Source organism: Syntrophomonas curvata (genome assembly GCF_052976825.1).
This window is the reverse complement of sequence record NZ_CM129641.1, coordinates 2,882,691-2,998,033: the sequence shown is the minus strand read 5'-3', so window position 1 is coordinate 2,998,033 and position 115,343 is coordinate 2,882,691. Positions and strand designations below refer to the sequence as shown.

General features: G+C 47.9%; 102 protein-coding genes and 1 tRNA gene (2 of these 103 cut by a window edge). 69 read left to right on the top strand and 34 right to left on the bottom strand.

Translation table 11 applies throughout. The annotated features are described in order from the left end of the window. The 11 genes from ACU70B_RS13780 to amrS all read left to right on the top strand — a co-directional run. Window positions 1-315 carry the end of an alpha/beta fold hydrolase gene (locus tag ACU70B_RS13780; RefSeq protein WP_447184091.1) on the top strand. Its footprint begins 804 nt before the window's first position, so the window shows 315 of its 1,119 coding nt (coding positions 805-1,119); its start codon lies beyond the left edge, outside the window; it ends in the stop codon at window positions 313-315. A 344-nt stretch (window positions 316-659) separates the two neighbouring features. Continuing rightward, window positions 660-2,423: a sigma-54 interaction domain-containing protein gene (locus tag ACU70B_RS13775; RefSeq protein WP_447184090.1), complete on the top strand. Its 1,764-nt coding sequence runs from the start codon at window positions 660-662 to the stop codon at window positions 2,421-2,423. 372 nt (window positions 2,424-2,795) lie between these two features. Continuing rightward, a complete protein-coding gene (locus ACU70B_RS13770; RefSeq protein WP_447184089.1) occupies window positions 2,796-3,650 on the top strand; it encodes a 3-hydroxyacyl-CoA dehydrogenase family protein in 855 nt (284 codons plus the stop codon). A 156-nt stretch (window positions 3,651-3,806) separates the two neighbouring features. After that, the gene (locus ACU70B_RS13765; protein WP_447184088.1) at window positions 3,807-5,039 is read left to right on the top strand and encodes a thiolase family protein; all 1,233 of its coding nucleotides are present in this window, start codon (window positions 3,807-3,809) and stop codon (window positions 5,037-5,039) included. A gap of 204 nt (window positions 5,040-5,243) precedes the next feature. Beyond that, window positions 5,244-7,085 carry an acyl-CoA dehydrogenase gene (locus ACU70B_RS13760; RefSeq protein WP_447184087.1) on the top strand — a complete coding sequence of 614 codons (1,842 nt, stop codon included), beginning with the start codon at window positions 5,244-5,246 and terminating at the stop codon, window positions 7,083-7,085. Window positions 7,086-7,282: 197 nt separating this feature from the next. Further along, complete coding sequence (truA, locus tag ACU70B_RS13755) at window positions 7,283-8,026, top strand: tRNA pseudouridine(38-40) synthase TruA (RefSeq protein WP_447184086.1); 744 nt, start codon at window positions 7,283-7,285, stop codon at window positions 8,024-8,026. A gap of 187 nt (window positions 8,027-8,213) precedes the next feature. Then, entirely contained in the window at window positions 8,214-8,636 is a 423-nt protein-coding gene (gene rplM, locus ACU70B_RS13750; protein ID WP_447185787.1) for a 50S ribosomal protein L13, read from the top strand. Between the two features lie 11 nt (window positions 8,637-8,647). Next, window positions 8,648-9,040 (top strand): 30S ribosomal protein S9, encoded by a 393-nt coding sequence (rpsI, locus tag ACU70B_RS13745; protein ID WP_447184085.1) that lies wholly within the window; start codon window positions 8,648-8,650, stop codon window positions 9,038-9,040. 109 nt (window positions 9,041-9,149) lie between these two features. Then, window positions 9,150-9,899 (top strand): N-acetylmuramoyl-L-alanine amidase, encoded by a 750-nt coding sequence (locus ACU70B_RS13740; RefSeq protein ID WP_447184084.1) that lies wholly within the window; start codon window positions 9,150-9,152, stop codon window positions 9,897-9,899. A gap of 19 nt (window positions 9,900-9,918) precedes the next feature. Next, window positions 9,919-11,313 (top strand): AmmeMemoRadiSam system protein A, encoded by a 1,395-nt coding sequence (gene amrA, locus ACU70B_RS13735; RefSeq protein ID WP_447184083.1) that lies wholly within the window; start codon window positions 9,919-9,921, stop codon window positions 11,311-11,313. A gap of 24 nt (window positions 11,314-11,337) precedes the next feature. Then, on the top strand, window positions 11,338-12,327 hold the full coding sequence (amrS, locus tag ACU70B_RS13730) for an AmmeMemoRadiSam system radical SAM enzyme (RefSeq protein WP_447184082.1): 990 nt from the start codon (window positions 11,338-11,340) through the stop codon (window positions 12,325-12,327). A 280-nt stretch (window positions 12,328-12,607) separates the two neighbouring features. On the opposite strand, the gene ACU70B_RS13725 is transcribed toward amrS, so the two are convergent. Further along, window positions 12,608-12,913, bottom strand: coding sequence for a hypothetical protein (locus ACU70B_RS13725; RefSeq protein ID WP_447184081.1), 306 nt, complete (start codon window positions 12,911-12,913; stop codon window positions 12,608-12,610). Window positions 12,914-12,922: 9 nt separating this feature from the next. After that, window positions 12,923-14,395 (bottom strand): 4-hydroxyphenylacetate 3-hydroxylase family protein, encoded by a 1,473-nt coding sequence (locus tag ACU70B_RS13720; RefSeq protein ID WP_447184080.1) that lies wholly within the window; start codon window positions 14,393-14,395, stop codon window positions 12,923-12,925. A gap of 506 nt (window positions 14,396-14,901) precedes the next feature. Here ACU70B_RS13720 and ACU70B_RS13715 point away from each other — a divergent pair. The 22 genes from ACU70B_RS13715 (at window position 14,902) to ACU70B_RS13610 (ending at window position 41,064) form a co-directional block, all read left to right on the top strand. Further along, window positions 14,902-16,203 carry an acetyl-CoA hydrolase/transferase family protein gene (locus ACU70B_RS13715; protein WP_447184079.1) on the top strand — a complete coding sequence of 434 codons (1,302 nt, stop codon included), beginning with the start codon at window positions 14,902-14,904 and terminating at the stop codon, window positions 16,201-16,203. Between the two features lie 254 nt (window positions 16,204-16,457). Continuing rightward, on the top strand, window positions 16,458-17,855 hold the full coding sequence (gcvPA, locus tag ACU70B_RS13710) for an aminomethyl-transferring glycine dehydrogenase subunit GcvPA (protein ID WP_447184078.1): 1,398 nt from the start codon (window positions 16,458-16,460) through the stop codon (window positions 17,853-17,855). Next, complete coding sequence (gene gcvPB / locus ACU70B_RS13705) at window positions 17,852-19,399, top strand: aminomethyl-transferring glycine dehydrogenase subunit GcvPB (RefSeq protein WP_447184077.1); 1,548 nt, start codon at window positions 17,852-17,854, stop codon at window positions 19,397-19,399. The genes gcvPA and gcvPB overlap by 4 nt, the downstream gene beginning before the upstream one ends. A 48-nt stretch (window positions 19,400-19,447) precedes the next feature. Beyond that, the gene (locus ACU70B_RS13700) at window positions 19,448-20,935 is read left to right on the top strand and encodes a sugar ABC transporter ATP-binding protein (protein WP_447184076.1); all 1,488 of its coding nucleotides are present in this window, start codon (window positions 19,448-19,450) and stop codon (window positions 20,933-20,935) included. Between the two features lie 12 nt (window positions 20,936-20,947). Beyond that, entirely contained in the window at window positions 20,948-21,964 is a 1,017-nt protein-coding gene (locus ACU70B_RS13695; protein WP_447184075.1) for an ABC transporter permease, read from the top strand. A gap of 51 nt (window positions 21,965-22,015) precedes the next feature. Next, complete coding sequence (locus tag ACU70B_RS13690) at window positions 22,016-23,092, top strand: substrate-binding domain-containing protein (protein WP_447184074.1); 1,077 nt, start codon at window positions 22,016-22,018, stop codon at window positions 23,090-23,092. A 619-nt stretch (window positions 23,093-23,711) separates the two neighbouring features. Next, window positions 23,712-25,802: a sigma 54-interacting transcriptional regulator gene (locus ACU70B_RS13685; RefSeq protein WP_447184073.1), complete on the top strand. Its 2,091-nt coding sequence runs from the start codon at window positions 23,712-23,714 to the stop codon at window positions 25,800-25,802. A 290-nt stretch (window positions 25,803-26,092) separates the two neighbouring features. Next, window positions 26,093-27,235: an acyl-CoA dehydrogenase gene (locus ACU70B_RS13680; protein WP_447184072.1), complete on the top strand. Its 1,143-nt coding sequence runs from the start codon at window positions 26,093-26,095 to the stop codon at window positions 27,233-27,235. Window positions 27,236-27,257: 22 nt separating this feature from the next. Continuing rightward, window positions 27,258-27,680 (top strand): MaoC family dehydratase, encoded by a 423-nt coding sequence (locus tag ACU70B_RS13675; RefSeq protein WP_447184071.1) that lies wholly within the window; start codon window positions 27,258-27,260, stop codon window positions 27,678-27,680. Between the two features lie 180 nt (window positions 27,681-27,860). Continuing rightward, window positions 27,861-28,643, top strand: coding sequence for an enoyl-CoA hydratase-related protein (locus ACU70B_RS13670; protein ID WP_447184070.1), 783 nt, complete (start codon window positions 27,861-27,863; stop codon window positions 28,641-28,643). 256 nt (window positions 28,644-28,899) lie between these two features. Next, complete coding sequence (gene argC / locus ACU70B_RS13665) at window positions 28,900-29,937, top strand: N-acetyl-gamma-glutamyl-phosphate reductase (protein ID WP_447184069.1); 1,038 nt, start codon at window positions 28,900-28,902, stop codon at window positions 29,935-29,937. A gap of 25 nt (window positions 29,938-29,962) precedes the next feature. Next, window positions 29,963-31,168: a bifunctional glutamate N-acetyltransferase/amino-acid acetyltransferase ArgJ gene (argJ, locus tag ACU70B_RS13660; RefSeq protein ID WP_447184068.1), complete on the top strand. Its 1,206-nt coding sequence runs from the start codon at window positions 29,963-29,965 to the stop codon at window positions 31,166-31,168. Between the two features lie 47 nt (window positions 31,169-31,215). Then, window positions 31,216-32,076, top strand: coding sequence for an acetylglutamate kinase (gene argB, locus ACU70B_RS13655; protein ID WP_447184067.1), 861 nt, complete (start codon window positions 31,216-31,218; stop codon window positions 32,074-32,076). 93 nt (window positions 32,077-32,169) lie between these two features. Then, window positions 32,170-33,354 carry an aspartate aminotransferase family protein gene (locus tag ACU70B_RS13650; protein ID WP_447185786.1) on the top strand — a complete coding sequence of 395 codons (1,185 nt, stop codon included), beginning with the start codon at window positions 32,170-32,172 and terminating at the stop codon, window positions 33,352-33,354. Between the two features lie 30 nt (window positions 33,355-33,384). Then, complete coding sequence (gene argF / locus ACU70B_RS13645; RefSeq protein WP_447184066.1) at window positions 33,385-34,326, top strand: ornithine carbamoyltransferase; 942 nt, start codon at window positions 33,385-33,387, stop codon at window positions 34,324-34,326. A 67-nt stretch (window positions 34,327-34,393) separates the two neighbouring features. Beyond that, window positions 34,394-35,626 carry an argininosuccinate synthase gene (locus ACU70B_RS13640; RefSeq protein ID WP_447185785.1) on the top strand — a complete coding sequence of 411 codons (1,233 nt, stop codon included), beginning with the start codon at window positions 34,394-34,396 and terminating at the stop codon, window positions 35,624-35,626. 303 nt (window positions 35,627-35,929) lie between these two features. After that, window positions 35,930-38,050: a ribonucleoside triphosphate reductase gene (locus ACU70B_RS13635; RefSeq protein ID WP_447184065.1), complete on the top strand. Its 2,121-nt coding sequence runs from the start codon at window positions 35,930-35,932 to the stop codon at window positions 38,048-38,050. A gap of 3 nt (window positions 38,051-38,053) precedes the next feature. Then, window positions 38,054-38,773, top strand: coding sequence for an anaerobic ribonucleoside-triphosphate reductase activating protein (locus ACU70B_RS13630; protein WP_447184064.1), 720 nt, complete (start codon window positions 38,054-38,056; stop codon window positions 38,771-38,773). Window positions 38,774-38,883: 110 nt separating this feature from the next. Beyond that, on the top strand, window positions 38,884-40,269 hold the full coding sequence (gene argH / locus ACU70B_RS13625) for an argininosuccinate lyase (RefSeq protein WP_447184063.1): 1,386 nt from the start codon (window positions 38,884-38,886) through the stop codon (window positions 40,267-40,269). Further along, entirely contained in the window at window positions 40,262-40,549 is a 288-nt protein-coding gene (locus tag ACU70B_RS13620; RefSeq protein WP_447184062.1) for a hypothetical protein, read from the top strand. The genes argH and ACU70B_RS13620 overlap by 8 nt, the downstream gene beginning before the upstream one ends. A gap of 153 nt (window positions 40,550-40,702) precedes the next feature. Then, complete coding sequence (locus ACU70B_RS13615) at window positions 40,703-40,873, top strand: hypothetical protein (protein WP_447184061.1); 171 nt, start codon at window positions 40,703-40,705, stop codon at window positions 40,871-40,873. Window positions 40,874-40,989: 116 nt separating this feature from the next. Beyond that, a tRNA-Thr gene (locus ACU70B_RS13610) sits at window positions 40,990-41,064 on the top strand. Between the two features lie 81 nt (window positions 41,065-41,145). On the opposite strand, the gene ACU70B_RS13605 is transcribed toward ACU70B_RS13610, so the two are convergent. Continuing rightward, window positions 41,146-41,433 (bottom strand): tyrosine-type recombinase/integrase, encoded by a 288-nt coding sequence (locus ACU70B_RS13605; RefSeq protein WP_447185784.1) that lies wholly within the window; start codon window positions 41,431-41,433, stop codon window positions 41,146-41,148. A 303-nt stretch (window positions 41,434-41,736) separates the two neighbouring features. Between ACU70B_RS13605 and ACU70B_RS13600 the strand changes: the two genes are divergently transcribed. Further along, complete coding sequence (locus tag ACU70B_RS13600) at window positions 41,737-41,925, top strand: hypothetical protein (RefSeq protein WP_447184060.1); 189 nt, start codon at window positions 41,737-41,739, stop codon at window positions 41,923-41,925. A 168-nt stretch (window positions 41,926-42,093) separates the two neighbouring features. On the opposite strand, the gene ACU70B_RS13595 is transcribed toward ACU70B_RS13600, so the two are convergent. From ACU70B_RS13595 to ACU70B_RS13565, 7 genes are all read right to left on the bottom strand, one after another. Further along, complete coding sequence (locus ACU70B_RS13595; RefSeq protein ID WP_447184059.1) at window positions 42,094-42,561, bottom strand: SHOCT domain-containing protein; 468 nt, start codon at window positions 42,559-42,561, stop codon at window positions 42,094-42,096. A gap of 280 nt (window positions 42,562-42,841) precedes the next feature. Continuing rightward, complete coding sequence (locus ACU70B_RS13590; protein WP_447184058.1) at window positions 42,842-43,213, bottom strand: FxLYD domain-containing protein; 372 nt, start codon at window positions 43,211-43,213, stop codon at window positions 42,842-42,844. A gap of 357 nt (window positions 43,214-43,570) precedes the next feature. Continuing rightward, entirely contained in the window at window positions 43,571-43,957 is a 387-nt protein-coding gene (locus ACU70B_RS13585) for a transposase (protein ID WP_447184057.1), read from the bottom strand. 225 nt (window positions 43,958-44,182) lie between these two features. After that, window positions 44,183-44,422 (bottom strand): HNH endonuclease, encoded by a 240-nt coding sequence (locus tag ACU70B_RS13580; RefSeq protein WP_447185783.1) that lies wholly within the window; start codon window positions 44,420-44,422, stop codon window positions 44,183-44,185. 114 nt (window positions 44,423-44,536) lie between these two features. Continuing rightward, the gene (locus ACU70B_RS13575; RefSeq protein ID WP_447184056.1) at window positions 44,537-44,806 is read right to left on the bottom strand and encodes a hypothetical protein; all 270 of its coding nucleotides are present in this window, start codon (window positions 44,804-44,806) and stop codon (window positions 44,537-44,539) included. Next, window positions 44,803-45,150 carry a helix-turn-helix domain-containing protein gene (locus ACU70B_RS13570; protein ID WP_447184055.1) on the bottom strand — a complete coding sequence of 116 codons (348 nt, stop codon included), beginning with the start codon at window positions 45,148-45,150 and terminating at the stop codon, window positions 44,803-44,805. Before ACU70B_RS13570 ends, ACU70B_RS13575 begins: the two co-directional genes overlap by 4 nt. 441 nt (window positions 45,151-45,591) lie before the next feature. Further along, a complete protein-coding gene (locus ACU70B_RS13565; protein ID WP_447184054.1) occupies window positions 45,592-46,356 on the bottom strand; it encodes a LexA family protein in 765 nt (254 codons plus the stop codon). A gap of 157 nt (window positions 46,357-46,513) precedes the next feature. On the opposite strand from ACU70B_RS13565, the gene ACU70B_RS13560 reads away from it, so the two are divergent. Further along, a complete protein-coding gene (locus ACU70B_RS13560) occupies window positions 46,514-46,762 on the top strand; it encodes a helix-turn-helix transcriptional regulator (protein ID WP_447184053.1) in 249 nt (82 codons plus the stop codon). Window positions 46,763-47,230: 468 nt separating this feature from the next. Here ACU70B_RS13560 and relB read toward each other — a convergent pair whose 3' ends face one another. After that, on the bottom strand, window positions 47,231-47,452 hold the full coding sequence (gene relB, locus ACU70B_RS13555; protein ID WP_447184052.1) for a type II toxin-antitoxin system RelB family anti-toxin: 222 nt from the start codon (window positions 47,450-47,452) through the stop codon (window positions 47,231-47,233). A 297-nt stretch (window positions 47,453-47,749) separates the two neighbouring features. Between relB and ACU70B_RS13550 the strand changes: the two genes are divergently transcribed. Beyond that, a complete protein-coding gene (locus tag ACU70B_RS13550; protein ID WP_447184051.1) occupies window positions 47,750-48,100 on the top strand; it encodes a hypothetical protein in 351 nt (116 codons plus the stop codon). 440 nt (window positions 48,101-48,540) lie between these two features. On the opposite strand, the gene ACU70B_RS13545 is transcribed toward ACU70B_RS13550, so the two are convergent. Beyond that, on the bottom strand, window positions 48,541-48,720 hold the full coding sequence (locus tag ACU70B_RS13545) for a transcriptional regulator (protein WP_447184050.1): 180 nt from the start codon (window positions 48,718-48,720) through the stop codon (window positions 48,541-48,543). A 270-nt stretch (window positions 48,721-48,990) separates the two neighbouring features. On the opposite strand from ACU70B_RS13545, the gene ACU70B_RS13540 reads away from it, so the two are divergent. Further along, a complete protein-coding gene (locus ACU70B_RS13540) occupies window positions 48,991-50,160 on the top strand; it encodes an MFS transporter (RefSeq protein WP_447184049.1) in 1,170 nt (389 codons plus the stop codon). A 122-nt stretch (window positions 50,161-50,282) separates the two neighbouring features. After that, on the top strand, window positions 50,283-51,047 hold the full coding sequence (locus tag ACU70B_RS13535) for an NRDE family protein (protein WP_447184048.1): 765 nt from the start codon (window positions 50,283-50,285) through the stop codon (window positions 51,045-51,047). Window positions 51,048-51,063: 16 nt separating this feature from the next. Here ACU70B_RS13535 and ACU70B_RS13530 read toward each other — a convergent pair whose 3' ends face one another. The 4 genes from ACU70B_RS13530 to ACU70B_RS13515 all read right to left on the bottom strand — a co-directional run bounded on the left by ACU70B_RS13530 (window position 51,064) and on the right by ACU70B_RS13515 (window position 55,923). Further along, window positions 51,064-52,347, bottom strand: coding sequence for a uracil-xanthine permease family protein (locus ACU70B_RS13530; RefSeq protein WP_447184047.1), 1,284 nt, complete (start codon window positions 52,345-52,347; stop codon window positions 51,064-51,066). Between the two features lie 59 nt (window positions 52,348-52,406). Beyond that, complete coding sequence (gene htpG, locus ACU70B_RS13525; protein ID WP_447184046.1) at window positions 52,407-54,287, bottom strand: molecular chaperone HtpG; 1,881 nt, start codon at window positions 54,285-54,287, stop codon at window positions 52,407-52,409. 225 nt (window positions 54,288-54,512) lie between these two features. Beyond that, window positions 54,513-55,304: a TPM domain-containing protein gene (locus ACU70B_RS13520; protein ID WP_447184045.1), complete on the bottom strand. Its 792-nt coding sequence runs from the start codon at window positions 55,302-55,304 to the stop codon at window positions 54,513-54,515. A gap of 61 nt (window positions 55,305-55,365) precedes the next feature. Beyond that, a complete protein-coding gene (locus tag ACU70B_RS13515) occupies window positions 55,366-55,923 on the bottom strand; it encodes a LemA family protein (RefSeq protein WP_447184044.1) in 558 nt (185 codons plus the stop codon). Window positions 55,924-56,244: 321 nt separating this feature from the next. Here ACU70B_RS13515 and ACU70B_RS13510 point away from each other — a divergent pair, with 321 nt between their 5' ends. Then, window positions 56,245-57,348: an AIR synthase-related protein gene (locus tag ACU70B_RS13510; RefSeq protein WP_447184043.1), complete on the top strand. Its 1,104-nt coding sequence runs from the start codon at window positions 56,245-56,247 to the stop codon at window positions 57,346-57,348. A 279-nt stretch (window positions 57,349-57,627) separates the two neighbouring features. Here the strand turns inward: ACU70B_RS13510 and ACU70B_RS13505 are convergent, their stop codons facing one another. From ACU70B_RS13505 to ACU70B_RS13475, 7 genes are all read right to left on the bottom strand, one after another. Further along, window positions 57,628-58,971: an acetyl-CoA hydrolase/transferase family protein gene (locus tag ACU70B_RS13505; RefSeq protein WP_447184042.1), complete on the bottom strand. Its 1,344-nt coding sequence runs from the start codon at window positions 58,969-58,971 to the stop codon at window positions 57,628-57,630. A gap of 111 nt (window positions 58,972-59,082) precedes the next feature. Continuing rightward, entirely contained in the window at window positions 59,083-60,918 is a 1,836-nt protein-coding gene (locus tag ACU70B_RS13500; RefSeq protein WP_447184041.1) for an acyl-CoA dehydrogenase family protein, read from the bottom strand. 106 nt (window positions 60,919-61,024) lie between these two features. Next, the gene (locus ACU70B_RS13495; protein WP_447184040.1) at window positions 61,025-62,236 is read right to left on the bottom strand and encodes a thiolase family protein; all 1,212 of its coding nucleotides are present in this window, start codon (window positions 62,234-62,236) and stop codon (window positions 61,025-61,027) included. Window positions 62,237-62,309: 73 nt separating this feature from the next. Further along, window positions 62,310-63,092, bottom strand: a complete 783-nt coding sequence (locus ACU70B_RS13490; RefSeq protein ID WP_447184039.1) for an enoyl-CoA hydratase-related protein — start codon at window positions 63,090-63,092, stop codon at window positions 62,310-62,312. Window positions 63,093-63,140: 48 nt separating this feature from the next. Continuing rightward, window positions 63,141-63,983 (bottom strand): 3-hydroxyacyl-CoA dehydrogenase family protein, encoded by an 843-nt coding sequence (locus ACU70B_RS13485; RefSeq protein ID WP_447185782.1) that lies wholly within the window; start codon window positions 63,981-63,983, stop codon window positions 63,141-63,143. Window positions 63,984-64,531: 548 nt separating this feature from the next. Next, entirely contained in the window at window positions 64,532-66,991 is a 2,460-nt protein-coding gene (locus tag ACU70B_RS13480; RefSeq protein ID WP_447184038.1) for a sigma-54 interaction domain-containing protein, read from the bottom strand. Window positions 66,992-67,282: 291 nt separating this feature from the next. Continuing rightward, the gene (locus tag ACU70B_RS13475) at window positions 67,283-68,155 is read right to left on the bottom strand and encodes a YitT family protein (protein WP_447184037.1); all 873 of its coding nucleotides are present in this window, start codon (window positions 68,153-68,155) and stop codon (window positions 67,283-67,285) included. Window positions 68,156-68,461: 306 nt separating this feature from the next. On the opposite strand from ACU70B_RS13475, the gene ACU70B_RS13470 reads away from it, so the two are divergent. Then, entirely contained in the window at window positions 68,462-69,652 is a 1,191-nt protein-coding gene (locus ACU70B_RS13470; protein WP_447184036.1) for an MFS transporter, read from the top strand. Between the two features lie 132 nt (window positions 69,653-69,784). Here the strand turns inward: ACU70B_RS13470 and ACU70B_RS13465 are convergent, their stop codons facing one another. Further along, on the bottom strand, window positions 69,785-70,660 hold the full coding sequence (locus ACU70B_RS13465; RefSeq protein WP_447184035.1) for a DegV family protein: 876 nt from the start codon (window positions 70,658-70,660) through the stop codon (window positions 69,785-69,787). A gap of 299 nt (window positions 70,661-70,959) precedes the next feature. Here ACU70B_RS13465 and ACU70B_RS13460 point away from each other — a divergent pair, with 299 nt between their 5' ends. From ACU70B_RS13460 to ACU70B_RS13445, 4 genes are all read left to right on the top strand, one after another. Further along, entirely contained in the window at window positions 70,960-73,038 is a 2,079-nt protein-coding gene (locus tag ACU70B_RS13460; RefSeq protein WP_447185781.1) for a molybdopterin-containing oxidoreductase family protein, read from the top strand. 371 nt (window positions 73,039-73,409) lie between these two features. Further along, window positions 73,410-74,546, top strand: coding sequence for an ABC transporter substrate-binding protein (locus tag ACU70B_RS13455; protein WP_447184034.1), 1,137 nt, complete (start codon window positions 73,410-73,412; stop codon window positions 74,544-74,546). Between the two features lie 93 nt (window positions 74,547-74,639). Further along, window positions 74,640-75,476 carry an ABC transporter permease gene (locus ACU70B_RS13450; RefSeq protein ID WP_447184033.1) on the top strand — a complete coding sequence of 279 codons (837 nt, stop codon included), beginning with the start codon at window positions 74,640-74,642 and terminating at the stop codon, window positions 75,474-75,476. Window positions 75,477-75,490: 14 nt separating this feature from the next. After that, window positions 75,491-76,279 (top strand): ABC transporter ATP-binding protein, encoded by a 789-nt coding sequence (locus ACU70B_RS13445; protein WP_447184032.1) that lies wholly within the window; start codon window positions 75,491-75,493, stop codon window positions 76,277-76,279. A 69-nt stretch (window positions 76,280-76,348) separates the two neighbouring features. On the opposite strand, the gene ACU70B_RS13440 is transcribed toward ACU70B_RS13445, so the two are convergent. Continuing rightward, the gene (locus tag ACU70B_RS13440; protein WP_447184031.1) at window positions 76,349-77,767 is read right to left on the bottom strand and encodes an MATE family efflux transporter; all 1,419 of its coding nucleotides are present in this window, start codon (window positions 77,765-77,767) and stop codon (window positions 76,349-76,351) included. Window positions 77,768-78,123: 356 nt separating this feature from the next. Between ACU70B_RS13440 and ACU70B_RS13435 the strand changes: the two genes are divergently transcribed. The 4 genes from ACU70B_RS13435 (at window position 78,124) to ACU70B_RS13420 (ending at window position 82,955) form a co-directional block, all read left to right on the top strand. Beyond that, entirely contained in the window at window positions 78,124-78,582 is a 459-nt protein-coding gene (locus ACU70B_RS13435) for a GNAT family N-acetyltransferase (RefSeq protein WP_447184030.1), read from the top strand. Window positions 78,583-78,677: 95 nt separating this feature from the next. Continuing rightward, window positions 78,678-79,991 carry a cyclic 2,3-diphosphoglycerate synthase gene (locus ACU70B_RS13430; RefSeq protein ID WP_447184029.1) on the top strand — a complete coding sequence of 438 codons (1,314 nt, stop codon included), beginning with the start codon at window positions 78,678-78,680 and terminating at the stop codon, window positions 79,989-79,991. 125 nt (window positions 79,992-80,116) lie between these two features. Then, window positions 80,117-81,748, top strand: coding sequence for an S-layer homology domain-containing protein (locus ACU70B_RS13425; protein WP_447184028.1), 1,632 nt, complete (start codon window positions 80,117-80,119; stop codon window positions 81,746-81,748). A gap of 259 nt (window positions 81,749-82,007) precedes the next feature. After that, window positions 82,008-82,955 (top strand): alpha/beta hydrolase family protein, encoded by a 948-nt coding sequence (locus ACU70B_RS13420; protein ID WP_447184027.1) that lies wholly within the window; start codon window positions 82,008-82,010, stop codon window positions 82,953-82,955. Between the two features lie 70 nt (window positions 82,956-83,025). Here the strand turns inward: ACU70B_RS13420 and ACU70B_RS13415 are convergent, their stop codons facing one another. Continuing rightward, the gene (locus tag ACU70B_RS13415; protein ID WP_447184026.1) at window positions 83,026-83,937 is read right to left on the bottom strand and encodes an MBL fold metallo-hydrolase; all 912 of its coding nucleotides are present in this window, start codon (window positions 83,935-83,937) and stop codon (window positions 83,026-83,028) included. A 219-nt stretch (window positions 83,938-84,156) separates the two neighbouring features. Here ACU70B_RS13415 and ACU70B_RS13410 point away from each other — a divergent pair, with 219 nt between their 5' ends. The 4 genes from ACU70B_RS13410 to ACU70B_RS13395 all read left to right on the top strand — a co-directional run bounded on the left by ACU70B_RS13410 (window position 84,157) and on the right by ACU70B_RS13395 (window position 86,894). Next, window positions 84,157-84,420 (top strand): DUF4491 family protein, encoded by a 264-nt coding sequence (locus ACU70B_RS13410; protein ID WP_447184025.1) that lies wholly within the window; start codon window positions 84,157-84,159, stop codon window positions 84,418-84,420. 3 nt (window positions 84,421-84,423) lie between these two features. Continuing rightward, the gene (locus ACU70B_RS13405; RefSeq protein ID WP_447184024.1) at window positions 84,424-85,221 is read left to right on the top strand and encodes a S1C family serine protease; all 798 of its coding nucleotides are present in this window, start codon (window positions 84,424-84,426) and stop codon (window positions 85,219-85,221) included. 35 nt (window positions 85,222-85,256) lie between these two features. After that, the gene (locus ACU70B_RS13400; RefSeq protein WP_447184023.1) at window positions 85,257-85,628 is read left to right on the top strand and encodes an HIT family protein; all 372 of its coding nucleotides are present in this window, start codon (window positions 85,257-85,259) and stop codon (window positions 85,626-85,628) included. A gap of 114 nt (window positions 85,629-85,742) precedes the next feature. Continuing rightward, a complete protein-coding gene (locus ACU70B_RS13395; protein WP_447184022.1) occupies window positions 85,743-86,894 on the top strand; it encodes a MalY/PatB family protein in 1,152 nt (383 codons plus the stop codon). Between the two features lie 55 nt (window positions 86,895-86,949). Here ACU70B_RS13395 and ACU70B_RS13390 read toward each other — a convergent pair whose 3' ends face one another. Then, entirely contained in the window at window positions 86,950-88,353 is a 1,404-nt protein-coding gene (locus ACU70B_RS13390; RefSeq protein ID WP_447184021.1) for an MFS transporter, read from the bottom strand. A 411-nt stretch (window positions 88,354-88,764) separates the two neighbouring features. Between ACU70B_RS13390 and ACU70B_RS13385 the strand changes: the two genes are divergently transcribed. From ACU70B_RS13385 to yqeC, 7 genes are all read left to right on the top strand, one after another. Then, a complete protein-coding gene (locus tag ACU70B_RS13385) occupies window positions 88,765-88,929 on the top strand; it encodes an oxaloacetate decarboxylase subunit gamma (protein ID WP_447184020.1) in 165 nt (54 codons plus the stop codon). Window positions 88,930-88,956: 27 nt separating this feature from the next. Next, entirely contained in the window at window positions 88,957-90,072 is a 1,116-nt protein-coding gene (locus tag ACU70B_RS13380) for a sodium ion-translocating decarboxylase subunit beta (protein ID WP_447184019.1), read from the top strand. Window positions 90,073-90,239: 167 nt separating this feature from the next. Continuing rightward, window positions 90,240-90,452: an acyl-CoA carboxylase biotin carboxyl carrier protein subunit gene (locus ACU70B_RS13375; RefSeq protein WP_447184018.1), complete on the top strand. Its 213-nt coding sequence runs from the start codon at window positions 90,240-90,242 to the stop codon at window positions 90,450-90,452. A gap of 36 nt (window positions 90,453-90,488) precedes the next feature. Next, window positions 90,489-91,646, top strand: coding sequence for an acyl-CoA dehydrogenase family protein (locus ACU70B_RS13370; RefSeq protein WP_447184017.1), 1,158 nt, complete (start codon window positions 90,489-90,491; stop codon window positions 91,644-91,646). A 121-nt stretch (window positions 91,647-91,767) separates the two neighbouring features. Beyond that, entirely contained in the window at window positions 91,768-93,510 is a 1,743-nt protein-coding gene (locus ACU70B_RS13365; protein WP_447184016.1) for an acyl-CoA carboxylase subunit beta, read from the top strand. A gap of 278 nt (window positions 93,511-93,788) precedes the next feature. Next, window positions 93,789-95,054: a tRNA-dihydrouridine synthase gene (locus tag ACU70B_RS13360; RefSeq protein ID WP_447184015.1), complete on the top strand. Its 1,266-nt coding sequence runs from the start codon at window positions 93,789-93,791 to the stop codon at window positions 95,052-95,054. A gap of 170 nt (window positions 95,055-95,224) precedes the next feature. Next, window positions 95,225-95,983, top strand: a complete 759-nt coding sequence (yqeC, locus tag ACU70B_RS13355) for a selenium cofactor biosynthesis protein YqeC (RefSeq protein WP_447184014.1) — start codon at window positions 95,225-95,227, stop codon at window positions 95,981-95,983. 74 nt (window positions 95,984-96,057) lie between these two features. Here yqeC and ACU70B_RS13350 read toward each other — a convergent pair whose 3' ends face one another. Then, complete coding sequence (locus tag ACU70B_RS13350) at window positions 96,058-96,723, bottom strand: AAA-type ATPase lid domain-containing protein (protein ID WP_447184013.1); 666 nt, start codon at window positions 96,721-96,723, stop codon at window positions 96,058-96,060. Between ACU70B_RS13350 and ACU70B_RS13345 the strand changes: the two genes are divergently transcribed. Next, the gene (locus tag ACU70B_RS13345) at window positions 96,722-97,975 is read left to right on the top strand and encodes an acetyl-CoA hydrolase/transferase family protein (protein ID WP_447184012.1); all 1,254 of its coding nucleotides are present in this window, start codon (window positions 96,722-96,724) and stop codon (window positions 97,973-97,975) included. The genes ACU70B_RS13350 and ACU70B_RS13345 overlap by 2 nt on opposite strands. Before the next feature lie 125 nt (window positions 97,976-98,100). On the opposite strand, the gene ACU70B_RS13340 is transcribed toward ACU70B_RS13345, so the two are convergent. From ACU70B_RS13340 to ACU70B_RS13315, 6 genes are all read right to left on the bottom strand, one after another. Further along, on the bottom strand, window positions 98,101-99,441 hold the full coding sequence (locus ACU70B_RS13340; RefSeq protein WP_447184011.1) for an acetyl-CoA hydrolase/transferase family protein: 1,341 nt from the start codon (window positions 99,439-99,441) through the stop codon (window positions 98,101-98,103). 149 nt (window positions 99,442-99,590) lie between these two features. Beyond that, window positions 99,591-100,253, bottom strand: a complete 663-nt coding sequence (locus ACU70B_RS13335; RefSeq protein ID WP_447184010.1) for a 3-oxoacid CoA-transferase subunit B — start codon at window positions 100,251-100,253, stop codon at window positions 99,591-99,593. A 2-nt stretch (window positions 100,254-100,255) separates the two neighbouring features. Further along, window positions 100,256-100,906: a CoA transferase subunit A gene (locus tag ACU70B_RS13330; protein ID WP_447184009.1), complete on the bottom strand. Its 651-nt coding sequence runs from the start codon at window positions 100,904-100,906 to the stop codon at window positions 100,256-100,258. A gap of 118 nt (window positions 100,907-101,024) precedes the next feature. Next, entirely contained in the window at window positions 101,025-102,197 is a 1,173-nt protein-coding gene (locus tag ACU70B_RS13325; protein WP_447184008.1) for a 3-hydroxyacyl-CoA dehydrogenase family protein, read from the bottom strand. A 180-nt stretch (window positions 102,198-102,377) separates the two neighbouring features. Next, entirely contained in the window at window positions 102,378-104,090 is a 1,713-nt protein-coding gene (locus tag ACU70B_RS13320) for a class I adenylate-forming enzyme family protein (RefSeq protein ID WP_447184007.1), read from the bottom strand. Window positions 104,091-104,308: 218 nt separating this feature from the next. Further along, window positions 104,309-105,862 (bottom strand): phytoene desaturase family protein, encoded by a 1,554-nt coding sequence (locus tag ACU70B_RS13315; protein ID WP_447184006.1) that lies wholly within the window; start codon window positions 105,860-105,862, stop codon window positions 104,309-104,311. Between the two features lie 640 nt (window positions 105,863-106,502). On the opposite strand from ACU70B_RS13315, the gene ACU70B_RS13310 reads away from it, so the two are divergent. The 9 genes from ACU70B_RS13310 to ACU70B_RS13270 all read left to right on the top strand — a co-directional run. Next, on the top strand, window positions 106,503-107,687 hold the full coding sequence (locus tag ACU70B_RS13310) for a thiolase family protein (protein ID WP_447184005.1): 1,185 nt from the start codon (window positions 106,503-106,505) through the stop codon (window positions 107,685-107,687). Window positions 107,688-107,702: 15 nt separating this feature from the next. Beyond that, entirely contained in the window at window positions 107,703-108,113 is a 411-nt protein-coding gene (locus ACU70B_RS13305; protein WP_447184004.1) for a Zn-ribbon domain-containing OB-fold protein, read from the top strand. A gap of 57 nt (window positions 108,114-108,170) precedes the next feature. Then, complete coding sequence (locus ACU70B_RS13300) at window positions 108,171-109,355, top strand: thiolase family protein (RefSeq protein ID WP_447184003.1); 1,185 nt, start codon at window positions 108,171-108,173, stop codon at window positions 109,353-109,355. A gap of 35 nt (window positions 109,356-109,390) precedes the next feature. Beyond that, window positions 109,391-109,870, top strand: a complete 480-nt coding sequence (locus ACU70B_RS13295; RefSeq protein ID WP_447184002.1) for a MaoC family dehydratase — start codon at window positions 109,391-109,393, stop codon at window positions 109,868-109,870. A 34-nt stretch (window positions 109,871-109,904) separates the two neighbouring features. Continuing rightward, the gene (locus tag ACU70B_RS13290; protein ID WP_447184001.1) at window positions 109,905-111,350 is read left to right on the top strand and encodes a 4-hydroxyphenylacetate 3-hydroxylase family protein; all 1,446 of its coding nucleotides are present in this window, start codon (window positions 109,905-109,907) and stop codon (window positions 111,348-111,350) included. A gap of 47 nt (window positions 111,351-111,397) precedes the next feature. Then, window positions 111,398-112,138 carry a 3-oxoacyl-ACP reductase family protein gene (locus ACU70B_RS13285; protein ID WP_447184000.1) on the top strand — a complete coding sequence of 247 codons (741 nt, stop codon included), beginning with the start codon at window positions 111,398-111,400 and terminating at the stop codon, window positions 112,136-112,138. Window positions 112,139-112,171: 33 nt separating this feature from the next. Further along, a complete protein-coding gene (locus ACU70B_RS13280; protein ID WP_447183999.1) occupies window positions 112,172-113,326 on the top strand; it encodes an acyl-CoA dehydrogenase family protein in 1,155 nt (384 codons plus the stop codon). Window positions 113,327-113,454: 128 nt separating this feature from the next. Next, window positions 113,455-114,390 carry a beta-keto acid cleavage family enzyme gene (locus ACU70B_RS13275; protein WP_447183998.1) on the top strand — a complete coding sequence of 312 codons (936 nt, stop codon included), beginning with the start codon at window positions 113,455-113,457 and terminating at the stop codon, window positions 114,388-114,390. Between the two features lie 40 nt (window positions 114,391-114,430). Continuing rightward, window positions 114,431-115,343, top strand: the 5' portion of a protein-coding gene (locus ACU70B_RS13270; protein WP_447183997.1) for an enoyl-CoA hydratase/isomerase family protein. The gene runs 74 nt beyond the window's last position; 913 of the gene's 987 nt are visible here — the first part of the coding sequence; it begins with the start codon at window positions 114,431-114,433; its stop codon lies off the right edge, out of view.

The window sequence follows — 115,343 nt, the reverse complement described above, 5'->3', positions numbered from 1 at the left end:
CCGGGACGATTTTATCTGGATATCATAAAAAACATATTTAAGGAGAACAATCTTACCAAACCGGGCAGCTTCAAACTGGATGGACGCCCGGTGGATCTGCGCAACATCAATTGTCCGGTTATAATAATGGCCGGTAAAAAGGACCATATCACCCCTCCGGCCCAAGCCTTCGCTTTAAAAAAATATATCAGCACCCCTCCCCAGGATGTGGTTGAAATTCTGACCGAAGGCGGGCATATCGGCACCCTTATGGGAACGGAGGCACTGCGGGAAGACTGGACGGCAGTAAATGAAGTACTGCAGCTAGCCGTTTAAAGCTTTCGTTTTCTTAAATTGTTGCCCGCATGTGCTTACGCTTATAACATAGATGCGGATTGCAGAAAATGTTTTTTTATAAGGTGACTTCCGGCTGAGGACATACTCCTGGGGCATTTTCTAAGGGTACAGGCGGGGGTAACAGCGTATCAATATCTCCCATCATGAAGGAGGGCCCGAGCCCTCCTTTTTAGATGTCAATATATAAGGCTATTCGACATGAATATGGAATTCTTGATAGAAACATACACGGATTGTACAATTAAAATAGATATATAAAATAATTATAACCAGGGAGGTCTAAAGGCAGTTTATCATCCGACTATTAAGGGGGCAATAAAGCTATGACAGAGGGGGATCATTTACAGCAAAGAGAAAAAGAATTTCATATCCTGCTCTACGGACTTCTGGAAAACCCGAACTTGGCCTACATAATTGTAGATAATGCAGGCCTGATAACGGCTATTAACAAGACCGCACTGGATATTCTGTGCCTGGGCAAGGAAAACGCCCTGGGAAAATATATACTGGACGTGGTACCTAACTCGGAACTGCCGCAGATACTAGCGACCGGGCGCACCGATCGCGCCGACTTGTGGCCGATAAACGGACATGATAGTATAGTCCACCGGGTTCCGGTAGTTAAAAACGGAGAAGTAATCGGGGCCATAGGCTACAGCCTTTTTCTGGACATGTCTGGAGCGGAAGTACTGATGAAGCGACTGCATGAAAGAGAAAAGGAATTTGATGTTCTGCTGCATGGGCTGTTGGAAAACCCATATCTGGCCTATATTATAATCGATAACAAAGGTCTGATAACGGCTATCAACCAGACCACCCTGGATGTTCTGGAAATAGAAAAAGAAGCTGCTATGGGGAAATATGTTCTTGACGTAGTACCCAATTCCAAGCTTCCCCAGATTGTGAAAACGGGACGGACGGATAGGGCTGATTTTTGGCCAATAAACGGGCATGATACCATAGTTAACCGGGTGCCGATCCGGAAAAACGGGGAAATAATCGGGGCTATCGGTTATAGTCTTTTTCTTAATATGTCCGGGGCTATGATTCTCGCCAACAAATTGCAGGAGATGGAAAAGGAACTGAACAGCTACAAGAATGAAATTTGCGGTATTTATAATGCCAAATGGGAATTTGACGATTTAATTGGAGACAGCGGTTCGTTTGCCATGGTCAGGTCAATCGCCGAGCGGATATCGGTCACTACCTCCACCGTCTTGATTACCGGAGAAAGCGGCACCGGCAAGGAGTTGTTCGCCCAGGCTGTCCATAACGCCAGTAACCGCAGTATGGGGCCTTTTATCCGCATCAATTGTGTGGCTTTACCTGAAAATCTGATGGAATCAGAGCTTTTCGGTTATGAAGAAGGTGCGTTTACCGGGGCCAGAAAGGGTGGCAAACCGGGAAAATTTGAACTGGCCAGCGGTGGAACCATTTTTTTGGACGAAATTGGCGACATGCCTTTATCCATGCAAACCAAACTGCTGGTAGTCTTGCAGGAAAAGATGGTGGAACGGGTAGGGGGGACCAACCCGATTCCGGTAGATGTCCGGGTAATCGCGGCTACCAACCGGGACCTGGAGCAGATGGTAGAAGAAAAAAAATTCCGGGAAGATTTATATTATCGGCTCAATGTGGTGCGGCTCGATATACCTCCGCTGAGAAGAAGAATGGCGGATCTGCCCATGCTGGTTAAGAACCTGATGTTTAGATTAAACCGTACCCTGGAAACCAATGTTTATAGCATATCAGAGCAGGCCATAGATTTATTGATGCAATACTCCTGGCCCGGAAATGTACGCGAACTGGAGAACTTGTTGGAGAGGGCCATTAATCTGGCTTTTATTAATCAGGAAAAATGCCTGGGAGTTAAACATTTCCCTTCACTGGCGGAACATGTCTATGTCGATATCGCACCGGTATTGGCAGAACCGAAAAGCCTCCCTGAAACCATTGAGAATGTTGAAAAGGAGATGATTGTCCAGGCTTTGGCCAAAACCAATGGCAATAAAATTCAGGCGGCTAAGCTCCTGGGAATTTATACGTCAGCGTTATATAGAAAGGTAGGCAAATACGGACTGAGCTAAGTGTGCAGGGAGGCTGAAAACCTCCCTGCGTCTATTAATATCATTTATGAGCTATTTATGATAATTTTTGCTAATAGGTCTCCTATTTTAGGAAAACACACTTTGAAGATATTCCAATCGAATTTCATTCCTGTCGAAATCTTTACTTCTAAATCGAACCCTCCTATTTTGATAATGGCATTTTGTCCCATGATGTCTAAAAAGACGGTAACCAGGGCTTTGGCATGGCTGCTTGCGTTCATGCTTTTATTGGTATGAAGATTGCAATTTATAGTGCTATCAGGCAGATCCTGCAATACTTTAGGGGGGTGTTAGGGGGGAAATAATTTATAAGATTAGATACTTTAATACATTTAAGGGAGGTTATAATTTATGGAATTTAACAAGATTGGATTACTTGGCGCCGGAACTATGGGACAGGGAATAGCTTGGGCATTGGCGGCGGCCGGCAAGGAAGTCATTATCTATGACATTAAAGAAGAATTCTGCCAAAAGGCGGTAGCTGTAATTGGCAAAAGCCTGGCCAAGGCTGAGGAAAAGGGTAAGGCTCCGGCCGGCACCAAAGATGCAGTTGTCAGCAGATTAAAACCTACCGGCAATTTCGACGATTTAGCCGCGGCTGATTTCATAATTGAATGCGTATTTGAACGGATGGATATAAAGAAAGACGTTTACACCCGTTTGGATAAGCTCTTAAAACCGGAAATTATAATAGCGACCAACACCTCTTCATTATCTATTACCGAAATAGCTGCTATTACTGACAGACCGGACAAGATTATCGGCATGCACTTCTTTAACCCGGCTAATGTTATGAAACTGATTGAAGTCATCCCTGCTGCTCAGACCTCGGAAGAGACGGTGGAGGCCGTTATGGAGCTGTCCAAAGCCATTGGCAAAAAGCCGGTCAAGGTCAAAGAAGGTCCGGGCTTCGTAGTCAACCGGATTCTGCTGCCGGGAATGAACGAAGCGGCTTTTATCCTTTATGAAGGCCTGGCCAGCGTGGAAGATATTGATAATGCCATGAAGATGGGAGCGGGCTGGCCTATGGGTCCGCTTACGCTTTGTGACCTGGTCGGGGTGGATATTGCTCTGGCGGTATGCAACACACTCTTTACTGAAACCGGCGACCCCAAATATCGTCCCGCGCCTCCTCTGAAGCAACTGGTGCGGGCCGGTTGGCTCGGGATTAAAACCGGAAAGGGCTTCTACGATTACAATAAATAAATTGCCGGCCAGTATTGGGGGAGAACCGGGCAGGAGCGGCATAAGACCGATCAGCCTGAACGGGCTCCCTCACTACCCCCCCGTATATCTAAGTTAGGCTGCTTATTATTAAGTGACTGGTTAAGATGGAAAATGATTTTAAGGGAGGATTTTACTATGGCGAGAGAGATAAATGAAGTGGTAATGGTCAGCGCCTGCAGGACCCCGATCGGCGACTATGGCGGAAGCCTGGCATCGGTAAGAGCCAATGAACTGTCAAGCATTACCGCTACCGAGGCTATAAAGCGTGCCGGTCTGGAAGCGGCTCAGGTGGATGAATTAGTAATGGGCTTGTGCCTGCATCATGGCAATGGTTCTCTGCCTCCCAGGCAGATTGCCATGGATATAGGAATGCTGCCCCGGTCGTCAGCCTGCATGGTGCAACAGAACTGCGCATCTTCCATGCGTGCAGTTGAAATAGCGACCTCTAATCTGATGCTGGGTAAGACTGATATTGCCCTGGTAGTTGGAACGGAAAGTATGAGCAATATTCCCTACCTGGTACAGAATGCCCGCTGGGGATATCGTATGGGCGATGGGAAGTTTCAGGATCCCATGCTCTCCGATGGCTTGGTTTGCCGTTTGGCAGGGAACATCCATATGGGCGGAACGGCTGAAAACGTTGCAGAAATGTATGGCATTTCCCGGGAGGAATGCGATGAGGTGGCGTTGATCAGTCACACCAGGGCTGTCCGGGCAACTGATGAGGGCCGCTTCAAACGCGAAATCGTACCGGTGGAAATCAAGACCAAAAAGGGAGTCAAAGTATTCGAAGCCGATGAGCACCCCATCCGGGGAGCCAATTTGGAAGTTATGGGCAAACTGCCGCCGGCATTCAAAAAGGGCGGGGTAGTAACTGCGGCCAATGCTTCCGGCTTGAACGACGCATCGGCTGCGGCTGTATTTATGACCCGTAAAAAGGCGGATGAATTAGGGCTGAAACCCCTGATGAAACTCATAAATATTTGCTCTGAAGGCGTTGAAGCCAGAGTAATGGGTCTGGGACCGGCAGTAGCTGTCCCCAAGTGCCTCAATCAGGCAGGCATGAATTTTGATGACGTAAACTACTGGGAAATCAATGAGGCCTTTGCGGCTCAGGTAATCGGGGTCAAGAGAATGTTAAAAGATGAACAGGGTATTGAGCTTAATACCGGTACTGTGGAAGAGGACGGCAATATTAACAACAACGGTTCCGGAATCGCTCTGGGCCATCCCGTAGGATGCACCGGGCTGCGTATTATTATCAGTCTTTACTATGAATTGGAAAGACTCGGAGCCACCGTAGGCGGAGCTTCCCTCTGCGTTGGCGGCGGACCGGCCATGGCCAGCCTCTGGACCCGTGATATCTAGTTTTCATCTAAATTGAAATCCCCCATAAATGTTTTATATCTTATCTAATTCCGATCGGGAGATGTTAACCCATCTCCCGGCGGACACTTTTTCTTTATGAATGCCAAGAATGATCTTTATAGATGGTCTCTATAGACTATAGAAGCTTCGAAGCAGCAGGTACTAGCTTCGCAGTGATTTTTAAGACATAAGGGAGGTTTAATTATGAGTGGTAATTTTGCCTATCTCAATACTCGTGATTTTGAGTTTATTATCCAGGAATGGCTTCCCACGGAAAAAATCTTCGCTTATCCCCGGTTTGCCGATTATTATTCCAAAGAGGATGTAAAATCGGTGCTGGCTCCGATACTCAAAATGGCCAAGGAAGTAGTAGAACCTACCAATGACGATGGCGAGAAAAACCCGGTCAAATTTGAAAACGGCAAGGTCGCCTTGCCTCCGACCTTTGGGCCGCTTTTCCATCAACTGCAGGAAGAAGGCTGGGGCACCAGCAATATCGACGAATCGGAAGATGCCATGGTACTGCCTCATATCCTGCATGCCATGGTCTGGGAGATGCTGGCCGCGGCCAACCCCACCTTCCCACCTTATATCGTTCTCACCAGCGGTGCAGCCGGTTTGGTTCAAAGCTTCGGCGATGAAAAAGTAAAAGCCATGTTTTTACCCAGGATGATGGATGGAACCTGGTCCGGAACCATGTGCCTGACCGAACCTACGGCCGGTTCCGATGTGGGAGACATCTTATCCAAGGCTTATCCCACCGATGATCCCCGTATTTTTAAAATCAAAGGCAGCAAAATATTTATTACCGGCGGCGATAATGATTTTACCGAGAATATAATCCATCTCTACCTGGCCCGGGTGGAAGGGGCCAAACTGGGGACTAGCGGCATATCATTGTTTGTGGTTCCTAAATACTGGGTGAATGATGACGGCAGCCTGGGTGAACTCAACGACGTTGAAACTACCGCGGCCGAGCATAAATTGGGTCAGCATGGCTCCTGCACCGCTGCCCTGGCTTTTGGCGAGAACAACGAATGCCGCGGCTGGCTGCTGGGCAAAAACCCGCTGGAGAATGAAGGCGTTGGCGAGGGCATGGCGCAGATGTTCCAGATGATGAACATGGCGCGGATGGAGACCGGGCACATGGCCCTCTCCTGTATGGCCAATGCCATGTATAATGCCCGTGATTATTCCAAAGACCGGATTCAGGGGCGGCTCATGACCAACCCCAAAGCAGGCCGGGTAGCTATCATCAACCACGAAGATATCAGACGTACGCTGCTGATGGGCAAGGCTCACGTTGAAGCCATACGGGCCATGATGTACAAGACCTATTTTGCCTTCGATGTGCGCGAAAACGACCCCGATCCGGAAAAGAGACAAGCGGCCAATGATTTAATCGAAGTAACCACCCCGCTCTGCAAGGCTTATCCCACTGATGAAGGCTGGTGGATTTGCGGCGAAGCCATCCAGGCATACGGCGGATATGGCTACTGTGAAGAATATCCGGTAGCCCAGATAGCCCGCGATATCAAGATTTACTCCATTTGGGAAGGCACCAACTTCATCCAGTCCATGGATCTCTGCGGACGCAAGATGACCATGGGCAAAGGAGTCCCCTTCAGGAATTTCCTGAAAGGGATGCAGGATTTCTACGAAGCTAATAAGGATACGGCTGGCTTTGAAAAGGAATTCAATAATATAGGCAAGGCCCTAGCTGCTTACGGCAAGATGCTGCAGGCCATGAATGGCTATCTGGCTGAGAAAAACATCAGTATGATGCCTCTCTATTCACGGCGTATCCTTACTGCCACATCACAACTGTATGCCGGTACCTGCATCCTGGATCAGGCCCTGCTGGCTGACAGGAAGGCTAAAGAGGTGGGCCCGGGGCATTTTGACTACAATTTCTATGTCGGCAAAGTAGCCGCAGCCAGATACTATGTCCGCAATGTTGTCCCCAACGCATGGAATGTAGCGGAAATTGTTATCGATGGAGATACCTCATCCCTGGATGTTCCCCTGGAAGCTTTTGATTACTAAGCATGTCCGGATTATCCGGCGCGGCTATGAGAAGCCGGATAATCCGCCCGATTACGGCATCCCGGGCTGGCAGCAGGTGCGGCTGGTAAAATAGTATGAAAACTGGCAAAATGATTATACAATAATAATTAATACCGCTGAGATTTAGGCGGTATTAATTATTAGGGATGAAACCCCAGCCTCAAAGGAGGATTTGTTTGGCCAGAATCAGAATGACGGTAGAATATGACGGAAGCCGCTATCATGGGTTTCAGATCCAGGACAACGCCAACACGGTGCAGGCCGAACTGGAACTTGCCATCAAGCGGGTCAGCGGCGAAAGCATATCGGTTCTCTGCGCTGGACGTACTGATGCCGGGGTTCATGCCCTGGGCCAGGTTATTGCCTTTGACAGCAATTCCAGTGTACCCGGTGAAAAGTGGCAGTTTGCCCTTAACAGTTTTCTCCCCCCCGATATCCAGGTGGCTGCCAGTGCGGAATGCGCTCCCGATTTTCATCCTCGTTTTCAAGCGCTGAGTAAAGTCTATCATTACCTTATTTATCGCCAGCAGCGGGGACGGGTTTTTAACCGCAATTATGCTCTCTATTGTACCGAACCCCTTGATCTGGCAGCTATGGAGGAGGCTTGCCGGCCCTTGCTGGGCCAGCATAACTTCAAATCCTTCTGTGCCAGCGGATCCAGTGTCAAGACTTTTGAGCGTACCGTCAAGGTTTGCCGCCTGCTGGAAAAACAATCCTACCTTAAACTGGAGATTGAGGCGGATGGCTTTCTATATAATATGGTAAGGATTATAACGGGTACCCTGCTGGAAGTCGGGCGGAAAACCTACCCGCCGGCAGCTATGCAGGAAATCATAAACGCCAGGGATCGCAGCCAGGCGGGTCCTACCGCTCCTCCGCAGGGACTTTACCTGGTCGAGGTGAAATACCCGTCGCCGTAATGTGCTATGGGTTGAAGAAAATTGTGTAAAAAACCGCATTCCTTTATTGACAAGAGCAGGTTGATTTCGCTATTATTAAAAGGCAGTCTCTATATTTGTGCCTGTTTCCTGCCCCGTTAACAGGCCCGGATAAGGGACAAGAAGCGGATTTGTCAAGAATACAGGAGGGAAAGACGTGAAAACGTATATGGCCAAGCCCGCGGAAACAGTCCGCACCTGGTATGTTGTCGATGCTGCGGATCAGACCCTGGGCAGATTGTCTTCTGAAGTTGCCTCCATTTTGAGGGGAAAACATAAACCTACCTACACGCCGCATGTTGACACTGGTGATTTCGTTATTGTTATTAATGCAGATAAAATCAAGCTCACCGGCAATAAGCTTGACCAGAAGAAATATCAACATCACTCCGGTTATCCTGGCGGTTTAAAGGAAATGACTTACCGGGTGCTGTTGCAGAAGAGGCCGGAAAAAGCAATTGAACTGGCTGTTAAAGGTATGCTGCCCCATAACCGTTTGGGCGCCAAAATGCTGAAAAAGCTAAAGGTTTACCGGGGAAGCGCTCATCCCCATCAGGCACAGCAGCCGGTAGTTCGCGAGTTAAGAGGTTAAGGAGGGTCGTCATGGCAAAGGTACAGTACTGGGGAACCGGAAGAAGAAAGGAAGCCGTTGCCAGGGTTAGATTGGTACCCGGGGATGGCAAGATAATCATAAATAATAGAAACTTTGAGGATTTCTTTCCCAATCAGACCAGCCGCCTGATCGTTCAGCAGCCTCTGGTTCTTAGTGATACCCTGGGTCGTTTCGATGTAATCTGCCGCGTACATGGTGGCGGAGTTACCGGCCAGGCAGGCGCTATCCAGTTGGGAATCGCCCGGGCGCTGGTAGTGGCTAACCCGGATGCAAGACCGCTGTTAAGAAGAAGCGGTTTCCTCACCCGCGATCCGCGGATGAAGGAAAGAAAGAAATACGGTCTGCATAAAGCCAGAAAGGCCCCGCAATACTCCAAGCGTTAAGGAAACGAGCATAAAAACCTCCCCGTGTACGGGGAGGTTTTTTTGATTCTTATTTAATACTTCCCCTGCATATATAAGAAATAGAAAACAACAAGGCAGGGGTTAGGAAATGTTTAAAGGCAAAGTATTCTTAATCTCCAGGAGAAAGGCCAGATTGACTGTTACCGGGGTGTTGGCCCTGGCTCTCCTGTTTATGTTGGCACCGGCCGACCCGCTGCCGGAGCAAGCGGTACTGTCCTATGGAGTAGCCAATAAGATAATTGTCATCGATCCTGGTCATGGGGGGCTGGATGAAGGCGCTGTGCGAGGAAAATATAAAGAAAGCGAAATCACTTTACAGATCAGCAAAAAACTGGCCGGTTATCTGAGCCAGGCGGGGGCTATGGTAATAATGCTGCGGGAAAATGAAAGTGATTTATCCGGAGACGAATTTACCGGAACCATCGGCCAGCACAAGCGCGAAGATATGAAAAGGCGGGTACGCAAGGCCAACCAGGCCGGGGCCGACCTGTATATCAGTATTCATGCCAATGCCGTTCCCAATACCGTCTGGACCGGTGCCCAGACCTTTTACAAACCGAAATGCGATGCCAGTAAAGCAGTTGCGGCAGCAGTTCAGGAGGAATTGGCCGGGGCTTTGGGGAATACTAAACGTAAAGCGGCGCCCGGCAACTATTATGTGCTTAACAACAGCCGGATGTCGGCCATACTGATTGAAACCGGATTTATTTCCAATCCCGGGGAAGCGGCTTTGCTGGCTGACAGCAGCTATCAGTCCAAGCTGGCTTATGCCATTTTCACAGGGGTTGCCCGGTCACAGCTGGAAAAGCCTGATCATGACCAAGAACAGAAACCGTAGTGTTAGGAGATGATAGCAGATGATTACTTATGCCGCCCTGTCTCCCCACCCCCCCCTGCTGGTTCCCGAAATCGGAGGGGAGCGCATCAAGGATGTAGCCGGGAGCGTTGCCGGTATGCGGCAGATGGCCCGGGAATTGGCCGATAGCTGTCCCGAGACGGTTATCTTTATAACTCCCCATGGCAATGTATTTGCCGATGCCATTTCGGCGCTGGCTGATTCCCAGCTCAAGGGGGATTTCAGCAATTTCGGCAATCATAACCAGGGGACGAGCTGTAAGAACGATAAAGCGTTGCTAAAAAATATAGCCTTGCGCGCCGGTTCGGCCGATATTAGTATGGTGCTGCTGGATCAGGATACAGCTTTGCGTAACCAACTCAACCCCCGGCTGGATCATGGCGTATTGGTGCCTTGGTACTACCTGGAGGAGGCGGGTCTAGTTGAGGTTAATATAGTCCCTATCAGTGTTGCTTTCCTATCCCTGCTGGAACTCTACCGCTTCGGAACCATAATCCGTGATGCGGCTGACGCCCTGGGGCGCAGAGTGGCCATAGTCGCTTCCGGAGATATGTCTCACCGGCTCAAGGATGAAGGCCCTTATGATTACCATCCGGACGGCAAGCGTTTTGATGCGGAAGTGAAAACCTGCTTGGAACAGGGTGATGTTGCCGCTTTTCTCAACATTTCCGAAGAACTGCGCAGCAATGCCGGTGAATGCGGTTACCGCTCTCTGGTTATCATGTTTGGGGCTTTAGATGGCCGGGGCTTTACCCCGAAAGTTTTTAGTTACGAGGGGCCCTTTGGGGTGGGCTATTTAGTTGCCGGTTTCCTGCCTGAAGCGGAGGGTAAGAGCCTGCTGGAAGAGCTGCAGCAGAAAAAACGGGAAGAGATAAGCCAAAGCCGGGACAATGAAAGCATTCCTGTGCGATGGGCGCGTATGATACTGGAGAACTATACCAGATATCGGGAGATTCCTCCCATACCTCAGGAAATGGAGGTACTGCGTCAGCAGCGGGCCGGTACCTTCGTTTCCCTGAAGAAAAACGGGCAGCTTCGGGGCTGTATCGGCACTACTGAAGCTGTGTATGGTGATCTGGCTCAGGAAATAGCCCGCAATGCCATCAGCGCCGGTACCAGTGACCCGCGTTTTCCACCGGTAGGGGCGGAGGAGTTGGATGATATCATTTACTCGGTGGATGTATTGGGTGAGGCTGAGCCTTGCAGCAGAGAGGATCTGGATCCGGTAAAATACGGAGTGATTGTCAGCAAGGGCAGGCGCCGGGGCTTGCTGCTGCCCGACCTGGAGGGTGTGGATACCGTGGAAGAGCAGGTCTATATTGCCCTTAACAAAGCCGGTATAGCTCCTTCCGAGGATTACAAAATCGAACGCTTCCGGGTAACCAGGTATAAATAATGAATCAGTGATAACATGCCGGAAATGGAAGCTCAATTTTATGAGAAAAGGGAAAACCGCAGGGTCAAATGCCTTTTGTGTCCTCATCATTGCAGTTTGCACGAAGGGCAGGAAGGTCTGTGCCGGGTAAGGGTAAACCGGGAGGGGGAGCTGATTAGCTTAAACTACGGAGAAGTCGCTTCCCTGGCTCTGGATCCGATTGAAAAAAAGCCTCTGTTCCATTTTCATCCCGGCAAACTAATACTGTCTGCCGGTACCTTCGGTTGTAACCTGGCCTGTGCCTTTTGCCAGAATTACTCCCTGGCCCATGAAATTCCGCCAACAAGCTATCTTGATACAGCCGCCTTGCTGGATATAGCCCGCCAGGCAGAGCCTGAAGGCTCAGTAGGAGTAGCCTTTACCTATAATGAACCTTCCGTCTGGTATGAATATATCAGGGCAGCGGCCCCAAAACTTAAGGAACGCGGGTTTAAGGTGGTTCTGGTAAGCAACGGTTATATTGACCCCCGTCCTTTGGAGGAGATGCTGCCTTGGGTGGATGCCGTAAACATAGACTTAAAGGCATTTAATGATGAGTTTTACCGGCGCCACTGCCGGGGAAGGCTGGCGGCAGTGCTGGAAACAGTGGAAAAGGCAGCGGCCGCAACCCACGTGGAGATAACCACCTTGCTCATACCGGAAGAAAACGATGATTCCACAGAAATAAGCAACCTGGCTCATTGGCTGGCTGCAATCAACCCTGATATGCCATTACACCTGTCCCGCTATCACCCGGCTTACAAATTCAACCAGGCCCCTACTCCCTTGCATACCCTGCAGGCAGCTAGAGAAACAGCCCGGGAACACCTAAATTTTGTTTATCTGGGCAATATCCCGGGAGAACAGAACCTTACCCTTTGTCTGAATTGCGGGGGTATGCTGATTTCCCGTACCGTTTATGATGTGAATACGGAGGGTTTAAAGGACGGCTGCTGCCGGTATTGCGGTAGCCGGGTCGATTACATCGTCATCTGACCGGCTCCCAATGGTTCCGGCAACTCTTAAGAAAAAATTGGGAAGAGCGGGCGCGCTCTTCCCATCTTATATATGAAAGCCGCCAGCAATGCCGGCAGGCTATCCACACGCTATTATTTTACCCATAGTCCAGAATATGAATACCTGCCTGGATATGTTACCAGTATCAAGGATAAGGGGAAGTATACAACTTAAAAGGTAGGCGGCAGGTACGGTTGTAGGAGAGAATGGAGGGGGGGCCATCCTCTCCTACTTATTCGGAAGCGCATATGGGTTAGAGTCACATCTGAGCTACTATTTTCTTGATAATATGAATGGACAACTCGTCAGTATCGATTGGAAACAGATCAACATTACTTCCGCTTACAATTATCCACTCATCTGCAAGCTGCCGTATTTCATCCCTATCCAAGCAGGCTGAGCTACATCCGCACATCATGATACCCAGTCCCGGTTTTTCAGCAGCTTCTTTGCAAGTTAACATCATATCCGAAGGTAAGCCGTACTTTATTTCATCAACAACTTTTGAACGGTTTATGACCGGGTTGCATCCTCCGCAGTATTTAAGCAGTATCGGTTTTATCATAAACAGCAACTATTCCCAATCAATATCAGCGTTTTCCTGAACCCCGCACAGCTTTTCAGCTAACTCTTTACGATAATCCAGGTCAACCAGCCGGGTAATCATTATTCTTTGGGCCTGGGGCGAACCTGCGCCATGCATGGATTCAGTCAAATATCCGACCGCACCGCACCCCATGGTCAGATTCTCAATAAGTCTAAGTACCCGCTGGCGTTTCTCAGCGCTCCCTTCATCGGAGGCCCGCACATATTTTTTGACCAGGGCTCCGATTTCAGGATGATTAAAATCCGCCGCGGAAGGCATGGTCACCAGCAAGCCCCCGGCCAGGTCCTGGCCCAAGCGGGCTATTTCATAGGGGAAGCGAGTGACGTTCTGCTTGCAGATATTGGCCAGGAGCAAATCAATCAGACAATTACCGGCCGGAGTTCTGTGGCCTTCGGCGGAGCAGGCGATGCCGCAGGAATACAAGGTTTCGTTAAGGTGGCACATCTCAACCAGTTTGTCCTTCACATGGGAGGCTTTAGAAGCGCCGTTGTAATCGGTTATAGCTTTGCAAGCGCCGATCAGGACATCGCCCACGCCTACCTTGCAGCCGCCGTAACTCTGGCGGTGATAACCGGCAAAGCGTTCTACCAGCATGGTGGAAAAATCGGTTTCGCCATTCATGAATACCCTATCCCAAGGTACGAATACGTTATCAAATATGGTCATAACTTCCTGACCGCCAAAATCAATGTTGCCAACATCAATTTTATTGTCATCCAGCTTACGGGTATCGCAGGACTGCCTGCCGTATACATAAATCATACCGGGAGCATCGGTGGGAACCGCGCAGCAAACCGCCCATTCCTGTTCGTCATCTTTCAATGAATTATTAGGCATGATCAGAATTTCGTGGGAGTTGATCATACCGGTCTGGTGCATTTTGCAGCCCCGTATTACTATACCGTCTTCACGTTTCTCCACAATATGCAGATAAGCATCGGGATCAGGCTGCTGTCCCGGCGGCTTGGACCTGTCGCCACGGGCGTCAGTCATGCATCCGTCGACAACCAGATCATTTTGCTGAACATATATTAAAAAGTTTTTAAAACGCTCATGATATTCAGTCCCGTATTTGGCATCAATCTCAAATGTAGTATTGAAAACAGCGTTAAAAGCATCCATGCCTACACAGCGCTGAAAGCAGCATCCGGTTTTTTGCCCCAGCAGACGCTGCATTTTGACCTTTTTGATCAGATCGTCGGTATTCTGATGCAGATGAGTAAAACGGTTGATCTTCTCTCCGGTAAAATTTGAGGTTGCTGTCATTAAATCCTCATACTCGGGTTCTCCGGCCAGTTTATAGGTCATGGCCACAGCGTTTACAGACGGCCTTATTATGGGGTGAGCAACGAAGTTTTCAACTTTTTCGCCAAACATATAAATGCTTAATTTTTTCTCCCGCAAACTATCAATATACTCCTGGGCCGTTTTTAATGGCATTTTCTTACCCCGCCTTTCTCCATTTATCCTTATTCGAATCAATTTACTGCGCAGCTGGACTGTTTCCGGAATCTTATACTGCAATTTTTATACCATGCCCGGTATTTCCGCTGCCAGGTTTTACTTTGCCCAATGATCCAAGGCTAAGAATTAGGAACAAAAAGGAAGTGGTTAGATCCCATTTAAGGTTTGGAAGACCTTAAGTTCGCAGTTGCCGATAAGGAATAAATGAGATTGCAACCAGCAAGCGCATGAACCGTATACGAATCAATTGCCATATAGCGAACCTAAAATGAATCTCACGATAGGAAATGCCGGATTTGCAGAGATTTTCGGAGACCTAAAAAATTTTTATGATTCTAAAAAGGTTCAACCGGCGGCTGGCTCCGATAAACAAAATCTATTATAAACCATTATTTTGCTGGTTTGCTTGTTTATAAAAATTGGCATGTAACTTGCAAATACAGAATAGTGGTTTGATAAGCGATGGAAAGGAGTAGGAAACAGTGCTTGATTGGCAAAGTTATTACAGTGAACGCATTTGTACACCTTCAGAAGCAATAAAATGTGTTAAATCCGGGCAACGGGTAATATTGGGACATGCCTGCGGGGAACCTCAGGTATTAACCCGGGCGCTGGTAGCAAGGGCGCATGAACTGGAGGATGTTGAAATAATTCAAAGAGTTGCCATGGGAGACTCATCTTACGTTGGGCCCGAAATGCAAGGGCATTTCAGGCTGAATTCGTTGTTTGGCAGCGCTCCGACCAGAAAAGCCATAGCCGAAGGGCGGGCTGACTTTACCCCCTGTTTTATATCGGAAATTCCCGATTTATTTCTTTCGGGCAAGGTGCCGCTTGACGTTGCCATGGTTACGGTGACTCCGCCCGATAGTCATGGTTATTGCTCTCTGGGGATATCAATAGATTACACTATCCAGGCAGCCAGAGCCGCAAAGATAGTAATTGCCCAGGTAAATCCGGAGATGCCTCGTACTTATGGAGATACCCTTTTACATGTTACTGAAATGGATTATTTTGTACCTGCCGAAGAGCCTCTTATTGTACTTCAACCCCCGACGATCGGACCAGTGGAAGAACAGATCGGTATGAATGCCGCCTCACTCATAGAGGATGGCGCTACCCTGCAACTGGGGATAGGCTCGATACCTGATGCCATACTGAGCTTCCTGCATGATAAGCATGATCTGGGCGTGCATACCGAATTATTTTCCGATGGAGTCAGAGGCTTGGTGGAGGAAGGAGTTATTAACGGAAAAAAGAAGACGCTGCATTCCGGCAAAGTGGTATCCAACTTTATTATGGGTACGCGCGAACTTTATAACTGGGTGCATGAGAATGCCGCTATAGCTTTGTATCCTGAAGACTATACCAATGACCCCTTTGTGGTAGCCCAAAATTACCGTATGACGGCTATAAATTCAGCTTTGGAAGTAGATGTTTTAGGGCAGGTGGCCGCCGATACCCTGGGACCGATGCAATTCAGTGGTGTGGGGGGACAGGTTGATTTCATCAGAGGCGCTGCCCGTTCCCCGGGAGGAAAATCAATAATCGCCTTCCCGGCTACCGCTCAAAAAGGACAGGTAAGCAGGATCGTCTCGGTCCTGGCCCGAGGTTCGGCCGTAACCACTTCCAGGCACGATTCTGATTATATTGTAACTGAATATGGGATTGCTTCTATGAAAGCCAAAACCGTGAAAGAGAGGATGGAGGCTTTGATTAATATAGCGCATCCTGATTTCAGGGCTGAAATAAGACATGATGCGTATAGAACTTATTTTTCTTTCTAGCCATTTAGCCGGGGCGACTACAGTAATGTCAGTCTGGGAATATACAAATAATAAGGTAGGTGGTAGCCGATACGAATAAAAACGAAATGCTGGTACTGGAGAAAAGATAATGCTGCCGGTCATCGGCGCCAAGCTCATGTGTTAGTCAAGTCCGTTGGGCCGCGCATTATCTGTTAAAAAGAGGATAGGGCAGTTTAACAGCGTAGATAATAGTGCTAGAAAGGATCAGAACTTATAAAGAGGGAGGGCAAAGAATGAGTAAAAACCCAAGCTTTATACATCCCTATATACCAAATTCAGCTTCCGCAGTCGAGCAGGATATGCTCCAAGAAGTGAGCGAAAGTGCGGCGGAAAATTTGTACAAAGTTATTCCGCATCAATTAAAACTGAATAGAAAATTAGAATTACCGGAGCCTTTTCTTTCGGAATATGAACTTAAGAAGCATGTGCAATCAATTCTTGACAAAAACAAATCATGCGAGGAATATGTCAGCTTTCTGGGTGCGGGCTGCTGGCCGCATTATGTTCCTTCAGTATGTGATGAAGTTAATAATCGAGCCGAGTTTTTAACCGCTTACTGGGGGGATACTTATTCCGATTTTGGAAAATGGCAGGCTATGTTTGAATATCAGAGCATGATGGGTGAACTGCTGGATATGGAAGTGGTCAGTACCCCGACTTATGATTGGAGTTCTGCAGTCAGCAGTGCTCTTATGATGTCTGCCAGAATTACCGGCCGCTCGGAAGCGCTGGTGATAAGTACCACTAGTGCAGAGAGGCTAATGCACATGCACAATTTCTGCCATGAAAAACTGCAGATTAACCTGATCCAACACCATTCAGATACCGGTCTAATGGATCTGCAAGACCTGAAAAACAAGGTTTCTTCAAATACAGCAGCAGTATATTTCGAGAATCCAGGCTTCCTTGGTTTTATGGAGCCGCAGGGCAAGCAGATTGCAGAAATTGCTCATGCAGCCGGTGCTCTGGTCGTGGTGGGCGTTGATCCAAGTTCACTTGGAATCATGGCCCCTCCTATATCCTATGGCGCTGACATCGTATGCGGAGATGCACAACCGTTTGGCAACCATATGAATTACGGCGGCGGGGTGTGCGGTTTTATTGCTACCAGAGATGAAGAGCGTTTTGTAGCTGAGTATCCCACCCTGCTTATCAGTATTGTTGCCGGAAAAACCGAGAAGGAATGGGGATTTGGGCAATGTACCCATGATCGTACTTCATATGTGCGAAGAGACCTTTCCCCGGACTTTATAGGGACTTCGCAATGGCTTTGTGCTATCACTGCCGCAGTATATCTTTCCTTAATGGGCCCTGCAGGTATGAAGGAATTAGGGGAAGGAATAATGAGGCGTTGTGCTTACGCCATGAAAAAGATCAAAGACATAGATGGAGTAGATGTTCCTCTATCGGCTTCTCCCCATTTTAAGGAGTTTATAGTTAATTTTGACGCTACCGGCAAATCAGTGGCAGAAATTAATAAAGGGCTACTTGATAGAGGCATATTCGGCGGCAAAGATCTGAGCCGGGAATTTCCTGACCTGGGGCAAAGTGCACTTTACTGTGTAACTGAAATTCACACAAAAGATGACGTAGAGAATCTGGTTAAGGCTTTAAAGGAGGTGTTGGAATGAGAAAAAATATGGATTATCACTCTGCCAGGTGGGATGAACCATTTATAATGCAGCTTGGTACTCCTGGAGAAAGAGGTATGCTTCTGCCGGCAGTGGAGGAGGCTATACGTGAGGAGACGGGGGATATTTTGGCTTCTATTCCCGACTCTTTGCAGAGAAAGACCAAGCCGGAATTACCTGAAATATCACAGCCCAGGGTAGTCAGACATTTTCTGCGCCTATCTCAAATGACTATGGGCTTGGATTTGACTCCTGATGTAAGCCAAGGCACCTGCACCATGAAATACAGCCCCAAGATTAATGAAAGTTTTTGCAGATCACCTAAAATGACCTCTATTCATCCCTATCAGGATGAGGATACAGTACAAGGCACTTTGGAATTAATTTATAAGCTTAATAATCTGTTATGCGAAATATCCGGTATGGATGATTTTTCCTTTCAACCGGGCGGAGGCTCACAGGCAATTTATACTAATGCCTGCGTAATCAGGGCTTACCATGCAGCCAACGGACAGGCCGGACAGAGAAACGAAATTATTACCACCACTTTTTCACATCCGGTTGATGCGGCAGCACCTCATACCGCCGGGTTTAAGGTCATACAACTTTTACCGGAAGAAGACGGTTATCCGAGTGTTGAGGCGCTTAAGTCTGCTCTTTCTGAACGGACTGCAGGTCTTATGATTACTAATCCTGAAGATACCGGTATTTTCAACCCCCATATTCAGGAATTTGTGGACCTGGTTCATGAAGCGGGGGGTTTATGTGCTTATGATCAGGCTAATGCCAACGGTATACTTGGAATTGCCCGTGCTCGAGATGCCGGGTTTGATATGTGCCACTTCAATTTGCATAAAACCTTTTCTTCACCTCATGGTTGTATAGGACCGGGTTGCGGTGCGGTTGGGGTTAAGGAAGAACTAGCCCGATTTTTACCCTTGCCGGCAATAACCTTTGACGGTGAAAAGTATCATATTGACTATAATTGCCCCGAATCCATCGGAAAAGTAAGAAGTTTCTTAGGCAACATTCAGGTGGTATTAAGATCATATGCCTGGATTATGAGTCTGGGAGCCGACGGACTGAAAAGAGTAGCGGAAATAGCTGTCCTGAACAACAACTATCTAACCAAGCGTATTGCTGCTATTAAAGGTGTGGTGATACCTTATCCTGATAGTGGCAACCGGTTGGAGCAAACAAGATTCTCCTGGGAGAAGCTGCAAGAAGATACGGGTGTGAATACCGAAGATGTAAGAAGACGGATTGTGGACTATGGTTTGCAGAGTTATCATACCAGTCATTATCCGATTATCATTCCCGAGCCTTTCACCCTGGAACCAAGTGAAACATTCTCTAAAGAGGATCTGGATTTATATGTAGATGTTTTCACCAAAGTATCGCAGGAAGCTTATGAAGATCCTAACCTGGTTAAAACTGCTCCCCACCGGAGCTCGATAGAGCAGGTCGATGTTTCGGTATGTGATAATCCTGAAACCTGGGCAATGACCTGGAGAGCATTTAAAGGGAAGCGGCAGAAAGGATAGTTTAAGCAATTCGATATCTTTGGCACAACCGATGTAGGGAGGGATTAAATGAGTTATTTATTCATGAAAGGTATTAATAAATCTTTCCCAGGTGTTCGTGCTTTAAAATCAGTAGATTTTGAGGCGGAAAAAGGTGAGGTTCACGCGATAGCTGGCGAAAATGGTGCGGGCAAGTCCACCTTAATAAAAATTCTGTCTGGCGCGTATCAACCTGACGAAGGGCAAATATACCTGGACGGCAAGCAAATCAAGATAAGCGATCCTCACTCAGGCCGGACCCAAGGAATATCAGTTATTTATCAGGAACTGAGCCTGGTTCCTTATATGACTGTAGCGGAAAATATATTTTTGGGTAATATGCCCAGTAGACTTGGCGCCGTTCGGCGCAGCCAAATGAGCAAACGGGCCAAAGAAGCTTTGGAGGGAATTGGATTTGAATTGAACCCTTCTTCTTTGGTAAAAGACTTGAGCATAGTCCAGCAGCAGGCGGTGGAAATTGCCAAGGTCCTGGTGGAGGACGCTAAAATAGTTGTTATGGACGAACCCACTGCACTGCTGCCAGCCCGTGAGGTGGAAACTTTATTCCGAGTAATAAACACCTTAAGGGAAAGAGGTGTAACCGTACTTTACATTTCTCACCGACTTAACGAGATTTTTGAAATGGCAGACCGGGTGACAGTTCTTAAGGACGGCAGTAAAGTAGGCACAGTGAGACCATCTGATATAAATCAAGACGGGTTGGTTCAGATGATGATTGGCCGGAAACCTGCCGATCGCATTTACTGGAGCCCGGAAAGGGTGGAAAAACTTAAAGACGCACCGGCAGTTCTTGAAGTTGAAGGACTGGTGGGTGAGGAAAATCTGCATGAAGTATCTCTTGCTCTGCGCCAGGGCGAAATTCTAGGTGTAGCCGGATTGGTGGGATCGGGAAAAAGCGAACTGGTGCAATGCATTTTCGGCGGGAAGCAACCGATAAGTGGAGTAATAAAAGTTCGCGGGAAAGAAATAAAGATGATCTCCCCTAGAACGTCAATCAGAAATAAAGTCGGTTTTCTGCCTGCGGATCGAAAACACCAGGGACTGGTTCTGGGGATGACGATAAAGCTAAACGCAACTTTAACGGCACTTCCCCAGTTCAGTAAATTGGGGGTTGTGAATCAAAAGAAAGAGGATGAGGTGGTATCGGAACAGATCGAAAAACTAAGGATCAAATGTTATAGCCAAAACCAGCAGGTAGACACATTGTCTGGCGGCAATCAGCAAAAAGTGGTCATGGCCAAATGGTTGCTTCCTGAATGTGAGGTACTGATGTTTGATGAGCCCACGCGGGGAATTGATGTGGGAGCACGGTCAGAAATTTATGAATTAATGATTGATTATGCCAACCAGGGCGGCGCAATTATTATTGTAAGCAGTGATACCCAGGAATTATTGGCAGTTAGTGACCGGATTGTCGTTATGGGACAAGGAAAAATGACGGGCAGTTTCAGTCGCGAAGAGGCAACCGAAGATAAAATCGTCAGGGCTATGTTTTAAGGAGGGGACTGGATGCTGAAGTTGAGCAAAAAGGGATTTGATTGGCGAAGCTTTTGGGCAACCTATCAGGTCTGGGTAATCTTTTTCGGATTAATAATATGTTACAGTATTATATCTCCTGAGTTCTTTACTGCGACTAATATCAATAATATCCTAACACAGAATGCCATGCTGGTTGTGGTCACTTTAGCTCAGTTACTGGCTGTTGTAACTGGAGGAATCGACCTTTCCGTAGCGTCAGTATTGGCTTTGTCTGGTGTAATGGTAGCCAAATTTGTAACTGCCGGTATTCCGGTGGGCCTAGCAACTTTGGGAGCTATAGGAGTTGGGGCTGTAGCCGGATGTGTCAACGGTATTCTGATTAGTAAGTTAAAGTTTGCCCCTTTCATTGCTACCCTGGCTACTCTGGTCATGGTAAAGGGTATGACCTTTATTCAGTCCGGGGGACATGTTATTTACGTCAATAATGAAACTTTTTCTTTCCTGGGCAGAGGAAGCCTTTTGGGAATACCAGTTATCATATGGGTAATGATTGTGGTAACTGTTCTGGTCTGGTTCGTTATGGGGCGCACCATTGTAGGCAGAAGATTGTACGCAGTTGGCGGCAACCCGGAGGCTGCCCGTTTGGCCGGGATTAATGTCCAACGGTATTTGTTTTTCGCATATGTATGTTCAGGTGCTTTGTGTGGGTTGGCCGGAGCCTTTATGGCTTTCCGCTTAGGAGCCGGCAGTCCTACAATCGGACAGGATTGGGAACTTGACTCGATTGCTGCGGTTGTGGTTGGCGGGGCATCATTGATGGGTGGTATTGGTACTCCAATTAACTCCATGTTTGGCGCCTTTATTATCGGATTTATTCGCAACATCCTGAATCTGATGGGTGTTGCTGCTTATCCGCAGATGATTGTAAAAGGCTTAATTATTATCCTGTCTGTAGTAAGCCAAAGCCTGGGAAGTGGGCTAATAGGATTTAGGATCAAAAAACCAGGAGGTGATAAGGAGATTGCGTCCGAGGAAAGAAAGGAGTGACCATTATAACTGGATCTATTAAACAACACGAATAATAGAGGAGGGTTTTGCATGTACGAAGGAAAAGGAAAAAGGTTCAAACTTTTAGCTGTTGCTTTAATGCTGATCTTTGCATTCACCTTAACCGGATGCGGTTCTGAGAAGCAAGAAGCTAACAGTGGCGACAAACAACAAACTGAAGAGCCGGCGGCCGGTGGCAACAGCGACTTGAATCCCTCGGGCAAAAAGTTTGTAATCGGTTGGAGCGAGAGAGCCCTGGCTGGCACTCCTTGGTTTGAAGCCATGGTTACCGCAGCCAAAGAACTGGGTAAAGCCAATAATTGCGAAGTAATAGTAATTGACGCTCAAAACAAACCGGACAAGCAAGTTGCCGATGTAGAGGATCTTATCGCCAGGAATGTTGATGCCATCGTTCTTGATCCATGTAATCCCACTGCTATTTTGACTGCAGTTGAGTCGGCAAACAAAGCTGGAATTCCAGTAGTTTGCGTAAACAGCGCTGTTGATACCAAGGGTAACCCTAACGCAAAAATCGAAACTTTAATAACTTCTGATAATTATGCAATCGGTTACGGCGTAGGCTATGAATTAGGCAAACTATGGAACAAGGATGCTGCAAATGTTGCGGTAATGAGCGGCCACCCCGGAGATATGGAAGGATGGCAGCGCAGATGCGGTTTCATAAGTGGTTTTTCTGAATATCAGTATGAGAAATTTGGTGCTTCCAAAATTGATGTGGTTGCCCAGCGCTATGCCGGAGATTGGGATCCCGACAAAGGCATGAGCCAGATGCAAGATATTTTGGTTTCGCATCCCAACCAGATAGATATTTTATTCAGTGAGGGCGATGCAATGGCACTAGGTTGTTTAAATGCTATTAAATCAGCGGGTGAAAGTGTATTAGTAGGTTCCATTGACGGTCAGTTGGAAGCCATTGAGGCACTTAAGGATGGTAAGATCAACGCTATTGGTATCAATAGCGCAGTCGAAACTGGTAAAGCAGGCATTGAATATTCGCTTAAGGTCCTGCACGATGAAGATATTTCGACCAGGGTTTATTTACCGTCTCCAACCATAACCAAAGATAACGTAGATAAGTTCTACAAACCAGGAGTACCTTTCCTATAAACCGCTGATATTTTAACGAAGGCTTAGACCTTAAAACAATGAACCTTTTGGAGTTCGTAGGCTTTCTCCGGAAGGTTCATTGTATTTTTACCTATCATCATTTTGTCAGTTTTAATTAAAACCGCTTTATAAAAATGTGAACCCAAATCGTTCGAAAAGGCTTAAGTGCTTAAATTCATACACCTTAGAAAATACGACCAGAGCTCGTAATCTGGAAAAAATTTATTAAAAATAGAATAGAAGGCTCGAATTGAGGCTGTTTTTCAAAAATGCCGGCCAGGAATTTGGGCATGCATTTTGCAAATATCAGAAAGCAAACATGCCAATCAATTTATCTACCTGCATCAGAGTTGATAAGATCTTTTTAAAAAGCAAAATGAAAGGCGTCGGGATAAAAACCGGTTGCTGTTTTGAGTGAAGGATGCATTTAATGTTCATACCACCTATAAAATTGGCGGAATCAGGGAATTATAAATACCAAAGCTATGGCAATGCCATTAACTAGAGGAGGGAGGAAGGAATTAAGGGCAAGAGCCCAGGAAGACATGTGAGAATTACATAAAATGCAATCAACAAATATGCCAGGAGAAAATCTAAGTTTATTAAGGGAGAGGTATTAATGCAAGTACAAGATATCATGACGCCGATACCTGTCGTATGTAAACATAGTCAGACTTTAAACGAAATTGCCCGCTATTTTCTGCAGTACGATGTCGATATACTTCCGGTTGTAGATATGAATAATAGCTTTATCGGCTATATAGATAAAAAGCAATTGTATAAGTCAATTGGCGAAGGTATTAATCCCGATACTCCGGTGCAAAAACTCATGATAAGCAATTTGATGTCAGTTGCTCCGGAAACGGAGTTGGAAGAAATCTATCCTCTAACCAACAGTATTATGCCGATTATTAAGGATAAAAAAATTCTGGGCATGATTACCCGGAAAGCGATTGTCAGCTATTCCAACCTGGATACGGGGAATATTTCCGGACAGACGGAGGAAGCGTTCAATGCAGTCTACAACGGCATTATTGCCATAGATAGAGAAGGTAAAATCCTTATTTTTAACAAGGCGGCCGAAGATTTATTCAATATCAGCCGCCCATCAGCTTTAAACCGGCCTTATCATGAAGTCTTTCCGGCGGGAAAGCTGCATCAGGTACTCGAGAATAAGAAAAGCGCGTCGAATCAGAAGTTCAACCATGACCACAAAACCTTATTGGCCATGAACAGCCCTATTATGGTTGCAGACCAAGTGATAGGCGCCGTTTCATCGATTCAGGATATATCAAAATTAGAGCATGTATCGGACGAACTTGAATATACCAAAAAGCTTAAAGCTGAAGTAGATGCGATTATAGAAGCTTCCTTTGACAGTATTTTTGTTACTGACGCCAAGGCCAATGTCTTAAGTATTAATGAAGCCTATACCAGAATAACCGGCATTAAAGCGGAAGATATCCTGGGCAAGAACATGTACGATCTGGTAGAAGAGGGCTGGTATGACTGTTCAGCCACGATTGAGGTAATAGAAACCCATAAACCGGTTACCTTTACCCAAAAGGTCAAAACCGGTAAAACCATAGTGGTTACCGGTAATCCGATTTTTAATGATAAAGGTGAACTGGTCCGGATACTCACCAATGGCCGTGATGTTACCGAATTAATGCAGCTCAAGCAGGAGGTGGAACAGGCCCATAGTTTACGCCGGCATTATGAAGAAGAACTGCAAAAGGTTAATATGAATTCCGGGGAAGTGGTAATAAATTCGCGTAAATCCCGTGAAATTATGGATTTGATAGTGCGTCTGGGCAAGGTTGATTCAACCGTAATTATCTATGGCGAATCGGGGGTGGGCAAAGAGGTATTTGCCCGGGAACTGCACAAGCATGGTTTGAGAAAAGATCGGCCTTTAATAAGTATAAATTGTGCCGCCATACCTGAGAGCTTACTGGAATCGGAATTGTTCGGTTATGAGGGCGGGGCTTTTTCCGGGGCTAAAAAGGGCGGGAAAATGGGCCTTTTTGAAATTGCCCATAAAGGCACGCTTTTCTTGGATGAAATCGGGGAAATACCAATACCCATCCAAACCAAATTACTGCGGGTTATTCAAGAAAAGGAGATATTACGGATTGGAGGAAGCAATTCCATAAGTATTGATGTCCGCATAATTACTGCCACTAACCGGAATTTAGCGGAGATGGTCAAAAAAAAGCAGTTCCGGCAAGATCTTTACTACCGCTTGAATGTGGTTCCCATTTATGTCCCTCCATTACGGGAGCGCAAGGAAGAAATACCTCCCCTGGCTTTAAAATTCCTGCGAATGTTTAACGACCAATATAATTTGCAAAAAAATTTAGATGAAAAACTGATTGATAAATTAATTAATTATGAATGGCCCGGCAATATCAGAGAGCTGAGGAATGTTATTGAACGGGCGGTAGTAACCTCGCCTGATACCGTCATAAGGAGCATTAAACTAGGCAGCGGCATCAATCAGGGTGAAAAAGAAATCAGTATTGAGAAGGAAAGTCCCCCCACGATTGATCTGCGGGGAAAAGTCGAAGCTTATGAACGGGAATTGATGGAGCATTATATCAAAATTTATAAAACCAGCCGTAAAGCGGCGAAAGCCCTGGGGGTAAGTCAAACTACGGTAATACGCAAAGCCGCGCAATATGGGATAAAATTTGAAAACCACGGGTGATTCTTAAAAGAATCGGGCGAAACGGAAACGACTCGCCCGATTCCTTGAGAATACGGCTATTCCATTATTGTTGAACCGTAAATGCAAATAATTTTAAAGAGGTTGTCCTCAAAGATGATTATTTAATGCTGTCAATATTAAATAAATATTCTGTAAAATCCCGCTGTTGCTGCGTTAAATAGGTTTCAGCCAAATAAAATTTTAGGTTGGCAGGTTTTTTGCACTTAAAGTTCATTGAGATTGCCAGGGGGTGAAGAACCTGGTACGAATCATTCAAAGGAGGAAAGATAATGGACTTTAAACTCAGCGAAGAACATGAAATGATCAGACAGTCGGTAAGAAATTTTGCAGAAGGAGTGCTAGCCCCGGGTGTAGTTGACCGAGATGAAAAAGAATACTTTGACCGTAATACTTTCGATCAGATGGGACAATTAGGACTCACGGGCATTCCCTTTGAAGAGAATTACAGCGGCGCCGGGATGGATTATGTCGCTTATGCCATTGCCGTAGAAGAACTGGGCCGGGTTGATCCGTCGGCAGCCGATACCCTTTCCACTCACGTAAGCCTGGGCAGTTGGCCGATTTTGGCTTATGGCAGCGAAGAACAAAAACAAAAATTCCTGGTGCCTATGGCTCAAGGGATTAAACAGGGGGGGTTTGGCCTTACCGAATCCAATGCGGGTTCCGATGCCCTGGCCATGAGCTGTAAAGCAGATCCGGACGGAGACAGCTATGTACTGAACGGAACAAAAATATTTATTACCAATGCCGGATCAGCCGATATATATGTAGTATTTGCGCGTACCGGTCCGAAAGAATTAAGAAGTAAGGCTTTCAGTGCTTTCATCGTGGAAAAAGGCACTCCCGGCTTCACCTTCGGAAAATTTGAAAAAAAGATGGGGCTAAGAGGCACCCAGAACTGTGACCTGGTCTTTGAGGATTGCAGAATACCTAAAGAGAATCTCCTGGGTAAAGAAGGAGAAGGCTTCAAGATCGCCATGCAGACCCTGGACGGCGGAAGGATAGGGATTGCCGCCCAATCAGTCGGTCTTGCTCAGGGCGCTTATGAAGCGGCACTGGCCTATGCCAAACAGAGAGTACAGTTTGGCAAACCTATTGCCAGCCTGCAGGCTATCCAATTCAAGCTGGCCGATATGGCCATAGAGATACAAGCATCAAGACTTTTAACCTATGAGGCCGCCTGGAGAAAGAGCCGGCAGCTTGACTATTCAACCGCTGCCGCCATCGCCAAAGTAAAAGCGTCGGAAACCGCTAATAAAGTAGCCAGCCAGGCGGTGCAGATTCATGGCGGCTATGGCTATACCCGTGAATTCCCGGTGGAGAGAATGATGCGCGATGCTAAAATTACTGAACTCTACGAAGGTACCAGCGAGATTCAGAGAGTCGTTATAAGCAACAGTATATTGCGTTAATAAATGATAGAAGGTGCGATTCATGAATTATGAGGATAAAATAAAGACCTGGGACTCCTTACAACCAGGTAATAGCGAAACTATGACCAAGACCATGACCGAGTCCGATGTCATGCTTTGGGTAGGCATTACCGGAGATATGAATCCGGTGCACATTGACAAAGAATATGGTAAAACCACCCGTTTTAAGGATGTAGTAGTGCCCGGTCTGTTAGTGGCCGGTCTTATATCAACCGCCGTAACCAAGGTTACTTTTGGCAATGTATACGCGATGCAGAATTTGAAATTTGTTAAACCGGTTTACATCGGCGATACTATTACGGCTACGGCAGTAATAAAGGAGAAGCTGGAAGAAAAACATATGGTACAGATAGAAACCACCTGTGTCAATCAAAAAGATGAGATAGTCATTGTTGGTGAAGGCAGGGAATATATACTCGGTTAACCCGGAATCATCCTGAAAAATGGCATGAAGCCTCCTGTGGTTATCACAGAAGGCTTCATTATTAATTTTGAACGTAAGCGCCAAATCCTACCCATGATCCGGAGCTGCATGGCTAATAATAATTTCCACAAATACCTTAAAAATGTATAATTAACACATGAATGACATGGGGGTGGAGAAATGGCTTATAAATACCTGTTGCTGGAGAAAGAAGATGGAATAGGGATACTCTATATCAACCGTCCTGATGCGATGAATGCTCTCAACACCAAAGTCCTGGAGGAAATCATGCAGGCCGCTGCCGCCGTCGGCAAAGATGATGAAATCCAGGTCTTAATAATTACCGGAGCGGGAGAAAGGGCCTTTGTGGCCGGGGCTGATATAAAAGAAATGCATGGCCTCACCGCTGTAAAGGGGCGTCAGTTCGGCTATACCGGACAGGAGGCCTTCCGTGCCATTGAAAAGTTGGAAAAGCCGGTTATCGCTGCTGTTAACGGCTTTGCCCTTGGCGGAGGATGCGAGCTGGCTATGGCAGCCGACATCCGGCTGGCTTCAGAAAAGGCTAAATTTGGTCAGCCGGAAGTGGGTTTGGGTATTACCCCGGGGTTTGGCGGAACCCAGCGGCTGGCTCGTCTGATCGGAGAAGGGCGGGCTATGGAGTTAATCTTTACCGCCAGTACCATAACAGCGGAAGAAGCTTACCGTATCGGGCTGGTCAACCATATTTATCCGGCTGCGACCCTGTTGGATGAAGCCCGGAAAATGGCTCGCAGAATTATGGTCAATGCGCCTCTGGCAGTTAAATACTCTAAAAGTGCCATCAACAAAGGCTTGCAGACTGACATCGAAACCGGCCTGGCGGTTGAAGCTGACCTTTTTGGAATCTGCTTCGCCACCGAAGACCAGAAAAATGGCATGGGAGCATTTCTTAATAAAGAAAAGGCCAGTTTCAAGGGATGTTAATCTGTAAAATAAATCAGGTATACAGTATAAAGGGCGTAATTGCCTTGTTTAGAATCCCGGAGGTGCTATAATAGGGGCTGCACAACTTAATACATAGTTCAAGGGCAAGGCGTCCTCCTGACCTTCATTGCACAATAAGGTCGGGAGGATGTTTTTCTGAGCAAAGATAATGTTGCACAATTATGCATGCGGTTGTATAATTATAAATATTTGCGGCGGCTATTTCCGCAGCGGATTACAAAGGAGGCCTCATGAATTGTATAAAATAGGAATAGTAGGCGACGGGTATACGGCCGCCGACCTTTTACGCTTGCTGGCCGGCCATGACGAAATGGAGGTAGTGTGCATACTATCCACCGAAAACGTGGGACGCAGGGTGGATGCGCTCTATCCCCAGCTTACCGGTTTTACCGATCTGGTATGTGAGGAAAGCAACCTGGACAACTTAATAGGCAGATGTGATGCCGTATTTCTGGCTCTGCCTCATGGGCTGTCCGCGGTTATGGCCATGGAACTGCTTCCCGCCGGAATTAAATGTGTAGACCTGGGGGCAGATTTCAGATTAAAAAATGCCGCTCTTTACGAGAGATATTACGATAAAATTCACGAAGCTCCCGAACTCTTGCAGGAAGCCGTATATGGTTTGCCTGAACTGTACCGGGAAAAAATAAGGGGAACCCGCCTGGTGGCAAACCCCGGTTGTTTTCCAACCGGAGCCATATTGCCGCTGGCACCGCTGCTGACCCAGGGATTGCTGCAGGCCGAGGGGATAATAGTGGACTCGAAGAGCGGAGTCTCGGGCGCCGGACGTACTCCAAAACAGAGCAGTCACTTCTGTGAAGTAAACGAGGGCATCCACCCGTACGGGGTGGGGACTCACCGCCACGGGCCGGAGATAGCTCAGGAGTTGGGCTTTGCCGCCGGCCGGCCGGTGGAGATGTTATTTACCCCCCATCTGGTACCGATGAACCGAGGAATTCTGACCACGATCTATGCCCGTGTGCAGCCGGGAGTAAAGGCAGAGGCGGTGCATGAGGTACTGGAGGAAAAGTATCGGGGGGAGAGTTTTGTGAAAATACTGCCGGACGGGGTCATGCCTCATACCAAATGGGTATATGGCAGCAATATTCTGCAGATTGGCATTTACGCCGATCGGGAAAAGGACAGGGTAATCCTGGTATCGGCATTGGATAACCTGACCAAGGGGGCCTCGGGGCAGGCCATTCAGAACCTGAACCTCATGCTGGGCATAACCGAAGGCAAAGGCCTTAACTTTCCCGGGGTACACCCGTAAAAATACACTACTGGAGGATAGCACAGTGAAAATCAGCGAAGGTGGAGTTACTGCTCCCCAGGGTTTTCTGGCCCAGGGAGTAGATGCAGAAATAAAGAAAAAGGACAGGAAAGACCTGGCCATCATATATTCAACGGTACCCTGCAATGCAGCCGGAGTTTATACCGGCAACCGGGTATGCGCTGCCTGCATTGACCTTAACCGGGAGCATTTGCAGGACGGAAAAGCCCAGGCGGTAGTGGTCAATAGCGGCAACGCCAATGCCTGCACCGGACCGCAGGGGATGATCGACGCCCGGCGTATGGCAGAGCTCAGTGCGGAATTGCTGAGCCTTAAACCTCAGGATGTAGTTGTAGCCTCAACCGGAGTAATTGGGGTAGCCATGCCCATGGAAAGGATCGAAGCCGGTATACGGCAGGCGGCTAAAGCTCTTTCTGTTAATGGCGGTCATAATGCCGCCCAGGCTATAATGACCACCGACCTTAAAAATAAAGAAATCGCAGTTGTTATTGAAATTCAGGGAGTGCCGGTACGTATCGGGGCCATGGCCAAGGGGTCGGGCATGATCCATCCCAATATGGCAACTATGCTGGCTTTTATCACCACCGATGCCGACATCAGCAGCCAATGTTTGCAAAAAGCCCTTAAGGATTCGGTCAACCGCTCTTACAATATGATCAGTGTTGACCGCGATACCTCCACCAATGACATGGCGGTGGTATTAGCCAATGGCTTGGCAGGCAACCCGGTTATTGACGATGAAAAGGGGGCAGACTATCAGCAATTTAAGGCCGCCCTGGATTATGCGAACATATACCTGGCCAAGATGATAGCCCGGGATGGGGAGGGCGCCAACCACCTGATTGAAGTCCAGGTAAAGCATGCGGCCGATGAGCAGACCGCCCGGCTCATAGCCCGTTCCATAACTGCCTCCAACCTGACCAAAGCGGCAGTATTCGGAAAAGATGCCAACTGGGGACGTATACTTTGCGCCGCCGGGTACTCGGGAGCCGATTTTGATGTGGATCGGACCGATATCTATCTGGGGGCGGAAAAGATGGCGGAGAATGGCATGGGACTGGTATTCGATGAAGAAAAGGCCCGGGCAGAGCTGGAACAGGAAAAAGTCGTTATAACCGTTGACCTGAAATCAGGCGGCGGTGAAGCCACGGCCTGGGGCTGCGACCTCTCCTACGAATACGTACGCATCAACGCCGACTACCGAACCTGATATCAGAGGATGAAATTTAATATAAAAAGCTCGAGGGGGATTGTGAGATGCTGGTATCGGCTATGGAAAAGGCGGAAATACTGGTCGAGGCGCTGCCTTACATAAAAGAGTTTTACGGCAAAAAGGTAGTAATAAAATACGGCGGCGCTGCCATGACTGATTGTGAATTGAAGCAAAAAGTCATGCAGGATATAGTGCTTATGAAATTTGTCGGCATGCATCCGGTAGTGGTTCACGGGGGAGGGCCGGAAATCAACCAGATGCTCAACCGGTTGAACATAGAAAGCCATTTTGTCGGCGGCCTCAGGGTAACCAGCCGGGAAATCATGGAGATAGTGGAGATGGTACTGGGGGGCAAAGTAAACAAGGAGATCGTATCTGGCATTACCGGTGCTGGAGGCAGAGCCGTCGGCATATCAGGCAAAGACGGCAATCTCATTGAGGCGCAGGCTATTAACCAGGGAGAAATGGGATTTGTGGGTGAAGTCACGTGCATAAACCCGCAGATAATTGAGACAGTAATAGAGAATGGCTACATTCCGGTTATTGCCCCTATAGGTCGGGGTCCCAATCATGAGAGCTATAATATCAACGCCGATTTGGCGGCATCAGCTATTGCCGTAGCCATAAAAGCCGATAAACTGGTATTGTTAACCGATGTACCCGGTTTACTGAAGGACCCTGAAGACAGTGAGTCGCTGATATCAGTACTCAGATTAAGTGAAGTGGATGAATATGTACAACAGGGTGTTATAGCCGGGGGGATGCTGCCCAAGGTCCAGTGCTGTATGGAATCAGTCCGAGGTGGAGTGGGGCGCACCCATATTATCGACGGGCGTTTGTCCCATTCCATACTGCTGGAAGTCTTTACTGACCAGGGTATAGGCACCATGGTGGTTAACGGGTAGCAGCAATGGGAGTGACACATCAGGCGTAAGGAGGATTTCATACCCCTTACTCTGATGTTTAATTAGCAAGGTCGGAAAGGGAGAGATAAGGTGATGACCAATAATGAAATCGCTGTCAAAGGTCAGGAATATGTGCTGAATAACTACGGGCGCTTCCCCATCGCTCCGGTCAAAGGCAAAGGCAGTTACCTCTGGGATGCCAACGGCAAACAATACCTGGACTTTGTGGGAGGTATTGCAGTATGTATTCTGGGGCACTGCCATGATGGACTTGTCAGTGCTCTGCAGGAACAATCGCGGCAGCTCTGGCATGTATCCAATCTTTACTGGATCAAGTCCCAGGTAGATCTGGCGGAAAAGCTGGCCAGTAATTCCGGTCTGGGTAAAGTTTTTTTCTGTAACAGCGGGGCGGAAGCCAATGAAGCGGCCATCAAGCTGGCCCGCAAATATTTTTACCGCCGGAAAGAGAGCCATAGGAACGAAATCATCGTATTCAATGATTCGTTTCATGGGCGTACCCTGGGTACCTTGGCGGCTACCGGGCAGGAGAAGTACCGGTTAGGTTTTGCCCCTCTGCCGGCAGGTTTTCAATATGCTGATTTTAATAATCTGTCCTCAGTGGAGCAACTGATAGATGAAAATACCTGTGCCATAATGGTGGAACCGGTACAGGGTGAAGGGGGAATAAAACCGGCCGATCCCGATTTTCTGCGGGGATTAAGAAAAATCTGTGACCGGGAAGGGATATTGCTTATCTGTGATGAAGTGCAATGCGGCATGGGGAGAACCGGGAAACTGTTCGCTTATCAGACCTACGGAGTAGTTCCGGATATTGTAACCATGGCCAAGGGTCTGGGGGGAGGGATGCCCATCGGGGCGATGATAGCCAGCGACAAAGCCGCTTCCGGCTTTGCTCCGGGAGATCATGCCTGCACCTTCGGCGGCAATCCCCTGTCTACCGCAGTCGGTAACCGGGTAATGGATATAGTTACCGGGGAAGGGTTCCTCGACCGGGTTAATGATCTGGGTAAATACCTGACTCGTGCTCTGCAAGGGATAAAGGACAGCCGGATAGTCAGCATAAGGGGGCGCGGCCTCATGCTGGGGGTAGAGTTTGACAGTGATGTCAGGGAACTGGTTAATATTTGCCTGCAAAAGGGATTGCTGGTGCTGGGAGCCGGAAACCGGGTACTGCGTATGGTACCCCCCCTGATTATAAATGAGACCGAAATCAATCAGGCGGTGAGTATAATCAAAGAAGCTCTGAAAGACTGGTAGGGATAAAGCTAAAAGGGAGGAATGGGATCTATGTTTGAGATAGGGGATATTTTACGGGGGCGTGACTTTATAAGCATTCATGACTTCACTAAGGAAGAGATTGAGTATATGCTCAAGGTGGGAGCGGAAATAAAGAAAATGCAGAAACAGGGCATTGTTCATCACTATCTGGCCGGCAAGACTCTGGGCATGATATTTCAGAAATCCTCCACCCGTACCCGGGTTGCCTTTGAGGTAGGTATGTACCAGCTGGGCGGACATGCGCTCTTCCTGAGCCCTAGAGATATCCAGCTGGGTCGGGGGGAGACTGTTAAGGATACGGCCCGGGTATTGGCCCGGATGCTGGATGGCATCATGATTCGCACCTTTGACCATGAGGAAGTGCTGGAACTGGCTCGCTGGGCGGACATTCCGGTGATAAACGGCCTGACTGACCTTCTCCATCCTACTCAGGTAATAGGAGACCTGATGACTATAAAGGAACATAAAGGTGAGCTCAAGGGTCTTAAACTGGCCTTTGTGGGGGATGGAAACAATGTAGCCCACTCCCTGCTCTTCGGCGGGGCCAAGGTGGGGATGGACGTGGTCATTGCCTCACCGGGGGGATACGAACCTGATGCCGGAATACTGGCAGCGGCACGTCGGGACGCGGCCCAGAGCGGAGCCGTCCTGTCAATAGTTAAAGACCCCCAAGAGGCCGTAGCCGGAGCTGATGTTATCTATACCGATGTATGGGCCAGTATGGGGCAGGAAGGCGAAGCTGAGGAAAAGGAAAAGCAATTCCTGGCCTATCAGGTAAACAGCCAACTCTTGACCCGGGCTAAAAAAGATGCCATTGTTCTGCACTGCCTGCCCGCCAAGCGGGGTAAAGAGATTACCGACGAAGTTATGGACGGCCCGCAATCAGCAGTCTTCGATGAGGCTGAGAACCGCCTCCACGCCCACAAGGCAATTATGGCCTTGACCATGTAGCCAGCGGTACTTGATTGACTTTATATAAGCTTTTGTTGGTTGATCTAAGGTTTAGTTCAGGAAGATAATTTTATACAAATCAGGAGGGTTTACTACGGATAAGATAATACTAGCCTATTCCGGGGGACTTGATACCTCGATCATAATACCCTGGTTAAAAGAGAACTATGGCTACGAGGTAATCGCTTTTTGTGCCGATCTGGGGCAGGGAGAGGAACTGGAACCGGTGCGGGAGAAGGCCATCAGATCCGGTGCTTCTAAAATATATGTGGAAAATCTGACGGCTGAATTCGTAACCGATTACTGCTGGCCGGTGCTTAAGGCGGGAGCCGTTTATGAGAAAAAATATCTCCTGGGGACCTCCTTTGCCCGTCCCCTGATTGCCAAGAAAATGGTGGAGATCGCAGCCCGGGAAGGGGCGGCAGCCATTTGCCACGGGGCTACCGGCAAGGGCAACGATCAGGTGCGCTTCGAACTGGGGATAAAGGCTTTAAACCCGAGTCTGAAAATAATCGCGCCCTGGCGGGAATGGAATATCCGTTCCCGTGAGGATGCTATTGAATATGCAGCCCGTCATGGTATTGAAGTGCCGGTTACCAAGGAGAAGATATACAGCCGTGACCGCAATTTGTGGCACATGTCCCACGAAGGCGGCATTCTGGAAGACCCGGGCCATGAACCCCCTGATGATGTTCTGGTTCTGACCGTTCCGCCGGAGAAGGCCCCTGATCAGCCTGCTTATATAGAGATAGGATTTGAACAGGGAATTCCGGTAGCCTTGGATGGCAGGCTTTATGGCCCGGTAGAACTGCTGAGCAGACTAAATGCTCTGGGCGGAGCTAACGGAGTAGGTATTGTAAGCATGGTGGAAAACCGCCTGGTAGGCATGAAATCCCGCGGTGTTTACGAAACCCCGGGCGGCACTGTCCTGCATACCGCTCATGACGAATTGGAACGGCTTACCCTGGATCGGCGCACGCTGCAGTTTAAAGAGCAAATGGCAACCAAATATGCTGAGCTGGTTTATGACGGCAACTGGTTCAGCAAGCTCAAGCAGGCTATGGATGCCTTTATTGACGAGACCCAGAAGACAGTTACGGGAACCGTCAGGCTCAAGCTCTACAAGGGAAGCTGCGGGGCCGTAGCTTCCAGCTCGCCGTATTCCTTGTACAATGAAGAACTGGCTACCTTCGGCGCCGACGAAATCTACAGCCACCAAGATGCCCAGGGCTTTATAAATCTGTTTGCCCTGCCTCTGACCGTGCAGGCCATGGTTAATCATAAATTGACAGGAAATTAATAGATAATTGGCAGATATGTTGAGAAAATAGAAGTAAATAGAAAGAGACGGGACAAAAATCCGGGCAGGGTAGGAAAATAGGCCTATCCTGCTTCTTTTTGCCGGAAAGCTGAACCAGGAAATAATAGCATTACTATAAAAACCTTTGCTAAGTGAACATAACGTTTTGTTTTTGCATGAAAAGGGCTGATTAAGGAATTATATATATTTGAAGCAGCACCCCCGGTTAAACTATAATAACTACAGCATATTGTATTTATAAATTTTTAAACCATATATATTGTGTTTTAGAGGAGGAAGCTGATGAGTTTAAACAGTATAAGGAAGCGTGACGGTCGCGTGGTTCCATTCGAGAGGGAAAAGATAGTCAGTGCTATTTATAAGGCGGCCCGGGCAGTAGGGGGCAGAGACTATGAAACGGCCGAAAGGCTGGCCGATAAAGTTATCGAACTGGCCGGCTACCACTATCTGGACAGCTACGAAATAGCTACGGTTGAGGAAATACAGGACCTGGTGGAAAAGGTTCTGGTTAAAAACGATCATTACAAGACGGCTAAAGCCTATATACTGTACCGCAAGCAGCATGAAGTGATAAGAGAGAGTCGGCAGCTGATCCAGAATACCGAAATCATAGAAAAATATTTGGATCGCAGCGACTGGCGGGTAAAAGAGAACTCCAATATGAACTTCAGCCTGCAGGGCATGAATTTTCACATTTCCTCCATAGTCACCAGCCAGTACTGGCTGAACCAGATATACAGCGAACAGATGAAGGAAGCCCAGCAAAACGGTGATTATCATATGCATGATCTGGGCATACTGGCGGTTTATTGTGTGGGCTGGGATTTGCAGGATTTAATCCGGGAAGGTTTTAAGGGTGCCCGGGGTAAAGTGGTAAGCAAGCCGGCCAAGCATTTCCGCACCGTTTTGGGGCAGATCGTAAACTTTTTCTATACCCTGCAGGGTGAAGCTGCCGGGGCTCAGGCATTTTCCAACTTCGATACCTTGCTGGCGCCCTTCATTTACTATGACAATCTGAATTATGAACAGGTAAAACAGAGCCTGCAGGAATTTATATTCAACGTCAACGTACCTACCCGGGTGGGTTTTCAAACTCCCTTTACCAATATTACCATGGATCTTAAAGTACCCGGGTATTTTAAAGACCAGAGCGTTATCATCGGCGGTAAATTTATGGACAAGACTTACGGGGAATTCCAGTCCGAAATGGATATGCTGAATCAGGCCTTCGCCGAAGTCATGATGGAGGGCGATGCCGAGGAGCGGGTATTCACCTTCCCTATCCCCACCTATAATATTACCCGGGACTTTGACTGGGACAGTCCCAAGTACGATAAAATTTGGGAAATGACAGCTAAATACGGCATACCCGGATTTGCCAACTATATTAATTCCGATATGGACCCCGAGGATGCCCGCAGCATGTGCTGCCGCCTGCGGCTGGACAACCGCGAGCTTAGGAAACGGGGGGGAGGGCTGTTCGGTTCCAATCCCCTGACCGGGTCGGTAGGGGTAGTAACTGTAAACATGCCCCGCATCGGCTACCTGGCCCGGGACAAGGAAGACTATTTCCACCGCCTGGCTGATATCATGGATTTGGCCAGCGACAGTCTGGAAATCAAGCGCAAGATACTGGAAAACCTAACCGATTCCGGACTCTATCCCTACTCCCAGTTTTACCTGCGGGGGGTAAAGGAAGCTACCGGCAAATACTGGATTAACCATTTCTCCACCATTGGGCTGGTGGGAATGAACGAATCCTGCTTAAATTTCCTGGGTCAGGACATCGGCAGTGAGGAGGGCTATCATTTTGCCCTGGAAGTTCTGGAATTTATGCGGGGACGGATACAGCAATACCAGGAGAAAACCGGCAGCCTGTATAACCTGGAGGCCACCCCGGCCGAGGGGGTAAGCTACAGCCTGCCCCAGAAGGACCGGGCACGTTTCCCCGATATCATTGTGGCTAATAACGAAGCGGTTAAAAACGAGGGGGCAGAGCCCTTCTATACCAATTCCACCTTCCTGCCGGTAGGTTATACCGACGACCTGTTCCTGGCCATGAAGATGCAGGATCCTCTGCAGGCCATGTATACCGGAGGTACCACCTTCCACATTTTCCTGGGAGAAGCAGTACCCGATATCAACTCGGTAAAAATATTGATCAAAAAGGCCTGTGAACAGTTTAAGATGCCCTACTTCTATATTTCGCCGACCTTCAGCATCTGCCCTCAGCACGGCTACCTGACCGGGCAGCACTTTACCTGCCCCAGCTGCGAGGCTGAAGGCAAGGAAACCTGTTGTGAGGTATACTCCCGGGTAGTGGGCTACCTGCGCCCGGTAGACCAGTGGAACGAAGGCAAGCAGGCTGAGTTTAAAAACCGGAGAACTTACAAAGTGGTGTAAATAATGAAATTTGCCGGATTATTAAAGCAGAGCTTGACTGATTACCCCGGGAAGATAGCTGCCGTGCTGTTTTCCCGGGGCTGTAATTTACGTTGTCCTTTTTGCCATAACGCCCACCTGCTGGTAAGACCCGGCCGCAATGACGCTGCTGCGGGTGAAATAGAAGACCTGGAATTGCTGGCCTTTCTCCAGGAGCGGCGCGGCTTTTTGGATGCGGTGGTATTCAGCGGCGGAGAACCCACGATAAATCCCGAACTTCCCGAGGTGATCAGGCGGGTAAAGGATGCCGGCTATCTGGTTAAACTGGATACCAACGGCCATAACCCGCTGATGCTGACCAAGCTGCTGGCGGATAATCTGCTGGATTACGTAGCTATGGACATCAAGGCGCCGTTGGATTATAAAAAGTATCTGGAAGCCAGCGGCAGGCTGAGTCCGAAGGACTTTTTCAATGTGCGGGCAGCCATAAACCTGCTGCAGACCACTGCCATTGAGGTTGAGTTCAGGACTACGGTGATACCCCTCTGGCATAGTCCGGAGGATATCGCGGCCATAGCCCGCTACATCGAAGGAGCCCGACTGTACTGCCTGCAGCAGTTTAATCCCCGTACCACTTTTGACTCCGGGCTTTCGAGCGTAAAGCCCTATAGCAAGGAAGAACTCATGGAAATGGCCCGGCTATGCCGGCCCTATGTGGATTCAGTCCGTATACGCAATGTATAATCTTCTGAAGGGGCCGAAAAAAAGTCAGTTTCCTGTATATAAAGCAGACTTGATTTGGGTTAGAATATAAACTGCAGTAAGTAATTAATTAATATTATTGAGGTGTAGTTATGAAACTGTGGAGCGGCCGCTTCACCAAAGAAAGTGACAGCCTGACCGAAGATTTTAATGCTTCCATAGCCTTTGACCGCCGCATGTATAACCAGGATATTACCGGCAGCATAGCCCATGCGCGCATGCTGGCCAAGCAGGGAATAATTAACGCAGAGGAAAGAGACCTTATAATCAAAGGACTGCAGGAAATCAGGGATGGTCTTGACGGCGGCGAACTTCAATTCAGCGTGCAAGCCGAAGATGTACACATGAATATAGAAACCCTGCTCATCCGCCGCATAGGCGAGGTGGGCAAGAAACTGCATACGGCCCGCAGCCGCAACGACCAGGTGGCCCTGGATATGCGCCTTTACCTGCGGGATGAGATAGCCGTAATTCGGCATCACCTTCTGAAGCTGGAAGAAACCCTGCTGGAGCTGGCCAAGCAGCATACAAATACCCTTATGCCCGGCTATACTCATTTACAGAAAGCCCAGCCTGTAACCCTGGCTCATCACCTGCTGGCCTATTTTGAAATGCTGCGCCGGGATCTGGAGAGACTTAGTGATTGCTCCAGGAGACTGGACTATATGCCGCTTGGTTCGGGAGCTCTGGCCGGAACCGGTTTTGACCTGGACCGGGATTACGTCCGGGAACAATTGGGCTTTGCCCATATTACCCGCAACAGCCTGGATGGGGTCAGCGACCGTGACTTTGCTCTGGAATTCTGCAGTTTCGCCAGCATTTTGATGATGCACCTGTCACGTTTTTCCGAAGAACTCATACTATGGTCCAGTGAGGAATTTTCTTTTGTCGATATGGATGATGCCTTCTCTACCGGTTCTTCCATCATGCCGCAGAAAAAAAACCCCGATCTGGCTGAGCTGGTTCGGGGCAAGACAGGAAGAGTATACGGAGACCTGATTACTCTTCTGACCCTTATGAAATCGCTTCCCCTGGCCTATAACAAAGACATGCAGGAGGATAAGGAAGCACTCTTTGATGCGGTGGACACAGTCAAAAAAAGCCTGGTGGTTTTTGCCCCCATGCTGCAAACCGCCCGTTTCAGGCCGGAAAAAATGGCAGCGGCGGCCCGGGGCGGGTTCACCAATGCTACCGATCTGGCCGACTATCTGGTGCTCAAAGGATTGCCCTTCCGGGATGCTCACGCTGTGGTGGGCAAAACCGTCCTTTATTGCCTCGCCAACAACCTCTCCCTGGAAGATTTAGACATAGAAAAATACAGGGAGTTTTCACCGCTGATTGCAGATGACATTTACCAGTATCTTGCAGTAGAAGAATGCATTGCCCGGCGTAAAGTGGCGGGAGGGCCTGCGCCGGAAACCGTCGTCCGGGCGCTGCGCGAAGCTGATGAATGGATAAGGGGGATGGGAGATGTATAATCTGAGTCGCTTCAACTGTGTTGACGGCAAGCCCGACGAAGACCAGGTCGAAGCCTGGGCCGAATCGTATTTTTACAACATCATGAACATCCTCAACGCTTTTTTTTCCCAGGTGGACGTCCCGGAAACCCTGGCCCGTATGAGCTGCATACCGTTTGGCAAGCTGGTGGCCGAGGAACTGGAAGATGAAAGCGCAGAGGTAGTTGCTATAGCCGTAGCTAAAGTTAATGAACTGGCAGAGATCGAAATGGAATTACTGCAGGCTTATGCAACTGACTGATTAGAGGTTTCCGAGAAGATAATTTGAGCCGGCTAGCCCGGCTTTACTTTTCTATGCGAATAAAAGTTTTAGACATAAGCACTATAAGTCGCCAGACAATAATGCTAGAATAATCATTGGCTTCATATTATTGGATAAAGGAGGCTCGTATCGATGGACAAATGCAGCAGCTGTAACAAAGAATTTCCAGAGGCAACCCTTAAGACCATGGTACATATCATAGACAGGAAAGCCTACGTCAAGAAAATATGCCCTTCCTGCCAATCCATAGTACTGAATAACCCCAATTATTACTATCTGGCTGATGAAAAGAAGTCCAAATAGAGAGGTTACCCAGCTAAATACTTGCTTAGATGAATTAACGAAAATAAAGCCGGCGAATGCCGGCTTCTTGACGGGCAGAAATAATCCTGCTATCATCTATCTTGTCAATAGTATATGCCGATGTGGCTCAGTGGCAGAGCAGCTGATTCGTAATCAGCAGGTCGCCGGTTCAAATCCGGCCATCGGCTCCATAGAAAAACGATAATACCGGGGTTTTTAAACCCCGGTATTTTATGTTAATTTATTGATTTTATTGCTTTGCTAATGGTTTGCTAACGGGCTTTTCGCTTTGCTTTCATATCTTCAAAGGACACTATTTTATCATCAACGGGCTTCGCCAGCTCATGGCTTACTAATACATCATCTAGGCCCTCAATAGCTTTCTTTTTTGTATCTAAACGAGGATGTATATAAAAATTATAAGTTGTCCGAATATCAGCATGCCCTAGAAGCTCTGACACTACTTTGGGATCTTTCCCCAGGTCGAGTAAGACGGTAACAAAATTATGGCGCAGATCATGATACCTGATTTTAGGGTTGAGCTTTAACTTTTTCCGCAGCTTGCCCCACTTTTTGTGTTACATAGTCGGGGTCTATCTCCCGGCCATCGTCCCAGCAGCATACCAGGTCGTTCTCCTCACTTCACCGTAAAACTTCTTAGCTTCAGCCTGGGCATTCTGTTGAGCAAGCAGGGCGGACCGGGCAAGGTCAGTCATGGGTATATCTTCGTTTCCGTTTTGGCAAGTCATAATCCAGTTTGTTGTCTTTATCCCGCTTTAGTTGCTGATCTACATGGATAACGCCTTTGTTAAAGTCTACTTTGCTCCATGTCAGTCTGCATAATATTACAGTTTACATAGGCAATGAATAAGGCTGATGTCGGCCCAGGGCAACTATTCCCTGGTTTTGAAAAATGGCTATCTGAATTGGATAGCATTGATCTTTCCGATGAAAACATGGCTCTTGCAATAAAGGAAGAGGCAGCAGACGGCTTTTTTCTACGAGGAATACAACAGCAGGAAGCCATCCAAAACAAGAGAACTATCGAATAGAACTGATCTGGAGTGGATAGTGATTGGTAAAAAATGCGGTTGTCCCTGGCTGAGCTGAATGAACTTCGCGTCAGGGACTTGGCTGCTTATGCTGATATTTATACAGGTATAGAGAATAAAAAGTCAAGGAAAGCCGAGCAAAGCGATATTGATAGGCTATTAGCTTGATCAAAGGTTTAATAGCTGAGCTTTTTTTTTATCAAATTCCTCCTGGGTTAAAATGCCCTCGTCTAATAGGGCTTTAAACTTTTTCAATTCGTCTGCGGGGCTAATTGACGCAATTGTGTTTTCATTAAAGATGGTGGATTGGAGTCTTTCTATCTCGTCTTTAATTTTTTCCACTACGCTGTTATGTTTCTTAGCAAATACAACAGTGTTTTCGTCTTGAGTTGCACTGATTAGCCCCTTGGTGTTTTCATTGCCGCCTGGAATTGAGAATTGAATATATCCATTGGTAAGGGAACTTGCTGGTTTTACCTGTATACTGGTGATTTGTTTTAGGTATATAGTTTTGTCTCCTTTAAAAAAACCTTGCGTCATTTTAGATAAGGCACCTTTTCTTTTGATTACAATCTTATCACTGTAAAGAGTTAGTTGCCCGTTTACTCCGTCCAGTTGTGCTAAAGCGTCTGGCATGGTATTGCCTCCCCGTACTATTTTAAGCTAATTATAGCAAATATGGAAAGGTAGTTGTATATTATAGCCGAAACAATTAAAGGTATTAATGTTGTGATAGGGGCAGAGACTACTGGCCTTCAAAAAGCCAGAGCCTTCAAAGTGAATTAAGACAAGTGAACAAAACCATAAAGGGGTGGCATTGATAAAAAGCGTAGAGCCGGTATAATATCTGGCTCTGCCCGATTCCGACCGAATTTAATGATAAAGCCGGGGTGTTATGCCCCGGCCTGTACTGGCCTTAGTATCCTGTTATATCTTTGATTTTATAGCTTGTAAATTCTTCAAGTGCTGCAGCTTTAAACTTCCAGGTACCCCCAGGCTCAAGGTTATTAGTGTTATCTATTGTGCTTCCAACTTGAGAGCCTTCGGCATCATAAAGATTAAGTTCTACCTGGACGTATGTGTATTGCTTGTCTGTATTGTTTTTTACTTTTCCAACTATATAAGTAGTAAAAGAATCTGATTCTGTGCTGTGTTCTATAACCTCTAAATTCGGGACTTTTGGAGCTTTGGCCTTATCTGATACCGTTGGGGTAGACGTGCCGTCCTTCATCCCGGCCCCCTGGTCTTTGTTGTCACCACCCGCTGAACCCAGAGCTATAAGTAGCACAACGATAATCCCCCAAAACCACCACTTCTTCCATAATGCAACTCCTTTCTATATTTTTACTTATTATCTAATATACTACTACATTATGGCAGGAAATCCTTTTATTATTAGCGAATTCCTTTCAGGATAGAACTAACCCTATTCCAATCCATCTTTATAGTAGCCTGGCTCATCACCCGTACCGCGGCCGGAGGGAATATCTGCTGTAGTGGGGTGGTCCTGTTAGCGTGGCTGGTTGTGCATACTAATGGACTGACAGTGGTGGGGCTGTGGGGGTAAATATGCTATTAGCATATAAGTAAAATGCCGTTTTGCTAATGATTTTTATTTATGTTTTTTAGCTTTACTAATGGGAAGTTAGTAAGCAAGATAAAGGCGGGAATAATGGTGGTTTACTTTATTTAGATTTATATGCTTTTCACGGTCACGGGGCACCTGTATATTGATTTCTACGAATTCGCTGCGTACGGCTTTAGGGCTGTGCCCATTACGCCGGTTGCCATTCCTTTTATTGTGAGCATCGGTCTTTTCATAGCCCAGGGTAGCGTCCAATTCGGCCTCCAGCATCTCTTGTAGGGCCTCGGCAAAGAGGTCTTTCAGGACATTCTGGACGTCTTCAATGATCTTTAAGTCATTCTCTTTAATTGAATTGCTTGATCTCGGCTCGGGAGACCAGTTTCTTCTTCTCCATATGTATTCCTGCCTATATTCGGAAAGAGCAGAAGCACAATTTATTTTACACACTCTCATTTTGCCGCTCGATAACCGGCAACTAGCCAGCAACAGTTTAAGTATATACCTCGTCAAAAAGACGTTATTTAGCAAAAAACTGAACTGCTTAATGTTCCATTTTAAGGACAAAATACCCCACCTAATTCCTGTAAATACCCCTGTATAGCACAAAAACCGCTACAGCGTAGCAGTTCTTATAAACGTTAATACCATATCTATCATCCAGATAAAAGATTATTAGCCTTGTTCAATTAATTTCATCAATTCATCCTTACTTAGCCAGGGTCTTTTTCGGTGTAACATTTTATGACAGTTTGAACAAACTAACACTATATCATGAGGCTTAGTTTTATATCCCTCTGGTATTTCGGAAACAGGAATTATATGATGACCCTCAATAAAGCCTTTGCCAATTTGTCCGTATTTGTGTTCAAAATCGAAAGAACATATTTCACAAAATAGGCGGCCATGTAACATTAAACCACTCTGCCAAGCCTCACGTTTCTTTACATCCTGCTTGGAAAGCATCTTCTAACACTTGTCACCAGGCATAAGGTATTCCGCTGCCCACCGTGTGTATTGTTCAAGGTCTTATTTGTTAAGCTTTCGTTTATTGGCTTTGGTAGAATCTAAAACTTTAATCTGTATTTCGTGGGTTTCCAGCTTTTCCTCAATACGTTGTAGCCTGTCCGTATGGTTAGCAAGAGTTCCCTTGATTGACTCGTAGCCATCAAAGAGAGCAGCCAGCTTTTCCCCGTGTTCAATTTCTATCCTGGTTATATCCTGCTGGATTTTTTCTTGACTTTCACTTAGTTTAACTAAGTGCTCAACAACAAATTTTTGAAATTCTTGCTCGGTCAATGCTCACCCTCCTTCTTCCCATACTTTTTATATACAAAATCAATAAACTCCTCGACTGATTTCCGGGCCTCTTCTGGAAGCTCATTCATAGGGTCATCGGTACGGTGAGCGGCTATAGTGTCTATTTTGGGACGGGGGCTGGGGTCATCGGTACGGCCAAGAAGATAGTCTGTTGAGGTGTTAAAGTAATCAGCAAGCTTAAGTAGAACACCGAAATCTGGTTCACGCTCATCGGTTTCGTATTTGGATAAAGCATGATAGGTGATGCCAATACCATCTGCTAGCTGCTGCCTCTCTATTTGGTTTTTATCCCTTAATAACCTTATACGCGCACCAAGAGTCAATTTAAAAACCCCTCTGTCTAATTAAAAGTATACACTAAGTCCGATTATTAAAAAATATATTGGACACTATGGGTAAAAGCTTGGGATGGTACATACCGTCTAAGAATATTTAACTCAGATAGACGTATTGCCCAAATTGGGGAGGTGAAAAAATGCGGAATAAATTAAAGTCAGCAAGGCTTGCAAAAGGTATAAGTGTTTCCCAAATAGCACACAAGACAGGAGTTGCTCCAGCAGTCTACTATAAAGGTAAGCTGGGCAAAGAGACCCAATGATTGAAAACGCACGCCAAGTATCTGATTTTAGGGCGAAGCATAAAGGAGCTTCTTTTGAGAAACAATTGGACAAAAAGTCTAAGAACAATAAGCTCACGGGCATCTGCGGGCAGTATGGCCTAAATATCCGGCATCTAAACGGAAGGACGGAAAGAGAGTTTATATTTTAATCTAAGCCTTTTAATTTTTTAGCTATTTCAATTTGAGCAGCCAGTATTTCACGTACTTGGTTCACCTTTAACCCTGACTGTGCCGCCAAGTCTATAACTTCTGTCCACTCATCCTTGTCATTTACTGCCAAGTAATCTTTATATACCTGGTAGTTTGGAGCTTCTTTCCTTACAAGAGCTACCATAATTCCAGCAATCCTGTAACCGTCTTTCATATGCAATTCTGAGTAGTTTGGGTTCGCAGGTCTTAACCCCGGCCCATCACCGCTTCCCTCAAAATAATACTTCAAGGTAGCTTCGGAAAAACCAGTTGCCAGGTCGGTTGTTGCTACTACTATCTGGCCGGATTGAGCTATTTCTGTCTGCTTACATACAGCAAGGTCGCCATCCAATATCCCGGCTCCGATCATACTGTCTCCAATTACCTGGAGGGCATAATCGCCACACAGGATATTAGGCAGTTCTAGATATCCTTCAATGTTTTCTTGGGCGAGTATGGGGATACCAGCACGAATGGTACCGATGACAGGTAACCTCACTATTCTTTTCTCGAAGGCCGGTGAAGTTTCATCGACAAAGTAATTTATAGGTATCTGAAAGTGGTGGGCTAACAACCTTATTGAATCTAAATTCATGCTTACTTTGTCTGATTCGTATTTGGATATTGCCGCTTTTTTAACGTTTAAGATTTTGCCTAAGTCTTCTTGAGTCAAATCATGTTCTTCGCGTAATAACTTCAGACGTTCACCGAAACTTGCCAATAAAATTCACCTCTTTAGTAATTATACATTTCCAAATTGGATACATTGGATTAGTATCTATTTTGGATATTTATTTATGGTTTTACACTTGACCGTATCCTGTAAGGAAACTAAAATAAGAGTATCCAAACAGGAAACAAGGAGGCGACAAACTGCAATGTATCAGAATCTGCGTGAACTCAGAATTTTAAGGGGTATTACAGCTAAGGAAATGGCAGATACTTTGAAATTGAAAACAGAGGCGGCGTATTATAAAAAGGAAAGTGGTATGACAAAATTTTCTCTTAATGAGGCGAGAATTATTGCTGAAAAACTTGGAATGCCCATTGAGCAAATTTTTTTTGGGCATACAGTTTCCTGTAACGATACAAATGGTTTGATGGGAACCGGCTGTTTAGGGAGTTAAAGATTATATAACTTATTTGTCTGCTAAAGAACTTATCTGATTGAGCCATACCGGCAAACCTTATCGTTTAAGTACACAAATCTGACCATAGAGGAGGTGAAGATGAGATGGCAGTAGTTTATGAGGTGACTACCTGCGGGCTTTGGCGGGAGGGAACGCTTAAAAAAAACCGCAGCCGTTATGGATGATTACGGAAACGTAAATTTATTACCAGGTAATTAAGGTAAGCCAAGTGATGACAGCCTGCTCAAGCGTAAATTCGGACTGGAGCTTTGCCGCTTCCGCCGGTAGGAAGGTACCGAGAATTGGGTCGGCTACGGGATCTTGGCTTACAATCTCAAACAAATCGCCATATTGGTGACCAAATAACTTAATTTAAGACTCGACCATGATTATTGAAACCACAATTTCAATGACCTGGCAAGTTCTCTCCATGGCGCTCTCGATTTTGGAGTTCTTCATGGGGAACTAGTTGGGAAAATCAAACAGATCTTTTGGAGAAACGCCAAGGGCACGTGCTATCTTTGCAATATTTTCAAGGGATACATTTCGTGTACCGCGTTCAATATCTGAAATATATGTCCTGTGTAATCCGCATAAAAAGGCTAATTCCTCTTGTGAAATCCCCATTGAAAGCCTAATTGTGCGCACTGTGTTTCCGAACATGCTTTTAATATTATTAGCAGCCAAGTGCTCACCACCAAAATCTTGCTGTTGACGCTTTGAACAATTGAATGATAGAATCGGTGTAGCCTTTGAGTCTACAGACTATAAGTTACATAGGCGAAATATGATTTTAGTATCGGCACACTGTAACCGTATTTATACATCGCCTTGGAAAGAACTTGCCTGTCATGGGATATACAGCATCTATCAGAAATTCATAATAAAGATCACTAGTTCAAATCCTGCTATCAACTTCGGAAGAAAAGCAACCCGCTCGGAAACCAAGGAAATCTAACCCAACTCAGTTCTAAGGGGGCACCAATGGAGATCATCGCCAAGCAAATATCATTTAAACCGGAGCAAAGTGAGATATTTATCGGGCTCGAGATGATAGAGGATATTCATCGCATATTCGCGGAGATAAATAAGTTAAAGACCCAATTGGCCGACTTGTCAGCTTTGAAAGGCCAATACAGCTCAGCAGTTAATGAGCTATACGAAGTAACTATCGAAAACAGTTGGACCGGAGAGTGGATAAGCAAGAAAGCTCTTGAATTAGGGCTGGTGATCCGAGGATCTCTGGTTGCCCATAAAAAAATTAAGGAATTAGAAGCGGAATTGGCCGATAAATACGGCTTCCTGTATGAGCATAAGAAGGCTGACACCCGATAAGGGGGCTGAATTGCTTTGAAAACCGAGACCCATATTAAGCACAAGGAGACCATGCTTTTGATACGGTACATGAAGTCTAGATGAACTACCGATCCGGAATGGTAATGCAGGGAAGGGCGGAGGTATTTTGCCTGCTCCGACGAGGACTGTTATCGCTCAGCTAGAGAAATAAAACGATATCAGCGGGGACATGCTGCCCGAAAGGCCTGAGTTATGAAACAACTGAGCCGAAATAATCTCAATGGGCAGGGTGTCCCTGATAAACATGGCTCAGCCGATTTTATAAGTTCTCATTTTCTAGAGATGCCGGGGAAAATATTGCGGCCTATAGGAATTTATACTTTTATCAGGCACAAAAACCGCTGCTGAAGCAGCAGTTTTTGATTGGCTTATATTTACAAGCTGACCCGTGAACCATCAGTGATTCCAGTTATATTATATTATTTGGCAGGCTCCCATTTGCAGCGCATGGGAGAGACAATTGCATTTTCTTTTTTAAGTTCCTTGAACGCTTTATCGACTTCTTTGCGGTCTAATCCGGAGAGTTTTTCAACCTCTCCGGCACTTACCGGTTTCCCGGCGTTTTTCATTATTCCCAGTACCTTTTCTTTAGCGTCCATTATAGTACCTCCTTTCGAATTATAATCAGCATATCTGATTCTTAATATATACTCCTTAAATAATAGCATACCGTAAAATATTAGAGTTTCAATGCAGTTTATAACATTAATGTGGAGCTTTATTGCCGTTGAGCTGTGATTACGCTGATTGCTTATGCTGGTATTGGTAATGCTTAAGGAGTAAAATATCTTTAATAATATCGGTAATAATGGCCGCAGCTGCAGCACATAAGGTTCGGACCATTATATAAACAAAGGAAATGATGATTAATGGCTATAAACGATGGCAGCAAGCGTATGGTAGTATTATTTACCACAATATTTTTAGTAGGGATGGGTTTCAGTATTATTATGCCGGTACTGCCCTATTATGCTGAATCGCTGGGGGCTAATGCCTTTCAATTGGGAATGTTGATTACCGTCTATGCCATCTGCCAGTTTGTCTTTGCTCCTATTTGGGGAGCGTATTCCGACCGGCTCGGTCGCAAGCCGGTGCTGCTGACGGGAATTTTAGGCTATTCCTTTACCTTTATCCTGTTCGGTTTTGCCAGTCAATTATGGATGCTGTATATCATTCGTATTGCCGGAGGGATTCTTGCCTGTGCAACTATGCCTACAGCCATGGCATATGTCGGAGATTCCACCAGTTTGGAAAAGCGCGGCTCCGCTATGGGGATGATTGGCGCCGCCATGGGAATGGGCATGGTCTTTGGCCCGGCCATAGGCGGAATATTATCTGAGATATCGCTGGCGTTTCCTTTTGTTTTTGCCGGACTGCTGGCCCTGGTCAATGCTATTTCCGTTAGGCTGCTTTTACCCGAGTCTCTGCCCCGTGAGCATAGGGTAGTTCGCAAGATTGAAAGAGCCTCTTTGCTGGAAGGCTTACGGGGTCCTCTGGTAATTCTGTTCCTGTGCATTTGCCTGGCCAGCATCGGAGAGTCTATCCACCATGGAACCTTTGCCCTTTTTGCTGAGGGCAAATTGTCTTTTACGGCCCGTGATATTGGTTGGGCGTTTACTACCGCCGGAATAGTAATGGCACTGGTGCAGGGGTTTCTGGTAGGCAGATTGATTAACCGTTTGGGAGAGGAAAAAACGGCTGCGACCGGAATAACCATTATGGGCATCAGCTTTGTATTGTTTTTATATATGTATAACATTCCTTCCTCGATTGCTTTTATGGCAGTTTTTTCAGCCGGAGTCGGTTTGATACGGCCTTCTATCTCAGCGGCGGTTTCCAAGCGGACCGATTCTGCCCAGGGTGCTGCCATGGGTATTTTAAATGGCTATGACAGCCTGGGGCGGGCTATCGGCCCGGCACTGGGCGGCTTTATGCTGGATAAAGGCCTTAATTGGGGCTATTATACCGCTATAGCTATTTCACTGCTGGCTTTGCTGACCCTGGTGATAGGAAGAGGCCGACAAAGGCTGGCTGGCTGATTTTTGCATAATAATGGGGCTTGATCTCATCAGGCAACCCACCAGCGAGTCCCGTTATGCACAGAACAAGTATGGGGTTGTATCCCCGGTAAACTTATTTATCGGCGTAATGAGGTGAAATTATGTGCCTGATACTTTTTGCTTATAACAGCCACCCCCGCTATCAGTTGGTAGTAGCGGCCAATCGGGACGAATTTTATAAGCGCCCTACCCGGCAGGCGGCCTTTTGGCCTGAAAATCCTGATATACTGGCGGGAAAGGATCTGCAGGAGGGGGGGACCTGGATGGGGGTTACCACGACCTGCAGGTTTGCTGCCCTGACCAATTATCGTGACCCTTCCAGTTACAAGCCGCAGGCTCCGTCACGGGGGCATCTGGTTCAGAACTACCTGAGGAGCAGTATCGCCCCTGAAGCCTATATCAAAAAACTGCCTAAAGGCGGGGAAGCATATAATGGATTTAACCTTTTGCTCGGTGATGGCGGATCTTTGTATTACTATTCCAATCGGGAAGGCCTCGTTCGAGAAGTGCTGCCGGGTGTTCACGGCCTGAGCAATGCCCTGCTCGATGTACCCTGGCCTAAAGTAAGCCGGGGCATAAAGGCTCTTACTGAAGCTCTGCAGGATGATGACATAAAAGCGGAGCAGTTGTTTTCCATAATGACAGACCGGGAACTGCCGGATGACCGGGATTTGCCCCAGACCGGGGTAGGCCTGGAAAGGGAGAGGATGCTGGCGCCGACATTTGTTGCCAGTCCCAATTATGGCACCAGGTTAACGACGGTTATTCTGGCAGACCGCCGTCATAATATCCAATTCTGGGAACGAAGCTTCACCGGCAGGGCGCCGGACACCTGGCGCGAGGTATACCATAGCATCTCAGGCTGACACCTATCGTCCGGCTTCACTTTCTGAAGATTAAGTGTTCCAGCAGCAATGCCAGTACTATCCCTACCACAAACCCATTGCTCAGTATAGGCTGAAGGGTCGCCGGGAAGGTGGCAGTTACTGCCTGGGGCAGGAAGGCTACTATTATCCCGGCCAAAATAGGCAGACCGATAACTAAAGCATTATCGAAGCGGGGCTCGCCCAAGGTTTTTAAGGCGTCAAACGCGGCAGTCAGGCCGGCGGCCACCTGGGTGCACATGATGTACAACAGGAGGGTGCCGATTACCACTGACGGGATATAGGATAGATAGAAGAGTGCCCGGGGCAAAAAGGCCAGCAGCAAAATGGCTGCACCGGCAGGGACAAGGCTCCTGCGGGCAGCGCAGCCGGTGGAGGCGATAACTCCCGGGCTAAAGGAAAAGTTTACCGGACCGATTACTCCTAAAAAGCCTGCCAGGGCATTGGCAGCCCCGGTTGCGGTTATGCCGCGGGTGATGCGCCGGGGCATATCATCGGCCCGGAGAACCGATCCTACTGCCTGGATGGAGCCCAGGTCGTTTATAGACAGTCCCAGGAAGCAGAGTAAAAAGGCGGTTAATACCCCAGGCTCCAGCACCAGGGCAGGGCTAAGATCGGGGGCAAAGAAGGAAACCAGCCCTAGTTTCCCGGCACTGGCTGCCGAGGCCCAGGCCGGGTTGAGCAGGAAATAGCCCAGGCTGCCCACGATAATGGCGAGCAAAATCAACAGGGATTTCAGCAGACCGGTGAGGTAGCGCTGACCGCAGAAGATCAAGAGGATAAATACAAAGGCAAAAGCCAGATGCCGGCCGGAAGAAGCTCCTTCGTTAGTGCTGATTAACTGCATGATGGTAGGTGTCATGGTAAAAGCCACCAGAAGCAGGATAACAGCTACCACCCGGGGAGTGAAGAGGGATTGCAGTCGGGCAAAAAGCCCGGTCACTGCCAGCAGGGCCAGGATTATACCGCTGATGGCTATACTGGAATAAATGGCTGCCGGGCTGCTGCCCGGTGAGGCCAGGATACCGATTAACAGCACCGTTGCCGGACCGATGACCAGTGGCAGACGGTGCCCCCAGTATATTTGCATAATAAAGGCGACTCCGGTTACGGCAAAAACCTTCTGCAGATAAAGCACTTCCATCTCCAAGCTGCCACTCATAGCCCCGAGTACCTTGCCGATGATAATAATTGCCGGCAGGCTGACGGCCAGCCACTGCAAACCATAAAGCAGGTTCTCTCTCCACCCTGGTCTATCTTCCAGTTTGTATTTCAGCTCCACAGCATGCACTCCCCTTAATAGCAGTCGATGTGAATCCAAGCATCAATTTTGTTGATATATTAAGCCATCAGATTGCATATGGCATTAGAGAAAGCGACCGGGTCTTCTATGGCGATGCCTTCGATAAGCAGGGCCTGGTTGTATAAGATTTCACTGTAGGTCTTCAGCTTTTCCTGATCATGCTCGTACAAATTTTTCAAGGTGGAAAAAATGGGGTGATTGGCATTGATCTCCAAAACCCGTTCGGCCTTGACCTGATTTTCGGAGGGCATGGCGTTTAATATCTTTTCCATCTCCAGCGACAATACCCCGTCGCTGCTCAAACACACAGGATGGGATTTAAGCCTTTGCGACAGCCGCACCTCTTTCACCTTGTCTCCTAAGGATTCCTTCATGCAACTGAACAATTCCTTAAAATCCTCGGCCTGTTTGGCAGTCGACTCCTTTTCTTCCTCGCTTTCCAGGCCCAAATCACCGCTGGTCACGGACTTAAACTCTTTGCCGCCATAGTCATGCAAAACCCTGAGGGTGAATTCGTCCACATCATCCGTCAGGTAGAGTATTTCCAATCCTTTGTCCTTGACCAATTCTGTTTGCGGCAGGCGGTCGATACGGTCTATGCTTTCCCCGCCGGCATAGTAAATGTACTTCTGCTCTTCCTGCATGCGGCCGATATATTCTTCAATTGTCACCAGCTTCTTCTCATGAGAAGAATAAAACATAATCAGCGGCTTCAGCAGCTCCTTGTTGACGCCGAACTCATTGTAAATACCCCACTTTAGTTGCAGGCCGAAGCTCTGATAGAATTTCTCATACTCTTCCCGCTGCTGATTCAACATGTCCAGCAGTTCGCCGGTTACCTTTTTCTCCAGATTTTTGGCGATCAGCTTGAGTTGACGGTCATGCTGGAGCATTTCGCGGGAGATATTGAGCGATAAATCCTGGGAATCCACCAGGCCCCTGACAAAACTGTAGTGATCGGGCAATAAATCCCCGCATTTTTCCATAATCAGAACCCCGTTGGAGTAGAGCTGCAGCCCCTTTTCATAATCCTTGGAGTAGTAATTGTAGGGGGTGCGGGCAGGGATGAATAGAAGCGCGTTATACGTAGCCCGGCCTTCGGTGCTGCTGTGGATAACCCGCAGAGGACTTTCATAATCAAAGAACTTGTCCTTGTAGAAGTAGAAATAGTCCTCATCCGTCAGCTCGCTTTTGTTTTTGCGCCAGATAGGAACCATGCTGTTGAGGATCTCCGTTTCCAGATAAGCTTCATACTCGCTTTCGCTGCCTTCTTTAAGCCGCCGTTTTTCCATATCCATTTTGATGGGATAGCGAATATAGTCCGAATATTTTTTGACCAGTGACTTTATTTTATAGGTATCCAGGAACTCATCGTAATTTTCCTCGCCGCTGTTATCCTTTAGGTTAAGAATAATATCGGTTCCTGCGCTGTCTTTGCTGGCGCTGGTCACAGTGTAACCGTCCAGGCCTTCCGATTCCCATTGCCAGGCCTGCTCTGCCCCATATGCCCTGGTTATTACCGTAACCCGCTTGCTGACCATAAAGGCTGAATAGAATCCAACCCCGAACTGACCGATGATATCGATATCTTCCAGACCGTCATTTTCCTGTATAAAGGCCAGAGAGCCGCTATTGGCAATAGTGCCCAGGTTGCTGTCCAGTTCTTCTTCGGTCATACCAATACCGTTATCGGAAATGGTAAGAGTCCGGGTTTCCCTGTCAACGGTGATTCTAATGCTGAAATCTTCCCTTTCCAGCCCGACGTTTTGATCAGTCAAGGAGTGAAAATACAACTTGTCCAGGGCATCACTGGCATTGGAAATCAATTCCCTCAAAAAGATTTCCCGGTTGGTATAAACGGAATTGATCATCAAATCCAACAGACGCCGGGATTCAGTCTTAAACTGAGTTTTTTCCATAACTGCAACACCTCACAAATGGAATATTTGGATAATCTCCCAGTAAGGGCATCAAGTTATTATATAGCTCAATTATAATCAATTTGCAATAGCTTTGCCCGGTTTATCAGGGAGTTAGCGGCCAGTAACGAAGCTATCGTGGTAAAACCAGGGATATATAATCAGCCTGTTACAGCCTCTGACGGTACGGTAAGACACTGGCTCGAGCCCCCGGATGCATGGCTGTTACCATCCGCGGCTGCTGCCCCCGCCGCCGCCGGAGCCGCCTCCTCCAAAGCCGCCTCCACCACCAAATCCACCAAAGCCTCCGCCGCCAAAGTAACCGCCTCCGCCATAATAGCGTCGTCCGCCGCCGCTGCGGGGACCTCCTCCCGACGAGCCTCCGCCGGGCCGGATCATGCGGAATATTATATAAAGGGCGATTAATATGCCTATTACAGCAGGCCAGGAGAATCCGTCCCGCCGGGCGGAAGGCCTCTGACTGGCTGTGCCGGTTGCCGCCGGCTGGTAGGGGATATCATATTCCCCGCACACTTCCTTTAGTAGAGCATTATAGGTCTTAATAACCCCCGTATCGAACTGTTCGTTTTTAAAGTAGGGCAGCAGATACTCGTCCTGAATCCGTCCCGTTTTAGCATCGGGCAAGGCCCCTTCCAACCCATAGCCTATTTCAATCCGGCTTTTCCTCTCTTCCTGGGCGATCAGCAGCAAGACCCCGTTGTTTTTTTCCTTGTCCCCGATGCCCCATTGGCGAAACAGTTCCAGGGAATATTCCTCCAGAACCACCCCTTCCCCCAAAGCAGGGACGGTAACGACTACAATCTGGGCTCCCGTCTTTTGCTGCAGATTTCGGCTGGCATTCAGGATGGCGCTCTCAGTTTCCTGAGACAGCATGCCGGCATTGTCGAGGCAGTAAAAATTGCGGTCGGGTTGGGGTATATCCATAGCTGCCAGCGCAGACAGGTTAAATGCCAGCAGCATTATCAAGCTTGTTAATATCAATAAGGTCTTGCGCATATTATCATCTCCCGGCTTCCGGCGAAAAAGGACTCTCCGTGGGCTTCACCGGATTTTTCAGTTAGAACTTGACCTGGGGCGTCTCCTGGGCTCCCTCGGCAGCTTTAAAGTATTCCCGGGCTTCAAAGCCGGCCATACCCGCGATAATATTGCCCGGGAATCTCTTGATGCGGGTGTTGTAAGACCGAACCGCATCATTGTAGTCCTTGCGGGCTACTGCCAGACGGTTTTCGGTTCCTTCCAGCTGATCCGATAACTGACGGAAGTTGGCGTCTGATTTTAGTGCCGGATATCTTTCCACCACTACCAGCAAACGGCTGAGGGCGTTACCCAGCTCGGCATCAGCCTGAGCTTTTTCTCCCAGCGTATTGGCCCCGGCCAGTTTGCTGCGGGCCTCTGCCACCTGGGTAAATATCTCCTTTTCCTGGGCAGCATAAGCCTTGGTGGTCGCGACCAGATTAGGAATCAAATCCGAACGCCTTTGCAGCTGATTTTCCACCTGGCTCCACCTATTGTCAATCTTCTCGTTATCACTGACCATGCCGTTATACATGGAAACACCTGACAGCAGGACTATAGCGAGAACGGCAACAGCAATCCATAAAGTTCGGTTTTTCACCGTTTTTCCCCCTCTCAGACAGCAAGAGTAATTTGATTATATTTTATTACATTAATCATTCCTACAGCAAATTAAAGTACGCGGGGGAGAGAGGCGAAGCTGATGGACTGGGCTGACTGAAGCATGCTATTATTTTATAGAAAGATTTTTTCTGAAAGTCAAGTATACATAAAACGCTATTTACTTTAAACATGCAATTACGGTATCTTTAACGGGGAGCTTGTTCATCCCCGATAAAACACCGGGATTCTGCCATTAGCGTGAATAATATTGCAGATGTAATCAAATAACAATATAAATATTATTAATAGGAGGCTGTTTATGAATAAAGTTGAAAAGGCACTTATTCATGCTCTCTTTGTGCACCTTCATCACAACACGGATAAAGCTATTGATTTTGGCCTATTCAAACAACTTAATCAAAAAGTTGATCAGATGTGGCCCGGGGCCTTGCTGGTGGGCCCGGATGCCAATGATGATGCCGCCGTATTTAAAATCCCTGATACCGATTGCTTTATTACCGCTAAAATGGAAAGCCACTGCTCGCCGTGCGTTCCCCGGCCCTATGATTCCGCAGCTACCGGAGCCGGTGGAGCTATGCGCGATGTGGTAGCCATGGGCGCCAGACCTATGTTCCTTTTGGATTTCATCGGTACCCGTCCGCTGGAGGAAGAAGTTATCGTAGGCCCCTGCGGTTTTGAAGGTAAATGCACCTGTGGTAAATGCGAGGTTATGACCAGTCAGGACAGAATAAATCTGATGCTTAAAGGGATTGCGGACATGTGCGGGAACATGGGTGTATTTGTGGTTGGCGGCGGGTTTTCGACCTCGTTTAGTGATATCGTCCCGGCAACCGTAGTAGCAGTAATCGGCAGGCAGGTTACGGACCAACCCCTGACCAAGCCGGCCAAAACACCCGGGGATATACTTATCATCATCGGGGAAACCGGTACGGATGGCAACGATACCCTCTATAGAGCCGGGCTGGTACCGGTGATGGAGCCTGCGGTTGCCCTTTTTGCTGAGGAAAGAACTACTATGGAGGCTACTTTGGCCGCATTTGCTACCGGAAAAATCAAGGCCTGTTCGGATCTGGGAGCAGCCGGAATCGGTGCTGCCGTATGCGAATCCGCCCGGTTCGGAGGATTGGGTGCCAGGGTGGAATTGGACAAAGTTCCGGTAAGAACTGCCGATATTTCTCCCGAAGAGGTTTTTATTTGTGAGACCCAGGCCCGTATGCTGCTGCAGGTGGAACCCCGGCATGTTGCGGAAGTATTGGATGCTATCCGCAGCAAAAATGGTATTGCGGCGGTAATCGGCGAGATCAACGACCAGGATTGCAATGTTTTCACCTATCAGGGTGAGGTCGTAGCTACTATCCCTAATAAACCTTCTCCAGAAGTACTTGAGGGGCTGATGGGTTAAGCAGGCCTATATCCTTCGGCTTTCCGACCGGCATAGCAGAGCCCGGGCTTTTCGCGCCCGGGCTTGGTTTTTATCCTGACTATGCTCGTATAATGGAAACAGTTGAAATTAAAACTGTTGGCTGGATTGCGTCAGGGAAGCTTCCGGGAGAAAGACATGGAAAGGAATTAAAAAAGTGGAATAGGGCGGGTTATGGGAGGAAAATCCCGCCCTATTGCATCAAAGATATATAAAACATTAAGGGGGTTTAAATAACTACTGGATATGATCCACCGGGACTTAACTTACCTTATTACTCCTGACCCATATGTGCATCCTTTCGGCTTCCTGGATCAGTTCGTCCCGCAGGTCGGGATGGGCTATTTCAATCAGTGCTTCCGCCCGCTGCCAGGTTGATTTGGCTTTGAGCATGGCAATACCGTATTCAGTGACCACATAGTAATTGATGCTTCGGGGTACGGTTACCGTAGAGCCCGGGGTCAGGATAGGCCGGATGCGGGACTTCAAATTGCCTTCCTTATCCGTAAAGGTGGAGGTCAGGCATATAAGCCCCTTGCCTCCCCGGGAACAATAGGAGCCGAAGATGAAGTCCAATTGCCCGCCTGTTCCGGAGATATGGCGGATGCCGGAGGATTCTGAAGCCACCTGGCCATAGAGATCCACCTCAATGGCATTGTTAATAGCCATTACCTTATCGTTTTGCCCGATTACAAAGGGGTCATTGGTGTAATCGACCGGGTAGATGGCACAGCACGGGTTCATATCCAGAAATTCATACAGCTTATTGGTACCCATGGCAAAGGTATACACCATTTTGCATTTGTCCAGTTTCTTGCGGCGTCCGGTAATACGTCCGGCTTCATACATGTCGACAAAGGAATCGCAGAGCATTTCCGTGTGCACGCCCAGATCCTTCAAATCCGACTGGGCGATCATGGCGCCTACGGCGTTGGGCATGGCTCCGATTCCCAACTGCAGGCAAGCCCCGTCTTCGATTTCCTCCATGACGATAGCGGCAATTTTCTTGTCGATATCTGAGATAGGCAGATCGGGAAGCTGAATCAGAGGCTGGTTGTCGCCTTCGACTATGTAATCGACATCGGAAATATGAATGGACTCCCGGCAGCCCCCCAGACAGACGGGTACCGATTCATTCACTTCAATAATGATAGTTTTGGCCGTATCACAGACATGGGGGGTAACTGAAACCGAAGTACCAAAGTTAAAGAAGCCGTGTTGATCCATAGGCGCAACCTTGATCAGGGCTACATCGGCTTCAACATAGCCGCGGTCATAGAAGCTGGGACCTTCATGATAAGTGAGGGGGACATAATTACACATATTCCTATCATGTAATTTTCGGCTGGCAGCGCTCATATGAAGATCGTTATAGACAAAATGTTTTCTTTCCGGATCGGCCAGAACCGTTTTGGGCATAAAAGGGCAGGTAGTAGTCCTGATATTGACACCGTACAGTTCGTCAACCCGCTTGGCCAGAGCCGCGTCCAGGTAGCTGGAGTTCATGACGAACTCACCGTAATGCACCAGGTCTCCTGATTTAACCACCTTCATGGCTTCATCGACCGAAACCCGTTTGCGTTGATATTCCTCGCGGTAATCCATGACGGGAAATTCTCCTTTCCGATCAAGTAAGGGGATTAGATAAGCTTGGTAAACAGGCGGTGGGCCGGGTGCAGATGGTTTGAGCCTTATTCCCGGCCCGCCGCCTTATTTCTAATATTCAAAAACATCCACCGGAACATCGATGGCCGATGTGTCGGCTGCGGTCACGATCTCAGCGACAGCCCATACGTTCGGCACTACATTACGCAGATAATACTTGGCGGTAGCTACCTTGCCCATGTAGAAGTTATAGTCGTAGTGTTCCGGCCCTAATTCGTTGGCTTTCTTATCAGCCAGCAAAGCCTGGTCAAGGATAAGGCGGCCGCAATACAGTTGGGCGGAAGCGGTCAATACCCGGCGCGAATACAGGGGCACCAGGCTGATATTGCTCTTGAAATATCCCTGCAGGGCATCAACCATTTCCTTATAAGCCTTCAGAGCTTTATCCAGATTGGCGAAATCTATGGCAAAATTATCATTATCCTTATTGGCTTCACAGAAATCGGCCATCTCCTGCACCCATCCCGCGAAGACGGAACCGCCCTTCATGCTCATCTTGCGTCCCACCAGATCCATGGACTGGATGAAGTTGGTGCCTTCCCAGATGGAATAGATCTTACAATCGCAGGCCAACTGGGCCACCGGATATTCGGAACAATAACCGTAGCCGCCATAAGTCTGGATAGCTTCACCGATCAGCCACCAGGCTTCATCGGAAGGATAGGCCTTGCAGAGCGGAGTGGTCATTTCAATCAGGTCGCTGGCTGCCTGTCTGACCGCCGCATCGGGATCCCGATGGCGCTGGTCAAAAGCCAGATAAACCCGGTACATCATGGCGCGCATAGCTTCAATATGAGCCTTGCCCATCATTAAAGTGCGTTTAATATCCTCATGGTTGATTATAGCCACCCGCCCGGATTTGGGATCGGTTATTAGGCGGCCCTGGATTCTTTCCTTGGCATTGTCGCGGGCGTTGGCAAAGGCGTTGATGATGCAGGACAGAGCCATATGGCCGGTTTCCATACGGGCCAGGTTCATCATCTGGAACATCTGGGCCATGCCCTCGCCTTTACCATCGTTTTCACGAGGGTCCTTACCCAGCAGCCAGCCGCGGCAGCCGTCGTTTTCACCGGCAGCCAGAGCAGCCGTAACAGAACCGTGCAGGCCCATTTTATGTTCGGCCCCGGTGGTCTGAAAATCATTGTCTGACAGGCTGCCGTCTTCGTTAACCCAGTACTTGGGAACAACGAAGAGGGAAATGCCGGCGGTGCCGGGTCTGGAACCTTCGATGCGGGCCAGGTAGAGATGGATGATGTTTTCGGTGAAATCATTGTCACCGCCGGTTATAAATATCTTGTTGCCCTTGATTTTGAATATGCGGGGATCATCAGTGGGGTATGCCTTGGATAAAATGTCGCCCACATCGGAACCTGCGCTGGGCTCGGTCAAACACATGGTTCCGGACCAGGTTCCGTCCATCATATTGGGCAGGAACGTGGCTTTAAGTTGATCGTCGCCGAAGCTCTGAATAAGGTCTGCGGCACCGCTGGTCAGGAGGATATAGGGCATGAAAGCCGGATTGGCAGCGCATATCATTTCCCAAACCGCAGCATAGAGCATTTCCGGCAGCACCATGGCGTCCGGGGAATTATCGATATTGCTGGTGCCCCAGCCTTCGCTCTGCAATTGATGGAAAAGGGGCCCGAAGCTTTTGGGGCAGGTTACCTTGCCGTCCGCAAATATAATCGGGCTGTTTTCACCATCATCATTGGTAGGCTCGATAACCTCTTTGCACATTTTTAGTATAGGTCCCAGCACCGATTTAACATCGTCCCGGGAATAGTAGTCAGCAAACTGGGGGTAGTTGAACACTCCTTCAGTTGGCAGCCACTCTTGAATAATAAATTCGAAGTCTCTTATATTATTAACCGCAAAGTTAGCAGCCATTTTAACCTTCCCTCCGTTTATCTAAAAATTATTTACCGCTTTTTTAGTACAGGTAATGGCCTGACTGACCATTACCTGTACCGGCAGCACTTAAATGAAACGGTTATTAAATATCCCTGGTCCAGAGTGAGCACATAGCCGGTCCGCCGCCGACGCAAAGGGAAGCGCCGCCAATGGTCTTGCCCTGTTTTTCCAGTTCGTAGTACAGGGAGACTATTATACGCAGGGCGGTACATCCTACCGGGTGTCCGAGAGCGATTCCGGAGCCATTGACATTGACCTTGCTCATATCCATTTCGATGCCGAATTCTTCTTTCAGCATCCGGCCCACGCCAATGAATTGGGGAGCAAAGGCTTCATTGATTTCCCAGTATTCCACGTCTTCATACTTCATTCCGGCTTCTTTCAGGCATTTGGGGATGGCAACCGCCGGTCCCAGTCCCATTACTTCCGGGGCTACACCTTCGGCACAGATGTTTATCAGTTTCATCAGGGGTTTCATACCCAGTTCCAGAGCCTTGGCCTTGGACATGATGATAACCGCAGCAGCCGCGTCATTAAGGCCGGAGGCATTGGCGGCAGTTACCACGCCGCCTTTTTTGAAGGCCGGAGATAATTTGCCCATGACTTCCAGGCTGGCATCGGAAATCATATGTTCGTCCTTGTCGTAAATGGTGACACCCTTTTTGGTCTTGGTTTCCACCCTGACTATTTCCCGCTGGAAGGTTCCGTCCTGGGTGGCACGGGTAGCCCGCTGATGGCTCATAAGAGCCAGCTGGTCGCATTCTTCCCGGGTGATACCGTATTTCTCGGCGACATTTTCCGCAGTTATGCCCATATGGCCGGGAACCAGACGGTCCACCAGTCCGTCATGGAGCATGGCATCTTCAATCTGCCCGGGCCCCATGCGGTAGCCGCTTCTGGCTTTGGGAATCATGTAAGGAGCATTGGTCATACTCTCCACACCTACTACCAGGCCGACGTCGGTTTTGCCCAGTTGGATATGGTTGATAGCGATATCCAGGGCGCGCATACCGGAAGCACAGTTCTGGTTGACGTTGCAGGCATTGCTTCTGACCGGCAGCCCGGCAGCCATTCCCACCTGGCGGGCAGGCAGGGAACCCTGCATATGCGGATAAACTTCGCCCATGACGATTTCGTCAATTATGGCAGGATCAATCCCGGCCCGGTTAATGGCTTCTTTGGCAACGATAGTGGCCAGTTCTATGGCCTGTTTATCTTTAAGACTGCCCAAAAACTTGGCTATCGGTGTTCTGCACGCGCTTACGATTACCACATCTTGAATTTCCTTCATCATCTTTTAAACGACCTCCCTTAAATTTTGATTATGCTCTCCCTGATATTTTCTCATGGTTGGTAATTCAAAAAAATTATAATCCTCGAAATACGGGCTTTCTCTTCTCCAGGAAAGCTCCCATGCCTTCCTTTTGGTCGGCGGTGGAGCAGCACATCCCGAACATATCGGACTCAATGCTCATGGCCGTATCCAAATCAGCCTGCATCCCCTTGTCAATAGCATGTTTGGCAAAGCCTACGGCCAGTGAGGCGGTGCCGGCAATCTTGGCCGCCAATTTTATGGCCGCATCCATGACTTCCTCGACCGGGTAAACATGGTTGACCAGCCCGATGCGATACGCTTCGGCCGCGTTTATAGTGGCACCCGTGAAGGTCAGCTCCTTGGCCCGTCCTTCGCCAACCAAACGAGGCAGCCGCTGGGTGCCGCCAAAGCCGGGGATAACCCCCAGGCCAACTTCAGGCTGGCCGAACAGCGCATTGTCAGCCGCCAGCCGGATATCACAGGCCATGGCCAGTTCGCAGCCGCCCCCCAGGGCAAAACCCTTGATTACAGCAATAACCGGCTTCTCCAGCAGTTCTATCATACGCAGGGTTTTCTCTCCATAATCGGAAAATTCGCGGCCTTCGGCAGCGGACAGGGGCTGCATGTAAGCGATATCAGCGCCGGCGACAAAAGCCTTGTCACCGCTACCGGTAATAATCACGGCTTTAATGGCCTTATCTTCGGCGATATCCAGGATAGCAGCTCTGATCTCAGTCAAAGTATCCTTGTTAAGTGCGTTTAACGCTTTAGGCCGGTTAATATACAGAGTGGCCAGGTAACTTTCTTTTTCCAGAATAATGTTTTCGTAATTCATCGCTGTTCCTCCGTCAAGGTCATATCTAAGTCCTTGCATGACCATAGATTAATAGTTGTAGAAGCCTTTTTTGGTCTTTATGCCCAACCAACCGGCACGCACGTATTGTTTCAGCAGGCCCGAGGGACGGTATTTGGGATCTCCGGTTTCTTCATACAGGGTATTCATAACTGCCAGGGCAATATCTCCTCCCACCAGATCACAGAGGGTAAGCGGGCCCATCGGCCATCCGGCCCCCAGCTTCATGGCGGTGTCGATGTCTTCCGCCGAGGCCAGTCCTTCATAGAGTATGGCGCAGCCTTCGTTTATAGTGGGAACCAGGATGCGATTGACCACAAACCCCGGGCCTTCTTTGACTCTTACCGGTTTTTTGCCGATCTCTACGGAAAGGCCGCAAACTATCTCCATAGTTTCTTCCGAGGTCTGCAGGGCAGGGATAACCTCGACCAGTTTCATCACATTGGCCGGGTTGAAGAAATGCATTCCCACCACCTTGTCTGCCCGTTTGGTTATAGCGGCAATTTCCGTGATGGAAAGGGAAGAGGTATTGGTAGCAATGATTACTTCCGGAGCCAGCAGGGCGTCCAGTCTGGTATAGATATCTTTCTTGACCTCCATCTTCTCAAAAACTGCTTCAATCACGAAATCGGCATTTTTCACATCATCAAATTTATCCGTGCCGGTGATATTGGCCAGTACTGTGTCCTTGGTACCGGGAGCGGCTTTGCCTTTTTCTTCGGCTTTAGCCAAGCTTTTGCCTATGGCATTGATAGCCCGGTCAACAAATTCCTGTTTGATATCGTACAGTATAACTTTTTTACCGGCGGCAGCCAGTGCCCAGGTGATACCCTGGCCCATGGTGCCCGCACCAAGCATTGCGATTGTGTTGATTGCCATTATAATATACCTCCCTAATTAATCGACTCTATTTCCGGAGCACTGAATTATGCTGTTCCACCCCCTTTTTGCAATGCATATTATGGATAAACTACCAAAAAAGCAGAAAAAATGTCTTCGAAAAGCTTAATCAGCAAGATTCATACCAATTAATTCCCCGGCAGCAAAATATATATAAAAAAGGCGGCATTTCGCAGCTTGCGTCATGTCGCCTCATAGGTACAAAGTAATTGGAATACTATAAAGGTATATCAGAATGGTTCACTCACTATACTGATAAGAAAGCCTATAGCAAGGGAACTGTACTTGATTTGCGGCCTATCCCAAAATCATAGACCAACCCGGCGGCTTAAAATATTCGCCCTGGTTCTTTCGCCCGGTTAGCTATAAGTTGATCCCGGTAAACCCGCACTCCTGCTTATATGGAAAAGCTTTTGCAGCTTAACTGTTTTTGGTGGAGGGATATATCAAAATAGAACAGGAAGTATACCAAGATGTGGAATGGGCGTCATAAAGCCGTCCGCCCTTATTCCCCTTATCTCTTAGTCCAGGCCGTATTTGGCCAGCTTGCGGTAAAGAGCCGAGGTATAAATCCCCAGCATTTTAGCTGCCTGAACCTTGTTGCCGTTGGTTTTTCTCATGGCTTGAATGATTATTTGCTTCTCCAGCTGTTCAAGGCTTTCCGACAGGGTGGCAGGGTTGGCGTCATCCTGGTCGTTGGGAGAATAAGCATTTTCCACCAGGTGGGGAAAGTGTTTAACGGTGATGCTGTCCTCCCGATTCATGTCGGCCAGATTAATGGCTCGTTCCAAAAGGTTCTCCAATTCTCTGATATTGCCGGGCCAGGAGTAGTTTTGCATGAGCTCGATGGCTTTATGGGAGACCTTTTTAATATTGGTACCCAATTTGCCGTTTATTTTTCTTACCAGAGCATTTACCAGCAGGGGAATATCTTCATTTCGTTCCCTTAAGGGTGGTATATTCAATGTTACGACATTCAGACGGTAAAAAAGATCCTGGCGGAATCTCTGTTCGGCTACCATTTGCTCCAGATTGCGGTTGGTGGCGGCAATAACCCTCACATTGATAAAAATCGGTTTGGTTCCTCCCACCCTTTCAACCACCCGGTCCTGCAGCACGGTTAATAGTTTGGTCTGCATGGTTAAGGGCATGTCGCCTATCTCATCCAGAAAAATAGTACCGCCCATAGCCAGTTCAAATTTTCCGTGCTTCCCGCCTTTTCTGGCTCCGGTAAAAGCCCCTTCTTCATAGCCGAATAACTCAGACTCAAGCAGGTTTTCCGGCAGGGCGGCGCAGTTTATTTTTACAAAGGGATGATTCCTGCGGTTGCTGCAGTTATGGATGGCGTGGGCGAACAATTCCTTGCCGGTACCGCTCTCACCCGTTATAAGGACCGTAGAAACGGTGTGGGATAGCTGTTCGGCTACCGATTTGAGTTTTAGAAAACCCGGGGAACTGCCGATCAAATCATCAAACTCCCACTGGGCTTGGTAGCCCTGACGAATTTCTTCTCTATAGATATTTAACTCCTTTTCCGTTTCCTGCAGCTTATTCATAAGTATTTTGGCCCCGGACATATCCATGAACAGGCTGCGGGCAATAGCGCCGATGATTTCCCCGTCCTTGATAATCGGTTGCCGGGTAACTATGGTATTGCGCCCGTTTATGCAAAAGATATCGGCTTCATCAAAACGTCCGGTCTTTAGAATTTCAGGCAGGAGCGAATTCGGGGTGACCTCCAGAATATATCTTCCTACCACCTGACTCTTTTTCAGACCCAGGGAGTCCAGATAGGTAGGATTCATGGCCGTGATTAGGCCATCCTTGTCTACGATCACATAAACCATGTAAGGGCTTTCAATCAAAGCCTCGGAAATAGCCTTGAATTCCTTTTCCGTTTCCTGCAGCTTGTGCATAAAAATCTTGGCGCCGGACATGTCCAGAAAGAGGCTTTTGGCAATAGCACCGATTATTTTGCCGTCTTCCATAACCGGCATCCGGCTCATGATAGTGTCCCGTCCCTTGATGGACCAGATGACTGCTTCATCAACCCGCCCGGTCTTTAAAATCTCCGGCAGTTCTGAGTTGGGCAGGATATCGAGGATGTGCTTGCCTACCACTTCCTCTTTTGGCATTTCCAGAATATCCAGGAAGGTACGGTTCATGGCCGTGATGATGCCGTCCTTGTCCACGATGACATAGAGCATATAAGGACTTTCAATCAAGGCCTCGGACAGAGCCTTGAATTCCTTTTCCGTTTCCTTCATCTTCTGCATCATGATTTTGACTCCGGAAACATCCAGGAAAAGACTCTTACCGGTGGCCCCGATAATTTCTCCATTTTTAATAATCGGCAGGCGGGTGACGATGGTGTCCCTTCCGTTGATAGGCCAGATATCGGCTTTATCCACCCGGCCGGTTCTCAGCACTTCAGGAAGCTGGGATGTAGGTATTACCTCCAGTATGTACTTGCCGATGACATCCTTTTTCTCCAGCCCCAGCTCGTCCAGGTAGGTCTGATTCATGAGGGTAATAAAGCCTTGTTTGTTTACGCTTACATATACCATATAAGGGCTTTCAATTAAAGCATCGCAATAAGCGCTGAATTCCTCTTCGGTTTCCTGCAGCTTTTGCATCAGAATCCTGGCGCCGGACATATCCAGGAAGAAGCTTTGCCCGATGGCGCCTACTATTTCTCCGTCTTTAACGATAGGAAAACGGGTTACCACGGTATCATTCCCGTTGATGGGCCAGATATCAGCCTTGTCAATCCTCCCCGTTTTCAGCACCTCGGGAAGTTCAGAGTGCGGCAGTACTTCCAGCACGTGCCTGCCCACCGCCTGGTCGCGGCTCAGACCCAATAAATCCAGAAAAGTCTGATTCATCAAGGTGATATAGCCGTCCTTGTCCACTATCACCAGCGCCATAAAGGTACTTTCGACCAGAACTTCACCGATGTCTTCAATATTATAACTGGGCATTTATCCCCCTCCCCCGTCTGCCAAGTTATTCATAAAGCATCTATACAAATTATACATTTTTCTACTTATTCAGACAAAAGCAAGTATGGTGAACCGGGAAGGTATACCATTTGTTTAGTGGTAATAAGCTATATTGCATTTATATATCTGAGCAGTCTCAAGCATCTGGTGCGTCTTATGTCGCTCAGCCCCGGGCTGGAAACCATACGGGGCCCGTACAATTTTGCTAATTTACAATAGGGGATTGGTTTTTGCGGTCTGCCATCGAAATGGTTTTTTCACCCCCCGGCATCAGGCGTCGTCTTCGTCCCAAGGCCTGAACCCTCTTCCGTAGACCTCGACCGTATCAGTTATAGTAAGAAAAGCCTGGGGATCGAGCTGGAAGATCAGCTCCTTCAGACGTGGAATTTCAGATTTGCCGGTGGTTACCATAATTATATTTTCGGCCTGCCCGGTATAGGCCCCTTTCCCAATTAAATAGGTACATCCGCGGTGCATTCCGTGGAGAATGGCATCAGCGATATGCTCCGATTTTTTTGATACTATGATAACCGTCTTTTTCGTTCTGAATCCGGAGGTGACGTTATTAACCATGCTTGCACTGGCCAACATGGTTATGGCGGAGTAAAGGGTCAACTCAATATTGGTGGTGATAAGTGCGGTAATCAGTACGATACCATTGGTAACGAAAAGCGTAGTACCGAAATTAACTCCCCAGAGACGGTGTATGATCCCGGCGATAATGTCCAGACCGCCGGTAGACCCCCTGAACATCAGAGCGGTGCCGACTCCGCATCCGCTAAGGGCTCCGCCGAATACAGCCGCAAGGAGAAGGTCATCTATCCCCAGATGTATCTTCAGTGGCGCCAGTAGGCCTAAAAAAACCGTAAGGCTTATGGTGCCGATAAAGCTATAAAGAGCGAAGCGCATGCTGACCAGCTTGTAGCCCGCAATAAATATCGGAATATTTAATCCCATATACCATAACCATATCGGGTAGGAGGTGGTAAAGTGAAGAGCTATGGCGATGCCGCTTAAGCCCCCGGTTACTAGATGAGCGGGTGCAATAATGAATTGGATGGCGGCCGCGGTCATGAAAGAACCCAAAGCTATGCCTGCAATATCCTTAAACGATATTTTTTCCAGGGCAGTATTCTTAGACATTCAATAAATCTCCTTAAACAACAAAGAATTGCAACAAACGTCGACACAACTCTTTAAATATTACCATAAATCAGCACCATGGAGGTATGGTTTAATCAGGATAAAAAAACATAGATAATCAACCCCGCCGGGCAGTTAAAGTCAAGACTTGCTATTTGACTACTTCAGCAGCAAAATGTTAACATGCAAGCGTTATAAACATTTCCAGTCCGAGCCGCGGTAGCATTGAGACCGCGCAATCGGGACGCTGTATCCAGGATTGGCGGTATAAGATGTAGCAATCATAATGATTTAACGAGGTGTCCTGTGAGTAATAAGGCTGATGATTCCATCAATAAGGAAGTTCCCTTCTGGATTACGTTGCTTCTGGCGATTTCGTGCGGGGTAATCGTTGCCAATGTCTATTATTCCCAGATTATAGTGGGGCCGATAAGCATAACCACCGGAATTCCTGCTCAGGCTGCCGGCCTGATTGTCACCATGACTCAGATTGGCTACGGCGCCGGCTTGCTCTTTTTAGCACCATTGGGAGATATTATTGAAAACCGCCGCCTGGTGGTAGTGACCCTGCTGGCTACCGCTTTGGCATTAGCTGCCGCAGCCTGGGTGCGTCAGGCAGTACCCTTCCTGGCGGCCTCACTGTTTATCGGGCTGGGGTCGGTGGCAACTCAGATGTTGGTCCCTTATGCCGCCCATCTGTCACCGCCGGAAACACAGGGCCGAACGGTGGGTAATGTCATGAGCGGGCTGTTGATCGGTATTTCGATGGCGCGTCCGGTTTCCAGTATGATAACGGACCTCTTCGGCTGGCCTGCCGTATTCGGCTTGTCGGCCATGGTAATTATTCTCCTGGCCATTGTACTGGCACTAGCTCTTCCGCCCCGGCAACCCTCGGTAAAGCTCCGCTATGCAGTCTTGCTTCGCTCCATGTGGCAACTGCTGCTAAACACTCCCATCCTGCGCCGCCGGGCTGCTTACCAAGCCTGTGTGTTTGCAGCCTTTAGCGTATTCTGGACTACGGTTCCCTTGCTGTTATCAGGCCCTGTTTTTCAATTATCGGGGCGGGAAATAGCATTATTTGCCCTGGTAGGAATATCAGGCGCGTTAGCGGCGCCGGTAGCCGGTCGGGTTGCTGACCGGGGCCTGGTTCGCCCTGCTACTGCAGCGGCTATTGGCATGGTGCTCGTATCGATGCTGCTGCCGTTGCTGGTCAAGCCTGGTTCGCCCGGTGCCATGCCGGTTCTGGTAGGGGCTGCGATTCTGCTGAACGCTGGCGTGTTTGCCAACCAGGTATTGGGACAGCGAACCATTTATGCACTGTCCGCTGAAGTAAGAGGCCGGTTAAACGGATTATATATGGCCATATTTTTCGCTGGGGGAGCTGTCGGCTCATCGGTTGGGGGATGGGCATATGCTGCCGGCGGATGGATCCTGGCATTATTGGTAGGATTGGCATTCACGGTTATTACCTTGTTATACTTTTTAACTGAAAAATAGGATCGGCGGCAAGGGGGCGATGTTGCTCAGCATTTCGGAATGTAAGCAACTGCATCTCCTTGTTGCCGTTGTTTCCACTCCCTGGTCACGGATAACGGCGCAAGAACCTGGTTTGCATGGGCCGACCGCCTGTTAGCCTTCGGCAATTCCTATACCAATCGCACCCGGTCCGGAATGAGCCCCTATCACTGCTCCCACCGGGCTCAGGTAGATGGGACCATTAAAGTTAAGCCTTTCCCGCAGTTGGGTAACCAGATAATCAGCATCCTCTTCACAGAGAGCGTGCTGTACACAGATGACCGCTTCCTCGGCCTGTTTAATACGTTTGACCGCTTCATCCACCAGGAGCTGCAAAGCCTTCTTCCTGCACCGTACCGGTTTGATAGGGCGGACTACTCCACCCCAAAATTCGCATACGGGTTTTATATTGATTAATTTTCCCAGGAAAGCGGCTGCCCCGCCTATTCGCCCTCCTGCCCGCATATAGGTAAGCTCGTTAACGGAAAAAAGAGACACCACTCCGGGCAAAAGCTCCCGCACCCGCTTAACCAGTTCTCCGGTAACCATCTGACCCTGTTCAATCAGTTGGGCGATTTTGATTTCCAGGGCGGCTTGGCCGCAGGCGCAGGTATTTGATTCCACGACCTCAATTTTGGCATCAGGGTGACCCTTGCTAAAAGCATTTGCAGCCATGGTGGCTGACTGAAAACTGGACGATAGTGCCTTGCCAATAGTAGTAACGATCAAATCCCGATAGCCTTCGGCATACTTTTCCTCAAAAGCCTGAGTCCATTCTGCAACTCCTGGAATTGAGGTTTTAGGGATTCGGTCAGGCTGATCCTTCATCCGCAGATAAAATTCCTGGCTGCTGATATTAATATGTTCGCGATACTGCTGCTGTCCGCCGAAATTAATATGAAACGCCACCTCTCTGATGTGGTATTTTTTAAGTATCTCCCGGGGTATGCTTCCGGCAGAATCAACTATTTGTGCTATTTTCCGCTGCATGTCATCCGCTCCTTAGTAATCAAGTAGCTGTATCAATTACCTGCATAAATTATTCCCTATATTAATAAGTCTGTAAACCATGCGGCTGTGATTTTGACTGGTTATGCAGAGATTGACATGTCCCGTCCAACAGATTATTGTTGATAATAATTAGTGAAGTGCGAAACTAGTCAAATTACTGGTGATAATGTCATAATTAAATTATATGATGTGATGAGCAGGTCAAGCTGACCCTGCGGGTGTTGCCTACAAGGCTAAATTTCTCTGTCTATACAGTTAAGGAGGAGGTTTTGCTTACCATGGAGGAAGAGATTCGTTGGGTTAAAACTCACTGTGCGCGGATGGATCATGGTGGTTGCGGCCTGCTGGTAGGGGTCAAGGATAATAAAATAATCCAGATAAAAGGAGACCCGGAAGGATATTTGAATAGGGGGTACACCTGCTATAAAGGCAGGGTATCGGCCGATCGTTTAGCCCACCCGAACCGTCTCCGCTATCCGCTCAAACGGGCGGGAGAGCGGGGCGAAGGGAAATGGCAGCGTATTTCCTGGGATGAAGCCCTGGATGAAACTGCGGCCAATTTGCTTAAAATCAAGGAGAAATACGGGGCCCGGGCGGTAGGTTTTGGTGTCGGGATGCCCAAGGGTCTCGAACATTTCGTCATGATTCGGCTGGCCAATATCTTTGGTTCGCCCAACGTCGTCGCCTCTCAGGACGTATGCCATGCACCGCGGGAGGTTACCGGCCTGCACACCTGCGGGTTTTACCCGGTTGCCGACCTGCATAATCCCACCAGCCTCATACTCTCCTGGGCCAGTAACAACCTCTCTACCAATGAAGAGGGGCAGATAGCGGGCCTTACTCTGGGGCAAATTAAAAAAGGCACCCGCTTGATCGTGGTCGACCCGCGCAGGACGGAACTGGCCGAAAGAGCCGACTTATGGCTGCAGCTCAAGCCGGGAACGGCACCGGCGCTGGCTCTGGGATTTCTCCATGTTATCATCGAGGAAGAGCTCTACGACAAAGATTTTGTGGAGAATTACACCTATGGTTTCGAAGACCTGGCCCGACATATAAAACAGTACTCTCCGGAAGCGGTTTCTGAAGTCACCTGGATTCCCCCGGAGTTGATCAGGGAAGCGGCGCGAATGTATGCTGCCGCCAAACCTGCCGCCCTGCAGTGGGGAAATGCCATCGAACATGACGTCAACGTTTTCGATGCCGCCCGCTCGCTGGTTTGTCTGATGGCTATCACCGGGAACCTGGAGGTGCCGGGCGGTAATATCAATGCCCATGATCCTAAGATTATGGGACTGGGTGAGTTCGTGCGGGCCGACCTTATTCCCGATAAACGCAAGCAGATGCTGGGCGCCTATCACAGTACCATCCCTCGGTTAATGACGGTTCCGCCGGCCTATTTCCGCCAGGCGGTGCTTGAAGGGAACCCATACCCGGTCAGGGGATACTACGGCATGTGCACCAATCCTCTGGTGGCCTGGGCTGACAGCCAGGTGACCTATGAAGCCTTCAGCAGTCTTGATTTTGTCGCGGTGGCCGAAATATTTATGACTCCTACCGCCGCCATGGCCGATATCGTCTTTCCGGTAGCCCATCAATATGAAATGAACGATATCGGCCATTACGGAATCGGACACGGAATGATACTGGCCCGGCCCCGGATCGTCGATCCGCCGGAGGAATGCTGGCCCGATATAAAAATTATGAATGAACTGGGAAAACGGGTGTCGCCGGCGGAATTATGGCATGATGATTTTGAGGAATTTCTCGAAGACGTAGTCAGGCCCGCGGGTTTGACTTACCGGGAGTTTGTTGCCCGGGGCTACCTCAAAGGACCTGATCGCTTCAGGCTTTATGAAGAGAAGGGATTCCGCACCCCTACGGGAAAAGTCGAATTGAAGTTAAGCACGGCGGAAAAATTTAAATTAAAACCGCTGCCGGAATTTATCTCCCTGCCGCAAGAGCCTGATTCCGAGTTTCCGCTCATTTTAATCAGTGCCAAGAGCCGCTATTACCTTCTGTCTTCCTACCGCTGGGTTGATAAACTCAGGCGGAAAAGACCGCAGCCGACAGTTGAGATCCACCCCGAAACGGCAAAGGCCTGCGGGATCAGCGACGGCGACCAGGTAGTGATTGCAACCAGGTACGGCGAGATCGTTCAGACCGCCAAAGTCACCGATATCGTTCATCCTGATGTAATCAGCGCGTCCCTGGGCTGGTGGTTCCCGGAAGGAAATGAAAAAGAGCAATTCGAATGGAGAAAATCGAATTTTAACATGCTCACTTCTGTCGGTAAACTAGGCAGGGAATTCGGAACCCCCAACCTGAAGAACATACCCTGCCGGATAAGGAAACTATAGAAGACGGAATATCTCAGGGGCCGCAGCCAGTACAGCCAAAAGTCTTGGCCCCCAATAATAAAATTTAATCTGATTAATAAAAAGGCTACAGTTACTGCTTGGACTATGCGGGCTGTAGCTTTTTTATCGCTCTGATCAGCTGCGGTAATACTTTTTATGATAATAAATAATATTACATGCGGTATAGCAAAAACTTTTTTGCCCAGAACCGTCCGAACAGGAAGGAATTATTCAACAACAAGGGCTTGGCTGGTTGACAGTCTATAAACAGACAGGTAAAATATAACTGTCATATGGTTATATAATACAATATATAACCTAAAATTATGGTAAAGGTGCTTCCTGAACCAATAAGAGAGGAGATTTTAATCTTGAAAAGAAGAGGGCTTGCAGTTTTTTTGGTATTACTGCTGGTATTGGCTCTGACCGTAACCGGCTGCGGGAGCCGGAATACCGGTACTCCCAGTACCGATACCGGCGACCAGGCCAAGGAGGTTCCCACCTTAAATATCAGTTATATTTTCACCAACCACCAGACTCCGCTGGTAGCAGCCATGCATCAGGGTGAAAAGTTTAAAGATAAGGGGACTTATTTAAAAGAAATTGTACCCAAAGAAAAGTATGAATTATATTCTGACGGGATCAAGGTCTGCAAGCTTAATGTGGTAACAGCGAAAAGCGGCTCCGAAACCGCAACCCTGTTCGCGCAGGGGCATATAGATGTTGGCTTGGCATCGGTAACGGCCATTATGACCGCAATCGACAGCGGTACTCCGATAAAGATACTATCCCCCATACAAACTGAAGGGATGGCTTTAGTTTTTCCCAAGGGCAGCGAGATAAAAAATTGGGATGGGTTTGTCAATTATGCTAAAACATCTGCCAGACCCGTAGTAATTGGTTATCATTCCCCCACCAGCGCGCCTAAAATAGTGTTTGAAGCGGCTCTTTTCGATGCCGGGCTGAAAACAACCCAGGATGCCAACGATACTTCGGCTGACATACTGCTGGCGGACCTTAAAGAAACCACTAACTTTATTCCTGCCTTAACCGGTAAACAGGTGGAAGGCTGGGTCGGCCCCTCGCCCTTTCCGGAGGTTGCGCTTACCGAGGATGTTGGACAGGTTGTGGTCCAACTGCGTTACCTTCCCCCGCAGGGTAAATGGCATGACACTCCCTGCTGCGTAGTAGCAGGAAGCGATAAAGCTATCGCCAGCTATCCGCAGGAATTAAAAGCCTTATTAAAGCTGATTGCTCAGAACAGCGAATGGTGCAATCAAAACCTGGAGGAAGCGGCGAACATTACTGCCGAATGGATTGGCATATCTAAAGAAGCGGCCGAAAAAGCAACTCTTAAATACACGACTGATCCTTCTGCCAGTTGGAAAGAGGGGATCGGGATATACCTTAAAACGTTGGATAAGATGAGTAAATTTAACGGCCAGTTAAAGGGTAAGGAACTAAAGGATGCAGAAGCCCCCCTTTTCGACTTCCGGTTCGTAAAATAGTCGGGAAACACACTTTTGCCTGCAGGTTCCCGGAGACGTTTTGTCTGCCGGGAACCTGTTATGCTATATGTTCGTTCAGGGGAGGAGTAAAAGGTGGCACGGGTTAAGCATGGTTTTCTAATTTCTTTAATAATACCGCTGTTGTTCATAGTCGTATGGTGGGGCTGTGCCCTGCGGGTCAGTAATCCTATTATACTTCCGGAGGTAAACCAGGTTTTTGCCCTCTTATTCAAGCCCACGGAGAATCTGATCAGCATGGGCTCGCTTTTAAGTAATATCCTGGTAAGCCTTATTCGGGTCATGGTGGGCTATATACTTGCGGTGATGGTTGCCATACCTATGGGAATAGTTATGGGCTATTATGGTATCGTTTTTAATCTGTTCAATAATTTTCTGGGGCTGTTCCGCCCCATACCGCCGCTGGCCTGGGTGCCGCTGGTGCTGGCCTGGTTCGGAGTGGCAAGCTTTGCTACCCTGCTTGGAGTCGAGGAAGGACAGGTTTATATATGGTTGAGCAACTTAAAGATTTCCATGATTTTTATCATATTTGTCGGAGCCTTTTTCCCGGTACTTACCAGTTCAATTTACGGGGTGAGAAGCGTAAACAGGACTTTGATTGATTCAGCCCTGGTATTGGGCGCAGACAACCGCGAGATATTTAGCAAAATCCTTCTTCCCGCTGCAGCCCCTTCGATTGTCAATGGGATGCGCACCGGGCTGGGCGTAGCCTGGATGTGTCTGGTTTCGGCAGAAATGCTTCCGGGAAGTATTTCCGGGGTAGGTTATCTTATCACCCATGCCTATACGATTGCCCATACGGATGTGGTCGTTGCCGGAATGATCAGTATAGGGGCAGTGGGAGCCTTGTTGGATTGCTTGTTCAGAACCTTTGAAAATAGAAAATTCAGGTGGCAGCGATTGGCCCGATAAAAGAGGAGATAGCTATGCAGGAGGAGATAATTGACATAAAAGACGTCAGCAAGATGTTTGCTACGGAACAGGGGCTGAGTATTCAGGCCCTGGAGCCCGTTTCGCTGCGGGTAAAAGAAAATGACTTCATCTGTCTGGTGGGGCCGTCCGGCTGTGGCAAATCTACTTTGCTGCGAATCATGGCAGGGTTGGAACAGGCCAGTTCAGGGCAGATATTATATCGGGGAAGTATGGTTACCAAGCCTGATAAAAGGCTGGGGATGGTTTTCCAGGAATACTCCTTGCTGCCCTGGAGAACCGTTTTGGATAATGTGGGTCTGGGACTGGAATTAGCGAGAAAACCGGCTGAATACTGTAGGAAAACAGCCATTAAATACTTGGAAATGGTAGGGCTGGAGAACTTCGCTGGCTCATATCCCTATGAACTATCGGGTGGAATGCGCCAGAGGGTAGCCATAGCCAGGGCTCTGGCCAACGACCCCGATGTCTTGCTGATGGACGAGCCTTTCGGAGCTCTGGATGCTCATACCCGGATCATATTGCAAAAAGAATTGCTAAAAGTCTGGGAAGCAAATCGCAAGACCATAGTATTTGTTACCCATAGTGTTGACGAAGCTATTTATCTGGCCGACCGTATCGTGGTGATGACAGCTGGCCCGGGCAACATTAAAGGACAAATAGATGTTAGTATGCCCCGCCCCAGGGATAGAGCCAACCCGGCTTACGGTAAATTATCGGCTCGTATTTTAGACATGCTGGAAGAAGAGGTAGCAGCAAGTCAGGGAGTGGGGTATAAGCAGTGATGTAAAGCACTGAGCTGAGTAGGTGTTATCAGGGTGAAGGGTTGGCAGCCCCCTTACCCTGAGATGCTTTTATTGAGACTCTGAACTGCATAATGCTCCGGAGGCTTGGGAATTATCAGTTGCTTCATGATCGTATGCCGGCCTATCTTCGTTTTCGCTCAGCTTCCGCATCTCCCGATATATTAAGGCAGCAGTCAGCATAATTGATAGTGTATCGGCAATAGGCGCCGTTCGCCATACCCCTTCTATACCCCAGAAATGCGGCAGGATAAGGAGCAAAGGGATAAAGAACAAGACCTGTCGGGACAAACTGAGCACTGCTGCCTGACGTGCTTTGCCAACCGCTTGGAAATAGGTAGAGCTTATGATCTGGAAGCCGATAATGGGGAACATCGCCATAAAGGTCAGCATAGCATGGGTAGTCAAGGCTGTCAGTGCAATATCTTCGTTGCTGAACAGCCCGGTCAATTGCTCAGGCCAGATATGAATAGCCAGGTATCCCGCTGCAGCTATGCAGGTTCCTGCTAAAACAGCTTTTTTCCAGGTCTCCTTTACCCTCTTATACTGTTGGGCTCCGTAATTGAAGCCGATAATCGGCTGCGCCCCCTGGGCCAGTCCTAATATGGGCATAAACAGCAGGGTGGAAATGCTCATCATAATGCCGACTGCTGACAGGGCCATATCCCCGCCATAGAACATCAGAGTTTTGTTAAGTATGAGCTGCTGTATGCTGTTGGCCACCTGCATGGCAAAAGGGGCAAAACCAATGGCCATAATGCCGGTTAGGATAGGCCAGTTAGGCTTCAGGTTTTTCAAACGAATCTTTACCAGACTCCTGCCGCTCAAGAAATAGCTCAACACCCAGGCGGCGGATAGCATTTGCGCCAGGACGGTTCCGAGAGCTGAACCCTTGATTCCCCAACCCAGGATGAAGATAAAAACGTAGTTCAGCCCGGTGTTAACCACCGCACCCAGCAGTTGCGTATACATGGCCATTTTAGGGTTACCCTCCGCCCGGATGAAGTTGTTGGCCCCCATGCTGATGGAGCCAAACACCGAGCCCAGCATGATAATCTGGGTAAAATCCTTAGCATAGGGAAGAACCTCCGCGCTTGCCCCGAAGGCAACCAATATAGGTTCGGCAAACAGTAAGAAAATGATTGCCAGAACAGCTGGCAACAGGATTATCATGGCAATGCCATTCCCGGCAACCTTCTCAGCGTCCTCCTTTCTCTGTTCGCCCAGACGGATCGATATCAAGGCGGTAGCGCCGACCCCTATTAAAATAGACACGGCCATTAGAATAATCATTATGGGAAAGGCGACGGTAGTTGCAGCTATTGCTAATGAGCCAATTCCCCGGCCTACAAATATACGGTCTATGACATTATAAAGCGAATTAACCAGCATGGCGATAATGGCAGGCCAGGAGAAACTCCAGAGCAGCCTGCCGATATTACCGTCGCGCATTTCTTCCGAACGATCCATAAAACGATCCTGCTTTCAACTAGTCTATAACCCTAACATTTTAAATGAACCAGGCAAGTCAGTCAATGTTTTTTAAAAAACAAAATGCAGCCTTAAGGGATAAGAATGGACTGGAAACTGGTATAATAGTAGGCAAGACCCAGCGGGGGCTGACTTTCCGCAGGGTAAAAGCCCTCCAAGCCAGCAAGATGTGGAAAAAACATTTTTTTGGTAAAATTTTTAGTTGTTAATCTGATATGCGTTATAATAAAACAGTAATTTTGAGGATAATGGCAAAATGGACGAGGAACGGGAGCGTTCACTATAATCGGCAGGGCGCTATGAAACAATCTTAATTATAAAGAAGAGAGAATCTGATGGGGGAAAAAAAACCGGAAGCTGTTCCCGGCTGCCGCATAGAAAAAGCGCAACCCCAGGATGCGGCGATGATGTTAGAACTATGGAGGTCGATTCCCGGACTGGGGGTAGGCCGGGGGGATGACGAAGGATCGCTTAAGGCCTTTATGGACAAGAATCCTTCAACCTGCCTGGTGCTTAAAAAAAATAAGCAGCTAATTGGTACGGTTCTGGGGGGATTTGACGGTCGGCGCGGATATTTGTACCATCTGGCGGTACATCCGGATTACCAGGGCAGGGGATATGGCAAAACGCTTCTTGGACAAGTAAGCCATGAACTTAAGCTGCTGGGAGTTCCTAAAATCCATCTGTTTGCTTTCAGCGATAACCTTGAGGCGGCACAGTTTTATAAAAACCAGGGATGGGAGCGCCGCCGGGATATCAAGGTTTTCTCCTGGGATACGAATAATAATGGATAAGCGTGAATAGGGCAGATCCTGGCCGGCAGCGTCAGTTTATCAGGAAGGCGTTAACGGATCAGGCTACTATACAAAACCAGAGAGGTGGGTTTTTAATGACAGTTGACCGAGTAATTATTATGGGTGCAGCCGGAAGGGATTTCCACAATTTCAATACCTATTTCCGGGACAACCCGGATTACCGAGTAGTGGCCTTCACAGCTACTCAGATCCCGGACATAGAGGGCAGAGTATACCCCCCGGGATTGGCAGGAAACCTATATCCGGAAGGCATTCCTATATATGCTGAAGAAGAGCTGCCGGAGCTGATTAAAAAGTATAACGTAGATCAGGTGGTCTTTGCCTATAGTGACGTGGCTCATGAATACGTTATGCACAAGGCCTCGTTGGTCAATGCCTGCGGAGCCGATTTCAGGCTAATGGGGCCGGACAGGACTATGATTAAGTCCAACCGCAGGGTGGTAGCAGTTACAGCGGTTAGAACGGGCAGCGGCAAAAGCCAGACTACCAGATATGTCGCCAAACTGTTCCAGGATGCCGGCAAAAAGGTGGCGGTTATCCGCCATCCCATGCCGTATGGCAACCTGGAAGAGCAAACAGCTATGAGATTTGCGACTTATGATGATCTGGACCGATTTCAGTGTACCATAGAAGAGCGGGAGGAATTCGAGCCTCATATTGACAACGGCATTGTAGTATACGCCGGAGTGGATTACGAGGTTATACTGCGCCAGGCAGAAGAAGAAGCCGATATAATTATCTGGGATGGCGGAAATAACGATATTCCTTTCTATGCCTCGGATATACACATAGTAGTAGTTGACCCGCACCGCGCCGGGCACGAGACCAGCTACCACCCTGGGGAGACCAATCTGCGGATGGCTGACATTGCCATCATAAACAAAGTCGATTCCGCTGATGCCGCCGATGTGGAGGCAGTCAAGGAAGCCATAAGCAAAAACAATCCGGAAGCAGCAATCATTATGGCCAACTCACCGATCACGGTAGAGCAGCCCGATACCGTCAAAGGGAAAAGGGTTCTGGTAGTGGAAGATGGTCCTACCCTTACCCACGGAGGCATGGCCTATGGCGCCGGGGTAATAGCGGCCGAGAAACTGGGTGCGGGTGAACTGATTGACCCCCGCCCCTATGCCGTAGGCAGTATTAAAGGCACTTTTGCCAAATACAATCATCTTTCCAAGCTTCTTCCCGCCATGGGATATGGCAAAACCCAGATCGAAGAACTGGAACAGACCATCAATAACTCTCCGGCGGAAATAGTGGTTATCGGAACCCCCATCGACCTGCGCCGGATAATGACCCTTAAAAAGCCGGCCGTGAGAGTGGGCTATGACTTGGAGGAAATCGGCAATCCCCGTTTAAAGGAAATCCTGCTCAAGATACTATAACCAGCTGATGCATAAGGGACAAGGAGAATTGCATCTCCTTAGTCCCTTATTTTTTTGGCCCGACCCCATTTTCTGAACCCCGGGTACGCATATATAAACAAGAAAGGCAAAGGAGGTAAAGATTCATGAAAAAAACCGTGTCTTTGATATTGGCTCTGCTGCTGGTAGCCGTAATGTCCACCGCAGCCGCGGCCGCACCAGACAACGGCAAAGGGGGGGCCGCCGGCGGCAAAAAAATCGTAAACAGCCAGAAGCAGCAGCCTCCCGGCCAAGTGAAGAAAATGGAACAAAATACCGGGGTAAAGGCGGAAAAGACGGTTAAAGAGCGGGTCAGAAAATCACTGCAGGAACAATACCGTACAGTTAAAGAGCAGCCCCAATCAGGACAGGTAAAACGCTTCAGCGATACCTACCGGCACTGGGCCAACCAGTGCATTGAAGAAATGGCTGCAATTGGACTTTTAAAGGGCTATCCCGATGGCAGCTTCAAGCCTGATCAGCAACTGTCCCAGGCCGAAGCCTTGTCCCTGGTAATGCGTATTGCCGCCGACGCTGCCGATATAACCATAAATGAAGACGAAACAGCGGATGAAGACCGGAATGCACTGGACAAGATACCGGAATGGGTACGGGGAGACGCTCACAAAGCTGATAAAAAAGGCATTATCAAGCTGAACCGGTTCCACTCGGCCGTACAGGCATCCCGAGCCCAGACCGCGGTCATGATTGCCAAAGCTCTGGGGCTGGAGCCGGTGGACACCAGCAACATACCTTTCAAAGACGGCATCCTGCTTTCCCAAGAAGATGTTGGCTATATTCTGGCCCTGTACCGGGAAGGTATAATCTCCGGCAACCCCAACGGCAGCTTCAACCCCAACAGTGCCATCACCCGGGCGGAGATGGCCAGCATACTGCAAAGACTGCTGGACAAGGATAAAGATGAAAACAAGAGCGAAATTATATCCGTAACCCTGCCCGAAACCGCTGCCGTAGAACAGGGAAAATCCATTACGCTGAAGGCGGTAGTCAAATATAATGATGACAGCACCGACAGCAACGTAAAATGGACCAGCAGCGATACCACATTGGCTACCGTGGCTGGCGGAGTGGTTACGGCTGCAGCCGATAAAACCGGCGCCGTTACCATTACTGCTACCGCCGCCAAGGGCGAATCCACCAAGTCAGCCGCCTGCAAAGTGACTGTCGTCAAGAAAGCCCAGGCTATTGCGGGTACCCTGAAAGAGACCGGTAAAGTAGGGGGGCATGATGGCAAAGTATATCAAGAATACACATTTGAAGTTGATGGAAAACAGATCAGTCTGGCCAAGGATTATGTAAAATCCATAACCCTGCAAAAGGACGGTGCCGATGCGGTCAATCTCACTCCCAACACCGACAGTACCCTCTGGTTTAACGTTCAGCGGGAAACCGGCAAATATACCTTGAACGTAGTCGACAAAGATGACCGGAGCTACGAGGCTGTAATCGACTGGGTGGCTCCCTTCCAGGTGGCGGCAATCGCTACCGGCAGAAGCGGAGAACATGACGGCAGCAACTATGTGGAGTTCAGACTGGGTGAACTCAACCTGTCCAGCTTCACTTTTATGTACCAGATAAAGCCTGATGGTCAGGTAACGGAGCTTACCGCCAACAGCGATACCAACCTATGGTTCAAGACTACCGGTCAGGTCGCCGGCAAACATATCTTTCTCATCAAGAAAACTAATGTCTGGTACCTTGCAAGTATAACCATTTAACCCCTAACACTTTTTTCCTTTCAGCCCGGCTCTGCTTTGAAGCGGGCCGGGCTGAACTATTGCCAGCCGTTCGAGTCTCGCAGTATCGTTTGCCCTATCTGCAATGCCGTCATCCAGCCCCAGCCGATAGAAAAGTACGGCCGATTAGCAATAAAATAGTGATATGGCGTCTGCCTAGATATCTTATGCTGCTTTGGGCCATAATTAAAATAAACGACCCTGAGGCTGTAAGCTGACCCTATAGCAAAGGAGGCTTTCGATGTCTGACATCCATGAACATGAAGTTGTTATAAAGGGCAATATTACTATCCGCGGAACGCTTGCTTTGCCTGAAAAAACTACAGAAGCTTGCCCGGCAATATTGTTTATCCACGGTTCCGGGCCTACCGACCGTGACGAGAATGCGAACGGCCTAAAAATCAATGCCTTTAAAGAACTATCCGACGCCCTGGTACCGTCAGGATACGCTGCCCTGCGCTATGATAAACGTGGGGTTGGGGAGAGCGAAGGCGACTATATCAGCGCCGGTTTCTGGGATTTGGTCGATGATGCCCGGGCAGCGTTGGATTTTTTAAAGCAAGACCCTCGCATTGATGCCCGGCGAATCATACTGCTGGGACATAGTGAAGGCTGCATAATTGCACCAGCCCTTAACGCCAGGCAGGCGGTGCAGGGATTAATTCTATTGGCCGGAATCGCTGAACCGTTTGGGGAAATAGTAGCCCGGCAGGAGAGGCGCATTTTCAGGGAATTTGAGGAAACCAAGGGAGTCAAGGGTTTATTGATACGTTGGTTCGGAGTGGTAAAGCGGGCCCAAAAGGCTCAGGCCGAGTCCATGCAGAAGCTCATGGAATCCCAGGAAGATGTCGTGAAAATGAAGCTGCAAAAGATTAACGCCAAATGGCTGCGGGAGCATTTTGCCTACAACGTGGTAGACGACCTCGCCCATGTGACCTGCCCCGTACTGGCAATCACCGGGGATAAAGACCTGCAGGTGCTGCCGGAGCATGCAGAGATAATAGCCGAACTGGTGCAGGGGGATGCAGAATGCCATATCATAAAGGACATGAACCACTTGCTTAGGATACAAAAGGAACCCGGCTCTCTCCTGAGCCTTAACAAAATCTATAAAGAATCGGTCAAACAGCCGGTTGATCCCGATCTGATCCTGCTGATAAAAAACTGGCTGGACAGAAACTACAAATAACAGCGTTGGGGTCAGGCCCCCCCGGCTTATCGCCCTGTGGCCTCCAGGGCTGTTATCGGGCAGAGCCTCATCAGACACGCTGATAAATACCATCCGGTAGTTCTTGAATCAATCCATATTTGATAAGATAACGCAAATGATTGCGGATGGTCATTTTTTCCCAGAACAGTTCGTACAGGTTTTGCTGCCGGGGAAAAACCAGTTGGAATTGAGCCAGTTCCTCCAGGCTGCGGGGAGTTTTGAGCAGATCAAACAATCTTTGGTTGCGATCCAGCACCACCTGAATATACGTATCCAATTGCCCGGATATGTTCTCCGTTTGCATCCGGCGGTGGGAAGGGACAATTATTCGGGGGGCAATGGCCTTAATCCTTTCCGCCGACCTTATCAGATCATCCACATCAGCACTGTTGCTGCTGTACCAGGGGCCGGCCGGAACCAGATCCATATCGGCGCTGAACAATACCCCTTCTTTTTCCAGGTAAAATCCGTAATGACCGCGGGTGTGGCCGGGCAGGTGCACTGCGGTCAAAGAAATTCCGCCCAGGTCGATCACATCCTGATCATGAAAGGTCCCTCCCAGGGGCATATGGCGGAATCCGGGCCGGGCCAGGACATCTTCCGCGAGAGGCACCACCTGGCCATAGGCATCTCGCTTAAGCCCCATCAGGGACTCCCACAGATTATAGCCGTGAAAACTGATATACTCCTTTTCATCGCTGTAGGTTAGGCGTTCCTCTTCTCCTGCCATAAGCCGGCTCCGGGGGAACAGGCTGTCTCCATGGATATGATCAAAATGAAAGTGGCTGAGCAAGGCCAGTTCGACCTGATCGCAGGCGACATCAGCAAAGGCCCGGGCTCCGGCGCCTAAATCGATTACCGCCCGGCTGTCGGACTCAATATACATACAGTTCCCGTAGGGGTACCGGGGCTTGGTTTCCGGGGCCACTATCCATACCTGCTTTACTACCGGGATTAGCACAGATTAATCACTCCAGTTGAAAGGACATACCTATTTTCCATTTTTTCTCTTTATTCTTCGCAGACCAGGATAAATCCTGCTGTAAAAAGCTGAGCAGATTGTACAGCTGTTAATAATGATCACCGTACATTTAATCAGGGCGATAAATGTACCAATCAGCTATACTGGAGGTAGAATAGGGGACTTCTTTAGTTAAATAGTGGGGAGGGAACAAGATAAATGAAATGGATAGGTATATATTTTGGCCTTTATGTACTGGTCACTATCGGTGTCTACCATATATTGATAGTCAAACTGGAAGCGCGCTTCGGTGTCTGGCCCTGGATTGCCTTTCTCTTAATAGGTTTGGCCTGTCTCTATTTCGCCCTGGCTGCCGCCAGTGATGCCTGGTCGATGTGGTGGGGCTACAATGCTTTTATCAATTTGTGGTCGATAAAAGAGATGTTTGACCAGAACAAACGGGCTCTTGCCAATGGCAGGTGAAAAATGGACGATAAAAACCAACCGGAAAATAGATGGGAAAATGAAAACACCCTGGCCCCAGAGCGGGATATGCTGGAGGAAGACGAAGCCGGGGAAGATAAGCCAGGCAAGCTGATTTTTAAGATCGGAGCCGGCATAACCCTACTGGCCTTCCTGGCATTCTCCTATGCCTGGCTGCCATTATTGCGGCCGCCTCACCTGGATTTTCTCAAACAGGATAAGACTCTGTCCGAGGAAGCCCTGGTGCGCCAGTGCAAACCGGCAGTGGTAAATATTCGGGTAACCAAAACCGGGGGAACGGGAGCCAGAAGTCAGGGAACCGGTTTTAACCTGAATCCCCAGGGGCTGATAGTCACCAATCGCCATGTAGTGGAGGGTGCATCCTCGGTGGAGGTTACCTTCAGTGATGAGAACAGATATTTCAGCCGGAAGATTAAACTCATCGACGGCTATGACCTGGCCCTGGTAAAGCTTGACGGTAAAGACCTGCCCGCTTTAGCGGTGGCAGATGACCGGATAGCAGAGCTGGGACAAACCGTGACCATAATCGGCAACCCCCGGGGATGCCAGCGGATTTCAGCCCGGGGCCAGGTGAAGGAGTATTTTATGACCGAAACCGCTAACCAGGTATTCTCTGTTGCCGCCACCGTTGCCCCCGGCAGCAGCGGCAGCCCGGTTCTGGATGCAACCGGTCGACTGGTCGGTATCGTCTATGCTGCCGGAACGGTAAAGATTGAGGGTAAAGATCAGAACCGGGCCCTAGCCATCCCGGCCGCCGCTCTCACCAAGGATCTGAATTGATAATTGGGCCAGGAAATATTTGAATGGAGCAAATAATGGGAAAAGAAAAATGTATATTCTGTGACCGCGAGGACTTTTTCAGGGAAAACCAGCTTGCCTGGATGAAGTATGACAAATACCCGGTATCTCCGGGACACAGCCTGATTATTACCAAAAGGCACATAGAAAGCTTCTTCGATACTACCCCTGAAGAACGCCAGGCCATAAACGAACTGCTGGAAGAGGCCAAAAAACTGCTGGATCAGCAGTATGACCCGGATGGCTATAATATCGGGATAAACTGCGGCGAAGCAGCCGGACAGTCGATAATGCACCTGCATGTTCACCTGATACCGCGCTACTGGGGAGATAGCGACAATCCCAAAGGCGGGGTGCGGGGAGTGGTGCCGGGTAAAAGGATTTACTAGAGAAGTTAGAGGCGGGGGAATTATATGGCTCTGGACAACTACCGGGATCATTACCGGGCGGTAGATACAGCCGGTTGAAGTTAAGATTGTACCATTAGTACAGGAGGATGGTTTGTGTACGATTTTGATAAATTAATGGCACGAGAAAACACCAATTGCGCCAAGTGGGATGCAGCGGAAAAGGGCCTGTTACCGATGTGGGTGGCGGATATGGATTTTCAGTCGCCCCCGGAGGTAATAGCTGCCCTGCTGGAGAGAGCGCGGCACGGGGTTTTTGGTTATAGCGGCGGATGCGGGGGCTGGTTTGAAGCCTTGATGCAGTGGATGACTAAGCGCTGCGGGTGGGCGCCGCAGAGGGAATGGATATCCACCGGCCCGGGAGTGGTAGCGGCCTTGTATATGCTGGTTCGAGCCTTGACCGAGCCCGGGGACCGGATTATTATTCAACCTCCGGTTTACCGGCCCTTTTATAATGTGGCCTCTTCCAACGGCTGCGAACTGCTGGAAAACCCGCTTTATTTTGACGGCGGCAAATATCGTATGGATATGGAGCAGCTGAAGCAAATGGTGGACTCCAGGGTTAAACTCTTAATTTTGTGTAGCCCCCACAATCCGGTGGGACGGGTATGGAGCCGGGAGGAACTGCTGGCATTGGGGCAATTTTGCCTGGAGCATGGGATTACTGTTATATCCGATGAGATTCACTCCGATTTGGTTTTCCCGGGTTTTAAACATAGGGTTCTGGCTTCGCTTTCCAAGGAATTGGAGCAGAATACGGTAGTCTGCAATGCGCCCAGTAAAACATTTAATATTCCGGGTATCCAGGCTTCCAATGTCATCATTGCCAATGAAAGCCTGCGCTCGGCTTACCGCCAGGTTTTGCGGGGCAGCGGCCTGGCCCTGCCCAATGTCTTCGCGGTTGCGGCGGTGGAGGCGGCTTATACTTATGGAGAGGCCTGGCTGGAGGAGTTGCTGCTTTACCTGGAGGAAAATTATCGATTGGCCGGCAGTTTTATAGCAGAGCGTATTCCTGAGCTTAAAATAGTAGAGCCGGAAGGCACTTACCTGCTGTGGTTGGACTGCCGCGGCCTGGGTTTAAATGATGAAGAATTGGACAGCTTTATCAAGGGGAAGGCTAAACTCTTACTGGAACCGGGCACTATCTTTGGCACCGGCGGCAGCGGTTTTCAAAGGATGAATATTGCCTGTCCCCGCTCCCGGCTGCTGGAAGCCCTGCAGCGACTGGAAGAAGCGGTCGGAGGTTAGAGAACGAGAAATAAGTCCGGGGATAGTCCCCGGACTTATTGTTGCAGAGCTGCGCCTATCCTTCTTCCCCAACCACTCCATTGCTGTGCAGGCTCCCCCGCTTCAGGGAGGCCAGTACTCCCAGTATACAGATAACAGTGAAAACGATAAATGATACCCGCATGCAGGCCAGGAAGGCGGCGGGGTTAGCTCCGGCCAGGGGCACCCGACCTACGAACAGGGCAATCAGGAGGGTCACGATTGACATGCTTATGGCCTGGCCTACCAGCCGCATAGTACCCAGGGTGGATGAGGCTATGCCGTATAGCCTCATGGGCACTGAGCCCATGATGGCATTATTGTTGGGGGATGCAAACAGGGCGAAGCCCAGACCGGCCAGGAGCAGGTTGGCTACCAGCCAGACTGGGGCAGTGGCGGCCGATATAAATATGAAGAAAAACAGGCTGAGGGCAGAGCATCCCATACCCAGAGATGCTACCAGCCGCGGCTCCAGGCGGTCGGAAAGGGTTCCGGCCAGAGGGGACAGTAGGGCCATGACCAGGGGCTGAGCCAGGAGAATGAGCCCGGCTGCCTGCGAGTCGTATCCCCGAACCACCTGGAGGTATACCGATAACAGGAAGGTTACGGCAAAGGTGGCGCTGTAGTTAATCATGGCCGCCAGGTTGGAAAAGGTAAAGGCCATGTTGTGCTTGAACAGCCGTACCTGCAAGATGGGATAGCCGCTGCGCAATTCCCAGGATATAAAAAGAAACAGCAGGACCAGTCCCAACAAAACCAGATAGCGCGACCATGCGAAGTCGGCAATAGAAGACAGACCATAGAGAAACGCCAATAGTCCCGCAATATAGAGCAGGCTGCCGGGGACATCGAATTTTTCACCGCGGGCTCCCGCCCATTCACTGCGCAGCCAGAAGTATATCCCGGCTACGGCTAGAAAGCCGAGCAGGGTAGTCAGGTAAAATATGCTGCGCCACCCCCAATAGTGGTTCATCATACCCCCCAGCACCGGCCCCACTGACAGGCCCAGATAGGTAACGGCAACACTGTAGCCCAGAGCGCGGCCTCTTTTATGAGGGGGATAAACTGAGGTGAGGATGGCCATGCCGGTGCTGAATATCATGGCCGAGCTTAAACCCTGCAGGAGACGAACGCCGATAACCATTTCCATGGATGAGGCCAGAGTGGTCATCAGGGTAAAAATGGTATAGAGGACGGTTCCCAGCAGGTACATGCGGCGCCTGCCGTGAATATCGGCCAGACGGCCAAAAGGCAGCAGAAATATGGCTGAGGCCAGCAGATAAGCGGTGATGGCCCAGCTAGCCAGTATGGCGTTGCTGCTGAATTCACGCCCCATAGCAGGCAGAGCCAGATTAATTGAACTGCCCATGAAGGTAGTCATAAACGAGGTAGTCATAACCGTATAAAGAGTAGTTTTTTCATTTGATGTATTGGCTTCCATAATCGCTGCTCCATCTTTTAATTCTTCTTTGGTAATCTCCAGAGGTCGGACAGATTTCTCTCCCACTGTTTATAATTGAATTTTCACAACCCGGCTAAGGTTGATGTTATTATACATCCTTTAAGGCTCCCGTTAAAAGGCTTAAAGGGGAGTCCTGCCCCTTTAAGCTATGGAATCAACCTGATAATTAGCATAATCAATAATCAATTTGAGAAAACAAGAACGATCTTGCCGTAGATGCTTTAACATGTTTTACCAGGTTTACAACAAGGCCATGAGTAGCTATTTTTCTGCATTATCGGCATCAGCAGTCCTGTAAAAAACGAAATAACTACAGTCTGCTGCCTGAATGGCATGCAATTTGCATGTCTGTTTTGTATCCGATTGATTTTTTAAAAAGGAGGGGTGGGAGTGGGAGCAGGTACGCAGGCGTTGGAATGCTTCGTTGCTGGAGTAACCGGAGTTTTTCTGGTCATGGCACTATTACAGCTGGCAGTTGTGTTCAGTTCCAAATTAGCCATCTGGATAGAATCACGCGGCAAGAAAGACGATGTCTCACAGGCAGGCAAAAGTTAAGAGACTAAACTAGGAGGTTAATCAGCAATGGATATTGTAAAGGACATACTTTTATCGACCGGGTTTTTTGCTTTGACCTGGGGCCAGGTATTAATGTGGGCAATAGGCGGCACCCTGATCTACCTGGCTATTAAAAAAGGATTTGAACCGCTGCTTTTACTGCCGATAGGTTTCGGCATACTTATGGCCAATTTGCCTCTGGCGCCGCTGATGAATGAAGGTTCCGGCCTGATATGGCGCTTTTACCATTACGGGCTGGAATGGGAAGTGATTCCTCCCCTGATTTTCCTGGGGTTAGGAGCTATGACCGACTTCGGCCCGGTGATAGCCAACCCCAAGACCCTGTTGCTGGGCGCCGCGGCTCAGGTAGGTGTATACCTTACCTTCTTCCTGGCTATTCTCTTAAAATTTACGGTGCCCCAGGCATCAGTTATCGGTATTATAGCCGGAGCGGACGGGCCTACCACCATCTACCTGGCTTCCAAGCTGGCGCCGGAGATGATGGGAGTGTGCGCCGTAGCCGCCTATTCCTATATGGCCCTGGTGCCGTTGATTCAGCCCCCGGTAATGAAGGCCCTGACCAGTGAAGAAGAACGCAAAATAGTAATGAAATCGCTGCGCCCGGTCAGCAAGCTGGAAAAAATCTTCTTCCCCCTGATTGCCATGCTGGTAATATGCCTGGTTGTGCCTGATTCAGCCCCGCTGATTGGCATGTTCATGCTGGGCAACCTGTTCCGGGAGTCCGGAGTAGTGGCGAGACTATCCAATGCGGCCCAGAACGAGCTGATGAACATAGTGACCATCTTCCTGGGCATATCGGTTGGCGCCACCATGTCGGCCGAGACCTTTCTAAGCTTTAAAGTTATCTACGTGTTCATACTGGGCTGTGCCGCTTTCATATTGGCAACCGGGACCGGTGTTATCTTCGCCAAAATTATGAATCTGTTCCTGAAAGAGAAGATCAACCCGCTAATCGGGGCCGCAGGAGTATCGGCGGTACCGATGGCAGCCCGGGTGGTGCACAAAGTCGGCTCAGAAGCCAACCGCCGCAATTACCTGCTGATGCATGCCATGGGGCCTAATGTTGCCGGTGTTATCGGCACCGCTGTAGCCGCGGGTATGTTTATCAGCGTATTGGGTTAAGACTAATTTCGTGACAATACGCTTAGTGGATATAAATAGAGGAAGGAGGGAAAGACTGCACCCTTATTTAGAAAGCATAAAGTTTCTGGATTTACTCATAACGGGTTGCAAGCGGTAACCTGAAATCCACAAATTAAAAATAATTAACAAATAGGAGGTAATAAACTATGGCAAACTTTGAAAGTCCGTTATCGGGGAAAATACTGGAACTGAACCTGGAGGTAGGACAACAGGTAAACGAAGATGACGAGGTCATCGTTATTGAAGCCATGAAGATGGAGAACCCCATCTACTGTCCGGAAAGCGGCACGGTAAAAGAACTGAAGGTCAAGGTCGGCGATCAGGTAAATGAAGGAGATATCCTGGCTGTAATCGAGTAGGCTTGTGATCTTTAATATAATTCGGAGGGTTGCATAATGGATTTTGCATTAACAGAGATTCAGAAAATGGTTCAGGATATGGCCCGCAACTTTGCAGAAAAAGAAATAGCCCCTTATGTGGATCAGGATGAGGAGAACCACTATTACCGCAGAGAGATCCTGACCAAAATGGGAGAACTGGGCCTTCTGGGATGGAGTATTCCCGAAGAATACGGCGGCAATGGCATGGGCTGGATGGAAGCCGTGCTGGCACTTTACGAAATAGCCAAAGTGCATACCTCCTGGAGGCTTTCCGTCAGCGGCAACTGCTGGGGCCCGGCTATGACCATCAACGAATATGGTACGGAAGAACAGAAACAGAAATATATCCCCGGCCTGGTAAGCGGCGAATATGTAGGCAGCTTTGCTATTACCGAAGCCAACTCGGGTTCTGATGTGGCCAGCATGAAGACCTTTGCCGAAGACAAGGGCGACCACTGGCTGATCAACGGCAGCAAAATGTGGATATCCGGCGGGCACGTATCTGATGTGGGACTGCTCTATGTGGTTACCGAAAAGGGGGCCGGAGCCAAGGGATTATCCTGTTTCATAATTGATTTCAACAACACCCCGGGTGTTACCAGGATACCTATCAACACCAAGTTCGGCATGTACTGCGCTCCCACGTCCGAGCTGGTATTTGAGAATGCCGTCGTTCCCAAAGAAAACCTCTTGGGACCTTTAAACAAAGGCTTCCAGATTTGCATGTGGCAGTTAAACAATACCCGCATGGGCTGCGCCACCGGCGCCGCTGCCTTATCGGCCGCAGCTACCGAGGGTTCGGTGCAGTATGCCAATGAGCGCACCCAGTTCGGCAAGCCTATCGGCAAATATCAGATGATTCAGCAGCAGATTACCGAGATGAAGCTGGAAGACGAGGCCGCCAAATACCTGGTTTACCATGCCGCCTGGCTAAAGGACAATGCTCTGCCCAACCAGCAGGCTACTTCCATGGCCAAGCTCTATGCCTGCAAGGCTGCGGTTAATGCTGCCAACCTGGCTATGAAAGTCTATGGCTCCTACGGTTATTCCACCGAATATCCCTGCCCCAGATGGCTAAGGGATGCCAAACAGTTTGAGACCCTGGAGGGAACCTCCAACATCCATACCCAGATCGTTGCCAACATCGAGCTGGGTTATGCGCCTAACAGATAAGCAATACCTTGAGCAGAGGGGAAGCTCATTCCCCTCTGCAAATAAAAACAGACCCCCTCCATGGGGACAAAGGATAGGACACAGACATTTTGTTTACCGCTTAAAGAAGGGAGGCCCCAGCATGGGAGAATACGGATATTCAATGCACCCCTATTTCAAGGAAATGCCCGGAGTGGGCAAGGAGCTTAGCCGGGAACTGAAACCGAACATCGAACAGATAAAAGAGGTAGAAGCCGAAGTAGCCAAAGAGATTGATAGAGTAAAAAATACCGGGAAATCTACCGAAGCCATGAACAGCAAAGGCGAGATGACCGCCTGGCAGCGTCTGGAGTACCTGGTAGACCCCGGCACCTGGTGCCCCTTGCACACCATATATGATCCGGTAGGAAACGAAGAGGGCAATACCGGAGTTATCGACGGCCTGGGTAAAATCGCCGGCAAATGGGCGGTCATAATTGCTTCCAATAACAAGATCATGGCCGGCGCCTGGATTCCGGGACAGGCGGACAATATCCTGCGCGTTACCGATATGGCCAAAAAACTGCATATCCCCCTGGTATGGGTACTTAATTGCAGCGGAGTCAAACTGATGGAGCAGGAAGAGGTCTATGCCAACCGCAGAGGCAACGGCACCCCCTTCTATCGTCATTCCGAGCTTAATCAGATGGGGATTCCGGTAATCGTAGGCATTTATGGCACCAATCCTGCCGGGGGCGGATACCATGCCGTCAGCCCGACCACCTTGATAGCTCACCAGAAGGCCAATATGGCAGTTGGCGGCGGCGGTATAGTCGGCGGTATGAACCCCAAGGGATACTTTGATGAAGAGGCGGCTGAACAGTTAATCGATGCCACCCGCAAATTCAAATCCACTCCTCCGGGCAGAGTTGAGATTCATTATAACGGGACCGGTTTCTTCAGGGAAGCCTGCGATACGGAAGAAGCTGTTCTTGATACCATCAAAAAGTACATGAAGGATATGCCGGCTTACCATCCTGATTTCTTCCGGGTAGCCGATCCGGCCGAACCCAAATTCCCGGCCGAAGATATTTACAGCCTGGTACCTTTCAATCAAAAGAGGGGTTATCAATTAAGAGAAATACTGGCCCGGCTTTTTGACAACAGCGAGCACATGGAGTACAAACCTGATTACGGCCCCGAGATTTACTGCGGACTGGCTAAAATTGACGGCTATCTCTGCGGTTTTATCGGCAACAATCAGGGTGCTCTGGGCGATTATCCGGAATATACCGACCAGTACAAGGGTATTGGCGGCAAGCTTTACCGCCAGGGCCTGATCAAGATGAGCGAATTTGTGACCTTCTGCGGCCGCGACCGTATCCCCCTGGTTTGGGTCCAGGACACCACCGGCATTGATGTGGGCGACATAGCCGAGCAGGCAGAACTCTTGGGCTTGGGACAGTCGCTGATTTATTCCATCGAGAGCACCGACATCCCCATGATGCTTTTGGTCTTAAGGAAAGGCACCGCTGCTGCCCACTATGTCATGGGCGGCCCCAATGCCAATAACAACAATGTCTTTACCCTGGGGACAGCCACCACTGAGATCTATGTCATGCACGGGGAAACCGCTGCCGCAGCCTCTTATTCCCGCCGTCTGGTGAAGGAAAAGGATGCCGGCAAGCCCCTGGAACCGGTAATTGAGAAAATGAATGACATGGTCAAGCAGTATTATGATAAGTCCCGGCCGGTTTATTGCGCCAAGAGAGGGTTTGTGGATGAAGTAGTCAATATGACCGGGCTGCGCGATTATTGCAAGGCTTTTGTTGGTTCGGTCTATCAGAATCCCACCTCCATCTGCCCCTTCCATCAGATGATTACCCCAAGGGTTATCAGGGGATAGGCCAGGAAGTCAACAATTTAAATAAATGACTTTTCCCTTAATGCCCGCTGTTATTTAGAACCCCCCACTCCTCCCCACACAGCGGGCAGATTAGGGAAAATTTCATACCGTTCCCTTTATTATGAGGCCGGTATGGCAATAATATAGATGTATATCCGGGGCTCCTGTAACAACAGGAGCCTTTATTAATGCAATAATGTGCAAAATGATAAACCTTGATAAAATGATAAATATTTTTTTAGCAAAAACGCTAAAAAACCCGGTTTATATGGCTTGGCATGAAAATTGCTATTATAAATAAACAATTGATATTATATTTTAGGGGGGATGTGAAATTGAAGCCGGACTTAAGCATAGAAGTATGTGGAAGAAAGTTTAAGAACCCAGTAGTTGTCGCCTCAGCGACACCGTCAAAGGATTCAAGCTTTATGAAAAAATGTGTTGACTATGGTGTCGGTGGAATCGTAGCTAAAACTGTAACGGTTGAACCCCGGCTGCAAAAACATGTGTCGCCGCGTTTTACCATACTGCATAAGAAGGGGTGGCCTTTTGCCTTTTCCAATTACTCTTGCGAGTTTCTTGCCACCCATACGCCGGAGGAGTGGGCCGAAGAACTTGCTGGCGCCGCGCGATATTGTCATGAGCATAATACCAGGCTGATAGGCAGCATATCGGGCACTACCCTTCAGGTATGGGCCGATCTGGCCCAAAAGATGGCTGGCACCGGTGTGGATATGCTGGAACTTAATTTCGGCTGCCCTCACCCGAATGACCTGGGCTATAAGAGCGGCCTGGAACTGGGAAGTGATCCGGAACTGGCCTGCGAGGTAGTCAAGACTGTAGTTGCGGCGGTTGACCTGCCGGTATTTGTAAAGCTGACTGCGGAAGGGATAAGTCCGGTTATGATGGCGCGGAAGATGCAGGAGTGCGGGGCCAGCGGGGTTACCGTGATTAACCGTTTCCCGGCCCTGGATATTGACATTGAGACCGGCAGACCCTTGCTGCATGGCTCTTTTGCTGGTGTGGGGGGACCGTGGATGCGCCCGCTGATGCTTAAATGGGTGGCCAAAGTAGCCCGGGAAGTCGATATTCCGGTATCTGCCACCAGTGGTATCTGGGACTGGCAGGATATTGTTAAGGCCATAATGGCAGGCGCCAGCACCGTACAAACCTGCACCGCACTTATGTATAGCGAGATGGGATTCCGCAAGATCAATGATTTTATAATTGGTTTGGAATCCTTTATGGAAAGGAAGGGTTTCTCCAGTATTGCTGAACTGAGGGGCATAAGTCTTGGCCAAATTGTAACCTGGGATAAAGTGGATCGTAAAACCAGGGCCACTTCGGCAGTTAACCCGCAGAGGTGCACGGGCTGCGGTATGTGTAAGGGCTGGTGTTTGTATGGAGCCATTTCTTTTAAAAGCAAGAAGGCCGTAATTGATCCCGGCAAATGCTCTGGTTGCGGCTTATGTGCCTCTCTCTGCCTGGACGAGGCTATCTTTATGCAAGGCCCGGTTCCTATTTTTCTGGGGGACTTTAATTAATGCTCTTATCCTGGCGGAGGTTATCAATATGGGGAAGATTGTGGGTCAGTAAGGATCTACCAGGCAGTTCTCAGGGTATATCCGAATAGTGAACGGAGGAGAATATGTAAATCCTTACTGATTCAGCGTTATCCGCATCGGCATCCTTGGCGAAAGGAATATTATGGCGTATGAAACTATATGAGGCTCTCGATTTGAAGCAGCGCGCGGTGGCAGCCTTGGTCGGCGGGGGAGGCAAGACCAGTATAATGTATCGCCTGGCGGAGGAGATACCAGCTTCCTGCCGGGTATTGGTAACCACCACCACCAAAATATTTGCTCCCGACCGGATAGGGTACCCTTGCTTCTATACCAATGAGGAGGGTTATAAAGACGAATTTCTTATAAAGGCTCTTCAGTCCGGCAAGAGACCCGTTTTGGCCTCCGTGAGAATCAAGGAAAATAATAAGCTTGATGGGGTTAAGCCCCAAACCCTTGCAGCCCTGTTTAAAGCCGGCCAAGTGGACTTTATGCTGGTGGAGGCGGATGGCTCCAAAGGGCGGCCGTTAAAGGGTCATTTAGAATATGAACCGGTAATTCCGGAGATAACTACCCGGTTGATAATAGTAATAGGAGCAGATGTTTTAGGCCGCCCCCTTGATTCGGAGTATGTCCACCGGCCTGAAATAGTGGCCGAGCTAACCGGGCAGGAGATGGGCACTGTAGTAAAACCTGACACCATAGCGCGGCTGATCAAACACCCCGGGGGAATATTGCGTACCAGCCCCGCTGCGGCAGAGAATATAGCCATCATTAACAAAATTGATTGCCTCGGGTCGTTGGATGAGGCATATGAAACCGCCCGGCTGCTTAAAAAAGGCAGCGGGATTAGTAAAGTAATCCTATGCTCTATGCGCAGTGAAAATCCGGTAGCGGATATAATAGAATAGCAGTCATGAAGAAGCCAGGCTGTGGTTTAATGGGTGCGCAAGTGCCTGTTAAACCACAGCCTGGCTTTAAAAAACTAGAGAACCTTAAGCGAATTTATCTCCTTAAGCCGACGATACAGGGTGGCGATACTTATGCCCAGATATTTCGCAGCCTGCTCTTTGCCTTCCGTAGTTGTCCCGAATTTCTCCAGAGCCTGGCAGACAGCTTCAATTTCCATGTTTTTAAGCTTGCCCTGTTGATTGGGGATAGTGCCTTTGAAGAGATTGCCATTTATCTGCAGGGGTTTATTATCGGTGCTGCTGTTTCGGAATAGGCGGTTGGGCAGGTGCTCCATCCCTATCACTTGGTCGTCTTCACTCATATTGATGGCATATTCGATGGTGTTTTGCAGTTCCCGGATATTGCCCGGCCATGAATAGTGGAGAAGCATTTTCTGGGCCTGAGGGTCGATTTTTTGCAGGCTGCGTCCCATGTGGCTACTGTATTTTACCAAAAAGTGATCGATCAGGATGGGAATATCTTCTTTCCGCTCCCTGAGTGGAGGGATGAAGACCGGAATAACGCTTAGCCGGTAATACAGGTCATCACGAAATTCGTGATTCTCGACCATTTCTTCCAGGTTGCGGTTGGTGGCGGCGATGATTCTGACGTCAATTGAAATTTGCTCTATCCCGCCCACCCTTTCAATAACCCGGTTTTCCAGTACCCGCAGCAGCTTGCTTTGCAGATGCAAAGGCATGTCGCCGATTTCATCCAGAAAAATAGTTCCCCCCCTGATAGATAGAGCTCTGGCTGAACGTAAAGAAGAGCTGGAAGGGGTTATTATAAATTGCAGCCTGGGATTATATCCGTTGCATACAGCTTCATCCGATCCATCCTGCCAGCATTTTATTTATAACTGCTGGCATTGTTCCGGGTCTGATCGCAGTCTGTCCAATTACTTCTATGTGCCCGCTCTTTACTATGAGATGCCCAAAACCGTACGGAGCAAGATGCGTGATACAGTGATGCTGCAGGTCGCCCCTATGGATAGACATGGTAATTTTAACTTTGGACCCAATGGAGGCCATATTGGCGAACTCATCCGCAATGCCAAAAAAGTCGTTGTGGAAGTAAATGAAAACATGCCTGTAGCTTTGGGGGGGAACGACACCTCAGTTAATATAGCAATGGTTGACGCAGTTGTGGAAGGAGATAATCAGCCCATGATTACCATACCGTTGCCGCAGCCCGATGATGAAGATTATAGTATTGCCCGGTGGGTGGTTAATGAAATCCCTGATGGCGCCTGTGTTCAATTGGGAATCGGGACTATGCCCAATGTGATAGGAGAACTTATCGCTGACTCAGACCTGAAAGATCTGGGGGTCCACTCTGAGATGTTGGCTGAAGCTTACCTTAATATGTACCGGGCGGGGAAAATAAGCGGTTTAAAAAAAGGTATGGATATTGGCAGAATGGCCTATATTTTTTCACTTGGCACTCAGGATATGTATGACTTTATTGATAATAACCCTTTATGTGCCATGTATCCGGTGGATTATATAAATACACCCAGCCAGATTGCCGGAAATCGAAATGTGATTGCTATAAATAACGCCCTGGAGATAGATCTCTTTTCCCAAATAAATTCCGAATCCATAGGTACCCGGCAGATTTCCGGTACCGGTGGCCAGGTTGATTTTATGTTGGGCGCATATCTATCCGAAGGGGGAAAGGGAATAATTTGCATGAAGTCAACCTACACCAATAACAAGGGGGAGGTTTCTTCCAGAATCCGTGGCGCCTTGAGCAAGGGAAGTATTGTTACTGTACCCAGGACTATTGTTCACTATGTGGCCACAGAATACGGAATCATAAATTTAAAGGGCAAATCGACCTGGGAAAGGGCTGAAGCCCTAATCAGTATTGCCCACCCAAGCTTCAGGGAAGAGTTGACTAAAGAAGCTCAAGAAATGCGCATATGGACCAAAACCAATAAGATTGCATAACAGTAGCCATAGAGGAAACCGGCACTCATATATCCTGGTATTAACGCCTCGGGGTTATATCTATTTGGTAGGCTCCGAGGCGTTTTTTATAGATTCTTTTAAGCTGTGGGTATAGAAATAATAGTTTATTTTCTATTGGACTTAACCCATATTCTCATCTTTTCCGCTTCCTGAATTAGCTCATCCCGGAAATCAGGATGTGCTATGTTAATTAAAGCTTCGGCTCTCTGCCAGGTAGTCTTTCCTTTTAACATTGCCTTGCCATATTCGGTTATAACATAATGGTTTACGGTTCTGGGAGCGGTTACGATTCCGCCTGAAGCAAGAGTAGGTTTAATTCTCGACCTCAGTTTGCCGTTCACATCCTTTACGGTGGAGCTAAGGCAAATGAAGCCTTTGCCGCCCTGGGATTTGTAAGCGCCGAAAATGAAGTCAAATTGTCCGCCGGTTCCGGAAATATGACGAATGCCGTAAGATTCTGAGCAGGCCTGGCCATAGAGGTCTACTTCAATGGCGTTGTTAATGGCCATGACCTTATTATTTTGAGCGATTATATAGGGATTGTTGGTATAATCTACCGGATATATGGCACAGGCAGGGTTGTTATCCAAGAATTCATACAGGCGATTGCTGCCCATAGCAAAGGTATAAACCATTTTGCCTTTGTCTATCTGCTTCATTTTCCCGGTTATTCTGCCGGCTTCATACATATCTACAAAGGAATCAACCAGCATTTCGGTATGAACCCCCAGATCTCTCAAGTTTGAATTTGCTATCTTGGCTCCGATAGCGTTGGGCAATGAGCCGATACCAAGTTGAAGGCAGGCGCCATCGGTGATTTCCTCCATAACCAGGTCGGCGATTATGTTATCGGTGGCAGATGCAGGGGCTGCAGGTATTTGAATGTGGGGGGCGTTTTCAGCCTCCACAATATAATCGATGCCCGAGATGTGAATGGATTCTTCACAACCTCCAAGGCATCTGGGTACGGCTGTATTGACTTCTGCTATTACTATCCGCGCAGAATCACATATTGCCGGAGTCATGGAGCAGGAAGTACCGAGATTAAAGTAACCGTGCTTATCCATGGGGGCAACCTTTACCATGGCAACGTCCACCGGGATGTAGTGTTTATAAAGGGTAGGCCCTTCGTGGTAGAGCAAGGGGACATAAAAACATAAACCTTTGTCGTGCAAACTACGGCTGGCGCCGCTAAAATGCCAGTCGTTAAAAATGAAGCTTTCCTGCTCGGGGTCACTCAGAACAACTTGCGGGGTAAAGGGACAGGCGGTAGTCAGTATCTGTACACCCCGCAGCTGTTCCTTGCGCCGGGCCAGCGCTGCATCGAGTACGCGGGACGCCATCATAAATTCGCCGTAGTTAACCGTATCTCCGGATTGAACCGCCTTTGCCGCTTCATCAGCTGATACCAGTTTGCGTTGGTATTCGCCTATATAACCTGCCATTTGCATCAGTTCCTTTCGAAAAACGTTTTTTTGATTCGACATAGACTGTTAGAATGGAGTGAACTGCACCCATCTGGTAAAAACGCATGTAACCCCTTGGGTCGGTTAAACACCAAGGAGTTACATGCCATTGCTGATATTCAAATGCCCTAGGAGATAGCCTCCTGGTTTTGCATCGAATCAGGTATGATGAGGTCAGCCTCAGTACAGGCCAGAACTTCTTCCAGGCTGCTGCCTGGTTGAAGTTCCTGGAGCAATAAACCTTCAGGACAGACCTCAATTACAGCTTTCTCAGTGACGATCAAAGATACAGCATTTTTAGCCGTAAGGGGTAATGTGCATTTTTTTAGTATTTTGGGGGAACCATCCTTAGAACAGTGCTCCATGCTTACGATAACCCGCTTGGCACCGGTAGCCAGATCCATTGCCCCCCCCATACCAGGAAACATCTTACCTGGTATTACCCAGTTAGCGAGGTTACCTTCCTGGTCAACCTGTAACCCGCCAAGGACGGTAACATCTACATGGCCTCCCCGGATTATGGAGAAGGACAAGGCGCTGTCAAAAAACATTCCGCCCGATTTAATAGTAGCAGGATTTGCTCCGGCATCTGTAACGTATTTATCTATCTCAGTTTCATCAGAAGGAGCAGCCCCCATGTTTATCATGCCATTTTCTGATTGCAGGTAAACCTTCAAGCCTTCTGGTATATAGTCTGCTACTCTGGTAGGCAGGCCTATTCCTAAATTAACCACATCGCCATCTTTTAGTTCCTGAGCCACCCGTTTTACAATAAGTTCCTTGGCATTCACGTTTATCCCTCCCGTTTTACTAAATAATCAACCAGGAATCCCGGTGTATGAACTATATTGGGGTCAAAATAATCGTCTATTAACTCATCGACTTCAGCTATAACCGTAGCGGCAGCCATGGCCATTAAAGGATTGAAGTTCTGCGCGGTTCCATGAAATAAAAGATTTCCAGCCTTATCAGCTGCTTTGGCATGCAGCAGAGCAAAGTCAGCCTGTAGGGGTAATTCCAGGAGATATGGCTTACTATTAACTTCAATTATTTGTTTACCTTCTTCAACCACGGTTCCAAGACCGGTAGGGGTTAAGAATCCTCCCAACCCTGCTCCGCCAGCCCGAACTCTTTCCGCCAATGTCCCCTGAGGAATAATGTCAGCCTCAATTTCTTTGGCATTTATCTGTTTACCGGTTTCTGGATTGGTTCCGATATGAGAAGCATATAATTTTTTGACCCGCCTTTGAACAATTAGTTTTCCTACTCCTTTATCAATAAAACCGGTATCGTTGCATATTATGGTAAGGTCACGGATATCCTTGGCAATCAAAGCGTTTATAAGGGTTTCCGGAGTGCCAACTGCCAGAAATCCTCCGAACATAACGGTTGCTCCGTTATCTATATCATTAACTGCTTCCGTAGCGGAAATTATCTTAGGCATTTACATTTTCTCCTCCCTTAGTGTAAATGAAACGTGCAGACTTGACCGGTATAGGTGGTTGCATATTATATTTACACTCACTCCGTTTCACAATCTCTATCTCTACAATGTGCCAATTTTACTTATAAAACTTCTTGCCAAAGAGTTTTTCGCTTACTCCAGTAAGGTCTGCCCATTTTAAGGGTCCGCCTTTACCTGCAGGAAAACCCAGGCCCCAGATGGTTCCAAGGTCAACATCTCCAGGATTACTGATTATTTGAAGGTCTAAAAGCTCTTTCCCCTTTTGTACAAAAGCTTCGAACAGGATTTCCTGAATTTGATTTCTATCAAGTGAATCAGATTGTTTTTCGATTGGTATTAATTCCAATGCTTGAGGATCTACCCTACCGTCTTTAAGAAAGAATCCCTGCCCGGATTTTTTGTGACCCAGGCGGTTGTTCTCAACCATGATTTTGACTGGTTCGGGAGGAGTCAGCCCAACTGAATAAAAAGAATTATAGGGGATATCAATTCCTACTTCTTCAACCAAACGTATAGGCCCCACCGGCATGCCGAATTCCATCATAGCTCCGTCTATATCCTCAATGGGAACACCCTTTTGCAGCAGTTGAAATGCAATTTGAAAGTAGGGCAACAGTAGAGCGTTGACCACAAAGCCGGGACTGTCATTACATACCAGCGGACGTTTTTTAATAGCAGCGGCAAAAGCTATTAAGCTGTAAATAGTGTCCTGACTAGTATTTTTCCCCTTGATAATTTCTAGTAGTTCCATTTTGGGAACCGGGGAAAAGAAGTGAGCACCAATAAACCTTTCCGGCCGAGAAACACCTTGAGACAGCTTGGCAATAGGAATAGTCGATGTATTGCTGGCAATAATACAATCTTCAGATACGATAGCACTAATATTACTAAATATGTCCTGTTTAAGTTCATAGTTTTCGAAAACGGCCTCAATGATTAAGTCCATATCCTTAAAATCGTCGCTATATTCAGTAGTGGCGGTAACCAAATTCATCATGTCGTCCACCGGAAGTTTCATAGCTTCCAGACTGCGTTTCAGGAAGAGCATGCCTTTTTCGAGACCCTCTTGGCTATCCTTTACCACTACGGGTATCTGCATATTGCGAAGCACCTCTATGGCAATTCCGATTCCCATGGTTCCAAAACCAATAATCCCGACTTTATTTATTTTTTTAAGGCTAATTCCGGTTGGAATCATACTGAGGGGATTATCGGTACGATTTTTCAATAAAACTGTATTATTCATGGCTTCTGCTTTGATGTCACTCATTTCAGTTTCCTCCTATACTATACGTTAATAGAACAAATAATCGGGACGGGTTAAATTAGGTAATTGGCCAAGGATAGAGGCAAGGAGAGCCGAGGCCGACAGGCCTCGGCAACAGATAAAAAGAATGTCGGGGGAAAAGGGAAATAAAACCTACTAAACATAACCAGTGTCGGATTAATGTTACGTTAACATAGCTCTGACTTCAGATTTAACTACTTTGCCCACCGGGTTCCGGGGCAGCATATCAAGGGTAAGGAGTATTTCCGGGCGTTTAAAAATAGCCATGTTCTTTTGCTCCAGGAAGAGGTTAATTTCTTCAAGGGTTACGGTCTCGCCTGGTTTTGTAACTACGGCGACACATACCTTTTCTCCTAGTCTATCATCTGGATAACCCACAGCGGCAACCTCAGCTACTTTTGGATGCTCCAGAACGGCATTTTCGACTTCTTCCGGAGATATGTTCCAGCCACCGCGGATGATTAAATCTTTTGACCTACCGGAAAACATATATTTATTCCAATTCCCGTCATCACCTTCGATGGAAAATAAATCGCCCGTATTAAAGTAGCCTTCACTATCAAAAGCAGACTCAGTCAGGTCTGGGCGTTTATAATAACCGCAAAAGACGTTGGGCCCTTTTATACACATTTCTCCGGGGATACCTTTTTCGGTTATTTCTTCCTTGGTGTTGGGGTCAACTATTTTAGTCTGCTGCATAAGGCTAATGGGTTTTTGCCAGGTGTAATTGGGCATGCCATATCTTAGCGGGTTTCCGGTACGAGGGAAGTATAAAGCTCTCTCTTCGGGATTGTAAAAATTACTTACAAAAGCTATGCCTTCAGTAGAGCCGAATACATTATAAACGAATATTCCGTATTTTTCCTGGAATCCTTTGACCATCCAGGGAGAAAGCGGAGCCGAACCTGAACCGATTGATTTCAGGTTTGATATGTCGTAGCTTTGCAGAATGGCTTCATTCTGCAGCAAAGAGTTAAGGACGGCTGGCGGAATAAGGGTATAGTTGATTTTTTCATCCTGAAGTTGCCCCAGCATGACCTTCAGGTCGAAGGGATGATGAACCACAAATGCTCCGCCACCGCTCAACAACCAGGGGAGCCACATGCCTCCAATGGACGACATATTGATTAAGGGAAACGGATTCAGTATATTATAACCCTCTTTTACTTCACAGAGCTGATGGCATGCAGAGCCGATACCTATCCATTCATTGGTACTGCGGGGAACCGCTTTAGGGTCAGCTTCGGTTCCGGATGTCCAACAGATGGTAAATACATCATCCGATGTTACATCTACCTGGGTCAGGTAATTATTTAGGGTATCAAGGGCAGAACTATTGTTAAGCATGTCCGACAGGCTGAGGACATTTTCCGGCAGATCATTGCCCAGGCCTATAATGACCTTCAGGCATGGGTAATCAGGGATAATTTCATTTATCATGTTGAGATAATTGAATTTATTGAAGTCTTTAGCTCCGATATAAGCCTTAGGTTCAGCTATACGAATATACTTATTTAACTCATGGTGGCGATACTGAACCGCGATAGGACTTACTATTGCGCCTATTCTGCTGCAGGCCAGGTAAACGCAAACCATTTCGGTTACATTTGGCAACTGAACCATTACTATGTCATCTTTTTCAATTCCAGCTGTGATCAACTGGCTTGCTAAATTATCAATCGTTTGGAAAAGTTCTCCATAGGTAAATCTCAAAGGTTCAAGACCGACTAATTGAGGCTTGTTAGGTGCATCAACCAAAGCAGGTGCATCCCAGTACATTTTGGCGTTATTTGCAAACAGGGTGTAAATCGTTTCTTTACCCCACCAACCATTGCTTTTAAACCATTCAATTCTTTCCTGGGGATATAATATCATCAATAATGCCTCCCAACTTTAAAGTATGAATTAGTCATAGCTTGCAACAATTCTAGAAAGAATATATAATATATAAGTTAAGCAAAATGGGGCGTATCATGGCATTTCTGATTACATTTTGGGTAGAAAACGTTAGTCAGATCCTGGTACGCCTCAGCCTTTTTGGAAAGTAGCATGGTTATCCTTTCTGCAGCGATGCCTGCGCTGTTTTGCAGCAATTAAGCCAGGCGGTGGTAAGGAGGCAGTATCTCCTCGGCGTAGTTGCTTTCCACCATTTTGTCCACACACGCTACAGCCGAGTGTATAGCTGCATCCATACCGCTTCCCAGGACAGTTTCCCCATAACAATCCCCTGCAAAGAAGAGACCATGTACCCAGGGTGACTTATTCTCGGGCCGTAGTTCGCCAATCGGCGGCCAATCGCCAAACCCTTTTGAAGAGGCGGTAAATATTGCCCATTCCAAGTCCTCATCCCAGGTGGGGAATACACGTTTGACATGGTTTAATGCTCCATCGATTACGCTGTTGACCTTTTCTTCATTCAGTATCTCGGGTTCAGTCAAAGCGATGGAAAAAGCAAAAGTGCTCTTGCCTTCGGGCGCCAAGCTGGGGCTGAAGGCTGAGGGAATAATAGAAATGTCATCTACATCACCAATAAATCCTGCGGTTGACTTGATATAGGAAGGGATCAAGATCCAGGACTTGGGATTTAAACCGGCCAGCTCCAGCATATTGCTTTTCATGCCGACATAGCCGGTAACCATTCCTGGGCTCCAGAAATCTTTCTTAATATGATTAACGAAGCTTTCGGGAAAATTAGATTCGGAAATAATGTTGAACATACTTTTAGGAAGGGCGGTACATACTATCTGGCCGGCTTCGTATATCTTCTCGTTGTTTCCCTCGGACACTTTAACCCCGACTGCCTTTTTATCGGATATAATCACCTCTTTGACCGGGGTATTTATCAGTATTTCGCCGCCATTCTGCTTAATCATTTCCGCAAGCAGTTCACCTAAGCGAATAAAACCAGGTTTAGGTACAACCCCGGTAGAGCCTGATATCAGGTTCATACCAATCTTGCTGGCATTGGTCATGAATTGAATAAAATCCCCTGCCGGAGTCATGTCGGGTTCGCCCATCACCATGTGTATGGCTGAAATAGCAGCAATGAACTCATATACCTTCTGGTCTTGAGTTCTTTCTCTCATCCAGTCGCCCAGGGAAATCTTGGACCATTCCTTGAGTTGCCCGGGTGTTGCCAGCGCCATTTCTTTAAGCAGTTTTTTGGCCTCCCGGCCTGATTCTTCCGACATCCATTCGAATCTGCCGCCTTTAGTCAACTTAAACAGACCTTCTTGTCCCGGGTCGATTATAGCGAACCCTTCGTTTCCGGGAAGATCTACGTCTATGCCCAGATAGTTGAAAAGACATGCCACCTTGCCTTTATCGCCCCAGAAGGTTGCATGTCCGCCGGCTTCAAAGGACCAACCCTCGAACAGCCCTTCCTTGAATATGGTTGCCAAATCGGGTTCAGAGCGGAAAACTCTGGTATAAACCGAAGCCAAAGCTCTTTTGAAGTCTTGCAGGCCGATTTTTTGATCGTGAAGGAGTACACCTTCCTGGGCGCCTGTAAATGACAACAACCTGCCGCCAACATAGTTTTCTCTTTCAACAACCAGAACCTTTTTGTTTTCCTTCTTTGTCATAAGCGCTGCTACACTAAGTCCTGCCAGCCCGGCGCCGATAACTACAACGTCGTACTTGCTCACGTCAACAATTGCTCCTTTCTATTAAATACTGGATTGCTAAACCTTCCCAATGACCTCCTTTCCCAAATTTTCTTCTAGAGGATTGATTAAATCTTAATTAATATTATGCGGGATTTTAAATGTAAAAGATTGCCATAAAGTCAATAAGCGCCAGAAATTCGGCTTATTAATAACCGATAGGTATTTATAACGAGTAAAGGACGGAAGATTATCACTATAATAAGTAAAACAAAAATAAATAAACTAAATAATTTAAATCTAATTATACCAACTAAAATGAGGATACTATAAAAACATTCGTTATGTCAACAGTAAATATATTGACCTAAAATCCCTGTATAATGGGAATTGAACGCAAAATAAACATTTAGTCATTAGAGCTTGACGAAAATAAATGCAGGCGATTTTATTTAGAAAAGGCCGAATCATAATAAAATTAAAACGGTTATCTTAATTAGACTATGACTACCGTGGCTTGCAAAGGAGGCAAATATTTAGACTATCCAGACTAGGTGTCAAAATCTGCAGATTAAAAGGTTCCATAGTAAACCTGAAAACTAAAGCAGCAGGTCTTATCTGAGCCCGGGTCTCACCAAAACGGTTTGTAAGTCCAAAATATGAAAACAGGAGGTGTCTGATTATGAATAAACTCAAAGGTAAAACTGCAATTGTAGGAATAGGAGAAGTACCAACCGGAAAATATCCCGAAAGACAGGCCATCGACAATGCAATAATACCAGCGCGGCAAGCGATACTTGATGCCGGTATTGATAAGGATGAGATTGACTATGTAATGCCAACCGGTTCTTTGTGGAATTCGGCATTTAATACTGAGATTACTACCGCCCGCATTGTTGAAGAGCTTGGTCTGAAGGGTGTGCACAGCAATGTTAATGTATTTGCCGGGGGAGCCAGTAGTTCAAATATGCTGAAAATTGCGGCTTCTTTAGTCAATTCTGGCAAGGCCAAGTACGTATTGTGTGTTCATGCAGACAAACTTGCCAGCGGAATAACTTCACAGGCAGGAATTGACTTATTTTCAACCGCTGGTATGTCGCTTGAATGGGAGGCTATCTACGGTCAGCATTATTCCTCGGTTGCCGGGCTGGTTACTCAGAGATTTATGTATGAAACCGGAACCACTCAAGAACAGATTGCTGCTGTTTGTGTATCCAATCGTAAATGGGCTGAACTGAATCCCCACGCCATGCACCGTAAACCATTAACGGTAGAAGATGTGCTCTCATCCAAAATGCTTTCAGATCCGCTTCATGCCAAGATGTCCAATATGCTTGCCGACGGAGGTGCCGCTTTTATCGTGACCTCAGCGGAAAAAGCCAAAAATCTGAATAATAAACCGGTATATCTGCTGGGTGATAGTGGCCGGGTGACCTCGTTTGCCCTGGGCCAACAGCCGGACATCACCAGGTTTGGTTATGCCGAAGCAGCCAGGGATGCATTTGCAGAAGCCGGGCTTGCTCCGAGTGATATTGATATAGCTGAAATCTACGATTCTTATCCTATATTCCAGCTGATTGCACTGGAAGGTCTGGGTTTTTGTAAAAGAGGCGAGGCAGGCGCATTTGTTGCGGAAGGAAATACCATGCCGGGTGGCAGGCTCCCGATGACTACCAATGGTGGTATGTTGTCCCAAGGGCATACCGGTGCTGGTGGTGGAGTAGCCGTACTGGTTGAGGCTGCTCGTCAGCTCATGGGCAAAGCCGGTGAAAGACAGGTGGCAGGTGCAAAGTTTGCTGTGGAAACTGCTACCGGGGGTTGCTACATGGATGCTCAAGTATCAATACTTGGGACGGAAATAGCTTAAAGGGGGATAAACCAAATGAATGAAAAAGCTAAACCAGTTCCCGTAGTAAATGCATGGTCAAAGCCGTACTGGGAAGCGGCTAATGAAAATAAATTCGTTATTCAGAAGTGTAAATCATGCGGAAAATATAACTTTATACCCAGAATGGTGTGTCCCCATTGTTTTTGCGACGAACTGGAGTGGGTAGAAGCTTCGGGAAAAGGTACGGTGTACAGCTATACAACCGTACTGAATAATGCACCATCAGCTTTTGCTGCTGATGTACCCTATGTTGTAGCTATTATCCGTCTGGCAGAAGGGCCCCAGATGGTCAGCAATATTGTAGGCATTGAACCAGAAAAAATCAAATGCGATATGGAAGTGGAAGTCACTTTTGAACGATTAAATGACCAGTTTAATCTTCCCAAGTGGAGGCCGGAGGTCTAGTCTAATATCGCTTTATTGTGCCTGGCATTGCCTGAGATTATAAAGGGAGATGAATGTATGGCAGATTTAAAAGAGGTAGTAATTGTTGCCGCTTGTCGAACCGCTATAGGCGAGTTCTTAGGCTCCTTAAAAGATGTCCCCGCAGCAGATATGGCAGCAACGGTAATGGCGGAAGCGGTCAAACGTGCTGGTATTGATGCTGATATTATTGATGACGTTATTTTTGGCTGTACCTGTCCCGATACCAGTGAAGTAAACGTTGCCAGAGTAGCGGCCCTTAAAGCAGGTTTTTCCCATAAGGTTCCGGGTGTAACCATTCACCGTGTTTGTACATCAGCGATGGAAGCAATTGATATAGGTGCGGCTCACATAAGATTGGGCAACTATGATGTAGTGTTGGCTGGTGGAGTAGAAAACATGACCAGGGTTCCATTTGTTTCCAAAACACATCGTCTGGGATGCAAGATGAAGGATGACAAATTGGTTGATGCTTTATGGGAGGGAATGAAGGGTGGAAGTCCCATGATAATGGGGCTGACGGCTGAAAACCTGGCCGAAAAATATGGTATCACACGCCAAGAACAGGATGAGTACGCGCTCCGCAGTAACAAGCTTGCTCAGGATGCAATAGAATCGGGAAGATTTGAAGAGGAAATAGTTCCTGTGAATATTCCCCAAAGGGGTAAAAAGTTTGTTGAGTTCAAGGTAGATGAAAGACCGAGGTTTAATCTGACCATGGAAGCTCTAGGTAAACTCCCCCCTTCTTTTAAAGAAAATGGAACTGTTACCGCAGGGAATGCATCTGGGTTGAATGACGGTGCTTCCGCAATCCTGCTGATGTCTGCTGATAAGGCAAAAGAATTGGGAGTAAAGGCACTGGCTCGTGTTGTAGATGGAACCGTAGTTGCAGTTGAACCAGAGATTATGGGCTACGGACCGGTGCCTGCTACCCAAAAATTATTAAAGAAGACAGGTTTAAAACTAAGTGATATTGGTCTGATTGAATGCAATGAAGCCTTTGCGGTACAGTATTTAACTTGTGAACGCCTGCTGGGATTTAATCGGGATATCACCAATGTCAACGGAGGCGCAGTGGCTCTGGGTCATCCGGTTGGATGTACCGGAAGCAGAATAGTAGTAACGCTTCTTTATGAAATGAGAAGGAGAGGGGTTTCACTGGGATTGGCCACTCTATGCGGTGGGAATGGCCCGGCTCGTTCTCTGATTATAGAAGCGCTTTAAAGTTAATTGATGGTTATTTAAGGAGTGTTTTTAATATGAGAGACACTGAGAGATTTCGGAACGCTCATGGGGAGTACTGGGAAGATTATGAATTGGGGTTCAGGTTTAAAACTACTTCCATTACCGTAACTGAAACCCATATCGTTAATTGGGCTTGTCTGACCATGGATCACTATCAGCTGCATATGGATGCTGAATACTGCAAGGGCACGGTATTTGGTGAAAGGGTAGCCCATGGGCCGCTGATTTTTGCAATGGCCGTGGGTATGGTAGCAATGACTGGAGTCGGAGGGGATGCTGTAAGTGCTTGGATGGGTGTAGACAACATGCGTATGCTGGCGCCGGTCAGAATGGGTGACACCATTACTACGGTAGTAGAAATAATTGATGTCAAGGAAACCAGTAAACCGGCTCAGGGCATCCAAAGATGGCAGTATACGGTTAAAAATCAACATGATAAACCGGTTATGAGGTTTGAGATGGTATTTATGATGCCTCGTAAACCAGCTTCCTAATATTTTGTAATTATTTAAGCAAGGAGGGTACACTATGGCATTAAGAACACCACAGGAATATATTGATAGTCTTAAAGATGATCGTGAAATCTGGGTAGATGGAGAAAGAATTGATGACGTAACTACCCATCCCCGTTTCAAGAATGCAATGGAGCATATGGCACTTGCGTACGAAATGGCGCTGAACCCGGAATGGTCGAAATACTATGTAACTACCTGCCCGGAGACAGGAGAAACTATTACCGGTTGCTACCGGTTGCCGCAGAATACCGAAGATTTGAAGGCGCGGCGGGAAACGATTTACCAGGCTTCCCGTTATGGCGGAGGCTATATTCCCTTTGGCTCTTGTAAAGAAATTGGCACCGATGCCATTTTTGCATTACGCATGCTTACCCCGGATATTGACAAAAAGTACGGTACCAACTATGCCCAGAGGATAAAAGAGTATCATCATTACTGCCAGCAAAACGATTTGGCCCTGGCAGGTGCAGTTACTGACCCCAAGGGTGACAGAGCGTTGCGCCCGCATCAACAGCCCCATCAGGAAACCTACTTGAAAATAGTAGAGCGCCGCGAGGACGGAATAGTGGTTAAAGGGGCAAAGTGCCATATCACTTCAGCTCCGACTGTAAATGAACTGCTGGTTCTGCCCACCCGGGCAATGGGCAAGGGTGATGAAGACTATGCTGTGGCCTTTGGTATTCCGGCCAATACCCCGGGGGTTAAGATGATTGCTAATCCGGATTATACTCCGCACGATGAGTTTGAGTTCCCCCTAAGTGTAAAACATCCTATTATTCACGCCATGGTTATATTTGACAACGTTTTTGTACCAAATGAGCGGATATTCCTCTGTGGCGAAGCCGAATTTGCTGGATTGCTGGCCGTAACCTTTGCCTCCTGGCATCGGTTTACCGGACTATGCTATAAGGGCCCCGTAGCAGAACTGATGCTGGGTTCTGCAACCTTGATTGCCGACTATAATGGAGTTCCTAATGCTTCACATATCAAAGATAAATTAAGAGAAATAGTAATGTATATAGAAAGTATTAGAACCTATAGTACGATGGCAGCCTATGAGTGCCGAGTTTACAATGGCATTGCTATGCCGGGCGAGCTGCAATGCAATATTGGCAAATATCTCTTTGCCAGCCAGTTCCATCAGATGCTTAGAAATGTCCAGGAGATAGCCGGGGGAATAGCTGCAACATGCCCCAGTGCCAATGATTATCGGGTTCCCGAGTTAAAGGAATACTGTGATTACTACCTGGTCGGTCGGGAAGGCGTAAGCACCGAGAAGCGTATTCGGATGCTCAAATTAATCAGGGATTTGACTGCTTCTGGCGAGCTGGGCATCCATATGTTCGGTACGGTTCACGGTGAAGGAACGCTGGAGGCCCAGAGGATGATGATGCTCAGAGGTTTTGACTTGGAGCCTTCAATCGAACTGGCCAAAAAAGTTGCCGGGATCGACGACTAGTTCCATTGTTATGGTAAATGGGTCATTTTAAAAGGGAGTAAGGAACGATGGAAACAAGAAAAACAGCAATTATTACTGGTGCATCAAGAGGTATAGGTAAGGCTATTGCTTACCGCCTGGCTGCTGACGGGGTAAACGTGATTATTAATTATTATCCGTCACTGCAAGAAGAGGCGGATGAGGTAGTAAAATCCATCCGCAGTGCTAATGGAGAGGCAACCGCTATCGCGGCAGATATTACCAGTTATGAGCAGGTTGAAAACATGGTCAAAAAGACCGTCGATATATATGGCTCGGTTGATATCCTGGTAAACAACGCCGGTATCTTAAGAAGCGGTCTGGTTCACAAACTTAGCATTGAAGACTGGCATCTGGTCATCAACACTTGCCTTACCGGTGCATTCTATTGTATCAAAGCGGTTGTACCAGTAATGCGGGAAAAACAGTATGGCAGGATTATTAATATATCTTCTGGAGCTGGGTTACATGGCTTTAAAGGGGATTCGGCCTATTCCGCAGCCAAAGCTGGAATTATAGGGTTTAGCAAGACCCTGGCCAAGGAGTTGTCGGACAAGGGTATATTAACCAATGTGGTGGTACCTGGGCTGATAATGACGGAAATGACCGCTGAACTCCCGGAAAAAAACAAGGAATTGATGAAAAATATGATTCCGGCGGGGGAACTGGGAGAACCGGAAGCGGTAGCCAATGCGGTTTCGTTCCTGGCCCTTCAAAACCAATATATTACCGGTGATGTGCTCTGTGTTGACGGTGGTTTAAATATCTAAAGTACTACAGTAAATAGAAATGAAGGTGACATAGTGTTTGAATTTACTGAAGAACAAAAAATGTTACGCAATTCAATCAGAAAAATGGTGGAAAAGGAGTTTAATGCGGAGTGGGCTCGCAAGGTTGACGAGGAAGATCGTTTTCCCCGTGAAGTGTTGCCCAAGCTGGCTCAACTCGATGTGTTAGGACTTACTTTTGGTGAAGAATACGGAGGAATGGGCCGGGATATAGTTGCAGCAACTATTGTATTGGAAGAACTGGCCCGCCGTTCTATAGCTTTGGCCTGGGTTTATGTTGCCGCTGCCTTTTTCGGGGGAGAGAACCTGGGGCAATTGGCTACTGAAGAGCAGAGACAGAGATATTTGCCTCGGGTGGCCAGTGGGGAAATCTGTTTTGCCTATGGCCTGACCGAACCGGATGCAGGATCTGATACTGCATCAGTTAAAACCTTTGCCCGCCGCGAAGGAGACAAGTTTATTATAAACGGAACCAAAACATTTATCAGCGGTGGTACTGCGGCTGACTATATGATTACCCTGGTTCGTACCAACAAGGATGTGCCCAAGCACAAAGGTTTAAGCTTTTTTGTTATTCCTCTGAATGCCCCAGGGGTAAGTGCGAAGCCTATCCCCAAAATAGGAGTTCATGGTTCGGACACTTGTGAAGTGGTTCTGGAAGATGTGGAAGTTGGCATTTCGGAACTGCTGGGTGGAGAACAGAACATCAATAACGGCTGGAAACAGTTGTTGAGTCTGCTGGATGTTGAGCATATTCATATCGCAGCCGAATGTGTGGGATTGGCTCAGGGGGCTTACGAAGCAACAGCTCGCTATATATCGGAACGCAAGCAGTTTGATATGCCTATTGCCAACTTCCAGGTTATTCAGCATGGGATGGCTGATAACTACACACAACTTACTGCAGCCCGCCTTTTGACTTACTATGCTGCAGATCTTGCCAATCGCAATGAAGATTGCTGGAAAGAATCAGCCATGGCAAAATTATTTACTTCCGAGGTAGCGAAAAAAATAGCCCTTGACGGAGTTCAATATCACGGTGGTTATGGCTATGCATCAGAATATGATATTCAAAGATATATGCGAGATTCGATAGTTATGACTATTGGTGGCGGTACCTCCCAAGCGCAGAGAAATATAATCTGGGGAGCCCTGGCCAAGGAAATTTAGCCTGCACAATTAATGTTAGATTTGTTTTTAGCCTAAGGTATTTCAGTGTTACGGGGCTCTTAGGTAACAACTGAAATACCGGCTAAAAACAGTATTATAAAAATTCAAAAAAGGGGAGTGATCAACAAATGAAAGGGAAGGTTATTTTAACTGCGGCGGTTACCGGTGGAATTAACTTGCCATGCCAATCTCCATATCTCCCGATTACACCGGAACAGATTATAAATGATGCAGTTTCTGCCTATGAGGCAGGTGCGGCGATAGCCCACATCCATGTACGCAACCCGGAAAACGGTAAACCTTCCAGCGACCTGGGCTTGTTTCGGGAAGTAGCTGCGGGAATTAAAAACAGGTGTGATATTATTGTAGAATTTACTACCGGCGGAGCCCATGGAATGAGTCTCGCCGAACGTATTGCGGTAGTACCGGAATTTAAACCGGAAATGGCCTCGCTGAATGCTGGTTCCTTTAATTTTGCCATATTCCCCATGGCCCAACGTATCACAGAATTCAAGTATGATTGGGAAAAACCTCACGTTGAGGCTACCGATGACTTTATTTTCCCCAATACTTTCAAATCCATGATGTATTACCTGGATACCATGAATGCCAATAATACCAAGCCCGAGATGGAAATATATGACGTAGGTATGATAAACAATGTAGCTTACCTGATGCGCCAGGGATATGTTAAAGCCCCTGTCCACCTGCAATTTGTAATGGGAATTCTGGGCGGCATTCCCGCCACCATTCACAATCTGATTTATTTGGTGGACACCTGCAAAACACTGCTGGGTAAGGAAGGTGAAAGCTTTACCTGGTCAGCTTTTGCGGCCGGCAAGGATCAGCTCACAATTTGTACGCAAGCGCTGCTCATGGGAGGACATGCGCGTTTAGGTCTGGAGGATAGCCTTTTCCTGAGCAGAGGTCAATTAGCTAAATCCAGTGGGGAACAGGTGGACAAGATAGCGAATATCGCTTACGAGTTAGGAATAGTACCTGCTACACCGTCTGAAGTTCGCCGATATTTTGGCCTTAAAGGTATGGAACAGGTCAACTTCTAATTGGGTTGAACTATCTGTTCGTTGTTAAGGAGAGATTTATATGGATAAAACCATAATGGCCAACAGCGCCATAGTGTTGCAGGGTACTGATGGCACCTTGTTTGACATCGGGGATGGTGTTGCCTGTCTCCAATTACACAGCCCGGCAAATGCTATTTCCGAAGCAGTACGGGATATTATGGAAAACACCATCGAGGAAGTTGAAAAAAACTTTAAAGGACTTGTCTTAAGCAGTAAAGGCCCAAATTTCTGCGTTGGAGGTAATCTGAACTACATGCTGCAACTAGCCGAGGCTGGTGATTGGGCGGCGGCTCAGGGAGAGAGTAAAAAGCTCCATGATACCTTTATGCGGATGAAATATTGCAGCAGACCTGTTATTGCAGCACCATTTGGGAACACCCTGGGTGGTGGGGTGGAAATGTGTTTGCACTGTTCGGGTATACAGGCAGTGGAGAATATTAAAATGGGTCTGGTGGAATTTAGGGTCGGGTTGATTCCTGGTGCGGGCGGGCTAAAGGAAATGATCGTTCGTACTATTGGCAATGGATCAGATAGTGCCGCAAGGCCGGGGTTGGAACAAGTAATTGTTAATCTGGTTCAGGCCAGGATTTTTAGTAATGCCAAAGATGCGGCTCGCAATGGCTATATAGGTAGTAATGATGGAATTAGTCTTGAACCGGAAAATCAGTTGGATGATGCCAAGACTCGTGTCCTGGAAATGTATGCTTCTGGATATAAAAAACCGGAAAAGGCAACTGTAAAAGCCATTGGTGAAAAAGGCATGGCTGGCATTATCAGCAAGTGGGAAAAGCTGTGGGCTGATGGCAGCATAAGTGATTATGATCTTTTTATAGTACGGCAACTGATTTTTATCATGCAGGGTGGATCACTTGAAGCTGGCAGTGTTTTGGATGAGGAGTACCTGTTAAGTTTGGAAAGAGAAATATTCGTAA

Bases quoted from the DNA above. Each gene is read 5' to 3' on its own strand.
- ACU70B_RS13620 (WP_447184062.1), top strand. From the start codon at position 40,262: ATGTATAATCTGAGTCGCTTCAACTGTGTTGACGGCAAGCCCGACGAA.
- ACU70B_RS13690 (WP_447184074.1), top strand. From the start codon at position 22,016: ATGTACGAAGGAAAAGGAAAAAGGTTCAAACTTTTAGCTGTTGCTTTA.
- ACU70B_RS13595 (WP_447184059.1), bottom strand. From the start codon at position 42,561: ATGCCAGACGCTTTAGCACAACTGGACGGAGTAAACGGGCAACTAACT.
- ACU70B_RS13545 (WP_447184050.1), bottom strand. From the start codon at position 48,720: ATGGACGCTAAAGAAAAGGTACTGGGAATAATGAAAAACGCCGGGAAA.
- ACU70B_RS13325 (WP_447184008.1), bottom strand. From the start codon at position 102,197: ATGAGTGACATCAAAGCAGAAGCCATGAATAATACAGTTTTATTGAAA.
- ACU70B_RS13505 (WP_447184042.1), bottom strand. From the start codon at position 58,971: ATGGATTACCGCGAGGAATATCAACGCAAACGGGTTTCGGTCGATGAA.
- ACU70B_RS13275 (WP_447183998.1), top strand. From the start codon at position 113,455: ATGAAAGGGAAGGTTATTTTAACTGCGGCGGTTACCGGTGGAATTAAC.
- ACU70B_RS13600 (WP_447184060.1), top strand. From the start codon at position 41,737: ATGAATAAGGCTGATGTCGGCCCAGGGCAACTATTCCCTGGTTTTGAA.
- ACU70B_RS13285 (WP_447184000.1), top strand. From the start codon at position 111,398: ATGGAAACAAGAAAAACAGCAATTATTACTGGTGCATCAAGAGGTATA.
- ACU70B_RS13495 (WP_447184040.1), bottom strand. From the start codon at position 62,236: ATGATGAAGGAAATTCAAGATGTGGTAATCGTAAGCGCGTGCAGAACA.
- ACU70B_RS13380 (WP_447184019.1), top strand. From the start codon at position 88,957: ATGGATATTGTAAAGGACATACTTTTATCGACCGGGTTTTTTGCTTTG.
- ACU70B_RS13490 (WP_447184039.1), bottom strand. From the start codon at position 63,092: ATGAATTACGAAAACATTATTCTGGAAAAAGAAAGTTACCTGGCCACT.
- ACU70B_RS13650 (WP_447185786.1), top strand. From the start codon at position 32,170: ATGACCAATAATGAAATCGCTGTCAAAGGTCAGGAATATGTGCTGAAT.
- ACU70B_RS13510 (WP_447184043.1), top strand. From the start codon at position 56,245: ATGAATAAAGTTGAAAAGGCACTTATTCATGCTCTCTTTGTGCACCTT.
- gcvPB (WP_447184077.1), top strand. From the start codon at position 17,852: ATGAGAAAAAATATGGATTATCACTCTGCCAGGTGGGATGAACCATTT.
- htpG (WP_447184046.1), bottom strand. From the start codon at position 54,287: ATGGAAAAAACTCAGTTTAAGACTGAATCCCGGCGTCTGTTGGATTTG.
- ACU70B_RS13425 (WP_447184028.1), top strand. From the start codon at position 80,117: ATGAAAAAAACCGTGTCTTTGATATTGGCTCTGCTGCTGGTAGCCGTA.
- ACU70B_RS13765 (WP_447184088.1), top strand. From the start codon at position 3,807: ATGGCGAGAGAGATAAATGAAGTGGTAATGGTCAGCGCCTGCAGGACC.
- ACU70B_RS13405 (WP_447184024.1), top strand. From the start codon at position 84,424: ATGGACGATAAAAACCAACCGGAAAATAGATGGGAAAATGAAAACACC.
- ACU70B_RS13560 (WP_447184053.1), top strand. From the start codon at position 46,514: ATGTATCAGAATCTGCGTGAACTCAGAATTTTAAGGGGTATTACAGCT.
- ACU70B_RS13685 (WP_447184073.1), top strand. From the start codon at position 23,712: ATGCAAGTACAAGATATCATGACGCCGATACCTGTCGTATGTAAACAT.
- ACU70B_RS13580 (WP_447185783.1), bottom strand. From the start codon at position 44,422: ATGTTACATGGCCGCCTATTTTGTGAAATATGTTCTTTCGATTTTGAA.
- ACU70B_RS13770 (WP_447184089.1), top strand. From the start codon at position 2,796: ATGGAATTTAACAAGATTGGATTACTTGGCGCCGGAACTATGGGACAG.
- ACU70B_RS13310 (WP_447184005.1), top strand. From the start codon at position 106,503: ATGAATAAACTCAAAGGTAAAACTGCAATTGTAGGAATAGGAGAAGTA.
- ACU70B_RS13370 (WP_447184017.1), top strand. From the start codon at position 90,489: ATGGATTTTGCATTAACAGAGATTCAGAAAATGGTTCAGGATATGGCC.
- ACU70B_RS13435 (WP_447184030.1), top strand. From the start codon at position 78,124: ATGGGGGAAAAAAAACCGGAAGCTGTTCCCGGCTGCCGCATAGAAAAA.
- ACU70B_RS13295 (WP_447184002.1), top strand. From the start codon at position 109,391: ATGAGAGACACTGAGAGATTTCGGAACGCTCATGGGGAGTACTGGGAA.
- ACU70B_RS13550 (WP_447184051.1), top strand. From the start codon at position 47,750: ATGGAGATCATCGCCAAGCAAATATCATTTAAACCGGAGCAAAGTGAG.
- amrS (WP_447184082.1), top strand. From the start codon at position 11,338: ATGGAAGCTCAATTTTATGAGAAAAGGGAAAACCGCAGGGTCAAATGC.
- ACU70B_RS13320 (WP_447184007.1), bottom strand. From the start codon at position 104,090: ATGATATTATATCCCCAGGAAAGAATTGAATGGTTTAAAAGCAATGGT.
- ACU70B_RS13540 (WP_447184049.1), top strand. From the start codon at position 48,991: ATGGCTATAAACGATGGCAGCAAGCGTATGGTAGTATTATTTACCACA.
- ACU70B_RS13410 (WP_447184025.1), top strand. From the start codon at position 84,157: ATGAAATGGATAGGTATATATTTTGGCCTTTATGTACTGGTCACTATC.
- ACU70B_RS13305 (WP_447184004.1), top strand. From the start codon at position 107,703: ATGAATGAAAAAGCTAAACCAGTTCCCGTAGTAAATGCATGGTCAAAG.
- ACU70B_RS13695 (WP_447184075.1), top strand. From the start codon at position 20,948: ATGCTGAAGTTGAGCAAAAAGGGATTTGATTGGCGAAGCTTTTGGGCA.
- ACU70B_RS13670 (WP_447184070.1), top strand. From the start codon at position 27,861: ATGGCTTATAAATACCTGTTGCTGGAGAAAGAAGATGGAATAGGGATA.
- ACU70B_RS13365 (WP_447184016.1), top strand. From the start codon at position 91,768: ATGGGAGAATACGGATATTCAATGCACCCCTATTTCAAGGAAATGCCC.
- ACU70B_RS13340 (WP_447184011.1), bottom strand. From the start codon at position 99,441: ATGGCAGGTTATATAGGCGAATACCAACGCAAACTGGTATCAGCTGAT.
- ACU70B_RS13700 (WP_447184076.1), top strand. From the start codon at position 19,448: ATGAGTTATTTATTCATGAAAGGTATTAATAAATCTTTCCCAGGTGTT.
- ACU70B_RS13400 (WP_447184023.1), top strand. From the start codon at position 85,257: ATGGGAAAAGAAAAATGTATATTCTGTGACCGCGAGGACTTTTTCAGG.
- ACU70B_RS13740 (WP_447184084.1), top strand. From the start codon at position 9,150: ATGTTTAAAGGCAAAGTATTCTTAATCTCCAGGAGAAAGGCCAGATTG.
- ACU70B_RS13760 (WP_447184087.1), top strand. From the start codon at position 5,244: ATGAGTGGTAATTTTGCCTATCTCAATACTCGTGATTTTGAGTTTATT.
- ACU70B_RS13465 (WP_447184035.1), bottom strand. From the start codon at position 70,660: ATGCAGCGGAAAATAGCACAAATAGTTGATTCTGCCGGAAGCATACCC.
- rplM (WP_447185787.1), top strand. From the start codon at position 8,214: ATGGCCAAGCCCGCGGAAACAGTCCGCACCTGGTATGTTGTCGATGCT.
- argF (WP_447184066.1), top strand. From the start codon at position 33,385: ATGTTTGAGATAGGGGATATTTTACGGGGGCGTGACTTTATAAGCATT.
- ACU70B_RS13300 (WP_447184003.1), top strand. From the start codon at position 108,171: ATGGCAGATTTAAAAGAGGTAGTAATTGTTGCCGCTTGTCGAACCGCT.
- ACU70B_RS13440 (WP_447184031.1), bottom strand. From the start codon at position 77,767: ATGGATCGTTCGGAAGAAATGCGCGACGGTAATATCGGCAGGCTGCTC.
- ACU70B_RS13445 (WP_447184032.1), top strand. From the start codon at position 75,491: ATGCAGGAGGAGATAATTGACATAAAAGACGTCAGCAAGATGTTTGCT.
- argH (WP_447184063.1), top strand. From the start codon at position 38,884: ATGAAACTGTGGAGCGGCCGCTTCACCAAAGAAAGTGACAGCCTGACC.
- ACU70B_RS13345 (WP_447184012.1), top strand. From the start codon at position 96,722: ATGTCGCCGATTTCATCCAGAAAAATAGTTCCCCCCCTGATAGATAGA.
- ACU70B_RS13680 (WP_447184072.1), top strand. From the start codon at position 26,093: ATGGACTTTAAACTCAGCGAAGAACATGAAATGATCAGACAGTCGGTA.
- ACU70B_RS13375 (WP_447184018.1), top strand. From the start codon at position 90,240: ATGGCAAACTTTGAAAGTCCGTTATCGGGGAAAATACTGGAACTGAAC.
- ACU70B_RS13480 (WP_447184038.1), bottom strand. From the start codon at position 66,991: ATGCCCAGTTATAATATTGAAGACATCGGTGAAGTTCTGGTCGAAAGT.
- ACU70B_RS13350 (WP_447184013.1), bottom strand. From the start codon at position 96,723: ATGCCTTTGCATCTGCAAAGCAAGCTGCTGCGGGTACTGGAAAACCGG.
- ACU70B_RS13720 (WP_447184080.1), bottom strand. From the start codon at position 14,395: ATGCCATTAAAAACGGCCCAGGAGTATATTGATAGTTTGCGGGAGAAA.
- ACU70B_RS13390 (WP_447184021.1), bottom strand. From the start codon at position 88,353: ATGGAAGCCAATACATCAAATGAAAAAACTACTCTTTATACGGTTATG.
- ACU70B_RS13615 (WP_447184061.1), top strand. From the start codon at position 40,703: ATGGACAAATGCAGCAGCTGTAACAAAGAATTTCCAGAGGCAACCCTT.
- ACU70B_RS13360 (WP_447184015.1), top strand. From the start codon at position 93,789: ATGAAAATTGCTATTATAAATAAACAATTGATATTATATTTTAGGGGG.
- ACU70B_RS13330 (WP_447184009.1), bottom strand. From the start codon at position 100,906: ATGCCTAAGATAATTTCCGCTACGGAAGCAGTTAATGATATAGATAAC.
- rpsI (WP_447184085.1), top strand. From the start codon at position 8,648: ATGGCAAAGGTACAGTACTGGGGAACCGGAAGAAGAAAGGAAGCCGTT.
- ACU70B_RS13630 (WP_447184064.1), top strand. From the start codon at position 38,054: ATGAAATTTGCCGGATTATTAAAGCAGAGCTTGACTGATTACCCCGGG.
- ACU70B_RS13430 (WP_447184029.1), top strand. From the start codon at position 78,678: ATGACAGTTGACCGAGTAATTATTATGGGTGCAGCCGGAAGGGATTTC.
- ACU70B_RS13725 (WP_447184081.1), bottom strand. From the start codon at position 12,913: ATGATAAAACCGATACTGCTTAAATACTGCGGAGGATGCAACCCGGTC.
- ACU70B_RS13290 (WP_447184001.1), top strand. From the start codon at position 109,905: ATGGCATTAAGAACACCACAGGAATATATTGATAGTCTTAAAGATGAT.
- ACU70B_RS13520 (WP_447184045.1), bottom strand. From the start codon at position 55,304: ATGCGCAAGACCTTATTGATATTAACAAGCTTGATAATGCTGCTGGCA.
- ACU70B_RS13675 (WP_447184071.1), top strand. From the start codon at position 27,258: ATGAATTATGAGGATAAAATAAAGACCTGGGACTCCTTACAACCAGGT.
- gcvPA (WP_447184078.1), top strand. From the start codon at position 16,458: ATGAGTAAAAACCCAAGCTTTATACATCCCTATATACCAAATTCAGCT.
- ACU70B_RS13535 (WP_447184048.1), top strand. From the start codon at position 50,283: ATGTGCCTGATACTTTTTGCTTATAACAGCCACCCCCGCTATCAGTTG.
- amrA (WP_447184083.1), top strand. From the start codon at position 9,919: ATGATTACTTATGCCGCCCTGTCTCCCCACCCCCCCCTGCTGGTTCCC.
- ACU70B_RS13775 (WP_447184090.1), top strand. From the start codon at position 660: ATGACAGAGGGGGATCATTTACAGCAAAGAGAAAAAGAATTTCATATC.
- ACU70B_RS13500 (WP_447184041.1), bottom strand. From the start codon at position 60,918: ATGGCTGCTAACTTTGCGGTTAATAATATAAGAGACTTCGAATTTATT.
- ACU70B_RS13475 (WP_447184037.1), bottom strand. From the start codon at position 68,155: ATGTCTAAGAATACTGCCCTGGAAAAAATATCGTTTAAGGATATTGCA.
- ACU70B_RS13460 (WP_447185781.1), top strand. From the start codon at position 70,960: ATGGAGGAAGAGATTCGTTGGGTTAAAACTCACTGTGCGCGGATGGAT.
- ACU70B_RS13635 (WP_447184065.1), top strand. From the start codon at position 35,930: ATGAGTTTAAACAGTATAAGGAAGCGTGACGGTCGCGTGGTTCCATTC.
- argB (WP_447184067.1), top strand. From the start codon at position 31,216: ATGCTGGTATCGGCTATGGAAAAGGCGGAAATACTGGTCGAGGCGCTG.
- ACU70B_RS13420 (WP_447184027.1), top strand. From the start codon at position 82,008: ATGTCTGACATCCATGAACATGAAGTTGTTATAAAGGGCAATATTACT.
- yqeC (WP_447184014.1), top strand. From the start codon at position 95,225: ATGAAACTATATGAGGCTCTCGATTTGAAGCAGCGCGCGGTGGCAGCC.